A 115,343-nucleotide genomic window follows, 5' to 3' on the forward strand; every position below is an offset into this window, starting at 1 on the left:
CGTCATCAACATCATGGTCGACCAGCTCAACAGTTTCGCCGGCGAGGTGACGCGGGTGGCGCGCGAGGTCGGCACCGAGGGCAAGCTGGGCGGGCAGGCCCAAGTCAAGGGCGTGTCGGGCGTATGGAAGGACCTGACCGACAACGTTAATCTGATGGCGAGCAACCTCACCGGGCAGGTGCGCAACATCGCCGATGTCACCACGGCGGTCGCCAAGGGTGACCTGTCGCGCAAGATCACAGTCGACGTGCGCGGCGAAGTGCTGCAGCTCAAGGAAACCATCAACACCATGGTCGACCAGCTGAACGGCTTTGCCGGCGAGGTCACGCGGGTGGCGCGCGAAGTCGGTACCGAGGGCCGGCTCGGCGGGCAAGCCTACGTACCGGCCGTGGCCGGCGTATGGAAGGACTTGACCGACAACGTCAATCTGATGGCGGGCAACCTCACCGCCCAGGTGCGCAACATCGCCGCCGTGACCACGGCGGTGGCCAACGGCGACTTGTCGCGCAAGATCACGGTCGACGTGCGCGGCGAAATCCTGCAGCTGAAGGACACGATCAACATCATGGTCGACCAGTTGAACAGCTTCGCCGGCGAGGTGACGCGGGTGGCGCGCGAGGTCGGCACGGAGGGCAAGCTGGGCGGGCAGGCGCAGGTCAAGGGCGTGTCGGGCGTATGGAAGGACCTGACCGACAGCGTCAACCTGATGGCCGACAACCTGACCGACCAGGTGCGCGGCATCGCCAAAGTGGTGACAGCCGTCGCGCTCGGCAATCTCAAGCAAAAGATGATGGTGCCGGCCAAGGGCGAGGTGGCGTCGCTGGCCGAAACCATCAACGACATGGTCGACACGCTCGCTACCTTCAGCGCCCAGGTCACGCGGGTGGCGCGCGAAGTCGGCGCCGAAGGGCGCCTTGGCGGGCAGGCCGTGGTGCCGGGCGCAGCCGGCAGCTGGAAGGATCTGGTCGACAACGTCAACGAGCTGGCCGCCAATCTCACCACCCAGGTGCGCGCCATCGGCGAGGTGGCCACCGCCGTGACCAAGGGCGACCTGACGCGCTCCATCCAGGTGGCCGCGCGCGGCGAGGTGGCGGACCTCAAGGACAACATCAACCAGATGATCCGCAACCTGAAGGAGACCACCGAGCACAACACCGAACAGGACTGGCTGAAGACCAACCTGGCGCGCCTGACCCGTATGCTGCAGGGGCAGCGCGACCTGATCACGCTGTCGCGCATGCTGCTGTCGGAGCTGGCGCCGCTGGTGGCCGCGCCGCACGCGGTGCTGTACCTCATGCAAGGGCAGGGCGCAGCCATGCGTCTGCGGCTCATGGCAAGCTACGGCTACCAGCAGCGCAAGAATCTGTCGCAGAATTGGGCCGTGGGCGAAGGCGTGGTCGGCCAGGCAGCCTTCGAGAAGCAGCGCATCCTGATCACCAACCTGCCGGACGACTATGTGCAGGTCGTGTCGGGGCTGGGGCAGGCGGTCCCGCGCAACATCGTGGTGCTGCCCATCCTGTACGAAGGGCAGGTCAAGGCCGTCATCGAACTGGCCGCGTTCGAGCGCTTCCAGACAATCCACCTGACCTTCCTCGACCAGCTGGCCGAGGGCCTGGGCATCGTGTTCAATTCGATCGAGACTGCCAGCAGCACCGAAACGCTTTTGCAGCAGTCGCAGTCGCTGGCCAACGAACTGAAGGCACAGCAGGACGAATTGCAGAAGACCAATGCGGAGCTGGAACAGAAGGCGCGCCAGCTATCGGACCAGAACGCCGAAGTCGAACGCAAGAACCGCGAAATCGACGTCGCGCGCGGCAATCTGCAGGAAAAGGCGGAGCAGCTGGCGCTGACGTCGAAATACAAGTCCGAATTCCTCGCCAACATGTCGCACGAACTGCGCACGCCATTGAACAGCCTGTTGCTGCTGGCCGAACAGCTGCAGCAGAACCGCGACCGCAACCTGTCGGACAAGCAGCTGGAAATGATCCGGATCATCCACGGTTCCGGCAGCGACCTGCTGCACCTGATCAATGACATCCTGGACCTGTCGAAGATCGAGTCCGGCAGTGTCACGCTCGATATCGAGGATGTGCCGGCAGAAGAGCTGCGGGACCATGTGGACAAGACCTTCCGCCACCTGGCCGAGGCCAAGGGGCTGGGCTTCAGCGTCGAATTCTCGCCCGAGCTGCCGGCCTACGTCCGCACCGACGAGCAACGCCTCAAGCAGGTGCTCAAGAACCTGCTGTCCAATGCGATCAAGTTCACCGCCAAGGGCAGCGTGACGCTGTCGGCGCATGTCGCGCGCAGCGGCTGGAATCCGGCGCATCAAATCCTCAACCGCGCACCGCTGGTGATTGAGTTCTCCGTCACGGACACCGGCATCGGGATTGCGGAGTCGAAGCAGAAAATCATCTTCGAAGCGTTCCAGCAGGCCGATGCCGGCACGTCCCGGCGCTATGGCGGCACCGGGCTCGGGCTGGCGATCAGCCGCGAGATCGCCTATCTGCTGGGCGGCGAGTTGCGCGCCGAAAGCGAAGAGGGCGTGGGCAGCAAATTCACCTTCTATCTGCCGCAGCAGATGCCGGGCATGCCTGCCGAAAAAGGGGAGAGGGCCAAGCCAGTGCGCCTGCGCGGCGAAGCCCGGGCGCAGCAGCCGCCGTCCGTCTCGCACCGGCCCCAGGCAATGCGCGACGACCGCATGACGATCTCCGAGGGCGACCGGCTGGTACTGATCATCGAAGACGATCCGGTATTTGCCAGTTCATTGCAGGATATGGCGCACGACAACGGCTTCAAAACCTTGATGACGGCGAGCGGCGAGGAAGGCTTGATGCTGGCGCGTAAATACCAGCCCGACGCGGTCACGCTGGACCTGATCCTGCCCGACGCCGATGGCTGGGACGTGGCGGAACAGCTCAAGGCCCACCCCGCCACGCGCGATATCCCGATCCACGTCATTTCCATCCGCGACCGGCCGTCGGCCGCCATCGAGCACGACGTCACCAGCTATACCGCCAAGCCGGCCGACATCAGCGCGCTGGGGCAGATGTTCAACCGTATCACTCATCACCTGGGGCGGCCGATCCGTGCCTTGCTGGTAGTCGAAAACGACGCCGCCAAGCGCGACACCATGGTCGCTGCGCTCAAGGGTGAACGGCTGGAGCTGGACGCGGTATCAAGCGCGACCGAAGCGCTGGACGCGCTGCGCGACAGGCAGTACCAGGGCGTGGTGCTCGATCTCGACCTGCCCGACATGGATGGCGAGTCGCTGCTGCGGGAAATGCGCCTCAGGCGGGAGACGGCGGACATGCCGGTCGTGGTTTATACCGCGCACCCGATCGGGCGCGCGACGGAGGAAGAGATCGCGCGCCTGAATGCGACCGTGGTGACGGAAGGCGAGAGCGCGCTCGCACGCCTGAAGGTCGAAACCGGGCAATTCCTGCACCGGGTGAAAGACGACCTGCTCAGAAACCGGCACGCTGCGCCGCAGCCGCCTTCCGACGTTTCTCTCGAGGGGCGCAAGGTGCTGATCGTCGATGACGACGTGCGCAACCTGTTCGCGCTGACCGGGCTGCTGGAAAATAACGGGATGACGGCGCTGGCGGCCGAGAGCGGCGCCGAAGCCATCGCGCGCCTCAACGAGGTGCCGGATATCGACATCCTGCTGATGGATATCATGATGCCGGAAATGGACGGTTATCAGACTATACAAAAGATACGCAGCGATCCCCGCTTCAAGGATTTGCCGATCATTGCGTTGACCGCCAAGGCGATGAAGGGGGATCGTGAAAAATGCCTGGCCGCGGGCGCGACCGATTACGCCTCCAAGCCGGTGGATACCGAACAGCTGCTTGCGCAGCTGCGGGTATTGCTCAATCAATGAGGCTCGGCAGCCCGTCAGGAGAGCGTCGCGACCACCGGCGCATGGTCCGACGGCTGCTCCCACTTGCGCGGCGCCTTGTCGACCGCACAGGCGTTGCAGCGCGCGGCCAGCGTGTCCGACAGCAGGATATGGTCGATGCGCAGCCCCATGTTGCGCCGGAATGCCATCATGCGGTAATCCCACCAGCTGTAAATCTTCTCGGGCTGCTCGAACAGGCGGAACGCATCCTTGAAACCGAGGTCGAGCAGCCGCCTGAACTGCGCGCGCTCCGGCTCCGAGCACAGCACTTGCCCGGCCCAGGCGGCCGGATCGTGCACGTCGCGGTCCTCGGGGGCGATGTTGTAGTCGCCCAGCAGCGCCAGGTTTTCGTGCGACTTCAACTCGTCGGCCAGCCAGTCGTGCAGCGCATCGAGCCACCTCAGCTTGTACTGGTACTTGTCCGAATCGACCGCCTGGCCGTTCGGAATGTAGGCGCACACGACGCGCATGCCCTCGATCGTGGCGCTGATGATGCGCTGCTGCTCATCCTCGAAGCGCGGATTGTTCTTGACCACCTCGCTCATCGGGTGCTTCGAGATGATCGCCACGCCGTTGTAGGTCTTCTGGCCGGTGAAGACGACCTGGTAGCCGATCTTCTCGATCTCGCCGACCGGGAACTTATCGTCGGTCAGCTTGGTTTCCTGCAAACACAGCACGTCGACCGGACTGTCCGCCAGCCACTGCACGACCTGCGGCAGGCGGACCTTCAGCGAGTTGACGTTCCAAGTCGCGATCTTCATGCCGCTGACTTTCATCCCGATTTCTTGCCGTTGGCCTGATTGATCAGGAACGTGGTCAGCAAGGGCACCGGACGGCCGGTCGCTCCCTTGGCCGCGCCGCTCTTCCATGCGGTGCCGGCGATGTCCAGGTGCGCCCAGGTGTATTTGCGGGTGAAGCGCTCCAGGAAGCAGGCTGCCGTGATGCTGCCGCCGGGCGGCCCGCCGATATTGGCCATGTCGGCGAAATTCGACTTCAGCTGTTCCTGGTACGCATCTTCGATCGGCATGCGCCAGGCAGTGTCGCCGGCCGCCTTGCCGGCGGCCAGCAGTTCGTTGGCCAGCGCGTCATGCGCATCGTCGCTGCGGGTAAACAGGCCGGAGTTGTGATGGCCGAGCGCGGTCACGCAGGCGCCGGTAAGGGTGGCGACATCGACCACCGCCGCCGGCTTGAAGCGCTCGACATAGGTCAGCGCATCGCACAGGATCAGGCGGCCTTCGGCATCGGTGTTGAGGATTTCGATGGTCTGGCCCGACATCGAGACGACGATGTCGCCCGGCTTGGAGGCGCGGCCGGAAGGCATGTTTTCGCAGGTCGGGATCACGCCGATCACGTTGAGCTTCAGGCCCATCTCGCCGATTGCATGGAAGGTGCCCAGCACCGATGCGGCGCCGCACATGTCGTACTTCATCTCGTCCATGTTGGCGCCCGGCTTGATCGAAATGCCGCCGGTGTCGAAGGTGATGCCCTTGCCGACTAACACGATCGGTGCATCCTTGGCCTTGCCGCCCATGTGCTTGAGGATAATGAACTTGGGCGGCTCTTCGCTGCCCTTGGTCACCGACAGGAAGCTGCCCATCTTGAGCGCTTCAAGCTGCTTGCGGTCCAGCACTTCGACGCCGAACTTGAAATCCTTCGCCAGCTTTTTCGCGACGTTGGCGAGGTGGGTCGGCGTACAGATATTGCTGGGGAGATTGCCGAGATCCTTGGTGAGGGCCACGCCGTTGGCGATGGCGACTGCCTGCGCCACGGCTGCCTTGGCCGCGGCGGTGGCGGCGCTGGAAGCGGCAAGCGCCACTTTCTTCACGCCGACCGGCGCTTCATCCTTCTTGCTCTTGGTCGTGTCATAGCGGTAAGCGCCATCGCGCAAGGCGAGAATCGCGGCGCGTGCCGCCCAGGCGGCGTCGCGGTTCTTGACGGCTTCCAGCGGCAGTGCAAGCAGCGCCTCGTTGGTGCCGAGCGAAGAAAACACGCGCCCGGCGGCCTGTACCGCGGAGATGAAGGTCTTGTCGCTTACCGGATCGTCGGCACCGAGACCGACCAGCAGCACGCGTTCCGCGGCAACGCTGTCGAGACCGCGCAGCAGCAGCGTGGAGCCGGGCTTGCCAGTGATGTCGCCCGACCTGAGCGCGGCGCTGATGGCGCCTTTGCCATCCAGTTCGCGCGCGGCCTGCGAGAGTTTCTTGTTTTCAAATACGCCGACGACCAGACAGCCCGTTTTGATACTGGCGACGCCGGTTTTTGCGTCGTATGTTTTTATGCTAAAGTCCATGAGTCGCTCCTTATCCAGACGCAATTATAGTCTTCAATTCAATGATCTTTCAGCGCGCTCTCCGACGCGAATTGGTAAGTACCGCAGGCGCTGTCTTCACCACGCTTTTCACCATTACCATCACTGTGATGCTGATCAAAATCCTCGGCCAAGCCGCGGGAGGCAAGGTCGCGTCATCGGATGTGATCGCATTGATTGGCTTTGCCGCACTTAATTATCTGCCGGTGATTCTGATTCTTACAGGTTTTATTTCCGTCCTGGTGGTAGTGACGCGCAGTTATCAGGACTCTGAAATGGTTGTATGGTTCGCATCCGGCCTTTCCCTGACGCGCTGGATCGCGCCGGTGCTGTCGTTCGGCGTGCCCATCGTGGTGCTTACCGCATTGCTCTCCTTCATCCTGACGCCGTGGGCGTCGCGCCAAAGTGCCGAATTCCGGGAGCGTTTCGAGAAGCGGGAAGATATTGCGAAAGTATCTCCAGGAAAATTCCAGGAATCGGCATCGGCCGACCGTATCTTCTTCGTCGAAGGCGTGAGCGGCGATTCCACCAAGGTCAAGAACGTGTTCGTCAATACCGTGCAGAACGGACGCACCAGCGTCGTGGTCGCCAAAGAAGGCACGGTCGGGGTCGACGAGCATGGCGACAAATTCCTGATCATGAGCAAGGGCCGCCGTTATGACGGCATCACCAACCAGCCGGACTTCCGCGTCATGGAATTCGAGCGTTACGGTGTGCTGGTGGGGCGCCAGTCGCAGGCGGTGGTGGGGGACAAGTCGGCCCGGTCGCTGCCCACGCCGGCCTTGCTGTCCGATCCGAACAAGTTCAATCGCGGCGAATTGCTGTGGCGCGCTTCCTTGCCCCTGATGTGCCTGCTGCTGATGCTGCTCGCCATTCCGCTCGGTTTTGTCAATCCGCGCGGCGGGCGTTCCGGCAATTTGCTGATCGCGCTGCTGCTTTTTGTTGTTTACAGCAATATGGTCAGCGTGCTCCAGGCGGCCGTGGTGCAGGAGCGCCTGTCGCTCGGGTTTGCATGGTGGCCGACGCATCTGGCGGCCGTCCTGCTGATCGTGCTGCTGTTCGCATGGCGTCTGTTCATTAACAGCCCGCGTCATCCGGCTGCGTTGTGGGGCGCATTCAAGCGTGCCGTCATTTTCAGAAAGGCGGCGCGGGCATGAAGGTCTTGCAAAGGTATGTTGCGACTGAAATCGTCGGCGCGGTGTTCTTCGTGCTGGTGGCCTTCCTGGCGCTGTTCGCGTTCTTCGACCTGATCAGCGAGTTGCCGGAAGTCGGGCGCGGCGGCTACAAGCTGCAGCATGCGTTCATGTATGTCGCGCTGGGCTTGCCCGGGTACGTGTACGAGCTGATGCCGATAGCGGCATTGATCGGCACAATTTACGCGCTCGCCCAGCTCGGGGCCCGCTCCGAATTCACCATCATGCGTGCGTCCGGCCTGTCCACGCGCATGGCAGGCTTTATGCTCGCCAAGGTCGGTGTCGTGTTCGTGCTGCTGACCTTCCTCTTTGGTGAATTCATTGCGCCGGCTTCCAGCCAGTTTGCCGAAAAACTGAAGCTGCAGGTGCAGGGCTCGATGATTTCGCAGGAATTCCGTTCCGGCTACTGGACCAAGGATGTGATCCGCGAGAACGGATTGACGGGCGACGCCATCGGCTCGCGCTTTTTGAACGTGCACGAAGTGACCCCGGACGGTCAGCTGCGCGGCGTGACGCTGTACGATTTCGATCGCGATTTCCACCTGACCGGGGTGGTGACGGCGGTGCATGCGGATTATCAGGGCAGCAATACCTGGCGCCTGTCCGACGTGTCCGAGACCGCATTCTCGACCGGTTCTCCGGATATCACGTCCACCGTGAAAACGGCGCGCGAACCGTCAAGAAAGCTGATATCGGAAATTACGCCCGACATCCTGTCGGTGCTGTTTGCCGACCCGGACCGGATGTCGGCGCTCGATCTGTCGGCCTACATCAAGCACCTTGCTGAAAACAATCAGAGTACCGGGCGCTATGAAATCGCATTCTGGAAAAAGCTGGTCTACCCGTTCGCGGCACTGGTGATGATGGCGCTGGCCCTGCCGTTCGCCTACCTGCATTTCCGTGCCGGCGGCGTGAGCCTGAAGATTTTCATCGGCATCATGATCGGCGTGAGCTTCCAGTTGCTCAACAGCCTGTTCTCGCATCTGGGCTTGCTCAATACCTGGCCCGCACTCGCCACGGCGCTGCTGCCGAGCGCTTCATTCCTGCTACTGGCAATCGGCGCACTGCTTTGGGTGGAAAGACATTGATTATGACAAAACGCGCACTCATCCTGTTTGCACACGGTGCCCGCGACCCGCGCTGGGCCGAGCCGTTCCGGCGCTTGCAGCAACTCACCCAGGCCCAGGCACCGGACGTGACTGTGTCGCTCGCATTCCTGGAGCTGATGTCGCCGCGCTTGCCGGAACTGGTCGCCCAACTGGTGCAGGAGGGATGCGGCGAGCTGACCGTGGTGCCCGTGTTCTTCGGCCAAGGGGGGCATGTGCTGCGCGATCTGCCGCTGATGATCGAGCAGTTGCGCCAGGCATACCCAGGCTTGGTGCTGAAATCCGCCCAGGCAGTGGGAGAGGATGCCGAGGTGCTAGGCGCGATTGCGCGCTACTGCATATCGACGCTTTGACGGAGGCGCGGCGCTAGCCGCCCTTGTTGCGCGCGGCCATTGCCTCACCGATCATTACCAGCACCGGGCCGGAGCAATCGGCCAATCCTTTTTCCAGATCCGCCAGCCGCAGGCGCAGCACGCGTTCATTCTCGCGGCTGCAGTTTTCCACCACCACGATCGGCAGGTCTGGCGAACGGCCCTGCGCCAGCAGTTTTTGCGCAGTAACGATCGCTTCCTTGCCGCCCATGTACTGAATCAGTGTGTCGCAATCGGGCAGGGTGGTGTGTTCGGGGTGATTCGGAGCGGTGGCAGAAGTGAAAAACGCTACGCTGCGCGCCACGCCGCGTTTCGTGAGGGGCTGCTTGGTGGCGGCGGCTGCAGCCAGGGCAGCCGAAATGCCTGGAACGATTTCAACCTCGATGCCTTCGTCTTCCAGTGCGCGCAATTCCTCATCAGCGCGCCCAAACATCATCGGATCGCCGCCTTTCAAACGCACCACCAGCTTGTAGTTTTTCGCGCAATCGACCAGTTGCTGATTGATGAAGGTTTGCGCGGTCGAGCGTTGTCCCGAACGTTTGCCGACTAAAATTTTTACCGCTTGCGGGCATAGCGCCAGCATGTCATCGGTGACCAGGGCGTCGTACAGCACGACGTCGGCTTCAGAAAGAATACGGGCGCCGCGGACCGTGATGAGGTCGGCGGCGCCCGGTCCGGCGCCGAGCAGAATCACTTTGCCGAGTGTTTTCTGCACGGGCGGTTTCGACATGGACTGCGGCAATCAGGCGATGCGAATCATGCCGGCAGCGACGGTCTGGTGCGTCACTTCGTCGATCAGGATGAACGAACCGGTTGAACGGATCGCATCATACGCGTCGGCAGCCAGCGGCTGCTGCACGTTGATCGATACGGTCGCGATGTCGTTCAGCTTCAATGCATCGGCGGCGCGCCGCTCCTGAGTATTGATGTCGAGCAGCGTGTCGATCTTGGTCACGCGGGCCGCCACCTGCTTGGTGGTGTGCTTGAGCCAGTACTTGCGGCGCATGTCGAGCGGTTCTTCCGACAGCCAGCAGACGTCGGCGGTGACGGTCTTGAGCAATGTCGCCGGCTGCTCGGCCGAGGCCAGCATGTCGCCGCGCGAGATGTCGAGGTACTCTTCCAGCAGGATCGTGACCGACTGGCCGGCCACTGCCGATTGCAGCGAGCCTTCCAGCGTCAGAATGTCCTTGACGGTGGCGCTCTGGCCGTTCGGCTGCACCACCAGCTTGTCGCCCTTGTGCACCTTGCCGGCTTCGATGCGGCCCATGTAGCCGCGGAAGTCGTTCGCTTCATGGCCGTTGTGGCGCGCCACCAGCTGCACCGGGAAGCGCAGCGGCTGCTCATGCGCTTCGTCGTAGACGGACAGCGATTCGAGCAGGGTGATCAGGGTCGGACCTTTGTACCACGGCATCTTGTCGGTGGCTTCCACCACATTGTCACCGGCGAGTGCCGACAGCGGAATCGGATGCACATCGGTCAGGCCGAGCTGTTGCGCGAACTTCTTGTAGGCCGCAACAATGCGGTCGTACACAGTCTGGTCATAATCCACCAGGTCCATCTTGTTGACGGCGACGATCACGTGCTCGATGCGCAGCAGGTGGGCGATGGTCGAATGGCGCTTGGTTTGCGTCAGCAGCTCCACGCTGCCGTCGTCGCCCAGCTTCACTTTCGATACGTCGATCAGGATGATCACCGCGTCTGCTGTCGACGCGCCGGTTACCATGTTGCGGGTGTACTGCTCGTGCCCCGGCGTGTCGGCGATGATGAACTTGCGCTTCGGTGTTGCGAAATAACGGTACGCAACGTCGATCGTAATCCCTTGCTCGCGCTCGGCTTCCAGGCCGTCGGTGAGCAGGGAAAGATCGACCGTGTCGCCCACGGTGCGCTTGTGCTTGGCGCGCGAAATCGCGTCGAGCTGGTCGGCAAAAATTCCCTTGCTGTCGAACAGCAGGCGGCCGATCAGCGTGCTCTTGCCGTCGTCGACGGAACCTGCGGTAATGAAGCGCAGCAGGCCGCGCTCGGCTGTGGCGTTATTGGCAACCACGTGTTCTGCAACCACGGCGTTCATCAGAAATATCCCTCTTTTTTACGTTTTTCCATCGATGCTTCGGATGTCTGGTCATCCATGCGGGTAGCTCCCCGTTCTGTGATCTGCGTGACCGCGGTTTCGGCGATGATCGCATCCACGTCGGCGGCGTCTGACGCGACCGGGCAGGTGCAGGAGATGTCGCCGACGGTGCGGAAGCGTACCACGCGGGTTTCGACCGTCTCGCCTTCGCGTGCAGGGGTCAGGTCGGTCAGCGGCACCAGCAATCCGTTGCGCGGGATCACCTGGCGCTCATGCGCAAAATAAATCGACGGCAGCGCCAGCTTTTCGCGAGCGATGTACTGCCACACGTCGAGCTCGGTCCAGTTCGAGATCGGGAACACGCGCATGTTCTCGCCCGGATGCACGCGGGTGTTATACAGGTCCCACAGTTCGGGGCGCTGCGCCTTCGGATTCCATTGGCCGAATTCGTCGCGGAACGAGAAGATGCGTTCCTTGGCGCGGGCCTTCTCTTCGTCGCGGCGGGCGCCGCCGATGCAGGCGTCGAACTTGAATTCGTCAATGGTTTCCAGGAGCGTCACCGCTTGCGCGGCATTGCGCGAGTCGGTTTGCGGGTTGCGTAAGCGCACCGTGCCGCGCTTGATCGAATCCTCGACTGACCGCACGACGAGGCGTTCGCCCAGTTCCTTGGCGCGGCGATCGCGGAATTCGATCACTTCCGGGAAGTTGTGCCCAGTATCGATATGCACCAGCGGGAACGGGAATTTACCCGGGCGGAAGGCTTTTTCCGCGATACGCAACAGCACCACCGAGTCCTTGCCACCGCTGAACAAAAGCGCCGGGTTGGTGCACTCGGCCGCGACTTCGCGCATGATGTGAATCGCTTCCGATTCGAGCCAGTCCAGGTGCCGGTTGCTGGCTGCATCCAAAAAGAGTTTTTCGACTGCTGTATTCATAGTTATTGTGCGACTGATTTGATTCTGACGAGCTTGCCATCGACCACGTGCAAGCCGCATTCCTTCGATTCCGGATTCTCCCACCACCAGCGTCCGGCACGCACATCTTCACCGGGCTGGATGGCGCGGGTGCAGGGTTCGCAGCCGATCGACGGATAGCCACGGTCGTGCAGCGGATTGTACGGCACGTGGTTGGTGCGAATGTAATGCCATACGTCCTCTTCCGACCAGTCGGCCAGCGGGTTGAACTTGGTCATGCCGTGTGCTGCGTCATCTTCCTGCACCGCCAGTTCGGCGCGGGTGGTCGATTGTGCGCGGCGCTGTCCGGTGACCCATGCCTTGTTGCCGGCCAGAGCACGTTTCAGCGGCTCGACTTTGCGGATGCGGCAGCATTCCTTGCGCATGTCCACGCTGTCGTAGAATGCGTTCAAGCCGTTTTGCTGCACATAGGCGTCGACCGCGGACTGCTCAGGCTTGAACAGCTTCACTTCGTAGTCGTAGGTTTCCTTGATGCGATCGAGCATGCCCAGCGTTTCCTTGTGCAAGCGACCGGTCTCCAGCGAAAAGATGGTGATCGGCAGCTTCGCGCGCAGGATCATATCGGCCAGCACCATATCCTCGGTGGCGAGGCTCGATGCAAACACGGCCGGCGAAAAATCGCTGGCGATTCTCGTCAGCGTGGCTTGCGTTGCTGCTACCAGGGTGTTGAAATCGTTCGTCATCGCTTATTCCTGCGCAGCCTTCTGCCCGCGCTCGGCGCGACGGTACAACGGCAGTTTCCGGTCCCAGGCAGCCTGATAGGCTTCCGAAAAATCGGACAGGCTCTTCAGGGCATCGTGGATGTTGCGGTCTTCGCGAGTGGCGAATGCATTGAAGCCGACACGCTGCATGTAGAACATCTGGTCGCGCAGCACATCGCCGATCGCGCGCAACTCGCCGGCATAACCCAGGCGTACGCGCAGGTTGTAGGCGATCGAAAAGCCGCGGCCATCGGAAAACTTCGGGAAATCCACCGCGATTACCGGCAATTGCGCCACGTCGTCTTTCAGCACTTCCGGACGTTCATGGCTGGCGATCCACACGCCGATATCCGCGCGCTTCTTCAGCCCGGTGCGCTGTGCTTCCCATACCGCCAGAGGCACGATGAATTTACCGGCGGGGACGGCAACCGTCTCCGGCGTTTCGCCTTCGGCCAGGTGCAGGATCGTCCAGTCGTCGGTGACTACCGCTTTATCCTTGATGATTTCACGCATATTCGTCTTCCCCTACCAATGCGCCGCCTTCGATCGGCGTCGCATATACATGTTCCTTGAACGGCTCGACGCCGATGCGGCGCACCGTGTCGATGAAGCGCTCGCCCTGCAGGCGGTCTCTCACATAGACTTGCAGCAGGCGATCGACCACGCCCGGCACCTGCTGGGCCGAGAACGACGGGCCAATGATCTTGCCGATCGAGCTGTGGTTGCCCTGCGCGCCGCCGATCGAAATCTGGTACCACTCGGAGCCGTCCTTGTCGACGCCGAGGATGCCGATGTTGCCGATGTGGTGATGGCCGCAGGCGTTGATGCAGCCGGACATGTTCAGCTCGATCTCGCCGATGTCGTGCTGGAAGTCGATATCCTCGAAGCGCTCGGTGATGGCTGCCGCGATCGGGATCGACTTGGCGTTGGCCAGCGAGCAGAAATCGCCGCCGGGGCAGCAGATCACGTCGGTCAGCAAGCCAATGTTCGGCGTGGCGAGGTGATGCGCCTTGGCCTGTTGCCAGACTTCGAACAGTTCGGATTGCTTGACGTCGGCCAGCACCAGGTTCTGCTCGTGCGTCACGCGCAGTTCGCCGAAGCTGTAACGGTCGGCCATGTCGGCCACGAAATCCATTTGTTCCGCGGTCGCGTCACCGGGCGGCACACCGGGTTTTTTCAGCGACATGACGACGGCGGCATAGCCAGGCACCTTGTGCGGCTTGACGTTGCGCTTCATCCAGTTGTCGAACGCCTTGCTTTCCGCGCGCTGCTGCTTGAGCAATGCGTCTTCGTTGGCCAGCGTTTCATACGGAGGCGGCGTGAAGTAGGCGGAGATGCGGTTGAATTCCTCTTCAGTGAGGGTGCCGGGGCCATCCTTCAGGTCGGCCCATTCTTCCTCGACCATGCGCGCAAATTCCTCGACGCCGGTGGCCTTCAGCAGGATCTTGATACGTGCCTTGAACTTGTTGTCGCGGCGGCCGTACTGGTTATAGACGCGCAGGATCGCTTCGATGTAGGTCAGCAAGTGTTGCCACGGCAGGAATTCGCAGATGAAGCTGCCGAGGATCGGGGTACGGCCCAAGCCGCCGCCGACCAGTACGCGATAGCCGATTTCGCCTTGCTCGTTCTTGACGATCTCGATGCCGATGTCGTGCATCATGAGCGCGGCGCGGTCTTCCTTGGCGGCGTTGAACGCGATCTTGAACTTGCGCGGCAAATAGGCGAATTCCGGATGGAAGGTGCTCCACTGGCGCACCAGTTCGGCATACGGGCGCGGATCGACCAGCTCGTCGGCGGCGACACCCGCATACTCGTCGGCGGTGGTGTTGCGCACGTCGTTGCCGGAGGTCTGGATCGAGTGCATCTCGACCGAATTCAGGTGCTCCAGGATGTCCGGCACTTCTTCCAGGTTGATCCAGTTGAACTGGATGTTCTGGCGCGTCGTGAAGTGGCCGTAGCCGCGGTCGTACTTGCGCGCGATATACGCGAGCTTGCGCAGCTGCGTCGACGACAGCAGGCCGTACGGGATCGCGATGCGGTACATGTAGGCATGGCGCTGCATGTACAGGCCGTTTTGCAGGCGCAGCGGCAGGAACTCTTCTTCGGTCAGCTCGTTGGCGAGTCGGCGGCGGACCTGGTCGCGGAACTGCGCGAGGCGTTCCTTGACGATCTGATGATCATATTGGTCGTAACGATACATCTCTCTTCCAATCTCTTAAAAAACCATTTTCGCGGCGACGCCGGTGAGCGTCGTGGCCAGCAAGCCGCGCAGAAATTTTTCGGGCATCGCCTTGGCGGCGAGCGAGCCGATGGTAATGCCGGGCACCGAGCCCAGCAGCAGCGTCATCAGCAGTTCCCAGTCGATCGAGCCCAGCCACCAGTGGCCGAAGGCGGCAATGGCCGTCAGCGGCACGGCGTAGGCGATGTCGGTTCCGGCGATTTCCGCCGGGGACAGGCGAGGATACAGTAATACCAGTATCGTTGCACCCACGGCGCCCGCGCCAATGGATGAAATGGTCACGAGGGTGCCGAGCAGGGCGCCGACCAGGATGGTGGCAATGGCGAGCTTGGCACCTTGCAGCTGCTTTTCCGGATGGGCAATCACCCACGCCTGCATGCGGCCGCGGAACAACAGCGCAATCACGGTCAGCAGCACCGAGCCGGCGATCGAGTAACGGATGATATGGGCAATCTGCGAATCCAGCGCCCCGAAGTATTTCAATCCCAGCGTGGCCAGGACAGCCGCCGGCAGCGCGCCCATGCACAGGTGGCGCACCACTTCCCAGCGCACCGTGCCGCGCACGCGGTGGGCCAGCGTGCCGGCAGCCTTGGTGGTCGACGCGAAAGCGAGGTCGGTGCCGACCGCGACCGTGGGGGAAACCCCGAACAGCAGCGTCAGCAACGGCGTCATCAGCGACCCGCCGCCTACGCCGGTCAAGCCGACCAGGGCGCCAACCGCAAATCCGGAAATTACATAAGAAAGAGTCATGAAGCCTCGCACAAAGGAGTACGAATCGTAATAAACTAATTCCTTATTCCAAACTACTTAGTATTTATTTGCTTATATGCTTATTTGGCATAAACAAAAATGTGCAATAAGCCGGCAATAAATCAAGGGGAACGATGAACCTGCACCAACTTCGCTTCGTGCGCGAAGCCGTCCGGCAAAACTTCAACCTGACCGAGGCTGCCAAGGCGCTCTACACTTCGCAGCCGGGCGTGTCCAAGGCCATCATCGAGCTGGAAGAAGAGTTGGGCGTGGATATCTTTACCCGCCACGGCAAGCGCATCCGGGGGCTGACGGAGCCCGGCAGGGCAGTGCTGCGTTCAGTCGAGCTGATCATGCAGGAAATCGACGGCTTGAAGCGCATCGGCAAGGAATTCGCGGCGCAGGATACCGGCAGCTTTACCATTGCTACCACGCACACGCAGGCGCGCTATGCGCTGCCGCCGGTAGTGCAGGCATTCATGTACCGATTTCCCAAGGTGAGATTGTCTTTGTTGCAAGGAAATCCGAGGCAGATCGCCGAAATGGTGCTCAAGGATCAGGCGGACATGGCGATTGCGACAGAAGCGATTGCCAACGTGGACGGCTTGGTAACCTTGCCTTGCTATCAATGGGAACACGTGGTGGTGGTGCCGCCTGAGCATCCCTTGCTCAAATCCAAGACCATTACCCTGGAAGAAATCGCTACCTTTCCGCTGATTACCTACGACAGTGCGTTCACTGGACGCGCCAAGATCGATCATGCATTCGCGATCAGAAGTCTCAAGCCCGATGTATTGCTGGAAGCAATCGATGCCGACGTGATCAAAACCTATGTGGAATTGGGCATGGGGGTCGGCATTATTGCAGGAATGGCATTCAATGAAGAGCGCGACAAGGGCTTGCGGGCAATTTCTGCCGGCCACTTGTTCGGCACCAATGTGTCCCGCGTGGCATTGAAGCAAGGCTCCTATTTGCGCGGCTATGTATACAGCTTCATCGAATTGCTGACGCCGACCATGAATCGTAAGCTCATCGAGCAGGTGATGAGCGGCGAGAAAGACAACTACGAGTTATAGGCTGGCTCGACAGTGCCGGCACAATCGCTTAGAATCCCACCCGTCATTGGGGAGTAGCCGCCCTCCGAATTGCGAGAGGGGCTTGCGTCAACAGACTTGATCCATCCGCGATCATGGCGCAAGCGACTTCAGGTTTGGCGAGACCTTTGACCATGCCGCCTCTGCGTTGGGCCGGAGGGCGCGCATGGTCATCGGTTCATGTCCGGCCCTGGAGTGTTCATGGAAGCTTTCCTCGTCTCATCTGGCATCGTCGCCCTGGCCGAAATGGGCGACAAGACGCAATTACTGTCATTGCTGCTTGCCGCCAAGTTCCGCCGTCCGATTCCCATCATCCTCGGTATTTTTGTTGCAACCATCTTTAACCATGCGTTCGCCGGCGCTGTCGGCAACTGGATCACGGCCTATGTGGGCAGGGATGCAATGCGCTGGGTGCTCGGCCTATCCTTCCTCGCGATGGCTGCGTGGATGCTGGTGCCGGATGAGCTGGACGATGTGGAAGCGAAGCCGGCGCGCTTTGGCGTGTTCGGGGCGACCGTGATTGCGTTTTTCCTCGCTGAAATGGGCGACAAGACGCAGGTGGCAACTGTTGCGCTGGCCGCGAAATACGAGCAATTGTGGGCGGTCGTCGCCGGGACCACCTTCGGCATGATGCTTGCCAATGTGCCCGCAGTCCTGCTCGGCAGCAAAATCACGAAAGTGGTATCGATGAAGCTGGTGCATGCGATTGCGGCGGCAATTTTCGCGGTGCTGGGCGTGCTCACCCTGCTCAACGTCGGCAATCTGTTCTAGTCATTGCTGCTCCCGGTAGCCAAGGCGCTGCGACAACTGCTGTGCATGCGCCTGCGTTTGCAGCGCAACCGGGCTGTCCCACCCATGCTCGATCTGGGCAGCCGATCCGACCACCGTCAGTGCGAAGCGCATCCTGCCCATGTGGTCGAACACCGGCGCGGAGAAAGCATTAAAGCCGGCGACCAGGCGCTCCGCGGCGCGCGTCCTGCCGGGCGAGCGCACTCGCCCCGGATCGAGATGCCCGATCATGCGCGCCATGCCGTGCCGCCGCGTTTCCTGCAATAGCGGTGCGAATTCCTGTGGCGATTGCGGTGCATCCAGATGTTCGCGGCGATTCTGCGCCAGTTCGGCGCGCAACAGCTCCGCTGTTTCATCTTCTGGCAGGAATGCCGCAAAACACAGGCCGCTGGCGGTGTACGTCATCGGCATCACGCTGCCGATTTGCAGGTTGATCGTGACCGGCCGGCGCGACGGCAGCAGGCGGATATAGGTCGGGCCGAAATTGCCCCAGGCTGACAAGGCGACCGTCTCGTTGGTGGCATCGCGCAGCGCCGCCAGCGTCTGGTCCGCCAGCCGCACCGCATCCAGCCTTCCCAGTGACGCCAATCCCAGTTCAAGCGCTAGCGCGCCCAAGTCGTACAGCCCGGTTGCCGGGTTCTGTTCGACCAGGCCGATGCGGATCAGGCTCACCAGGTAGCGATGGGCCTTGGCAGCCGGCATGCCGGCACCTTTCGCCAGGGCGGACAGTGCAAGCGGGCCGGATGACTTGGCCAGCGCCAGGAGGAGCGGGCCGGCCACTTCCACCGACTGTATGCCTTGACGGACGTCAGCGGGAGTCGTTTCGGCTGGCATGGCCGGCGGGAGAGCGGTTGATTTCATGCTTGGGCGGGATTACGATATGTGAAATCGATTTAATAATAAGTAATTAAGGCAATGGTAAAGCAGATCGACAAGAGACGCTACCTTGCGCACCTTTCAAGGAGACTGGATGAAACTTGCCACACTTAAAGATGGCACCCGCGACGGCCAGCTTGCCGTCGTCTCGCGCGACCTCAGGACGGCGCATATCGCCGATGGTATCGCGCCGACGCTGCAACGCGCGCTCGATGACTGGGGCTTCATCGCGCCGCAACTGGAGCGAATCTACGAGCAGCTCAATGCCGGCAAGGCGCATCGCGCCTTCGATTTCGACCCGAAGCGCTGCATGGCGCCGTTGCCGCGCGCCTTCCAGTGGGCCGACGGTTCTGCCTATGTCAATCATGTCGAGCTGGTGCGCAAGGCGCGCAATGCCGAGATGCCGGAGTCGTTCTGGCACGATCCGTTGATATACCAGGGCGGTTCCGACGACTTCATCGGCCCGGCCGACGACATCGTACTGGCGTCGGAAGAGTGGGGCATCGACTTCGAGGGCGAGGTCGCGGTCGTGACCGATGACGTGCCGATGGGGACAAAACCGGAGCAGGCAGCATCGCATATCAGGCTGCTCATGCTGGTCAACGATGTCTCGCTGCGCAACCTGATCCCGGCGGAACTGGCAAAGGGCTTCGGCTTCTTCCAGTCCAAGCCGGCCTCGAGCTTTTCGCCGGTGGCTGTCACGCCCGACGAGCTCGGCGATGTATGGCGGGAGGGGAAGGTCCACCTGCCGCTGCGCGTCACCTGGAACGGCACGCTGGTGGGGCAGCCCAATGCCGGCGTCGACATGGTGTTCAATTTTCCGCAGCTGATCGCGCATCTGGCCAGGACGCGCAATGCGCGCGCAGGGACCATCATCGGGTCCGGCACGGTGTCGAACAAGGATACGAAGAAAGGCTACACCTGCATCGCTGAAAAGCGTTGTCTCGAAATGATCGCCGAGGGCGCGGCAAAGACGCCGTTCATGAAGTTCGGCGACCGGGTCCGGATCGAAATGCTGGATGTACACGGAAAATCGATTTTCGGCGCAATCGACCAGCAGGTTGCACCGGCTGAGCTAACTAGGAAGTAAGGAGGGATCATGGATTCGGTCACTACAACGCAGGTCGGATTGCCGGCCGCTTTGCCGGCAGCCGTGCCGATTCACGGGTTGCATCATTTCGCGTACCGCTGCCGCGATGCGGAAGAAACGCGGCATTTTTATGAAGACATCCTCGGCCTGCCGCTGTTTCACTACATCCGTTCCGACGTCGTGCCGTCCACCGGCGAATATTGTCCGTACGTGCATATCTTCTTCCGCATGACGGATGGCTCCTGCCTCGCGTTTTTCGATCTGGGCGACGACATGGCGCCTGCGCCGTCATCGAATACGCCGGCCTGGGTGAACCACATCGCGTTGCGCGTCGATACGGTCGAGCAGCTGGAAGCGATGAAGGCGCGGCTGGAAGCGCTCGGCATCGACGTGCTCGGCGTGACCGATCACCGCGTGTTCAAGTCGATCTATTTCTTCGATCCGAACGGTATCCGTCTCGAACTGTGCGCGCAGCTGGCGTCCAATTCACAGATGTTTGCCGAGCAGAAGGGCATTCGCGACAAGCTTGTCGCCTGGTCGAAGGAAAAGGCGGAGCGGCTCGCCAAGAAATAAGCGATCCTACGATGCCTCGCTTTGCCGCAAGAGCGTGGCGTGTAGTTCGGCTGTAACGCCGGATATGGAGCTAGGGTGCCGTCCTGCCGGCATCCGCGGCAGGACGTGCGCACAAAGATTTTATGCGGCCAGGCGGTTGGACAGGATCTTGCACCCGTCCAGCAGGAAGGCAAGGCTGATCACCAGCACCAGTTCACCCTCGGCGGAGCGCGCCGTGCCGTTGACGCCCGGGACCGCTATCGCGGTCAGCGGCTTGATCACCAGATCGGCCGTGCCATCCACGCCTTCGACGGCAAGAATGTACGGGTGCGGCGCGGCGATCACGATGCCGACCTTTTCCCGGCACGGCTCGTAGCCCAGGATTTCCGCCAGCGAGCGCACCGCCAGCGGCCGCCCCTGGTCGCGCAGCACCGGGGCGCCGCCGACTTCCGCGAATTCTTCCGGCAGCTCGACTACACGCTGCACCACCGCCATCGGCATCGCCAGCAGGGCGCCGGAGGTGCGCACCAGCATGGTCGGCACGATCGACAATTCGATCGGCAGGCGGATCGTGAAGCGTGTGCCTTCGCCCAGCTCGGAATCGATACGGATGGCGCCGCGATGCTTTTCCACCGCCGTCTTCACCACGTCCATGCCGACGCCGCGCCCCGACACGCTGGAAGCGACTTCCTTGGTCGAAAAGCCGGGCAGGAAAATCAGCTGCAGCGCCTCTTCCTTGGTCTGCGCGGCATTGTCGCCGATCAGGCCCTTGGAGAGCGCCTTCGTGCGCAGGCGGTCGGGATCCATGCCCTTGCCGTCATCGGATACTTCGATCATCACGCTGCTGCCTTCCTGCCAGGCTTTCAGGCGGATGGTGGCTTTCGCCGCCTTCGGGGTGGCGGCGCGCTCGTCGGCAGTTTCGATGCCGTGGTCGAGCGCGTTGCGCAGCATGTGCACCAGCGGATCGTACAGGCTGTCGACGACGACGCGGTCGACTTCCGTCTCCGCGCCTTCGATCACCAGATCCACGTCCTTGCCGAGGTCCCTCGCCAGTTCGCGCACCAGGCGCGGGAATTTCTGGAACAGGCGGCCGACCGGCTGCATGCGCGTGGACAGCGTCGCGCGCTGCAGTTCGGTCGAATAGCGCGAGGCCCGCGCCAGGGTTTCGGCCAGGGTCGACATGAGTGCGGCAGCCTGGCCTTCGAACTTGAACTGCGCCAGTTTTTCCAGCAGCACGGCGGCCTGGTTGGCGGCCTGCACCGATTCGCCGGCCACTTCCAGCAAGGCGTCGAGCTTGATCGCATCGATGCGGATGGTGTCTTCCTTGACTTGCGCGATGACCGGTTTGGCACCATCTTCGGCAGCCGCTTTGGCGATCGGCGTCACGGTTGCCGGCGCGGCGGGCGCAGCGGCAGCCGCTTGCGGGGCGGGCAGCGTGCCGGCGGGGACGACGGCGCGGTACAACGCTTCCCAATCCAGGTCGCCGCCGGGCAGGGTGGAGGCCGATGGCGTGGCTGCATCCGGGGCGGACTGCGCCGGCGCTGTGGCCGGTGCCGCTGCGGTGGGCGCAGTGGCCTTGCCTTCGATGGCCTGGGTCAGAATATCCTTGAGCGCTTCCGGCATTGCCGGCAGCGCTTCCGGCGCAGCGCCGTTGGCCAGCTGCTTGAGCTGGTCGCCGACAAAGCCGCTGGCTTGCAGGCCGGCTTCGATCGCCGTCGGCGTCACCGGCACTTTGCCGGTGCGCAGGCCGTCGAACAGGTTTTCAGTCAGGTGGCAGGCGGACACGATTGCCGGCAGGTTCATGAAACCGGCGCCGCCCTTGATGGTGTGGAAGGAGCGGAACAGCGCGTTCAGCGTATCGGTATCGTCCGGGTGCCGTTCGAGCGAGAGCAGGTGCTCTTCCACGTTCGTTGCGAGATCGAGCGCCTCGACAACGAAATCCTTGAGCATGTCATCCATTAGAACCCCAGATCGGCAAGCAAGCTGTCGACATCGTCTTGCGCCAGTGCTGTTTCCGGTGCCGACGGGCCTTGCATCAGATCGACGGGCTTCTGCTCCGCGATCGCCGCCTTGACTTCTGGCGGCGCATTATCGCGCAACAGCTGCGCCAGCTCGAGTTCGACCGTATTGGTGATGCCGATGATCTTCTTGATCAGCTGGCCGGTGATGTCCTGGAAATCCTGCGCCATCATGATGTCGAGCAGTCGCGCCTTCTCGGCCTCGCTCGCTGCCAGCACGGTGGCGGCGAACTGTTTCGAGTCGCCCGCCAGCACCTTGAATTCGTCGATGCTGAGCTTGCCTTCGAACAGCTGCGTCCAGCGGCCTTCCATGTCCGCGGCTTTCTTGCCCAGCGCTTCCTGTTCCGGCATGCAGGTGTCGACCGTGTTGAGCACCTTGTTGGCCGCCTGTTCGGTCAGCGCGGCGATATGGTCCAGACGGCCCTGCGCATCGCTGATCTGGTCGGCGACGTTCGACAGCGAGCGGTCATAGCCCAGCTGGCGCAGCGAGTCGTGCAGCATGCGCACGATGCCGCCCAGGCGCTCGTACATCGGCTTGCCCGACAAGTCCGTCGCTGCGCCTCCGGCATCACCCTCCAGCTGGCCTGCGCTGACTGTGCAGGCGACCTCAACGGCTTGGTCGGCAGCGAGTTCCTCGGGCTGTGCGGCTGGTGGGGGGGCTGGGTCGGCTACTGCCTGGGTGCGCTGTGCGGCCACCTGGTCAAATAGTGCTTCAAGATCATCTGCAGCGTCGGTCATGTCAGTGCTTTCCCAATATGGATGTCGGCGTTGTTCTTACAATTGACCTTGAGTGAGGTCTGTGTCCGGTATTCTGTAACGTTTTGTGACACGATTATCAGTCACGAGTTGACTATGCGCAACTCGGTATTTGCCACATCATAATACTGGCCGTCAAACCGGGCCAAGTATGTGCTTTAAATCTGTTGTGCCGGCGCTTCTTCGGGCGCCATACGGCTAACCCCGGCTTCGGAAATCAGCTTGATGCTGGCTTCATGCAAGGGATGTCCCGGTGTGGCGAACGCATCACAGATGGTGAGGTGGTTGGTGTCCGGCAGTGCGATATCCGCCCGATGATTCGCTTGCCAGGCAGCGGCGATAAGACCGTTCTGGCGCTTGAATTCGTCGGACTCAAGCCCGCCGACCGCAGTGATGAAGGGGGCTGCATGCGCCTGCGGCATGGCGGCAGGCGACAAAGGAGCAATATCGTTTTCCGTCAGCTTCAGGTCGACGTTGACGAAGCCGGCGTGCCGCACCGGTTCCAGGTCGTAAATGCCCGACATTAGCACCGCCGCCTTGACCAGATCCGCCGGCAATTCCGGGTCGAACGAGGGCCATAGCGCCGCGAGCATCATTGCAGCCAGATGCGCGCCGGCCGAGTGACCGGCGACCACGATGCGCTGCGCATCGAAATCGTAGGCGTCGGCATGCCGGTACAGCCACGCCATCGCGCGCAACTGCTGGCGCACGATCTCGGCAATCGAGACTTCCGGCGCCAGCGAATAATTGGTCAGCGCCACGTTGAACCCGGCACGAGTAAAGGCCGGGGCGACGAATGAAAAATCCGATTTGTCGAGCGAGCGCCACCAGCCGCCGTGGATGAAGACCAACAGTGGTGCGCCACTCTTGGGCGCAGGGAAGAAATCGAGGCGCTCGCCGCTCGCTTCGCCATAGGTCAGGTCGAACAATGCCGCATGGCTGCGGCGCACGGTTGCGGAATCCTTCACCCAGCGGGTAAAGATGCGGGGATGATCCGGAATGGCGGCGCGGGCGTTATATTGCTGGCTAAAGTATTCGGCTTGATTTGTAGACATGGACGAACGGCATCAATCGGGAAAATGAAGGCGCCCAGTTTACTGGTTTGTCATGAGGCAGACCATGTGTTTGTCGAACTCAGTGCAACACGCGGAGAAGAATTGTTCATTTGACTCGATGCCCCCCGGCACGTAAACTACGCGCGTTTTGGTGCCCGCCCGCATGCTCATGCGCGCAGTTAAACGGGAAACACGAGGCTTGTCAAACGGCTAACGTGTGCTGCCCCCGCAACGGTAAACAAGCGTCACCCGACGGTGACAGGCGATCTCTCGACACCACTGTGCAATTTGCATGGGAAGGTGGATTGCTCAAGCTTGTTAGCCCGGATACCGGCCAGGACAAGGAGGAAGTGCTGCGACGGGGGAGTTCGCGAACATGCACCGTTTTGTCAGCGACACAGCCGGCAAAGATTTTCGGTTCATCCGTTTTCGATCATCCCGTTAAGACTTCTATTGAATTCGGTGTGCGGGGACGCATGCCGGAGGTCTTTTATCGAAAACACATCATGACTTTTTTCACCTCACGCACCGGTGCCGCGGCATGGACGCCGCTCGCGCTTGCCTTATCGGCTGTACCAGCTTTTGCACAGACCAGCCCCGACAAGACGCTCTCCCCGGTGGTCGTGACCGCGTCACGTATCGAACAGCTTCAGACCGAAGCGCTGCCGCACACGACTGTCATAACAGCGGAAGACATCAGAAATAGCCAAGCGTCGGATTTGCCGTCGTTGTTACAACGTGAAGCCGGAATTCAGATTACGCAGAACGGTGGTCCGGGGCAAACAACATCGTTGTTCATGCGAGGTGCCCAACCTGCTCAAACGTTGATTATGATCGACGGCGTTCCGGTACATAGACAAGGCTTTGCTAATGCCCCAGCACTTGAACATATTCTCCCTGATCAGGTTGATCATATCGAAATCGTTCGAGGCAACGTTTCGGCAATTTACGGATCGGGTGCGATCGGTGGTGTGATCCAAATTTTTACTAAACACGGCTCCGGACATCCTGCCAGTAATGTGATAGCCGAAGTTGGCTCACGTGGAACTTTCAAGTTGACGGGGGCTGCTTCGGGGCAGATAAATGATACGCACTATGCATTGTCACTGACACGATTTAAAACGGACGGGTTTACGGCAAATAGTGGCGCTCAGTACCCTAACGAAAACCCCGACAGAGATGGTGACGCGAACAATAGCATTGCCGGATCGGTGGCGAATGAGTGGGCTAAAGGGCAGGAATTGGGTGTTCGTATTTATGCCAATGAAGGAAAATTCAGCTATGACGGTGCTGGTTATGGTGGTCCTGCTGATATCTATGAGGGCCAGTCCACGCAACGGACGCTAGCATTGTTTTCCAAAAATCGTGTATTGCAGCAATGGCAGTCGACGGTTACGTTGTCGCAGACAGAGACACGCAATAAAAATGCTTCGATAACTCCTTTAAGCAATTCTGTCAGTCGTGTCAATAGTGATACCAGTTTGTTAGAGTGGGCAAATGAAGTCAGCCTTTCATCGGTATGGGCACTAACAGCAGGATTGACTGCGGCAAGAGATAAGGTTGAAGACAGTTCCGGTAGCACTTGGGACGCGCATTCTCGATCTGCGTCGAGCGTTTATACTGGCCTGACCGGGGCAATCAACGCACACCAGTTGCAATTGAATGTCCGTCACGACCAAGTGGGGGGATCGGGGGGGGAAACAACGGGTTATTTCGGATATGGGTTTGAATTAACACCAGCAGTTAAATTGATTGCTAGCGCATCCACTGCATTCCACGCCCCAACGCTTGTACAACTTTATGACACAAATTACGGCAATCCGGGTTTGAAGGCAGAGCATTCACGTTCGTATGAAATTGGAAGCCAATATACGGTAGGCAGAACCTTGTTGAGAGCAACGTTGTTTGATACCCGTACGCGGGATCAGTTTGGATATGATGTTGCGTACAAAACTATTAATCTTGATAAGGTGCGTAATCAAGGTTTGGAATTGAGTGCCTCCACTCGCTTGGCTGATATCGATTTGCGTGCCAGCCTCACACTGCAGAACCCGAAGGACGAAACCACAGGGCAAAGGCCTCTTCGATTGGCGCAGACGCTGGCCTCAGTATCCTTGGCAAAGTCTTATGGTATGTGGAACTTCGGGGGCGATGTTCAATATGCAGGCAGTCGTCCGGATAAGGACTTTGCGCCGTATCCTCCAACAGACAAGGAGGATGATGCTTATTGGCTCGCCAACATCTATGTGCGTTACCAAGTTGCAAAGAGCATCTCGCTGTTTGGACGTGTTGAGAACGTATTCAATCGCAACTACCAAACCGCCTATGGCTACAACCAGCCACCGCGTGGTGTGTTTGTCGGCGTGAACTGGCGACCGTAACAAATATGACAATGCGACGGGCGAAATTAATCCTGGCCATGCTGGCTTTGTTCGCATGTGTCAGCATTCTTTTCGCCTGCATTGTCGGATCAGTTGCCACTTCCATCCCGGAATCGGTGGCGGCATTGGGCGAGATCCTGCGTGGCCAATCTTCATCGCTCGCCTCGACGCTCCTGGAACTGCGCCTGGGCCGCGCGCTCTCGGCATTCGTTACCGGCGCCACGCTGTCACTGGCCGGCGTCATGATGCAGGCGCTGCTGCGCAATCCGCTGGCAGATCCCTATGTGCTTGGCGTTTCCGGCGGTGCCGCCGTTGGCGCGTTAGGCGCCATGCTGATGTTTGGCGCCGTCTGGGCGGTCGATGCGGCCGCTTTTGCCGGAGCGATCGCGGTGGCGCTGCTGCTGTTCCTGCTTGCACGCCGCGACTTGCGCGGCGGCGGGGAGGGCAGCGCGCCGATGCTACTCCTGACCGGAGTCATCGTGTCGGCCGGCTGCGCCGCGCTGGTCACCCTGATGTTATCCATTGCCCCGGAAAACCGCCTGCGCGGCATGGTGTTCTGGCTGATCGGCGACTTGTCGGCAACCCAGCCGCGCCTTCTGCCGTGGCTGATCTGGCTGGTAGCGCTCGGATACGCGCTGCGCATGGCGCGCGCGATCAATGTCGTGGCACTGTACGCGGAAGCGGCCGCGACGCTTGGAATTCGCGTTGACCTGTTGAGGAAAGGGTTGTTCTTGTGCGCGGCGCTGCTGACCGCCAGCGCCGTCAGCAGCGCGGGCAGCATCGGCTTTGTCGGCCTGATCGTGCCGCATGCCTGCCGTTTCGCATGGGGATCCGATCATCGTCTCCTGCTGCCGGCTGCCACGCTGGCAGGCGGCAGTTTTCTCGTGCTAGCCGATACGCTGGCGCGTACGGTCGCGGCGCCGCAGCAACTGCCGGTCGGAGTGATCACCGCGCTGATCGGCGTGCCGGTATTCCTGTTGCAGCTGCATCATATCCAGAGGAGGGCATGATGCAGACCGCCAGTTTATCGCTGCGCATTCGCGGCCGCCTGCTGGTGGATGCGCTGGACTGGCAAGTCCGCCCCGGGGAATGCTGGTGCGTGATCGGCCGCAACGGCGCCGGAAAGAGCACCCTGCTGCGCACGCTGGCCGGCCTGCGTGAACCGGATAGCGGTTGCGTGCGCGTCGGCGGCCGCGAACTGGCCGCCTGGCCATTGCTGGAACTGGCGCGCCAGCGGGCTTATCTGCCGCAGGCCCGAAACGACGCCTTCGGCTATTGCGCCATCGAAACCGTGCTGGCGGCACGGCATCCTTACCAGGACATGCGCTACTGGGATGCGGAACAGGATCACCAGAGAGCATACGCGGCGCTGCGTGCGCTCGACGTCGAAGCGCTCGCGCAGCGCGACATTCGCACGCTGTCCGGCGGCGAGCGGCAGCGCGTCGCGATTGCGGCGGCGCTCGCCCAGGACACGCCGCTGCTGCTGCTGGACGAACCGGCCAACGCCCTCGATCTGGCGCACCAGGTGGGCGTGATGGAGTTGATGGCGAACCTGTGCCGCCGCGACAACAAGTCGATCGTCATTGTCAGTCACGACCTGAACCTTGCGCACCGGGCCTCCACCCACGCGCTCCTGCTGATGGGCGACGGGCGCTGGATCGCGGGCGAGGTCGCCGACGCGATGAAACCGCCGGTGCTGAGCGCGTGCCTCGGGTATCCGATCGAAACCGTCCAGCACGGCGGTAGGACCATTTTTATTCCGGCACAGCGCTCTCATCATGACTGAATACGCCACCGGGCAAGGCTGTTATCGCCGCATCGTCTGCCTGTGTACAGAGGCTGTCGAAACGCTGTACGCGCTCGGCGCGCAAGACGCGATCGCCGGCATTTCCGGATTCACGACGCGGCCGGCTCGCGCGCGGCGGGAAAAGCCCAAGGTCAGCGGCTTTTCGTCATCGCGCATCGAGCGCATCCTGGCGGTCGAGCCCGACCTGGTGATCGGCTTTTCCGACATGCAGGCGGAGATCTGCCGCGATCTGGCTGCGGCCGGCGTGGAAGTGCACTTGTTCAATCAGCGCGATATCGCCGGCATTTTCCATATGGTGCGCGTATTGGCCGTGCTGGTCGACCGGCAGGAGCAGGGGCGCGAACTGTGCGCCCGCCTGCAGGCGCAAATCGATGCGACGCGCCTGAAGGCGGGCAGTTGGACCGCTCGTCCCAGGGTCTATTTCGAGGAATGGAACGATCCGCTCATCAGCGGCATCGGATGGGTGTCCGAGCTGATTTCGATTGCCGGCGGCGACGACGCATTTGCCGATCTGGCGCGTCACGCAGGCGCAAAGGAGCGCATCATCGCCGACCCTTTCGAGGTCGTGCGGCGGGCGCCGGACATTATCATCGGTTCCTGGTGCGGCAAGAAGTTCCAGCCCGACAGCCTGTGCAATCGGCCCGGCTGGGACAGCATCCCGGCAGTCCGCAACGGCATGGTTGCTGAAATCAAGTCGGCCGACATCCTGTCGCCAGGGCCGTCCGCGATTGCCGAAGGGTTGCCCCAAATAGCAGCATTGATCGAACGCTGGCAGCACGCACAGAAATGACATTTCCGTTTTCCACCCTGATGGTGCAGGGCACGACATCGGATGCGGGAAAAAGCACCGTGGTCGCCGCACTGTGCCGGCTGCTGGCGCGCGAGGGCATCCGGGTTGTGCCATTCAAGCCGCAGAACATGGCGCTCAACAGCGCCGTCACGGTCGACGGCGGCGAGATCGGCCGCGCACAGGCGCTGCAGGCGCAGGCAGCGGGCCTGGCGCCGCACACCGACATGAATCCTGTGCTGCTCAAGCCGTCAAGCGATACCGGCGCCCAGGTCGTTATCCACGGCAAGGTGCGGGCAGACATGCAGGCGCGCGACTACCACCAATACAAGACGGTTGCGATGCAGGCGGTACTGCAATCCTATGCCAGGCTGAGTGCAAACCACGAAGCGGTGATCGTCGAAGGCGCGGGCAGTCCCGCCGAAATCAACCTGCGCGAGCGCGATATCGCGAACATGGGTTTTGCGGAAGCAGTCGATTGCCCTGTGATCCTGGTCGCCGACATCGACCGCGGCGGCGTATTCGCTCACATCGTCGGCACGCTGTCCTGCCTGTCCGAGAGCGAGCGCAGGCGGATCGTCGGCTTCGTGATCAACCGCTTCCGCGGCGATCTCGGCTTGCTGGAGCCGGGACTGGAATGGCTGGAGCGGCAGACGGGAAAACCGGTGCTTGCCGTGCTGCCTTACCTGCACGGATTACAGCTGGATGCGGAAGACGCGATCCAGCAGGCGCAGGGCGCGCAGGGAACATTCCGCGTGGTGGTTCCCGTGCCGCCGCGCATCAGCAACCATACCGACTTCGATGCACTGCGCGCGCAGCCGGAAGTCGATTTGCATTTCGTCGGTCCGGGGCAGCTAATCCCGCCGTCCGACCTGATCATCCTCCCCGGCAGCAAGAACACCCGTGCCGATCTGGCATGGCTGATCAAACAGGGCTGGGTCGACGCCTTACATAGGCATCTGCGCTACGGCGGCAAGGTGATCGGCATATGTGGCGGTTACCAGATGCTGGGTAAAACCATTACGGACTCGTTTGGCGTGGAAGGTGACCCTGGAGTGTCGCAGGGATTCGCTCTGCTCGACGTCGACACGCAACTGACGCCGGACAAGCGGCTCGCACAAGTGCAGGGCCGGTGCGCCTTCGCCGATGCACCGATGAACGGATATGAGATCCATGTGGGCACCACCAGCGGCAGCGCCACGGCGAATCCTGCTTTCTATATCGGCAATCGCCCGGAAGGCGCGCACTCGCAGGATGGGCAGATTCTGGGAACCTATCTGCACGGCCTGTTCGATGATCCGCAGGCATTGCGCGCGCTGTTGAACTGGGCCGGTTTGAAGGACGTCGCTCCGGTCGACGTCACGGCGTTGCGCGAGCAAAGCATCGACCGCATCGCCGACGCGGCCTTGCCATTGCTGCAGGCATTGACGAGGATGGGTGCTTGAGCGGCCCATCCCGCGTCTCTTAGAACATGCCGGAGACTTCCTAGGCCGCTTCCTGCGCGCGCCGCTGCAGCACGAAGATCGGCTGTGCCCAGTGCGTGTCCTTCTTCTTCTTGCTGGTGATGAGCGTCAGTTCCGACGGATCGTAGACGTCGGTGTTGTGCGTCAGCGGCGTCGTCATCAGGTATTGCGCATCGGTGTTCTTGAGGAACTCGCCGACCAGCTGGATGTTGCGGATGTCCAGGTGGGCGAACGGCTCATCGATGAACACGAAGCCGCCGGAGCCGTCATCCGACTTCAGCAGGCCGATCAGCAGAATCAGCGACTTCATCACCTGCTGGCCGCCGGACGCTTCGCCGTCGTTCAGCCCGATTGGACCCTTGCCGTCGAACTTGAAGCGCACATGCAGGCCGGCCTGCGCCAGTTGCACATCGTCGTTTTCCAGCCGCACCGGGTCGGTATGCACCTCGATGCCGGCCAGTTCGCCCAGCTCCTTGATGTTGCGGCTGTAGGTCTTGATGGTGTAGCGCAGCCGCTCGATATAGGCGCCGCGCGCGTTCTCGGTTGCTTCGCGCGCGCGGTTGTTCTGGTAGCGGCGCTCCTCGGTTTCCGTCTGCCGGCCCTGCAGCAACGCGGTCAGGCGCACATGCTGGTCCACCACGGTGGAATCGGTTTCCCAGTCGTCGCGTGCCAGGTCGGTGGCGAGATGCTTCAGGCGCAGTTCCACCTGGTGCGCATTCTGGTGTTCATCCACCAGTTCCAGTCGGCGCGCTGGCTTGCGCCATGCGTGCGGCAGGTGGCGCCAGGCCTTGCGGATTTCACCTAGCGCTCTTGCATGCGCTTCGCGCTCTTCACGCTGTCGCTTCTGCGACTGGCGCAGGTTCGCTTCACCGTCGGCCAGCGCGCGCTTGGCGTTTTGCCATGCGTTGTCGGCCAGCGTGCGGTCTTCCGTCGCTTTCTTCGTCAGAGGGAACAGTTCTCCCAGTCGGGTGCCGACTTCGGTGCGCGCAGCCTTCAGCGGCGCCGCACTGTGCGTGGCTTCGTCGAATTCCGCCTGGCGTGCCACCAGTTCCTTGGCTGCGTCGACGCCGGCGATGCGCGCCTTCAATGCGCTGACTTCGCCGGCGAGCTTGTTGATTTTCAGCGTGATCTGATCTTCCTGCGCTTCCAGCTTCGGCAGCGATTGCAGCAGTGCCGCCAGGCGCTGCGCGCGGCCGGCCTGGCCGAAACGGTAGCGCGCCGCTTCCACGAACAGTGAACGGCCGCCGCGGCGTTCATGGTGGTAGGCTTCCGGCGTAATCCATTCGTCGCCGGAGTGCTGCTTCATGCCGGCGTCGACTGAATCGACGCGGGTGATGCGCGCCAGCTGGTCGATCAGCCAGGACGGCGCCGGCGCGGTAAAGCGCACCACCGACAGCAGGCTCTGGTCCTTCACCTCCGGCGCTCTCACGCGGTCGGATACGATGAAGTGACCGTAGCGCTCCTTCTCGCCAATGCGGTAGGCCGCCGATGCATCGCGCGCGCTTTCCAGCAGTACGACCGAGGTATAGCCGCGCAACACGCCTTCGACCGCGCCTTGCCAGCGCGCATCGGTTACTTCGACGATATCGGGCAGCATCGCATGCTCGATCTTCGCGTCGGCCAATGCGCGGCGCATCGAACGCACATGTTCCGGATCGGGCAGGGCGGATTTGCCCTCCAGCGCGGCAATCGCGGCGCGTTCGCCGGCAATGCGTGCGGTGAGTTCGTCGCGCGCCTGGCGCAGACGTATATATTCGGCTTCCTTCTGTTCGAGCTGCGCTGCCACGTCCGCAATGTCGGCGCCTTCATCGGCGGCCAGCTTCTGCAGGCGCGCCTTCTGTTCGAGCAGGCTCTCCAGCGGCTTGAGTTTGCCGTTGAGTTCGCCCAGGCGCTTTTCCAGAATGGACTTTTCCTCTTCCAGCGCGGTTTCCTGCTGATGTGCGGCAGACAGTGCGTTGGCACGTTCGGCCAGCTCCGCGCGCTTGTCGGACAGCTGGACGTCCTGCTGCGCCAGCGAGGCTTTCGACTCGCGCAGCATGTGGCTGGTTGCGCCAGCCTTCTCGCGCACCTCGTGATACTGCAGCGTCGGCAGGATTTCTTCCTGCAGGTCGCGCTGTTCCTTGTTCAGTCCTTCCCACTGATGGAAGTTGGCCGCGCGCAGGCGCAGGCGCTCCAGGTTGGTCTGTGCCGCTTCCAGCTCGGTCTCGAAACGCTGCAACTCGATCTCGGTGTCGTGCTGATGGCGCTTGGCTTCGTCATAGGCATCGAGCACTTCCTTGTCGCCGAATACCTGGAATACCAGGTCCAGCAACTGGCGCGGCGCGTATTCGCACAGCTTGTCGGTTTCGCCCTGCTCGAGTGCCAGCACTTTCGCCATCGCGGGCGACAGGCCGGCGTTGGCCAGGCGCTTGCGGTAGGTTTCCAGGCCCAGCCAGTCGTTCGCATCCAGCACTTCCTCGATGGCCACCGCGCCGCCGCGCATCAGGTACTGGCGCTTCCAGTCGCCGCCGTTTTTCTGGATCTGGCAGAACAGCGTAACTTCGTCCTCGCTGAAAAAGCCGGACGAGCGGAACGGCCGGTTCGACAGCTGCCGTCCGACCGGACGGTTGTCGACCACCGCGCGCAGCCACGATGTCTGCTGCCCCGCATGGCGCGCATAGTGCTTGTACGAGCGGCCCATCGAGCAGTCGAGGCCGAACAGTGTGCGCAGCGCATCAAGCAGGGTAGTCTTGCCCGAGCCGTTCTGGCCGGCGATGGTGATGATCTTCGCATCCAGCGGGATATTCTTGACGCGTTGCCAGTAGTCCCAGTGGACCATCTCCAGCGATTTGATATGGAACATGCGAAGCCCTTATTGTTCTGCTTGCGGGAAAGAAAGGATGGCCGCTTCCTTCGGTGGCGGGCGATGGAAGATGTCGGCCAGCGCGCCGTTGATGATGCGGTCGCGTAGCGTGTCGGTATCCATCATCAGGTCCAGGAGCGGCCCTTCGACGATCATGTCGCCGCGGCGCTCAATGAAGCCGAGCTTGTTCAACTGGCCGAGGTTCATGTCCATGCGCGTCTTCTTGCCGAGCTTGTCGCCAAAGTCGGCAAGGAGAGCCTTATAGGAGATGCCCATCGACGCGTCTTCCGCGCGCGGCATCGGCTTTTCCTTTCCGAACATGTCTTCCTGATCTTCCAGTGCCGCCTGATGCGCTTCCTGGCGTTCGCGCTTGGGCAGGATGATCATCGCCCACAGCACCACCAGCAAGGCGACGCCATCGCGCGCCAGGCCCATGTTGTTGTTCTGCCAGACTTCGCGCGAGCCGAAAATCTTCGGCTCGATTTCGCGCGCCAGCGCTAGCGTGACGTTGTCCGCATAGACGTTGTCGACGAATTTCATGCCGCAGGCGGCGAGCCGCGCATCGAGGTCCTGGCGGAACAGCTCGTCGGTCAGCGCGCGTTTCACCAGCTTGTTTTCGCGCGCCAGTGTCTGGTGCGTGAGCAGCTGCGCGATCAGGAGTTGTGCATCATCGGTCATTCTGTGTTTCCGTGTCTGATTTCGGTGTCAGGGTGGCGATGGAGATCGCCGCTACGTGCGGGTCTTTGAGCTTCACCATGTCGTCCTGCGGCGCGAATTCGAGCGGCAGGCGGGCCATGGTCGCGGTGCCGCCCTGCAGCGCCGCCTCGCTTTCGTCGCCCAGCAAGGGCAGCAGCGATGCGCGGTAGGATGCAATCGCGAATGTGGCCGGCAGCAGCGTGTCGTGTACCGCCGAGGTGGCGTCGCTGGCGGAGGCAAAGGATGTCAGGCGCGTCAGCCAGGCATCGAGTTCCACCGGAATGGCCGCGGCTTCGCTGTGCGTGACGTGCGCATTTTCGCCAGTCGGCAGCACGTCGTCGGCGCGGTTGTTCTTGTCTGCAAATAGCTCGGCCTCGGCCACGTCGATCATCTCGGACGGCGTGATGAACATCGGTGTGACCGGCAGCGCAACCGTGCTGCTGGCGATGCCGGCCAGGTCTTCGTGCTGCATCAGCCAGGTCTTGATGTCGGTGGTCGACAGCCCCGACTGGCCGAGGTGCACGCGCTGGCGCTCGATCTGGTTGAGCGCGCGCGAAAACATGCCCTGCATGTTGAGCAAGGCACTCTGCGCGCGACCGATGGCTTGTGCGGCGCGGTGCGTGGCGGCGTCGGCGTCCGGATCGGTCGTGATCTGCTGGATGATCTGCGAGCCCTTATCCACCCAGTCGCAGGCGGTGTGCCATTTCTGCTGCGCCGTGCGCAGGCGGAATTCCGAGCCGGAGGCGATCGCATCGCGGAATTCCTCGGTCAGGTCGACCATGCGGCCCAGCAGATGCTGCAACTGTTCGACCGATACTCCTCCGACGGCCTGCGAACCGGCCACCTGCGACAGCAAAAAGCCCATCTCCGCATCGTCCTCTTCCTGGCCCAATGCCAGCAGCGCGTCGAGCGCCGCCAGGATATTGCGCGCCATCGGAGTGATGCGGTACACGCCCTGCGCGGCATCCCATGCCAGCAAATGGTGCGAGCGCAGCCGGGCCAGCACCGTTTCCAGGCTGTCCGGATCGAGATAGCCGAGCTTGGTATTGATGTCGGCGCGCGACAGAGAGGTCGCCTGCGTATCGGATGCGAGTTCCTGCAACACCAGCAAACGCACCAGCACGCCATCCGAGCCGCCATGAAACAGTGCGGTGAATGCCTGCAACAGCGGCTGTGCCTGCTTCAGGCGAAACACCTGTTCAATGTCGTCCGGGGAAATCTGGGGCTTGAAGTAGGCTTGTAGCGAGGTTGGTTGTTCGTCATCCGGCACGGTGCCGGAATTCATCGATAAATTTTGCATCCCGGTATTTTAAGGCAGCTGCCTATACGAAAGAACCTGAAATCGGCCTCCGACGCAGCGGGGGCCAAAATCAGCATGTTATGCTTGCAAGAATGCTTTTTCCAAATAGAAAATTGATGTTAAAACATTAATTTAGCGGAGGAAAACATGCCCGTCATCGTCATCGCCAATCCCAAGGGCGGCGTCGGCAAGAGCACGATCGCCACCAATCTCGCTGGGTATTTTGCCAAGCAGGGGCACAAGGTCATGCTGGGAGATGCGGATGTGCAGCAGTCGTCGCGCGCATGGCTGGCGCTGCGGCCGGGCAGCCTGCCGGCGATTGCAGCATGGGAGATTGAGAACGGCCATGTGGCCCGCCCGCCAAGGGGAACCACGCACATCGTGCTCGACACACCGGCCGGGCTGGGTGGTGCGCGTCTGGAAGAAGTGCTGCGCATTGCCGACAAGGTGATCGTGCCGCTGCAGGCTTCGATGTTCGATATTCTGGCGACCCAGGCCTTTCTGGAAGGCTTAAAGAGCAGGCACGGCAACCGTCACATCGGCGTACTCGGCATGCGGGTCAACGCCCGCACGCGTGCCGCCGACCAGCTGGCGCATTACGTCAGCAATCTCGGTTTGCCGGTTCTGGGATATCTGCGCGAGACGCAGAATTACGTGCAGCTTGCTGCACATGGGGCGACCTTGTGGGACGTGGCCCAATCGCGCGTGGAAAAGGATATCGAGCAGTGGGGGCCGCTGGTGAATTGGGCGCGGCAGTAATGCTTACTTGTCGCAGACCGGCTGCCTGCGCTCGTCCAGCACCGGGATGAGGGTCAGTTGCGCCGACAGGTACTGGAACATGTAGCTGCAACCGTAGGCATCCTTCACAAACATGCCATGCACTACGGTTTTTGCGCGCGACAGCTTTTGCGCTCTGGCCGCAGCCGGCGACACGAAATCCTCGCCTTCGGAAGCCGCCGCGCTGGAAATCGGCTGCGCGATCATGCGGCTGACTTGTTCAAACGCCGACGGGAAGAACGTCAGCGTAAAAATCGCACAAGCCGTGCCGGCGCCCAACAACATCAGGGCACGCTGCCATAGCGGTTTGCGGGGGATGTCGACGACGGGATTTTCGTTCAGATTGCTCATAAATTTTCACTGAATCTGCGATACGGTAAAAACCGGACTCTGGTGCCCGGCGTCGGACAAACTGGATGTTTCGGCAGGAAAGTGCGGCATGCCTGCGAAAGTCATCGATTATATGAACGCTAAGAATGCGGTCAATCCCATAAATAAGTATTGATGTTCGGCAATAAATTGGTGGGCGCCGGTGTCCTGCGGCCGCCTGCCGCGGTGCTCTTGCCAAAAAGGTAATGAACAGGTTCTTACCGCTTGTCGCGCACGGCGTCGAGTTGTCGGCACAGCGTTTCGGCGCCATCGAGAATGCGCGGACCGGAACGGTTTAGTAAGCCGCCGTCGACCAGCAGCAGGTTGCCATGCGCAACCGCTTTCAGTTTCGGGAAGCGGCGCCAGGCACCGAACACATCATCCTGTTCTCCGCTGCTTGCGATGATGGCATCGGGATTGGCCTGCAACACGGTTTCGATGTTCACGGTCGGTGCAAGCTGCGGCAATCCGCCGAAAATATTGGCCGCACCGCACAGTCGTAATACCGCAGACGGTGTCGTTTTATCGTTCAGGGTCATCAGTGGCGCGCGCCAGATCTGGTAAAACACCTTGAGCGTCGGGCGCCGGCTGTAGGTTGCTTCGAGCCGCTGCCATCGGGCCCGGAAGGAAGCGGCTGCCGCATGTCCTGCAGCGTCGGTGCCGGCCAGATGCGCCAACCGTTCGAGCGAACTGGCGATGTCGGCAAAACCATGCGGTTCGCTCTTGAAGACCGGGATGCCGAGTGTGTCGAGCTTTGCCAGCTGGGCTGCGGAATTGCCGTTGTTCCAGCCCACGATCAGATCAGGCTTGAGCTGGAGAATGCGTTCCAGGTCGAGCGAAATACCGCTGCCAACCGATGCGATGCGCTTTGCCTCGGGCGGATAGTCGCTGTACTCGGTCACGCCGACGACGTAAGCGCCGGCGCCGGCCGCAAACAGTATTTCGGTGGTGTGCGGCGCCAGGCTGACGATGCGCCGTGCCGGACTGCGCAAGGTGACGGTGCGTTGCGTGTCATCGGCAGCCGATACTGCGGCAAAGGCGGGCAGGGCCGCCGCGCAAAGCAGTGCCCATGCCGCGAGCGAGGGTATCAGCGACAAACGCATCGTCATGGCGTGCCTGGCGGCGGCAATCAGATTTCGAGATTGTCGATCAGGCGGGTGGTGCCGAGCTTGGCGGCTGCCAGCACGACCAGGGGGGCGCCTTGCGCCAAGTCGCCGGCGGACGGCGGCTGCAGGTCGGCGCGCTTGCGAATCGAGATATAGTCGGGCTTCCAGCCGCGCGCGGCCAGCTTTGCCACCGCGTGGCGCTCCAGCTCGAACATGTCGAGGTGGCCGGCGCGTACTTCTGCGGCGACTTCATTGAGCAGGCGGTACAGCTCCGGCGCCTCCGCGCGTTCCTGTTCCGACAGGTAGCCGTTACGCGACGACAGCGCCAGACCATCGTCGGCGCGGTAGGTTTCGGCCGCGATGATTTCGGTCGGCAGCGCAAATTGCCGTGCCATGTTCCGCACGATCATCAACTGCTGGTAATCCTTCTTGCCAAACACGGCCACGCGCGGCTGCACGCAGGAGAACAGCTTCAGCACGACCGTGGTGACGCCGGTGAAAAAGCCCGGGCGGAATTCGCCTTCCAGTATATTGCCCAGGTCGTCCGGCGGGCGCACGCGGTACTCCTGCGGCTCCGGGTACAAGTCTTTTTCAGTCGGTGCGAACAGGACGTACACGCCTTCCTTTTCCAGCTTTTCGACGTCGGCCTGGAAGGTGCGCGGATACTTGTCGAAATCCTCGTTGGGGCCGAACTGCAGCCGGTTGACGAAGATCGACGCAACCACCGGATCGCCGTGCTTGCGCGCCAGCCGCATCAGCGACAGGTGTCCTTCGTGCAGGTTGCCCATGGTGGGTACGAATGCGGTGCGCAGTTGTCCGCGCAACTGGTCGCGCAACTCGTCGATGGAGGAAATGATTTTCATGGCAGGCCTTGCTACATCAAAATGCCGGAATAGTGGAATATGCGGCGCGGGGTGAAGAAATCAGGTCGGAGAATAAGCCAGACGAACGTAGATCGGCGCAAAGGCTTCTGCCTGCGTGATCTCGATCAAGGTTTCCTTTGCCAGTTCAAGCAACGCGATGAAGTTGACCACCACCACCGGCACACCGCGCGACGGATCGAACAGGTCGGCGAATTCGACGAACCTGGTTGTCTGCAAGCGGCGCAGGATAGCGGTCATGTGCTCGCGCACGGAAAGCTCTTCGCGGGTGATGGTGTGGTGCGCGGTGAGTTTGGCACGTTTCAGGATATCGCCCCAGACTGCCTGCAACTCGCTGATGCTGACTTCCGGCCAACGGGTGACCATGCTCTGCTCGATATGGATCTGGGCGCGCACATAATCGCGCCCCAGTTGCGGCAGGGTGTCGAGCTGCTGCGCTGCGACCTTCATCTGCTCGTATTCCAGCAGGCGGCGCACCAGTTCGGCGCGCGGATCTTCGGCTTCCTCGCCGTTCTCGTTCTTCTTGACCGGCAGCAGCATGCGCGACTTGATCTCGATGAGCATGGCTGCCATCAGTAGATACTCCGCAGCCAGCTCCAGGTTATGAGAACGGATCTGTTCGACATATTCCAGATACTGCAGCGTGACCTGCGCCATCGGAATATCGAGGATGTTGAAGTTTTGCTTGCGGATCAGGTACAGCAGCAGGTCGAGCGGGCCCTGGAACGCTTCCAGGAAAACCTCCAGCGCGTCCGGCGGAATGTACAAGTCATTGGGCAGCTTGAACAGCGGCTCGCCGTACAGCTTGGCCCGCGCCACTCCGTCGACCGCGTCAGGCATGGAGTCGGGCAGGCTTGCGAGCGCTTGTTCAGGGGCGTCGGCAGGCAGGTGCATCAGCAGAGCGTCCTGCGGCGTGCTCACACTCAGTGCTTGGTCTGGTAGACGTAAGCTTGCTGCTTGATGCGCGATGCCTCGGCACGTTGGCGGGCGTCGAGGTCGAGCGGCGCCTTGTCCCACAGCAGGGCACGGCCTTCGCGCTGCTTTTGTTCCAGCGTCGGATCTTTCTGCTTGAGGTCCTTGAGGAACTTCGTGAATTCGGATTCGTAACGCGTATCTTGCTTGCTGAATTTCATGGTGTCTTCAATCGCAATGGAAAAGCAGGCGGTATTTTACATCGGGTTGACATGCTTTCCGCTAAACAAATGCTTTTATAAATACATGTTTATTTGGTAACTGTCGCTGCCAGTCTTGGCCCAATTATCTCTGAAGCGGGAGCGTGCCTGTTTCGGTATATCGAACTCAGGCGGCTGCTTTTGCCCCAGCGAGGAAATTGGCCCGGTCCAGTGCATGAGCAAGGTCGGCCACGCAATTTTCCGCTCCAAGCCGGTCGAGAAAGCCGGTACGCGTCATCAGGCTGAGCGGCTGGTGATTCGGTCCCACCAGGATCAGCTGACAGCCGCGTGCAAGTAGCGTCCTGTGCACCGTCTCCAGTGCATCGAGTCCCGTGGTGTCGAGATTGATCAGCTGCTGCATCTTGAGGATCATTGCGGCCCCGGGTGCGGCTTGCGGGTCGAGCAGAGCCTCCATCTTGCCGACCGCGCCGAAAAACAGTGAGCCGAAAATCGAATACACGGCAACGCCGGAAGCGGTTGGATGGGGCAGGGATTCCGGCGCCAGGCGCTCGATGCGCGTCAGGCTCGACACCCGGTAAATGAAGAATACGCATGCCAGCACCAGGCCGACCTCCACCGCCGCCGTCAGGTCGATGATTACCGTCAGAAGGAAAGTCGACAGCAGAAGGATGCGGTAGTTGAGCGAAAAATGAACGAGGCGGACGAATTCATGCCATTCGCCCATGTTGTAGGCGACGTGCAGCAGGATTGCCGCCAGCGCCGCCAGCGGAATATTCTTTGCGAGCGGCGCAGCGATCAGCACGATCGAAACCAGGGTAAGCGCATGCACCATGCCGGCAATCGGCGAGGTGGCGCCAGTGCGGATATTGGTGACGGTACGGGCTACCGTACCGGTCGCAGGCAGGCCGCCGAAGAATGGGGTGACGACATTGGCAATGCCTTGCGCCATCAATTCCTGGTTGGGATCGTGCCGGTCGCCGATCAGGTTGTCCGAGACACGGGCGCACAGGAGCGATTCGATCGCGCCCAGCAGGGCGATGGTGACGGTCGGCGCGATAAGCTGCTTGACCAGTACCCAGGAAAACTGGGGCAGCTGAAATTGCGGCAAGCCCTGCGGAATGCCGCCAAACTTCGTGCCGATGGTCGCAACCGGCAGATTGAGTAGCGTCACGGCCAATGTGCTCAATATCAGCACGATGATCGGGCTGGGCAGCGGCTTGAGCAATTGCATCAGGCGCGGGTGCCGGTAAAGCATGCTGCGGGTGCCATTTTCACGGACGCGGAACACGGCTGGCCAGCTGAACATGATCACGAGCGATGCGCCGGCCAGCGCGAGCGTCGTGACGTCCAGCGTGTGTACCTGCAGCGCCAGCACCTTGATCTGCGCAAAGAAGTCGCCGGGCATCTTGTCGATCTTCAGCCCGAGGAAGTCTTTCAGCTGCGACAACGCCACCAGCACAGCGATGCCATTGGTGAAACCGATCACGATCGGCACCGGAATATAGCGGATCAGCGATCCCAGCCGGAACACGCCCATCGCGAACAGCAGCATGCCGGCGAAAATGGTTGAAATCAGCAGGTTGGCCAGGCCGTATTTTTCGATGATGCCGTAAATGATGACGATAAAGGCCCCGGCAGGGCCGCCGATCTGCACACGCGAGCCACCCAGTGCGGAAATGAGGAAGCCGGCGATGATCGCGGTAAAGATGCCGGCTTCTGGCTTGGCGCCGGAAGCAATCGCGAATGCCATCGCCAGCGGCAGCGCGACGACGCCCACGGTTAGGCCGGCGTTGACGTCCGCCATCAGGCGCGTGCGGTCATAGTCTTTCAGGGAATCGAGCAGGCGGGGGCGAAAGCCGATGCTAGGCAGGTTCATGCAATCGTGCTCCTCAGGGCAGGCTGGCGCGACGGCAATGCAAGTCCGATGTCGGCCATAGGTGCAAGTATTTTGCACCCATGACAACAGGTACGCCAAGCATTTACATCAAACTGCCCGCCGGTGTGGCTATTCCGTCAGTAGCCAAGCAGCCGGCGCATGACGGTCGGCGCGGGCTCGGCCGGATTGGCATGTGTATATTCGAGTTCGGGCGCGAACTCGAAACCGAATGCCGCATACAGGTCCAGCAGGCGCGGCTGATCGGCACGCACCGCCAGTCGAAGCTCGCCAATGTCGGCCGTCTGTGCCCGATGGATGACCGCTTCCAGCAGGTGCTGGGACAGATGCTCGCCGCGATATGCCGGCAGCACGCCCATGCGCATGATTTCCCAGACACTTGCTTCGCCATCGAGCGGTATCCAGCGTACCGAGCCGACCGGCATGTCGTTCTTGAGCAGGATGAATCCGCCGCCTTGCTGCAGGTGCTGCACGACCCGCTCTGCCGTTTCATGATGTCCGCTCGAGGTGGCGGCGACCTTGCCAGACCAGGCTGCACGGGTCAGTTCGGCGATCAAGGGGGCGTCGTCGAGGACGGCTTCACGAACGAGGACGCTCATGCCCGCCCCCGGCGACTGCCGCTCATGCCAGTCCCAGGCACGGTCAGCGCACCCGCATGCCGGGCTCGGCGCCCGGCCATGGATTCAGCACATAAATGCCTGGATTGGATTTTTCATCGGCGGCGGATGCGGCCAGCACCATGCCTTCCGAAATGCCGAATTTCATCTTGCGCGGCGCCAGATTGGCGACCATCACGGTCAGCTTGCCGATCAGGTCTTCCGGCTTGTACGCCGATTTGATGCCGGAGAAAACGTTGCGCGTGCGGCCCTCGCCGACGTCGAGCGTCAGGCGCAGCAGCTTGTCGGACCCGTCGACGTGCTCGCAGTTGACGATCTTGGCAATGCGTAAATCGATTTTGGCGAAATCGTCGATCTTGATTTCCGGCGCGAGCGGCTCGATCGCGGTGCCCGCGCTTTGCGCTTCTTCGGCGGCAGCCTTCGCGGCGGCAGGCTGTTCCGGGGCTTCGAACAATGCATCCAGCATCTTCGGATCAACCCGCGTCATCAGGTGCTCGAAGGTGCTGATCGAATGCGGCATCGTCTGCAGATCCGCCCAAGTCAGGTCGTGGTCGATGCCGAACAGCTTGGAGACCTTGCCCGCCAGTGCGGGAAGAATCGGCGCGAGATAGATCGTCAGGCAGTAGAACGAGCGCAGCAGGTTGCTGCACACGTCCTGCAATTCCTGGTTGTTTGCCGGGTCCTTGGCCAGTTCCCACGGCTTCTTGGTGTCGACGTACTGGTTGACCTCGTCGGCCAGCGCCATGATCTGCCGGATCGCCTTGCCGTACTCGCGCGCCTCGAACGCATCCTTGATCGCGGCTTCGTTTTCGCCGAAGCGCAGCCGCCAGGTCATTGCCGCATCGCCGGTCACCTCGTCGGAGAGCTTGCCGCCGAAACGCTTGGTGATGAAGCCGGCCGCGCGGCTGGCGATGTTGACGTACTTGCCGATCAGGTCGGAATTCACGCGCGAGACGAAGTCGTCCGGGTTGAAGTCGACGTCTTCCACCTTCGCATTGAGTTTTGCGGCGATGTAGTAGCGCAGCCATTCCGGATTCATGCCGAGTTCCAGGTAGCGCAGCGGCGAAATGCCGGTGCCGCGCGACTTCGACATCTTTTCGCCGGACACCGTGATGAAGCCGTGCACGAACACATTGGTCGGTACCTTCAGGCCGGAGAACTTCAGCATCGCCGGCCAGAACAGCGTGTGGAAGTAGATGATGTCCTTGCCGATGAAGTGGTACTGCTCGGTCGAGGCATCATTCATGAAGGCGGTAAAGTCGCGCCCGGTCTTGTCGAAGTAGTTCTTGAGCGATGCGAGATAGCCGACCGGCGCATCCAGCCACACATAGAAATACTTGCCCGGCGCATCTGGAATCTCGATGCCGAAATAGGGCGCGTCGCGGCTGATATCCCAGTCGCCCAGACCTTCATCGCCTTCCAGCCATTCCTTGGCCTTGTTGACGACTTCCGGCTGCAGGCGGTTCGGCGTCTGCGTCCATTCGCGCAGGAATTCCACGCATTTTGGATCGGACAGCTGGAAGAAGTAGTGCTCGGACGATTTCAGCACCGGTGTCGCACCGGTCAGCGTCGAATAAGGATTCTTCAGGTCGGTCGGCGCGTATACTGCGCTGCATACCTCGCAGGAATCGCCGTACTGGTCCTTGGCGCCGCATTTCGGGCACTCGCCCTTGATGTAGCGGTCCGGCAGGAACATGTTCTTGACCGGGTCGAAGAACTGCTCGATGGTCTTGGTGGTAATTAATTCCGCATGGTCGCGCAGACGGCGGTAGATGTCCTGCGATAATTCATGGTTTTCCGGCGCGTCGGTCGAGTGCCAATTGTCGAAGCTGATATGGAAGCCGTCGAGGTACTGGGCGCGGCCGGCGGCGATTTTCGCGACGAATTCCTGCGGTGTCACGCCGGCTTTTTCCGCCGCGATCATGATCGGCGCGCCATGGGCATCGTCCGCGCCGACGAAATGCACCTCGTTGCCTTGCATTCGCTGGAAGCGTACCCAGATGTCAGCCTGGATATATTCCATGATATGGCCGATGTGGAACGCGCCGTTGGCGTAGGGCAGGGCGGTGGTGACAAACAGCTTGCGGTGCGGTGTGGTGCTCATTTGGCAATGCTTGTTGAAGGAAAAACTGCCATTTTAGCAGTGCAGCGGCGCCGAGGTGGCTCTAATGGCTGGATTTGGCGGTCAAACAATGCGCGTAATCGACTTGTCCAGGCCGGGAATTCGTTTAGACTTATTTGCAACAAATTTCAGGAGAAGTAATGAGCATTAACGCTGAAGCCGTGAAGGCCGCACTTTCGACGGTGGTCGATCCGAACACCGGCAAAGATTTGATCACCGGCAAATCCGCCAAAAACATCCAGGTAAGCGGTTCCGACGTCACACTCGACGTCGAGCTCGGCTATCCCGCCAAGAGCCAGATCGAACTTATCCGCCAAGCCGCCACTGACAGTATTCGCGCCCTACCGGGAGTGGGTAATGTCAATGTGATTGTGTCGTCGAAAATCGTCGCGCATTCGGTGCAACGCGGTGTCAAGCTGCTGTCGAACGTAAAGAACATCATCGCGGTTGCCTCCGGCAAGGGCGGCGTCGGCAAGTCGACCACGGCTGTCAATCTGGCGCTGGCGCTGGCTGCCGAGGGGGCGTCGGTCGGCATTCTCGATGCCGACATCTACGGTCCGTCGCAGCCGATGATGATGGGCATTTCGGGGCAGCCCGAGTCGCTCGACGGCAAAACGATGGAGCCGATGGAAAATTACGGGCTGCAGGTATCGTCCATCGGATTCATGATCGACCCGGACCAGCCGATGGTGTGGCGCGGGCCGATGGTCACGCAGGCGCTGCAGCAACTGCTGGAGCAAACCAACTGGCGCAGTCTCGATTATCTGATCGTTGACATGCCGCCGGGCACAGGCGATATCCAGCTCACGTTGTCGCAAAAGGTGCCGGTCACCGGCGCGGTGATCGTTACCACGCCGCAAGACATTGCACTGCTCGACGCGCGCAAGGGGCTGAAAATGTTTGAGAAAGTCGACATCCCGATTCTCGGCATCGTCGAGAACATGAGCGTTCATATCTGCTCGAACTGCGGCCATGCGGAACCGATTTTCGGGCAGGGCGGCGGACAGAAGATGTGCACGGACTACGGAGTCGATTTCCTCGGCGCATTGCCTCTGACGATGTCGATCCGAGAGCAGACCGACTCCGGCAAGCCGACTGTGGTAGCCGATCCGGACGGTCCGGTAGCGAAGATGTACAAGGAAATTGCACGCAAGGTGGCGGTGAAGGTCGCGGAAAAGGCGAAGGACATGACCAGCAAGTTCCCGAACATCGTCATCAAGAACGACTGATCGCGTTTCATCCTTGTTGCTGACAAGGTAAAATAGCGCATTCTTTATCTTTATCTAACACGGCTTTGGCATCCCAAGGCCGTTTTTATTTGCCATGACTGTCCGCACTCGTTTTGCTCCCAGCCCGACCGGCTATCTCCATCTCGGCGGCGCCCGCACGGCGCTGTTTTCGTGGGCTTATGTCCGCCATTTCGGCGGCACCTTCATCCTGCGCATCGAAGACACCGACCTGGAGCGCTCCACGCCGGAAGCGGTGCAGGCGATTTTGGATGGCATGAACTGGCTCGGTCTGCAGCATGACGAAGGCCCGTTCTACCAGATGAAGCGCATGGACCGCTATCGGGAAGTGATCGCGCAAATGCTGGAGGCCGGCACGGCCTACTATTGCTATTCGTCGCCGGAAGAGGTCGAGGCGATGCGCGAGCGCATGCGCGCCGCCGGCGAAAAGCCGCGTTACGACGGCACCTGGCGCCCGGAGCCGGGCAAGACCCTGCCTGCGATCCCCGAAGGCCGCAAGCCGGTGGTGCGCTTCAAGAATCCCCTTGATGGCGATGTGACCTGGGACGACATGGTGAAAGGCACGATCACGATCTCCAACCGCGAGCTCGATGATCTGGTGATCGCCCGCCCGGACGGCACGCCGACCTACAATTTCTGCGTTGCGGTTGATGACTGGGACATGGAGATGACCCACGTGATCCGCGGTGACGACCACGTGAACAACACGCCGCGCCAGATCAACATCCTGCGCGCGCTCGGTGCACCGCTGCCGCAATATGGGCACGTCCCGATGATCCTCGGCGCCGACGGCGAGAAGCTGTCGAAGCGCCACGGCGCGGTGAGCGTGATGGACTATCCGGCGCAAGGCTATCTGCCGGAGGCCATGTTGAACTATCTCGCGCGTCTGGGCTGGAGTCATGGCGACGACGAGATTTTCTCGATGGAGCAGTTTTGCCAGTGGTTCGATGTCGACCACCTGTCGAAGTCGCCGGCACAATTCAATCCGGAAAAGCTGGCATGGCTGAACAACCACTACATTAAGCAGTCCGACAATGCGCGCCTGGAAGCGCTGGTGCGCCCACTGATGGAGCAGGACGGCGCCCAGTTCGATGGTGCGCCGAACTTGCAGGCGGTGATCGCGCTCTTAAAGGAGCGCGCGAACACGATCAATGAACTGGCGGAGGCGGCGATGTTGTTCTACCGCCAGCCGGCGCCAGATCCGGCATTGATCGCGCAGCACATCACCGATGCGGTGAAGCCCGCGCTGGAACGCTTCTCTGTCGTGTGCGAAACGGTGGAGTGGAACAAAGCGGCATTGTCTGCCGCGATGAAGGAAGTGCTTGCCGCGCACAAGCTGAAGACACCACAGCTGGCCATGCCTTTGCGACTGCTGGTGAGCGGCCAATTGCAGACGCCGTCGATTGACGCGGTGCTGGAATTGTTTGGTCGCGAAACGGTGTTGGCGCGCTTGCAGAAATTTATCGGGTAATCGTCGAAAGAGGATTTACACGGGAGAAAAAACTTTGCTATACTCTCGTTTCTTCGCAAGGGGGTATAGCTCAGCTGGGAGAGCGCTTGCATGGCATGCAAGAGGTCAGCGGTTCGATCCCGCTTACCTCCACCACTTCAAGAGATCATTGAAGGTTACGAAGAACGGCTTCTGTCCCCATCGTCTAGAGGCCTAGGACACCGCCCTTTCACGGCGATAACCGGGGTTCGAATCCCCGTGGGGACGCCAGGACATACTGGCAAAAAAGACTTGGCAGAGTTCTGCCAAGTCTTTTTTCTTTTAGGGTGAGCGCTTCGTGTTGTTTGCATAGTGCTCCATGCATTTACGCTTTCGTTTTTCGGCAAGATCGAAAAACAAACTGGCAGCATGTGAGAGGTCGCTGTTTCGATCGAAAACATGCTGCAAAGAAATGTGCTATAATCGCAGGATTGATAGGCTGCAGTAACGACAGATTTCTGTCCCCATCGTCTAGAGGCCTAGGACACCGCCCTTTCACGGCGATAACCGGGGTTCGAATCCCCGTGGGGACGCCAGACAAAACGCCACGCAACTGCGTGGCGTTTTTCTTTTTCCGGCCGCTTCGGTAGCATTTCATGCATGAATATGTGCCGTGCAGGCGCCAAAGCCAATTTTAGGCCGCCGTGTGCTGTAACACTCTCGTCGAAAAATGTCATCCAATAAAATCCAAGCCACATCTCTTGCTCTGTTTTGCAAGGTCGTCGACAACTTTGGCGATATTGGCATTTGCTGGCGCTTAGCCAGGCAGTTGCAGCAGGAGCATGGTATCGCCGTCACTTTGTGGGTCGATGATTTGCGCAGCTTTCGCCGGATTTGCCCGGAGGTTCTGACCGACGTTGAAGTCCAGGAGATATTGAATGTGACAGTGCGGCACTGGCGCAATCAGGACGAAGTATTTTCTGTTGATGATATCGCCGATATCGTCATTGAATTTTTTGGTTGCGATATTCCTCCTGGTTATATTTCCGCGATGGCTGAATGTCAGCCGCGCCCGGTATGGCTTAACCTGGAAGGCTTGAGTGCTGAGGCGTGGGTTGAAGGTTGCCATACCTTGCCTTCGTCGCATCCTCGCCTGCCATTGACGAAACATTTTTTCTTCCCGGGGTTCACAAGTAAAACGGGCGGATTGCTTCATGAATCTGCGCTGGAAGAATTGCGCGGCCAGTTTCAGGCGGATCAGGATGCGGTGGCTGACTTTCTTGCGCGGTTCGGGGGCGCGTCGACGGAAATCGCTTCGCTGAACGTGTCATTGTTCTGTTATCCGCATGCGCCTGTTGCCGCGTTGTTTGAAGCTTGGCAGGGCGGCGACGCGCCGGTCACATGCCTCGTGCCCGAGGGCGTGGCGACGGAGGCGGTGGGGGCATTTCTTTCGGAGGAGGCGAAGCCGGGAGTCGCAAGAACCCGCGGTGCGCTGACGGTGCGGGTTCTGCCCTTTGTCGCGCAACCGGACTATGACAGGTTGTTGTGGGCATGTGACCTGAATTTCGTACGTGGCGAAGACTCCTTCGTGCGCGCGCATTGGGCGGGCAAGCCGTTTATCTGGCATATCTATCCGCAGGAAAAGAATCTGCATCATGTGAAGTTGCGCGCTTTCCTGCAGCGCTATTCAGCCGATTTTGAAAGCGTAAATGCGCTCTCCCTGCGGTGGAACGATGCAGATACGGAGAACGTGGAAGAGCGGGCCAGCTGGCCCGCATTATGGCGTCAATTTCAAGCGGATATGCCCAGCATTGCGCGCAGAACTGCGGAATGGCGTGGACAGTTACTTGCAAACGGTGATTTGGTCTCGAATTTACTCAGGTTTGTTGGATCGCTTCAGGCTGAAGTCGAGAAAACCGGGGTATAATGGGCGGTTAATCTATTTCGTTTGATTTCAGTCAAACGTAAGCTCGGCGCCGTTAGCCATGAAGCGGCAGATTTTTACGCAACTTATTATTTACGTACACTCACTATGAAACCTGCAAAAGAAGTTCGTGTTGGCAACATCATTATGGTTGACGGCAAGCCTTTTATCGTTCTGCGTTCCGACGTCAATGGTTCGAGCCGCACGGGCTTCACCTACAAATGGAAGATGAAAAATCTTCTGACGAATGCACCTCTGGAAAACGTGTTCCGTGGCGATGACAAGTTCGACGTCGTCGTTCTCGACAAGAAGCCGGTCACCTTCTCGTATTTCGCCGACCCGCTGTATGTGTTCATGGATGAGGAATACAACCAGTACGAAATCGAAGAAGAAAACCTGGGCGATGCATTGCATTACCTGAAAGACGGCATGGAGTGCGAAGCCGTTTTCTACGACGGCAAGGCAATCTCCGTTGAGCTGCCGATCACCATCGCTCGCAAGGTGATTTACTCCGAGCCTGCAGTCAAGGGCAATACTTCCGGCAACGTCCTGAAGGAAGCCAAGATCGAAAACGCGATCGAAGCGCATTGCCATACTGTTCAAGTGCCGCTGTTTGTCAGCACGGATGACGTGATTGAAATCGACACGCGTACCAACGAGTACAAGCGCGTCGTACGCAACTAAGTCGTCAGACTCAAGAAAACGCTGCCGATACAGGCAGCGTTTTTTTTTGCCATTCAATTCCGGCTTTCACAGTTATTCGCTTTGCGTATTTGATTCTGCGCAGTATAAACTTGCCGACTTTGAGGCGAGCCTGGATTGCAATGTAACGTTCGCCGACGAATGCGTGCGCCTCAGGCGTTGCGCGGGTACAAAGGAGCAAACAGTGATGACACGACAAATACATTTTCTTGCGCTGGCCGCTTCGGCATTGATTGCCGGTTGCTCACTGCTGCCCGCTGGCAGCGGGAATGCGGCGCGGACAGAGCAGGCCGTGGCCTCCGATACAGAGCAGGAAAGGCATGCCAATGCCGTGACTGCAGCCGCTTATCGCATGATCGTCGAAGACAATGCCGGACGAGTGGAAGTGGAGAAGGTCGAATTCCGTTCTGGCGTTTCATCAACCACTGTGGAGCGGCTCGCAAGGCAGCATGATTGTGCCGGCAGCGCTGGCGCCGGGCTACTTACCGTAAAGGGGCCGGTCGAGGTTTACCGCATGCAATGCGACAATGGGAAGGTATTCATGGCGCGATGCGAACTGCGCCAGTGCCGGCCCATGCATTGAGATGAAAAAAAGCCCCTTCCCGAACGGGCAAGGGGCAAACCATGAGACGATGATACTGATTTAATACAGGGTTTATTCGTCCTTTGCGACCTGCAGCACCAGCTTGCCGAAGTTCTTACCTTCAAACAGCATCAAGAGCGCTTCCGGGAAGTTTTCCAATCCTTCGACGATATCCTCGCGCGTCTTGAACGTACCTTCCTGCATCCACTTGGCCATTTCGGCAATGCCGAGGTGGTAGCGATCCGCATAGTCGAATACCACGATGCCTTCCATGCGCGCGCGATTCACCAGCAGCGACAGGTAATTGGCCGGGCCTTTTACGGGCGAGGTGTTGTTGTACTGCGAGATGGCGCCGCAGATCACGATGCGCGCCTTCATTGCAAGGCGTGCCAGCACATCGTCCAGGATGTCGCCGCCGACGTTGTCGAAATAGACATCGACGCCGTTGGGGCAGTGCTTCTTCAAGCCTTCACGCACCGATTCATTCTTGTAGTCGATGCAGGCATCGAAACCGAGTTCGTTGACCACGAAATCGCACTTGTCCTTGCCGCCGGCGATGCCGACCACGCGGCAGCCCTTGTGTTTGGCGACTTGGCCGACGGTCTGACCGACCGCGCCGGCCGCACCCGACACCACCACGGTCTCGCCCGCTTTCGGCTGGCCGACTTCGAGCAGGCCGAAGTAGGCGGTCATGCCGGGCATGCCGAGCGCATTCAGGTATTTCGGCAGCGGCGCGGCCTTTGGATCGATCTTGTAAAATGCTGCGCTCTTGTCGTCCGCCGGGCCGACCCAGTACTGCTGCACGCCAGTACTGCCGGACACATAGTCGCCAACCGCAAACCGGGGCGATTTCGATGCCACCACCTTGCCGATGCCTCCGGCGCGCATTACCTCATCGATCGCGACCGGGCGGATATACGACTTCCCTTCATTCATCCAGCCCCGCATCGCCGGGTCGAGCGACAGGTACAGTGTCCTGACGACGATCTCGCCGTCGGTAATGTCGCGCACCGGTTCGGACGTCAATTTCCAGTCGCTGCGCTTGGGCATGCCGACCGGGCGGGCGGCTAGGTGGATCTGTTGGTTGCTCAGGGTTGTTGTGGTCATCATGTCTCCAGTGAGGTGTAGGGGCGCGATAAATATACACGAAATGGAACGGTCGTGCTTTTCTGGTAAAAAATGTAACGCAGGAAAAAATTTCGGAACTTTCCCTGCGGCATAAGGACCAAGCAGGGAGCCGCGACGTTGCTGCGACTCAAGAGGTGGGGAGATAGCTTCCTGCAGCGCAAACGCAAGTTGAGCGTTGCCTCGTTTTCGACAGGGAATGCCGCATGCGTCGTTTCCATGTCATCGCAAAAGTCACGTTCTACTACGCAATTCATTTTCAGGAGATCACATGCTTCGTTCCGAAACGCTTTTTGGCAAACGCGAATCCAACACGCCAAATTCCCCTCTCAACACCGCCAGCGGCATTGTCCCCGCCGGAACCGGCATGAACAAGACCATGGCATCGGTCACCAGCCCGCTCGGTTCCTCTGGCAGCGAGTCGTCGTCGATCTCTTCCAGCACCGCCGAAGGCGGCAGCAAGCTGATCGTCGGCCCCAACATCAAGCTCAAGGGTGTCGAAATCACCGACTGCGACACGCTGGTCGTGGAAGGCCGCGTCGAAGCGACCATCGATTCGCGCGTGATCCAGATTTCCGAGCGCGGGGCATTCAAGGGCTCTGCCGAAATCGATATCGCTGAAATCCATGGCGATTTCGATGGCGACCTGACCGTGCGTCAGAAGCTGGTCATTTATTCGACCGGCAAGGTCTCCGGCAAGGTCCGTTACGGCAAGGTCGTGATCGAAGAGGGCGGCCAGCTGTCCGGCGACATCCAGGTCGGTACTGGTGCAGCTTCCAAAGGCTTGTCTGTTGCCAAGGTCGGCTAAGTGCTGACGTTGTTGAAGAAAATGCGCTGCCATGCTTGGCGGCGTGCATAACATCGCATTTCCGCCGCGGCCGGCTGTCGAGACCGCGCATTCAGAATGGCCCGGACGCGCATTGCGCGATCCGGGTTTTTTGTTTCCAGTGAAGCCATGCGACAATAGCTGTCTTTGACTTGCGCTATTTCAATCGGTCACCATGACGCACCCGGAATACATTCTCACCTTGTCCTGCCCTGATCATCGCGGCATTGTCCATCGCGTTTCGGGTTTTTTGGCGGAGCACGGCTGCAATATCATTGACTCTGCCCAGTTCGGCGATGCCCTGTCGCAGCTGTTTTTCATGCGCGTGCATTTTGCTGCAGAAGACCCGATGGTGAGCGATGCGACCTTGCGCGCCGATTTCGCGCAGGTGGCGGCCGAGCTGAAGATGGATGCGCAGTTGCATGATGCACACAAGAAGCCGCGCATGATGCTGATGGTATCGAAGATCGGCCACTGCCTGAATGACTTGCTGTTCCGCTACAAGAGCGGTTTGCTGCCGGTCGAAATTCCGGCGATTGTGTCGAATCACACTGACTTCTACCAGCTCTCCGCCAGTTACAACATCCCGTTCCATCATCTGCCGCTGGCTGCCGGCGCTTCGGCGGAAGCCAAGCGTGCGCAGGAAGAACGGGTGATGGAAATCGTGCGGATGAATAATATCGATCTGGTGGTGCTGGCGCGCTACATGCAAATCCTGTCCCCGGAAATGTGTACGACGCTGAAAGGGCGGGCCATCAATATCCACCACTCGTTCCTGCCTAGCTTCAAGGGCGCCAAGCCGTATTACCAGGCGCACGAGCGCGGCGTAAAGCTGATCGGCGCGACCGCGCATTTCGTCACCGGCGACCTCGACGAAGGTCCGATCATCGAACAGGACGTGGAACGTGTCGACCATGCGATGGGGCCGGACACGCTGACGGCAATCGGGCGCGACGTCGAATGCGTCGTGCTGGCGCGCGCCGTGAAATGGTTTGTCGAACACCGCATTCTGCTGAACGGCCACAAGACAGTCGTATTCAAGTAGTGCCTCCCGTTTCGCCCGGTCTGCCAGGTTCCTACCCGGCGACCGGGGAGCCGCTAGCCGTCAATCAGCTGGCATGCGCCAGACAGGCTGGTGCGCGCGCCCGCTGATTGGACGCGTAAATGCTGTCGCACCGGATCGCGCAGTTTGCCTGTACCGCCTCTATCCATTCAGCCGTCGTAGTCGCTGCCGCAAAGCGCGAATGGAATACCACGCTCATGACGCGATGGATTTCCTCGGCGCTGGCCTTGCCGGCCGCATTTTCATAAGGCACCGATCCGCTCGCATCGGTCAGAAATTCCACCTGCAACCCGGCATGTGCGGCGTGCATAATCGTCGAGGCATCGCAGTTGTGCGTCATGTAGCCGATCACGGTCAGGGTATTGATCTGGCGGTCATTCAGCCATTGCGCGAGGTTGGTGTTGGTGAAGGCGCTCGGCAGGGATTTGCTGATGTAGTGATCGTGCCCGCGCTCCGCAACGACGGGATGCAGTTTCCATCCTTCAGAGCCCGTCGCAAACAATGGCGACGTTTCCGGAGCCGTCTGCTGCACGATGATAACGGGCACGCCGTTATCGTGCGCAGCATCCATTGCACGGCCAATGTTGGCAAGCGAGCTCTGGACTGGTGGATATTCGATCGGCAGGTTGCCGGTGACGTATTCGTTTTGAACGTCGATGACGAGCAATGCGCGCCGTGGTGTCGTACTCATGTTGTTCTCCTTTCGTTGTTGCGGGCATCACACGCCCGGTGAACAGCATTGTCGGTTTTGCTCTGACGGGCAAAAAGTGGCCTGAAGGTCAACAGGCGATATAATCGGGCCATGATGAAGCCTCGTACCGCACATGCCCGCCGAACCGCGCGCCCGAATCCCCAGGGGCTGGAGATTGCTGTCGTGGCCTTCGACGGCATCAGCCCGTTTCACCTCTCGGTGCCGTGCCTGGTGTTCGGGGAAAACCGCCGTGATCTTGGTATCCCCGACTTCAAGGTATCGGTATGTGCGGCCGAGGACGGGCCGCTGCGCACTTCCGCCGGCTTCGAGATTTTCACATCAAACAGGCTGGAGGCGCTGCATGGCGCCGATATCGTGATCGTGCCTTCGTGGCATGGCGATGGCACGCCGGCGCCGCCGTCCTTGCTCGACGCATTGCGCAGTGCGCATCAGAGAGGGGCGCGTATCGTCGGTTTGTGTCTTGGCGCCTTTGTGCTCGCCGAAGCGGCACTGCTGGACGGGAAGGCGGCGACGACGCACTGGAACTGGGCACAGGCGCTGGCGGACCGCTTTCCGCAGGTACGTGTCGACCGGGACGTGCTTTATGTCGACGAGGGGGATGTATTGACCTCGGCCGGCGTGGCCGCCGGGCTGGATTGCTGTCTGCACCTGCTGCGGCAATTGTGCGGTGTGGAAGCCGCCAGCCGGGTGGCGCGCCGCCTGGTGATCGCACCGCACCGGCAGGGCGGGCAGGCGCAGTTCATCGAGCAGCCGCTGCCGGCATCGCATGCCGACGACCGCCTCGGCAAGGTGCTGTCCTGGGCGGCGCGTCATCTCGATCAGCCGCACAGTATCGATTCGCTGGCGCAGCGTGCCTCCATGAGCCGCCGCAGCTTCACGCGGCATTTTCGCCAGGCCACCGGGACGACGGTCTTGCAGTGGCTATTGAATCAGCGCCTGGCGCATGCGCAGCGCATGCTGGAAACGGGAAGCCGGCCGATCGAGTTCATTGCCCAGGAAGCCGGTTTTGGTTCGGCGCTGTCGCTGCGCCAGCACTTTCGGGCGGCATTCAATATCTCGCCGTCGCTGTACCGCAAGCAGTTTCGGTGCGAAACCGAGTGACTCTTTTTCAAGGATTTTGGAGGCGGGCTGTGCGGCTTGTCATGCCAGCACGCGCTTGAGCCACGCGCCGATGTCGTCGATCTCTTCCTCGCAGACCGAATGCGGCATCAGGTATTCATGCCATTCGACCTGGTGGCCGAGCGCCTTCAACATGTCGCGCGACTTCCTCGCCAGGTCGATCCGGACGATCGGGTCATCGATGCCATGCGCGAAGAAGATCGGCGTGTCGCGATTGGCGCTGTGGCGCTCGTCCGGGACGGTCGCATGTATCGGCAGGTAGCCCGACAGGCATAGCAGGCCAGCCAGTTTTTCCGGATGCCGCAGGCCGGTGTGCAGCGTCATTGCGCAGCCTTGGGAAAAGCCGGCGAGGATGATGCGGCTGGCGGGAATGCCGCGCGACTTTTCCTGCGCGATCAGCTGCTCGACCAGCGCCTGCGACTTGCGCAGGCCCGGTTCGTCCTCGCGCTGGCTGAGATCGACGCCGAGGATGTCATACCACGCGCGCATCATGTAACCGGCGTTGATGGTGACCGGCATTACCGGCGCATGCGGGAAGACGAAGCGGATCGGCGGGCAGCCGGACAGATCGAGTTCGCGCACGATCGGCACGAAATCGTTGCCATCGGCGCCCAGGCCGTGCAGCCAGATGACGGCGACGGTCGGGTTGGGGGCGGTTTCGATCTCGATGGCTTCGAGCGGCAGGCTATTCTTCGTCATGATGCGGATCGGGGCGGGGCGTTTGTTCGGTAATCAGGTTACTTTGGGCGCATTGCCGATTTCGGGCGGAAGGCCTTGCATACCGCGTCGTTGGTTTCGACATACGGCCCGCCGATCAGGTCGATGCAGTAGGGGACGGCCGCGAAGATGCCGGGAACGACTTGCTTGCCGTCGGCATCCTTCAATCCCTCCAGCGTCTCCCTGATCGATTTCGGCTGGCCGGGCAGATTCATGATCAGCGCGGCGTGACCGGCGGTTTCGCGGATCACCGCCACCTGGCGCGACAGGATCGCGGTTGGCACGAACTTCAGGCTGATCTGGCGCATCTGCTCGCCGAATCCCGGCATTTCCTTGGTGGCTATCGCCAGCGTCGCTTCCGGTGTGACGTCGCGCCGCGCCGGGCCGGTGCCGCCGGTAGTGAGAACGAGGTCGCAGCCGGCGTCGTCGACCAGCTCGATCAGCGTCCTTTCGATTTGCGCGCGTTCGTCCGGGATCAGGCGCGTTTCCATCTGCCAGGGGCTGGCCAATGCTGCGCCAAACCAGTCGCGCAGCGCTGGAATGCCCTGGTCTTCATACACGCCGGACGATGCTCGGTCCGAGATCGACACCAGGCCGATCAGCAACTCATCCGGATTATTCCTCTTCAGCTTCGTCATGATCATCCTGATCGGGGGAAGAAGACGGCGATTGCAAGGACTTCAGAATCTGGAAAATCTCGCGGTAGGCCTTGGGCGGCTTGTTCTCCGCCTGCTCCTTGCGGGCATTGCGGATCAGGGCGCGCAGCTGCTGGGCATCGGCTTCCGGGTGCTGCGCCAGCAGGGCGGTCAGCGCCTTGTCGTCGGCCAGCAGCTTTTCGCGCTGGCGTTCCAGCGCGTGCATGGCGGCGGTTTCCGACTTGGACGCGCCTTTCCAGCTATCGAGCACCTTCTGGATTGCGGCGACTTCGTCCTCTTCGAGGCTGCGCATCTTCTTGCCGACATACTGCATCTGGCGGCGCCGGCCTTCGTGGTCCTTGATCTTCTGGCATTCGAGGATGACCTCGCGCACGTCTTCCGGCATCGGCACGCGCATCACGCGGTCCTTCGGTTGCGACACCAGTTCTTCGCCGAGCTTTTGCAGGGCGGTCATTTCGCGCTTGAGCTGCGATTTGGAGGGGCGGTCGTATTGCTGTTCAAACTCGTCGGAACGAAAACCGACAGCACCGCGATTGGGATTCACCATGATTCTATTTGAGCAAGGAGCAAAGCCATTCTGTAAACGACTGCTATGATAACTGTTTTAATCGACTTCCTAGAAAAACAAGCTCATGAGCAATCCCGTATTTACCCATAGCCAAGCCCAGTTGCAGCAGCTCGCACAGGATGTGCTGCGTTTCGCCAAGGAAAAGGGAGCGTCTGATGCGTCGGTGGAGATCAGCGAAGGCAATGGCCTGTCGGTAACGGTGCGCAAGGGGCAGATCGAAACCATCGAGCAAAACAAGGACAAGGGCATCGGCGTGACCGTCTACTTGGGCGAAGGGCGCCACATCCGCCGCGGTAACGCCAGCACGTCCGATTTTTCCCAGCAGTCGCTGAAGGACACGGTCGAGGCGGCATATGACATTGCGCGCTTTACTGCGGAAGACGACTGCGCCGGCCTGCCGGATGCCGAGACGCTGGAAATGCATCCGCTCGACCTCAAGTTGTGCTACCCGTGGCTTATTTCTACAGAGGAAGCGGTCGAGATCGCCAAGCGTTGCGAAGCGGCAGCCTTCGCCGTGGACAAGCGCATCACCAACAGCGAAGGCGCAAGCGTCTACGCGCAGCAGTCGCACTTTGTGTCGGCCAATTCGCGCGGCTTCATGGGCGGCTATCCGTATTCGCGCCACACGATTTCGGTGGCGCCGATTGCAGGCAGGGGCAGCAACATGCAGCGCGACGACTGGTACTCGTCCACGCGCGATCCGGCCAAGCTGGCCAAGCCGGAAGACGTCGGCCGCTATGCCGCCGAGCGCGCGCTGGCGCGCCTGAATGCCCGCAAACTCGATACGCGCAAGTGCCCGGTGCTGTTCGAGGCGCCGCTGGCGGCCGGCCTGCTCGGCGCTTTCGTGCAGGCGGTGTCGGGTGGCGCGCTGTACCGCAAGTCGAGCTTCCTGCTCGACTCGATCGGCAAGCAAGTTTTCCCGTCTCATATCCAGGTGCTGGAAGATCCGCACGTCATCGGCGCAGTCGGTTCTTCGCCGTTCGACGAGGAAGGCGTGAAGACCCGCCGGCGCGATGTGGTGAAGGACGGCGTGGTGCAAGGATACTTCCTGTCCACCTATTCCGCGCGTAAGCTTGGCATGCAAACGACCGGCAACGCCGGCGGTTCGCACAACCTGGCGCTCACTTCGCTGTTGACCACGCCGGAAGATGACTTCGCCGCGATGCTGAAAAAGCTCGGCACGGGCCTGCTGGTGACAGAGTTGATGGGGCAGGGCGTGAACTACGTGACCGGTGACTATTCGCGCGGCGCGTCGGGTTACTGGGTGGAGAATGGCGTGATCCAGTATCCGGTAGAAGAAATTACAATTGCCGGCAACATGAAGGATATGTTCCAGCAGATCGTTGCCGTCGGCGCCGACACGCTGATTCGCGGCACTAAGGAAGTCGGTTCCATCCTTATCGAAAGCATGACAGTCGCCGGTAACTGATGCCGGCCCGGCAGGGTGCGCAATGCACCCTGCCGCTCCATGCGTATTTCCCATCATGCGGCCGATGGCGCCGGAAAATGAAACAGCCCGCAAACGTGCGGGCTGTAAGATCACGCAGTGAAGCAGCTATTGCCGTCACCGCGCAACGGCTGCTTTCGCCATCTGGCTTCAGGCGGCCTTCTTCACATTTGCCTGCGCATGCACGTCCACCGGCTTGAGCTTCGGCGCCACTTGGCCGGGCTCCCCATCCGCGCCATTGTTCAACTGCTGCTGCAATTTTGCAGCATCGAGGTCTCCGGTCCATTTGCCGACCACGATGGTTGCCACGCCGTTGCCGACCAGGTTGGTCAGCGCGCGCGCTTCCGACATGAAGCGGTCGATGCCAAGGATCAGTGCCAGGCCGGCGACCGGTACGCCACCCACGGCTGACAGGGTGGCTGCCAGCACGATGAAGCCGCTGCCGGTAATACCGGCTGCGCCCTTGGAAGTCAGCAATAGCACCGCGAGCAGGGTCAGTTGCTGCATCAGTGTCATCGGTGTGTCGGTAGCTTGCGCGATAAAGACTGCCGCCATCGTCAGGTAGATCGAAGTGCCGTCAAGGTTGAACGAGTAACCGGTCGGAATGACGAGGCCGACTACCGATTTCTTCACGCCGAGGTTTTCCAGCTTCGACATCATGCGTGGCAGCACCGACTCGGACGAGGACGTGCCCAGAACGATGAACAGTTCTTCCTTGATGTACTTGATGAACTTCCAGATGGAAAAGCCATGCAGCATCGAGATGGTGCCCAGCACGACAAAGATGAAGACCAGGCAGGTCAGGTAGAACGTGCCCATCAGCTTGCCGAGGGAGAGCAGGCTGCCGACACCGTATTTGCCGATGGTGAAGGCCATGGCGCCAAATGCGCCGATCGGAGCGGCCTTCATGATGATGCCGACGATGCCGAACAGGACATGCGATGTTTTCTCGACAAAGTCGAACACCAGCGTGCCGCGGCCGCCGAATTTGTGCAGCGCAAAACCAAACAGCACCGAGAACAGCAGCACTTGCAGGATGTCGCCCTTGGCGAACGCATCCACTACGCTGGTCGGGATGATATTCATCAGGAATTCGGTCGTGCTCTGCATCTTGCCAGGGCCGGTAAATGCAGCAATGGCCTTGGTGTCGAGCGAATGCGGATCGATATGCATGCCGGAGCCGGGCTGGATCACGTTGACGATGACCAGGCCGACGATCAGCGCGATCGTGCTGACGACTTCAAAATAGATCAGCGCCAGGCCGCCGGTCTTGCCGACCTTTTTCATGTCTTCCATGCCGGCGATGCCAATCACAACGGTGCAGAAGATGATCGGCGCGATGATCATCTTGATCAGCTTGATGAAACCGTCGCCCAGCGGCTTCATGTCGGCGCCGAGGCTGGGCTGGAAGTGCCCAAGCAGCACGCCGATGACAATGGCAGTTAGTACCTGGACATACAGCGACTTGTAGATTGGTTTGTTTCCCATGTAATTCTCCGTGATTGTAAGCATCCGTCGCGCCGCCGCTGCTCGTCAGTCCGTTGCAACGGGCTGCTAACAGGGGAGCCGGCTTATAGGATCGGCATTGTCCTTGCGGCCAGTAGGGGCAGCAATTGTGGACATCCACACGGAACTGCGGGAAATGGGCTGGGAATGATTGATTTGCCATATTGATTTTTCCATTTATTCCAGATAAATACTCGCATCAAGCCTCATCCATGATTTATATTGCAACCTGTCCTACGTGATACTACCTACGCAGTTTTACCGTGCCGCAGGTTTTGTATTGCCGTACTCGCAAGTGGACGCCTAGAATCGTTGGGTTGCTACATAGGCCAGTCATTCTTATGTGGTGGTCCCAGACAACTTTCATGCCGCACTAAAAAAGGAGACAAAATAATGGAGCGCCGTTCCTTTCTAAAAAAAGCCGCAGTTGGAGCATCCGTCGGTGCCGTCGCCGCACCCGCGCTGGCGCAATCCCATCCGACGTTCAACTGGCGTCTTGCCTCGAGCTTCCCCAAGTCGCTCGATACGCTCTACGGAACTGCCGAAGTATTCACCAAGCGTGTGTCGCAGCTGACCGGCGGTAAGCTGAACATCCGCGTGTTCGCCGGCGGTGAAATCGTCCCGCCGCTGCAGGTGGTCGACGCGGTTCAGAACGGCACCGTGGAAATGGGACATACCGCGCCTTACTACTACTTCGGCAAGGATGCGACCTTCGCATTCGATTGCGCGATCCCGTTCGGCATGACGTCGCGCCAGCAGACGGCCTGGTTCGAACAGGGCGGCGGCAAGGCATTGCTGCGCGAGTTCTACAAGGATTACGGCATCATCAATTTCCTCGGCGGGAATACCGGTACGCAGATGGGCGGCTGGTTCCGCAAGGAAATCAAGACGGTGAAGGACTTGCAGGGCTTGAAGATGCGCATTTCCGCGTTTGCAGGCAAGGTGCTGCAGCCGCTGGGACTGGTGCCGCAGCAGCTGGCCGGCGCCGACATCTATCCGGCCCTGGAAAAGGGCGCACTGGATGCGGTGGAATGGACCACGCCGTACGACGATGAAAAGCTCGGCTTCTACAAGGTCGCGCCGTACTACTATGCTCCGGGCTGGTGGGAAGCCGGCGCGCAGCTGTCGTTCTACGTCGGCATGAAAGAATGGGAAAAGCTGCCCAAGGAATACCAGGCCGCCATCGAGGCAGCGAGCTACGAGTCGCACGTCTACATGCAGGCCGAATACGACGCCAAGAACCCCCCAGCGCTGGCGCGCCTGATCAAGAACGGCGCCAAGCTGCGCTTCTTCTCCAAGGAGATCATGGAAGCCTGCTACAAGGCAGCGATGACGACCATGGACGAAGAGGCTGCCAAGAACGCCAAGTTCAAGAAGATCTACGACCATTACAAGCGCTTCCAGCGCGACGAGAACCAGTGGTTCTCGGTGGCTGAAGCGCCGATGCAAAATTTCATGACTACACACAGCAAGTAATGAAATAGATGCGCCGGCCGGGCGGCTGAATGATTTTCAGCAGCACCGGCCGGAAACGCACCTTTTCATCTAAGTATCCGGCCACGAGACCGAGATAATTCGCAGGTTGCAGGAGGCTCCATACAATCCATCGCAACACTTGACCGTGTTGCTATGTGCAAGTCCGGAATCGTATGGTTTTGATGTTCAATTCAAGGAGACAAAATGGAACGTCGTTCATTTCTAAAGAAGGCAGCAGCAGGTGCGTCGGCAGGCGCTTTGGCAGCTCCCGCATTGGCGCAGTCGCAGCCGACGCTCAACTGGCGTCTGGCATCGAGCTTTCCGAAGACGCTGGAAACCGTATTCGGCGCCGCCGAAGTATTCAGCAAGCGCGTGGCGCAGCTGACTGGCGGTAAGTTCAATATCCGCGTGTTTGCCGGCGGCGAAATCGTGCCGGCGCTGCAGGTGATGGATGCGGTTCAGGCCGGCACCATCGAGATGGGCCACACCGCGCCGTATTACTTTTTCGGCAAGGATCCGACTTTCGCATTCGACTGCGCGGTGCCGTTCGGCATGAATTCGCGCCAGCAGACGGCATGGTACGAGCAGGGCGGCGGCAAGCAGCTCATGCGCGAGTTTTACAAGGACTACGGCATCATCAACTTCATCGGCGGCAATAGCGGCGCACAGATGGGCGGCTGGTTCCGCAAAGAGATCCATAGCCTGAAAGATTTGCAGGGCCTGAAGATGCGTATCGGCGGCTACGGCGGCCGCGTGTTGCAGAAGCTCGGCCTGGTGCCGCAGCAGATTGCGGCCGGCGACATTTACCCGGCGCTGGAAAAGGGCACGATCGACGCGGCCGAATGGATCGCCCCGGTCGACGACGAGCGCCTTGGCCTGTTCAAGGTCGCGCCGCACTACTATGCTCCGGGCTGGTGGGAACCGAGCACGCAGTTCTCGTTCTATGTCGGCATCAAGGAATGGGAAAAGCTGCCCAAGGAATACCAGGCTGCCATCGAGGTGGCAAGCTATGAGGCGCACGTCTACATGCAAGCCGAATACGATGCGAAGAATCCGGCTGCGCTGGCCCGCTTGCTAAAGAATGGTGTGAAGCTGCACTCCTTCTCAAAGGAAATCATGGAAGCCTGCTACAAGGCGGCCAATGAAGTCAATGAAGAAGAAGCCAGCAAGAATGCGAAGTTCAAGAAGATCTACGAACCGTGGAAGCGTTTCCGTCATGATGCGAACCAGTGGTTCTCGGTGGCCGAAGCCCCGATGCAGAACTTCATGATTACGCATAAGTAATCGGTCACACGTTACTGCAACCCGCGTCGCTCAGGCGGCGCGGGTTTTTTTATTTCCCCCACCTCTTTCAAGTAGCGTTGTCACGTTCCACTTCGCCACAACGCGCCGCTTGTCCCATCTCCGCTTCCGCCCGTGGCAGCCGAACCCCGGCGACTTTTCATCGCTTCACAAGGCAATAAAAAACCCCGCGTGGCGAACCAGGCGGGGTTGATAGAGGCGGGAAGGCTTATTTCTTGTCTTCTTCGGTCGAGAAATTCAGCTGCGGAGCCTCGTCGCTCTGCTGGCTGCCCGGCGTCGAGAAGTCGAGCTGCGGCGCGCCTTCACCGTAACCCTGGCCGCTCGGGACGTCGATCTTCAGTTCGATCTTTTCCTTCATGTCGGTTTTCTTTTCGATCGACACGACGCTCGGGAAGGCGATGATCAGCACCACCATGATCACCTGGATCAGCACGAACGGTACGGCACCCCAGTAAATGTCGGATGTCTTGACTTCCTTCGGCGCCACCGAACGCAGGTAGAACAGTGCGAAGCCGAACGGCGGATGCATGAACGAGGTTTGCATATTCACGCCCAGCAACACACCGAACCAGATCAGGTCGATCCCCATCTTGTCTGCCACCGGGCCCACCAGCGGCACCAGGATGAAGGCCAACTCGAAGAAGTCCAGGAAGAACGCCAGGCCGAAGAACAGCAGGTTCACCACGATCAGGAAGCCGCCAGTTCCACCCGGCAGCGAGGTCAGCAAGTGTTCCACCCACAGGTCGCCGTTCACGCCGCGGAACACCAGCGAGAACACGGACGAGCCAATCAGGATGAACACCACGAAGCAGGACAGGCGCGTGGTCGAGTTCATCGCCTGCTTGAGCAGATCCATCGACAAGCGGCGATTCATCACCGCCAGGATCAGCGCGCCAAGCGCCCCCATGCCGCCGCCTTCGGTCGGGGTTGCGATACCGACGAAGATCGTGCCGAGCACCAGGAAGATCAGCGCCAGCGGCGGGATCAGCACGAACACCACTTTTTCCGCCATGCGCGACAGCAGGCCGATCTTCAGCTTGCGGTTGATCACGGCCAGCACGAACGCACCGACGATGCCGATTGCGGCAGAATAAATGCCGACTTCGTCCCCCGGTGCGTTAGGATGGGTCGATCCGTAGTACGAAGCGAATGCGAACGAAGCACCGACCGCCAGCACCAGCAACGCCAGCAGCGACACGACACCGCTCCTGCCGTTCGGCTCGCGCAGGTTGCGCGCTTCCGGCGGCAGGGCCGGCACGGTTGCCGGCTTGAAGATCGACAGCGCGAGCACATAGCCGGCATACAGCGCGGTCAGCAACAAACCGGGGACGAACGCCGCCTTGTACATGTCGCCGACGGAGCGGCCGAGCTGGTCGGCCATCACGATCAGCACCAGCGAGGGCGGGATGATCTGCGCCAGCGTGCCGGAAGCGGCAATCACGCCCGAGGCCAGTTTCTTGTCATAGCCGTAGCGCAGCATCACGGGCAGCGAAATCAGGCCCATCGAGATCACCGATGCGGCCACCACGCCGGTGGTTGCCGCCAGCAGGGCGCCGACGAAAATGACCGCGTAGGCAACGCCGCCGCGGATCGGGCCGAACAGCTGGCCGATGGTGTCGAGCAGGTCTTCCGCCATGCCCGAACGTTCCAGGATCAGGCCCATGAACGTGAAGAACGGGATCGCCAGCAGCGTGTCGTTCGCCATGATGCCGAACAGGCGGTTCGGCAGGGCTTGCAGCAGTTCGGGCTTCAGCAGTCCAAACTCGATGCCAAGGAAGCCGAAGAACAGGCCGTTGGCGGCGAGCGCGAATGCTACAGGGAAGCCCGATAGCAGGAAGACGACCAGGGCGCCGAACATTACCGGCGCCATGTTTGTGATCAGAAATTGCTCCATAGCTTAGTCTCCGGACGATCAGTTGAGTTTGTTTGCGGCTTTGATCGCCTCGATTTCTTCTTCGGGGGTGCTGGCATGCTTTTCGAACTCGCTCGCATCGACACGGCCCATCAGGAAACCGATGCGCTTGATCAGTTCGGAAATGCCCTGCAAGGTCAGCTGGAGGAATCCGATCGGGATCAGCGCCTTCGCCGGCCACACGATCAGGCCGCCGGCATTGCTCGACACTTCCTGGTTCTGGATCGACAGCAGCGCATACGGAACGGCGTAGTACAGGATGATCAGCGTCATCGGCAGCAGGAATACCAGGAAGCCGAACAGGTCGATCCAGACCTGGGTACGCTTGGACATGCGCCCGGCGATGACGTCGATGCGCACATGCTCGTTGCGGCGCAGGGTATAGGAACTCGCAAGCAGGAAGATCGCCGCGAACAGATACCACTGAATTTCAAGCCAGGCGTTCGAGCTGGTGTTCAGGGTATAGCGCACGAGTGCGTTGCCGGCGCAGATCAGTACCGCGAGTAGGAGAGCCCAGCTGACGCCGAGTCCGATTTTTTCATTGATTTTGTCAATGAGCCTCGATAGCGAGAGTAGAAAAGACATGGTTTGTCTCCATAAATAAAAATTCCTTGAACCAGGCTGCGTGATTTTTATATGCAGTCCTCGCCGCTTTGGGGGCAGCGAGTTTATGGTCCGGGGCAGTATATGTCATTTCATCTGTCAAGCGAACAGTTCAAATACATGTTCAATATTCTTTTCATGCTGCGGTGCGAAAGCGAATAGAAAAACGCGTATTTTGCGGTGCGAATTACGTAGAAGTACGCATTGCGCTGCGGTGGAAGATGAGAATTGGCGGCGGGTTTTGCGCGATGCGGCAGAGGCTCGGCGAATGATCGGGATGGGTGACGGTGATGCGTGGGGCGGATGGCGTTGCGCGCATCCGCCCTGCGGTTGAATCGAGGCTGGAAGTATCAGCCGAGCTGCGCGCGCACGTGCGCGATGGCTGCGCGCACCTGTTCCGGCGCGGTGCCGCCGATGTGATTGCGTGCCGCTACCGAGCCTTCCAGCGTGAGCACGTTGAAGACATCGGCTTCGATCAGTGTCGAGAATGCGCGCAATTCGTCCAGTGACAAGTCGGTGAGATCGCAGCCGCGACCTTCGCAGGCGCGCACTGCATGTGCCACCGCTTCGTGCGCGTCACGGAAGGGCAGGCCCTTCTTGACCAGGTAATCGGCCAGATCGGTGGCGGTCGCGTAGCCTTGCAGCGCCGCCGCACGCATGGCGTCCGGCTTGACGGTGATGCCGCGCGCCATGTCGGCAAAGATGCGCAGCGTGTCGACCACCGTGTCGACGGTGTCGAACAGCGGCTCCTTGTCTTCCTGGTTGTCCTTGTTGTATGCCAGCGGCTGTCCCTTCATCAGGGTCAGGAGGCCTATCAGGTGGCCGTTGACACGGCCCGTCTTGCCGCGCGCCAGTTCCGGCACGTCCGGATTTTTCTTTTGCGGCATGATCGACGAGCCGGTGCAGAAGCGGTCGGCAATATCGATGAAACCCACGCGCGGGCTCATCCAGATCACGAGCTCTTCCGACATGCGCGAGATATGCGTCATCACCAGGGCGGCGGCGGCGCAGAATTCGATGGCGAAGTCACGGTCGGATACCGCGTCCAGCGAGTTACGGCAAACGTCGTCGAATCCGAGTGTTTTGGCTACCCGCGCACGGTCGATCGGGAAGGTGGTGCCGGCCAGCGCGGCCGATCCGAGCGGCAGTCGGTTGACACGCTTGCGGCAGTCGGCCATACGCTCGGCGTCGCGTCCAAACATCTCGACATAGGCCAGCATGTGATGGCCGAAGGTGATCGGCTGCGCCACCTGCATGTGGGTGAAGCCCGGCAGGATGGTGGCGGCATGCTGTTCCGCTAGGTCGAGGAGGGCGACGCGCAGTTCGCGCAGCAGGCCGCCGATGTCGTCGATGGCGCCGCGCATGTACAGGCGGATATCGGTGGCAACCTGGTCGTTGCGCGAGCGACCGGTATGCAGGCGCTTGCCGGCATCGCCCACCAGTTCGGTCAGGCGTTTCTCGATGTTCAGGTGCACGTCTTCCAGGTCGAGCAGCCATTCGAACTTGCCGTCGGCGATTTCGGCCTTGATCTGTGCCATGCCGCGCTGAATGTCGGCGTGGTCCTGGGCGCTGATGATGCCCTGGTGCGCCAGCATTTCGGCATGTGCGAGCGATCCCTGGATGTCGGCCTCGGCCAGGCGCTTGTCAAAAAATACAGATGCGGTGTAACGCTTGACCAGATCGGAGACTGGTTCGGAAAAGCGGGCAGACCAAGCCTCGCTTTTTTTGGAAAGTTGTGCTGTCATAATTGTGCTCTCAGTGAATATATGATTATAAAACAAGCGTTACTGCCTATGCCGCTATCCACCACATCCGCCAGCACACCGACCGAGGTCGTCATGCCGGACTGTTGCAATATCGGCGTCGTGTATCGCTCGCTACTGGCGGTCAATGCCGTCGTCCTGGTCGGCATTCTGCTGCGGGCCGACGGCCTGATGCAGGGCCTGCAGGAATTCGTCGAAGCGTCGATGGTGGTGGAATTGTCGTGCCTGTGGTCGCTGTTTGCTTTGTGCGTGTTGCGGCGCGTGCTGATGCGCGTCGGCGGTATGGGGGCGGTGTCGACGACGGGGCAGCGCATCTTCTGCGCCCTGGTGCCGGCCGCGGCGACCGCAGTCGTGATTCGCTTCCTGGCTTCCTTCGTGTGGTTTTCGGGCTCCTTTTCCTACCTCACGCCGCAGAAGGGCGCTGTTGCGGCCGCCTTGCTCGGATTGTTGTTTCAGCACTATTTCGAGTTGCGCACGCGCGCCTATTCGCCGGCGCTGGTCGAGGCGCGCCTGCAAGCCTTGCAGGCGCGCATACGGCCGCACTTCCTGTTTAACAGCCTGAACGCAGTGTTGTCGCTGATCCGCAGCGAACCGCGGCGCGCCGAGACGGCACTGGAAGACCTGGCCGATCTGTTTCGCGTCCTGATGAGCGATCCACGCAGCATGACGACGCTGGAGGAAGAGATCAGGCTATGCAGGCAATATCTGTCGATCGAGCAGATCCGGTTGGGCGAGCGCCTGCAGGTGCAATGGGAGTTGGATAATGTCGGCGCCGACGTATTGCGGCGCGCGCAGGTGCCGGTATTGTTGCTGCAACCGCTGCTCGAAAACGCAGTGCATTACGGCGTCGAGCCGGCTGCAACGCCGGTACCCATCCAGGTCCAGGTGAGCCGCTCGATCGACCGTATCCAGATCGTCGTCCTCAATCCGTATCAGGAGGGCGCCTCGGCACCGGCGGGCAACCACATGGCATTGAGTAATATCCGAGAACGCCTTGAATTGTTGTACGACGTGGAGGCACAGTTGATCACGCATATGGCAAACGGTTTTTTTGAAGTGCGCCTGCGTTTCCCTTACACGACGGGCCCCGTATGACACCGCGCCTGTTCATCGTGGATGACGAAGCGCCGGCGCGCGCGCGGTTGAAGACCTTGTTGGCCGATATCGACCCGGAGTGTCCGCATGAACTGGTCGGCGAAGCCGGCGGCGCGCAACAGGCGCTCGACGCCATTGCGCAATGCAGGCCGGATATTGTCCTGTTGGACGTGCAAATGCCGGGCATGAACGGCATCGAGCTGGCGTCGCATCTGTCGCGATCCTGCGCACCGGCGCCGGCCATCATCTTCGTCACCGCATACGATGAATACGCGCTCAAGGCATTCGAGGTGCATGCACTCGACTACCTGCTTAAGCCGGTGCGAGCCGCGCGCCTGGCTGACGCGATCCGACGGGCTGCCGCGCTGCGTGGGCCGGCTGCCCAGCAGCGCGACGCCATCGATGCGGCTGCCTCGGCCATGCCATCAAAGCGCCAGCATTTCTCCGTGCAGGAGCGCGGCCGCGTGCTGCTGGTACCGGTGAACGACGTCATTTACCTCAAGGCCGAACTCAAGTACGTGACCGTGCGCACCAGGATGCAGGAATACCTGATCGAGGAGTCGCTGACCTCGATCGAGGATGAAATGGGCGCGACGTTCGTGCGCGTGCACCGAAATGCACTGGTCGCACGCCATGCCATCGTCGGCGTCGAGCGTGGCGCGCACCCGGTCGACGCCGAAGGCGATGCCGACAAGGCGTCGGAGCAGTGGCAGGTGATTCTGCGCGATGTCGACGAGCGCTTGCCGATCTCGCGCCGGCAGTGGCCGGTGGTAAAGGCGCTGGTGCGCTGAACTGCAGCGCGCTGTGCGCTGCGCGCCTTCTGCACCGGTGCCTTCTTATCCCGTATTGCGCAGCCCCGCCGCGATGCCGTTGATCGATAGGTGAATGCCGCGCCGTACCCGTTCGTCGAGCTTGCGGCCTTCCGCCGACGCCGCACGGTGCCGTTTGATCAGTTCGACCTGCAGGTGGTTCAACGGATCGAGATAGGCGAAACGGTTCTTGATCGAGCGCGCCAGCAACGGGTTGTTTGCCAGCCTTTCCTTCGCGCCGGTGATCAGCGCCAGGCACTCGGCGGTGCGATGGTGTTCCGCGAGAATGCGTTTGAATATGCTGTTGCGCAGCTTCCTGTCGGCGACCAGCTCCGCATAGCGCGATGCCACCGCCAGATCCGTCTTTGACAGCACCATGTCCATGTTCGACAGTAGCGTGGCGAAGAATGGCCATTCCTTGTACATCGCCCGCAGGAGCGCCAGCCGCTTTTTGTGTTCTGCCGCGTCTCCTTCCAGCAGCCAGGATGAAACCGCGCTGCCGAAGCCGTACCAGCCCGGTAGCAGCAGGCGGCATTGGCCCCAGGAGAAGCCCCACGGAATCGCGCGCAAATCTTCGATGCGGCGCGTCGATTTGCGCGACGCCGGGCGCGATCCGATATTGAGTTCGGCGATTTCGGCAATCGGCGTCGATGCAAAGAAGTAATCGGTGAAGCCCGGCGTCTCATACACCAGGTCGCGGTAGCCGCGATACGCGCGCTCCGACAATTCCTCCATGGCGCGCTCGAATCCAGCCAGTTTTTTGGCTTGCCTGCCTTCTTCCGCGTGCGGCATGAGGCTGGCTTCGAGCGTGGCGGCTACCAGCAACTCCAGGTTGCGGTGGCCGATTTCCGGGTTGGAGAATTTCGATGCGATGATTTCGCCCTGCTCGGTCAGGCGAATCTGGCCGTTCACGGTGCCGGCCGGTTGCGCCAGGATCGCATCGTAGCTCGGCCCGCCGCCGCGCCCGACCGTGCCGCCGCGTCCATGGAACAGGCGCAGCTTGACGCCGGCGCGGTCGAACAGTTCGACCAGGCGCGTCTCCGCCTTGTACAGTTCCCAATTGGAGGTGAGGAAGCCGCCATCCTTGTTGGAGTCCGAGTAGCCCAGCATGACTTCCTGCAGATCGCCTTGCTTGGCGATCAAGTGGCGCACCTGGGGCAGGGCCATGAACGCTTCCATGATTTCGGCCGCGCAGCGCAGGTCGGGAATGGTTTCGAACAGAGGGATCACCATCAGTTCCAGCTGCGCCTCCGTCACCTGGGCGGACGTGTCGTTCCATTCGATATGCAGCAAGCCGGTTTCTTTTTGCAGCAGCAGCACTTCCAGCAGGTCGGAGACGGTCTCGGTATGCGAAATGATGTAGTTGCGGATCGCGCGCTCGCCGTAACGGTGGCGGATGTCGCGCGCGGCGCGCAGGATCGCCAGCTCGGAATCGGTTTCGGACGAATAGGGCAGATAGGGCGAGTGCAGCAGGCGCGGCTTGTTTAATTCGTCCAGCAGCAGTTCGACCTTGCGCTCCTCCGGCAGCGCGGCATAGTCTTGTTCGACCTTGGCGCGCGCGAACAGTTCGGACAGCACCCGCTCATGCACGTCCGAACTCTGCCGCATGTCGAGCGTGGCAAGATGAAAGCCAAAGATTTCCGAGGCGCGCTTGAGCGTTCCCAGGCGCGGCCTGATCAGCGCCGCACCGTGGTGCGATTTGAGCGAATCGACCAGCACCTGCAAGTCGCGCGTGAAGTCGTCGGCACTCGCATAGGGCGCGGCCGGGCCGACTTCCTGACGCAGCACATGCGCAGCCCCCAAGGCGCGGGCCGTGGCGGCCAGCCGGGCGTACAGGCCGATCAGTGCGCGCCGGTAGGGTTCGTCCATGCGGTGCGCGGAATGGTCGGGCGACGCGTCGGCAAGGGCTTCCAGTTCCGGGCTGACTCCCACCAGCAATGTGGAAATCGACAGCTCGGCGCCGAGGGCATGCACTTCTTCCAGATAAAAATCGAAGATTGCCGTGGACTGCCGCACCAGCGCATGCTGCATCGTGCCGGCGTTGACGTTGGGGTTGCCGTCGCGGTCGCCGCCGATCCAGCTTCCCATCTGCACAAAGGGCGGAAGGTCGAGCTCGACGGATGCATGCCGTTGCGGGAAGTGCGCTGCGATCTCCTGCTCGATGTCCGCGTACAGGGTCGGCAGTTCGCGCAGGAAGGTAATGCGGTAGTACGACAGCGCGTTTTCGATTTCGTCAGCGACCGTGAGCTTGGTGTAGCGCAGCATGCGCGTTTGCCATAGTGTTGCCACGCAGGCATGCAGCAGCTGGGTGTTTTGCGCCATCTCCCTGGGTGTCAGCGGATGGTCTCGCTCAGCCAGCAGGCGCGCGATTTCGCGTTCCGCGTCGAGCGTACTCTTGCGCTGCACTTCGGTCGGATGCGCGGTCAGCACCGGGGAAATCAGCGCTTCCTTGAAGAAGTTGCGCACGGCGGAGCCGGGCACGCCGGCATCGTCCAGCTTGGACAGGGCGTAGGCAATGCTGCCCTGCTGCGGCGCCGAGCCGGCCAGCAGGTGCGCGCGGCGGCGACGGTTGTGATGCTGGTCTTCCGCGATGTTGGCCAGGTGCGAGAAATACGAGAATGCGCGCACGACCGAGATGGTCTGGTCGCGCGTCAGCTTCTTCAGCAACTTGTTCAACTCGGCGCCCGATTGGGCATCGGATTCGCGCCGAAAGCGCACCGCCGTCTGGCGTATTGTCTCGACCACCTGGAACACGGCGTCGCCTTCCTGCTCGCGCAGTACATTGCCGAGCAGGCGGCCCAGCAGGCGGATATCTTCTTTTAAGGGAGCGTCTTTATCGGCCGTCGCCTTGTTGGCGCCGGCCGGCGTGTTCGGTTGTTTTGCCATGTTAAATGATTGCAATCAGCTAGGGAGAGTGACTTTTGGCCACGGTTGCGCATGATAAAATCGGCGTTTCGATGCGATCGGCATCAATGATTCGAAAGAGCCCGCTGTGAAAGTATCTCCTCCATCCAGGTTAGTGATTGCATCGCGTGAAAGCCGTCTGGCGATGTGGCAAGCGGAGCACGTCCGCGCAAGACTGTCTGAATTATATCCGCAGTGCAGCATCGAGATTCTTGGCATGACCACGCAGGGCGACCAGATCCTCGACCGCGCCTTGTCCAAGGTCGGCGGCAAAGGGTTGTTTGTCAAGGAGCTTGAAGTCGCGATGTCCGAGCGCCGCGCCGACTTGGCCGTGCATTCGCTCAAGGATGTGCCGATGGTGCTGCCGGAGGGTTTTGCGCTGGCGGCCGTGCTGGAGCGCGCGGATCCGCGTGACGCCTTCGTATCGAACCAGTATGCCTCGCTCGATGAACTGCCCGACGGCGCCGTGGTTGGCACCAGCAGTCTGCGCCGCCAGGCGCTCATCGCAGCACGCTTCCCGAAACTGGTGATCAAGCCGCTGCGCGGCAACCTCGATACGCGGCTCGGTAAGCTCGACCGCGGCGAATATGCGGCGATCATCCTGGCAGCCGCCGGCCTGAAGCGGCTCGGCCTGTCGCAACGCATCCGCGGCCTGATCGAGCCTGAGCAAAGCCTGCCGGCACCGGGGCAGGGCGCGATGGCGATCGAAATCCTCGACGGCCGCGACGACCTGGTGCAGTTGCTCGCGCCGCTCAACCATGAGGCGACGGCGCAAGCCGTCAGCGCAGAGCGCACGGTGTCGCGCGTGTTCGGCGGCAGCTGCCAGATTCCGCTGGCGGCGTTTGCGACAGTCAACGGCGGTGCGATGCAACTGCGCGCGATGGTTGCCACGCCCGATGGCAAGCGCATTGCCGCGGCAGAGGCGTCCGGATCGGCCAACGCGCCAGAAGCCCTGGGCAATCAAATTGCGCAGGCGCTGCAGGCGCAGGGCGCCGACGACATTCTCGCGGCTTGCAAGGCAGTGGATGCCTGATGCGAAGACCGAATGGCGGCGCGTCTGCCGCCATTCGATTGCGCACACGCCCCTTTTCCACTTGGCGTGGCTGTTATTCCGGCGCGCCTGCCGCGCCATTGCATGGTTGCACGATGACAGATCAAACCGCTCATCCCGTTATCATCACGCGTCCGCTGGCACAGGCGACGCCCCTGGCACAACGCGTTCGGGACATGGGACGACATGCCGTCGTATTCCCGCTGCTCGATATCGAGCCCTTGCCTGACCAGGCGCAGCTGCGCGCGCAATTGCATGACTTGCGCCGCTATGCGATGGTCGCCTTCGTCAGCCCGAACGCGATCAACGCCGCCTTCGCCATCTTGCCGTCGTGGCCGCGCGAGGTCGCAATTGCCGTCGTCGGCGAGGGCAGCCGCCAGGCGCTTGCCGCCTATGGTGTGACCGATGGGAATGCGACCATCTTCAGCCCGAAGGACGTGGAGCGCACCGATTCGCAGACGCTGCTGGATGTGCTCGATATGGATGCGCTGCGCGGCAAGCGGGTATTGATCGTGCGCGGCGAAAGTGGACGAGAATTGCTTGCCGATGCCCTGCGTGCACAGGGCGTCGACGTCACGCCGCTGCCCGCCTACCGGCGCCGCGCACCTGTGCTCGACGTTGCTGGGCGCGCTCGACTGCTCACCCTGCTGGATGCGCAAGGCGACTGGGTCATTACCAGTTCCGAAGCGTTACGCATCCTCGTGGAGATGGTGCGGGAAGCCGCGGCCGCAACTGGCGTGGCTAAATTGCAACAGCAACATCTGATCATCCCCCACATGCGCATTGCGGAAACCGCGCGTTCCCTTGGTTTCACCCATATTACCCAGACAGCGTCAGGCGACGAACCGCTGCTTGCCGCGTTACAATTTCGAGCATGAACGAATTGCCATCCTCCAACAATCCCAATCCGGCCGGTGGCGCAAGCCCCGCGCCCCAGTTGCCTTCGCAAAATGAGGCTGGTTCCCGGCATCATCAGTTGAACCGGCCTGTCTATGCGGCGCTGGGCGTGCTTGGCTTCTTGCTCGTAGCGCAATGGTGGGCGTCGAACCACGAGATCAGCAGCTTGCGCGAGGAAATGGCGCAGCGCCTGAAAACCGGCGAGTCGATCAATGCCGAAACCAAGGTGCTGGTGAAGTCGATGCAGGACAGCATGCGAGACATGCAAGCCAAGGTCAATGTACTTGAAGGCAAGCAGGTCGAAGCGCAGGGGCAGCAACTGGCGCTGGAGCAGATGTACCAGGAGCTGTCGAAGAATCGCGACGACTGGGCGCTGGCGGAAATCGAACAGGTGCTGTCGACTGCCAGCCAGCAGTTGCAACTGGCTGGCAATGTGCAGGGCGCGTTGATCGCGCTGCAAAACGCCGATAACCGGCTGTCACGCTCGGACAAGCCGCAGTTCATCGTCATCCGCCGCGCCCTCGCCAGGGATATGGAGCGCCTCAAGTTGTTGCCGAACGTCGATCTTCCCGGCATTGCACTGCGGCTGGACAGCGTGATCGGGCAGATCGACAGCATGCCCTTGCTGTCCGATGAAAAGCCGGCATTGCCGGCCACGCAACCGAAGACCTCGCGCCGCGTGTCAAAGGGCGCCGCCGCCGCGAAGGCGCCGGTAGCCACGGGCAATTCCGCGGCCGACTGGTTCAGTGACCTGGAAGACAAGTGGAACAGCTGGACCAATGAAGTCTGGACGGAGATCAAGCAGATGGTCCGCGTGCGCAACGTAGAAACGCCCGATGCGCTGCTGCTGTCGCCGACCCAGGCCTATTACGCGCGCGAAAATGTGAAGCTGCGCTTGCTGAATGCACGCATGGCGCTGTTGACCCGCAATGAAGCCATGTTCCGCAGCGACCTCATCGCCGCGCAGGATGCCATTTCCAGGTACTTCGATACCCGCGCCAAGCAGACGCAGACTGCGCTGGCCCTGCTGCGCCAGGTCCAGTCGAGTAATCTGTCGATCGACATGCCGACGCTGGCCGACAGCCTGAATGCGGTACGCAATTACAAGGCGAAGCCATAATGCGTATCCTGTTATCGCTCGTGATCCTGTTTGCCGCCGCCATCGGCCTTGCGGTGGGAGCGCAATTCAATCCCGGTAACGTGGTGTTTTTCTACCCGCCGTACCGGATCGATCTGTCGCTCAATCTCTTCATCGCGCTGGCCGCGCTGCTGTTTGTCGTCGTGTACTCGGTCCTGAATGCCATTCGCAGCACGCAGCAGATGCCGCAGCGCGTGGCGGCCTACCGCCGCGACAAGCGCGAGCGCGAAGGCAACCGCGCCATGCGCGAGGCGCTCAAAGCCTTGTTCGAAGGCCGCTTCGGCCATGCGGAAAAGGCGGCGATCCGCGCTGCCGAGCATCCGGACAATGCTGGCCTGTCGGCCCTGATCGCGGCGCGCGCGGCGCACCGCATGGGCCAGCCGGAACGGCGCGACGTCTGGTTGTCCAAGGTGCAGGAGGACCCGGCGCTGAAAACCGCTCGCCTGATGACCACTATCGAACTGGCGGTCGATGGCCAGCAGCCCGAGAGTGCACTGGAAGCGATCGTGGAACTGAATGCCAGCGGCATGCGCCATATCCACGCGCTGCGTCTGGCGCTCAAAGCCAATCAGCGTTCCAAAAACTGGGTTGAGGTGCTGCGTCTGGTGCGTCTGCTCGACAAGCGCAAGGCCTTGCATCCCGCGTTGTCGCACCGTCTGCGCGAGCTGGCCTATGAGGCGCTGCTGTCGAGCGGCGTGCATGACACCGAAGCGATCCGCCGCGTATGGGCAGGTGTGCCTGCCGAAGACCGCGTGCGACCGTTTGTGGCAGTACGTGCCGCCGGGGCATTCAACGCCTGCGGGCTCCACGACGAGGCGCGCATCGTCGTGGAAAAGGCGCTGGAGGTCGAATGGGACGAGCGCCTGGTGCGCGCGTACGGCAATTCCGCTGCGGCCGAAGGATCGCCCGCCCTGCTGGCCCAGATCGAACGCTGCGAGCAATGGGCGCGTTCGCGTCCATCGGACCCCGAGCTGGCACTGACCCTCGGTGTGCTCTGCCTGCGTCAGAAGTTGTGGGGCAAGGCGCAGCGCCATCTTGAGCAGGCGCTGTCGGATGCATCCGACACGTCGACGGTGCGCGAAGCGCATCTGAAGCTGGCGCAACTGCACGAAGCGCTGAAGCAGCCAGACGAAGCGGCGGCACATTACCGCCAGTGCGCATTGGCCACCATCCTGTAGCTATCACTTGTCGCTGACGCGCGCCTGACAGTGTTGCGTGTCAGCCGGCAGTGCGCGTCGCGCGCTGTTGCGACGCACAAAGCCAGAATGAAAGCCGCTATAATCTGCGGGTTTCTAAATTTTCATCAGATGAGAGAGCAACATGAGCTTGAATAACGTTCCCGCCGGACGCGACTTGCCGAACGATTTCAATGTGATCATCGAAATCCCGATGAACGCCGACCCGATCAAGTATGAAGTGGACAAGGACACTGGCGCGATCTTCGTCGACCGTTTCATGGGCACCGCGATGCACTATCCGTGCAACTACGGCTACATTCCTCAGACCATTTCCGCCGACGGCGACCCGGTCGACGTGCTGGTCGTGACGCCGTTCCCGCTGATCCCGGGCGTTGTCGTGCGTTGCCGTCCGATCGGCGTGCTGAAGATGACCGACGAGGCTGGCGGCGATGCCAAAGTACTGGCGGTTCCGGTGGACAAGGTTCTGCCGATCTACACCCATTGGCAAAAGCCGCAAGACATGAACGATCTGCGCCTGCAGCAGATCCAGCACTTCTTCGAGCACTACAAGGACCTCGAAAAAGGTAAGTGGGTCAAGGTCGACGGCTGGGAAGGCCCGGACGAGGCGAAAGCCGAAATCATGGCTGGTGCAGAAGCCTACAACAAGGAACACAGCAAGTAATTGCCGAAGGTGGATATACGAAAGGCGCACCGGAAGGTGCGCTTTTTTTTCGTCCGGCCTTCTGTCAGGTAATGCATGCGCAATAGTGTTGCCATGAAGCGATAGTGCGTATTCCGAACGCGTGGTTTGCATCGACAATTCAACCCGGATGCGTCATCATTCATAAAAATTGCCGTACGGCAATAATGAGGTGCGCAGTGGAACTGAAAAAACTGAGGGCGGCGGAAGCCGAGGCGGGGACAGGGGGCGGCGGTGTCCAGAGTACAGCCAATGTGCGCGATCGCTTGCTGCAAAAAATTAACGCGGCGGCCGATTTGCCCGCGCTCGGCAGTTCCGTGGCCCGCGTGGTGCAAATGGCTTCATCGGACGACGAAGCGGTCAGCAATCTGGCGCATTTCATCTTGTCGGATGTCGCGCTGACGCAAAAAATCCTGCGCATTGCTAATACAGTCAGTTATCGCACCGCATCCGGCAGGCAGGTGACGACGGTTTCGAAGGCGATCTTCCTGCTTGGCCTCGAAACCGTTAAAACTGCCGCGCTGGCGATGCTGCTAGTGGACCGGCTGGCCAAAACGCATGCGCAAAGCGTGCGCAACGAACTGCTGCTTGCGCTTACCGCCAGTATGGTGGGCCGCGAGATGGCGCGCCGCAGCCAGCACAAGGATGCGGAGGAAGCAGCAATTGCCGCACTGTTCAAGAATATCGGCCGCCTGCTGGTGGCGGCGCATGACCATCAGCTGTATCAGAAAGTCGCCAGGCTGGTGGAAAGCGGCACGCATACGCCAGCCCAAGCCTCGAAGGAGGTATTGGGCTGCAGCTTCGATCTGCTGGCCGAATCCGTGCTGCGCAGCTGGAATATCCCCGAATCGATCGTGCATGCGCTGGCAGCGTTGCCGTCCGGGGTATTGAAACCCGCGAAAGGGCGCCTGGAATGGATGCAGCAGGTTGCGACTTTCAGCCTGAATGCCGCCAAGCTGATCCCGGGAATGAGCGACCCTGCCCAGGCGGACGCCCGCAATGCGTTGCTGATGCGCTTTGGGACGGCGCTAAATCTCGACCACGACAAGCTGGAGCGCATGTTCGCCAGCGTCTCGGAAGAGTCGTGCGTGCTGGCCAGGGATAGCGAGCTGGCCCAGTACTTTGATGCGGCTGGCGAAATGGCGGCGCCATGTGCCGAGCGCAGTGCGGCAGTGGCGCGCGAGAGCCCGGCTGCTGTGGCGAAAGCTCCGGAACAGGCCGGGTTGCTCAATGAGCTGCTGCTGGACTTGGTCGAGGACAGCGAACCGGCGCAGGTGGGCGCATGCCATCCAAGCGGAAAGCCGCTCAATGCGCGCGATTTGCTGCTGGATGGGGTGCTGGACGTCACTCAGATGATGGCGTCCGGCAACTGCAAGGTCAACGATTTGATGCTGCTGGTGCTGGAGACCTTATGTACCAGCATGGGATTCCGGTTTGCCACGGTATGCCTGATGGATAAGCCGGCGAACCGGTTCAGGGCGCGCATTACGGTTGGCGAAAATTATGCGGCGCGCGAGGCGGGTTTCGTCTTTCAATTTGCTAACGGTAACGATCTCTTCAAGCTGGCTATGGAAAATAACGCCGACCTGATGATTTCGGATGCAACCACTCCCAAGATACGCAGCCTGCTTCCAACTTGGCATCGTGAACTGTTGCCGGACGCACGCAGCTTTATCGTGCTGCCGTTGGTGGTCCAGAAAAAGCAGCTTGGCCTGTTCTATGCGGACCGCGCACAACCAGCGCCCGAAGGCGTGCCGGCCGATGAAACGGCATTAATCAAGACGTTGAAGGGGCAGGTGCTGACGGCGCTGAATTCACTTTAGGTCAAATTCAGCGCAATAACTTGACCGCCACTACTGCCGCTGCAGTCGTCAGCGACAGGCAGCCGGCCCAGAATAGCCGGCTGCCCACGAACGACAGCTTCCGGGGAGCGCGGCGCTCGAGTGTCACCATGTCGAGTTTCATGCGGCGCATGGCGCGCCTTTCACGCAGCAGGAAACGCTTCAAGTCGAGCGCCATCGCTTCCGCCGTCGGATAGCGCTTTTCGGGGCGCTTGCTCATGGCCTTCATCACGATGTGCGACAGCGCCATCGGTATGTTCGGATCAACCTCATGGGGCGCCGGCGGCGCGCGGAACGCGATCTCGCTCAAGAGTTTGTCGACACTGCTGGACTGGAATGGCTTCTGGCCGACCAGCATTTCATACATGACGGCGCCCAGGGAGTAGATATCGGTCATCGGGCCTGCCGGTTTGCCCGATGCCTGCTCGGGCGACATGTAGGCCGGCGTGCCGAACAGCTTGTTGTTCTGAAAGATGGTGTACGACCAGTTATCCGCGGCGATCGCTTCATTTCCCATGCTGCCCGCTCGCTTCGGCGCGCGCGCGATGCCGAAATCGACCAGTTTGGGCATTTCATCCTTCACCATGAAGATATTGGCCGGCTTGATGTCGCGGTGCACGACGTCATTGCGGTGCGCGTGGTCAAGCGCATCGGCGATCTTCCATCCGATCGATGCCGCCTCGTCCGGCCGGAAGCGGTGGCCGTTGTCGAGTAACTTGCTCAGCTCGCGTCCTTGCAGATACTCCATTGCGATGTAGGTCGCGCCGTTTTCGACCGAGGCGTCATAGATCGTGGCGATGTGCGGGTGCGACAGGCAGCCTGCGGCGCGCGCTTCATTGAGGAATTGCTGTTCGTACCGGGATTTTTCGGCAAGCGTGAGGCGTGGATTGAAGGTCTTGATCGCCAGATCGCGGCCGATGACCGGATCGTGGCCAAGATAAACGCACCCGACGGTGCCGCGCCCTAGTTCGCGCGTAATGTAGAAGCGCCCGATCCGGCTGAGCGCTGGGGCAATCGATGTCACGCTGGCAGTCGGCTGAAAAGTCATGAGGGAAAGGATGCCGGGAAGTTTTATTCTTGGCAAGAAAATAGCACCAACTCGCACCAGAAATTGTCTTCCCGGGCGCTATGGTTTACCTTCCGGTTTTTTGCCGGTTTCGACTGCAGGTTAAGAGAGCTTGAATGGGGTGTGTTCACCCAGCTCGTCAATGTAAGCGTCGATTCCGCCGGCTTCCTGTTGCAGGAAGCGCTCGATGGCATCGGCGAAGGCAGGATGGGCCAGCCAGTGGGCCGACCAGGTTTTTTCGGGAAGAAAACCGCGCGCCATCTTGTGTTCGCCTTGCGCGCCCCCCTCGAAGCGTTCGATGCCGCAGGCGATGCAGAATTCGAGCGGCTGATAGTACGCGGTCTCGAAATGCAGGCATGGCACTTCCGCAAGGGCTCCCCAGTAGCGGCCGTACAGCGCATCACGATCGTGGAAGACCAGCGAACTGGCGATCGGCTTGCCGTCGCGCTCGGCGACGATGAGCAGGATATGTTGCGGCATCGATTCGCCGATGCGCAGGAAGAAACCGAGATTCAGGTAAGGCGTGGAATAGTGGGCCGCATAAGTGTGGTCGTAGCAGCGCTTGAAAAAGCGCCAGTCGGCTTCGGTGGCGTCCTCCCCTGCGACATGGCGGAAGCGGATGCCCGCGTCATGCACCTTGCGGCGCTCGGCGCGGATGTTCTTGCGCTTCTTGCGGTCGAGCGCCGACAAAAAATCGTCGAAGCTCCCGTAGCCCTGATTGAGCCAGTGGAACTGGACGCCGCTGCGCAGCATGAAGCCGGCCGCTTGCAGTGCCTGCGCCTGCGCCGCCGGCGGAAACAGGATGTGCGTCGACGACAGGCCGCTGTTTTCCTGGAGTGCGCTCAGCGCTTCAATCAGCTTTTTTGCCGCCGCCGCATCGTGCGCCAGCAGCCGGCTTCCCGTCACCGGCGTGAAAGGAATTGCCGACAGCAGCTTCGGGTAATACTCCAAGCCGTTGCGGCGATAGGCGTCGGCCCATGCCCAGTCGAATACATATTCGCCGTAGGAGTGGGATTTGACGTACAGCGGCAGCGCCGCGCACAGCTCGTTGTCGCGCCATAGCGTCAGGTATTGTGGCTGCCAGCCGGTATCGGGCGTGGCGCAACCGGTCTCGTGCAGCGCTGCAAGAAATGCATAGGAAAGAAATGGATTGCGATCCGCCTGCACCGACACAAGCGCATCCCATTCGGCTTGACCGATTTCAGACAGAGCGGAAACGATTCGCGTGCGATAATTCACTATCAATAACTTGTTTCAGCAGAGTTAAGCCGTCTTTGCACCATCATGACAGTCAAAGTTGCAATCGCACAAATCAATAGCACCGTCGGAGACCTGGCGGGCAATCGGGCAAAAATCGTCGATTTCGCGCGCCGCGCCGCGGGACAGGGGGCGGATGTCGTATTGACTCCGGAAATGTCGCTGGTCGGTTATCCGCCGGAAGATTTGTTGTTGCGTCATTCATTCTACGCAAAAGCGGCCGAACAGTTCGAACTGCTGACGGCCGAGCTGGCGGACTTGAAGGATGTGCACGTCGTGGTCGGCCATCCAGTCTTGCAGGAAGGCGCACGCTTCAATGCCGCATCGGTCGTCGTCAATGGCAAGCTGCTGGCGTCCTATCGCAAGCATGACTTGCCGAACGATACTGTATTCGACGAAAAGCGTTATTTCGCATCCGCCGACGAGGCAGTCGTATTCGATGTGAAGGGCGTGCGCTTCGGGATCAATATTTGCGAAGACACATGGTTTGCGCATGCGCCGGCGCGGGCGCAGGCCGCTGGCGCCCAAGTCCTGCTGGTGCCGAACGGTTCGCCCTATCACATCAACAAGCAGCATCAGCGTTATGACGTGATGCGCGCCAACGTCACGGTGCGCGGCATGGCTATCGTGTATGCGAATTTGGTCGGTGGCCAGGATGAGCTGGTTTTCGACGGCAATTCCTTTGTGCTGGACGCGCAAGGGGAGCTTAGAGCCCGCATGAAGCACTGCGTGGAAGACCTGCAGATCGTGGAGTTCGATGGCGCCACCCCGACGCTGTCGGTCATCGAGCCCGATCTGCCGGTTGAGGAGCAGGCGTACAAGGTGCTGGTGCTGGGCGTGCACGATTACGTGACCAAGAACGGCTTCCCGAGCGTGATCATCGGCTTGTCGGGCGGCGTGGACTCGGCGCTGACGCTGGCGGTCGCGGTGGATGCCTTGGGCGCGGACAAGGTGCGCGCGGTGATGATGCCGTCGCCCTATACGGCCGAGATTTCATGGATCGATTCGCGCGACATGGTCAAGCGCATCGGCGTGCGCTATGACGAGATCCCGATCGTCGACTGCTTCGATGCATTCCGCAAGACGCTGGCGCAGGAATTCAGGGGGCTGCCGGAAGATACGACCGAGGAAAACATTCAGGCACGCATTCGCGGCACTATCCTCATGGCGCTGTCCAACAAGTACGGTTCGATCGTTCTGACCACCGGCAACAAGAGCGAGATGGCAGTCGGTTACTGCACGCTGTACGGCGATATGGCGGGCGGATTCGCAGTAATCAAGGATATCGCCAAGACGCTGGTGTATCGCCTGTGCGATTACCGCAATAAGATTTCCGATGTCATCCCGACACGCATCCTGACGCGCGCACCGTCAGCGGAATTGCGGCCCGACCAGACCGACCAGGATTCGCTGCCGCCGTACGAGGTGTTGGACGCAATCATGCAGATGTATATGGAAGAGAACCGCAGCATTGCCGAGATCCTTGCACACGGGTATCGTAAGGAAGATGTCGAGCGTGTAACGCGTTTGATTAAAATTAACGAATACAAGCGCCGCCAAGCCCCGATCGGCATTCGCGTCACGCATCGCGCATTCGGCCGCGACTGGCGTTATCCGATCACGTCCAAATTTCGTGAGTGATTACATTAAGGAGCTAATATGAAATTGATTACCGCAATTATCAAACCCTTCAAGCTGGACGAAGTGCGCGAAGCGCTGGGTGAGATCGGCGTCACCGGCCTGACCGTGACGGAAGTGAAGGGCTTCGGCCGCCAGAAGGGCCATACCGAGCTGTACCGCGGCGCCGAGTATGTAGTCGACTTCCTGCCGAAGGTGAAGATCGAGGCGGTGGTGGATGAAAAGGTGGTGGAGCAGGCGGTCGACGCTATCATCAAGGCGGCTCGCACCGGCAAGATTGGCGACGGCAAGATTTTCGTGCGCAACGTGGAGCAGGTGATTCGCATCCGCACCGGCGAAACGGGGGCGGACGCGGTCTAATCGCGTTTTCCCTGCGAACGGTGGAATCGTTCATGCTCAGCCGCATCCGATTCCGTCGTTCGCATTCATTCGAGGCGCACACCCTTGGCCCAGGTCACCAGGCGTAATCCGCAAATAGCCAGCGCGCTCGACCACAATGAAAAATCCGGCGGCACGCCGGATTTTTGCATCAGCAGGTACATCCAGCATCCCGCAAACGAGCAGATCGCGTAAGGCCTGCCGTCGCGCAGCACCATTGGGATTTCATTGCATACGATATCGCGCAGGATGCCGCCGAAAACGCCGGTAATGACGCCCATCATCGAGGCGATAAAGATCGGCATGCCGGCGGCCAGCGCCTCGGATACGCCGGCGATCGAGAACAGACCGAGCCCGAGCGCATCGGCAAATACGATCACTCTTTCCGATACGATTTTCCGCGCCATGCGGACCGCCGGCACGGCGATCAGCGACAGCACGAAGATCAGAATCGCATATTCCTGGTGCGTGACCCAGAACAGCGGCCGCTTGTCGAGCAAGATGTCGCGCAGCGTGCCGCCGCCGAAAGCGGTAATGAAAGCGACCGTGAATACGCCGACCACGTCCATCTTCTTGCTGCGCGCTTCGGCAAAGCCGGAGAACGCGCCAATCAGGATGGCGAGGACCTCGATGATCTTGATCAGGGACATACGTGATGCGGGTGAAAGGTAATCGCTGCATGATACCCGCAGACGCGGCGAATACAAGCCGCGCTGATCCACCCTAGGCGCGCAGCAGCACGACCAGGGCGCCTGAGCCGCCGTCGGCCGCGCGCGCCTGGCAGAAGGCAATCACTTCCTCCTTCTGCACCAGCCAGTTGCGCACCTTGTTCTTCAGGACCGGTTCCTTGTTGACCGAGCCCAGGCCCTTGCCGTGAATGATGCGCACGCAGCGCGTGCCGCGCTTGACCGCATTGCGCAGGAATTCGGCGAGCGCCTCGCGCGCTTCATCGCGCCGCATCCCGTGCAGGTCGAGCTGGCCCTGGATCACCCAATGGCCGCGCCGCAGCTTGCGCAGGATGTCCTGGCCGATGCCGGGCCGCGCATAACTCAAGGCTTCGTCGGTGTCGAGCAGCGTGTCGACGGTGAATTCGTCAGACAGCGATTCTTCCAGCGCCGCCTGCTCGTCGGCGATGCGCTGGCGTGGAATCGGCAATGGCTGCGGCGACGTTGAATGTGCCTTGCCAGAAGGCGGCAGCAGCGCGACATCGCCCACCGCGCGCCGGAACAGTTCGGCGTCACGCCTGCTTTCCTGCTCGCGGCGCAGCCGTTCCGCTTCGGCTGCCTTGCGCGCTTCTTCCTGGGCCTTTACTTGCGCGCGCAGGGATTTGAGCGCGGCGAAATCCTTGATGGATCCAGACATGATGAGTACTTCCTGACACCGTTCGCACCCGCTCGAAGCGCGCCATGCGAACGGTTTGTTTCCTGCGGCGACAGCCGGCGCTGCAACTGCTTTAGCCTTCCTGGCTTTCCAGATAACGCTGCGCGTCGAGTGCGGCCATGCAGCCGGTGCCGGCGCTGGTGATCGCCTGGCGATAGACATGGTCCTGCACGTCGCCGGCGGCGAACACACCCGGGATGTTGGTCGCGGTCGCCATGCCTTCCAGCCCGGTCTTGGTCTTGATGTAACCGTTGTGCATGTCGAGCTGGCCTTCGAAGATGCCGGTGTTGGGCTTGTGACCGATCGCGATGAACACGCCGTGCACCGCGACCTTGCTGACTTCGCCTGTGGTGGTCGACTTGATGTTGAGGCCGGTGACGCCACTGTCGTCGCCCGTCACTTCATCGAGCGTATGGTTGAGCTTGAGCTCGATCTTGCCTTCGGCGACCTTGGTCATCAAGCGGTCGATCAGGATGGGCTCGGCACGGAACTTGTCGCGGCGGTGCACCAGCGTCACCTTGCTGGCGATATTGGCCAGGTACAGCGCTTCTTCGACTGCGGTGTTGCCGCCGCCGATCACCGCGACCTGCTGGTTCTTGTAGAAGAAGCCGTCACAGGTAGCGCAGGCTGACACGCCGCGTCCCATGAACGCTTCTTCCGATGGCAGTCCCAGGTACTGGGCAGAAGCACCGGTGGCGATGATGAGCGCATCGCAGGTGTATTCGCCGGAGTCGCCAATCAGGCGGATCGGCTTTTCGGTCAGCTTCGCGGTATGGATATGGTCGAAGATGATTTCGGTGTTGAAACGCTCCGCATGCTGCAGCAGGCGCTGCATCAGCTCGGGGCCTTGTACGCCCATCGGGTCGCCGGGCCAGTTTTCAACGTCGGTGGTGGTCATCAGCTGGCCGCCTTGCTCCACGCCGGTGACCAGCACCGGTTTGAGGTTGGCGCGCGCGGCATAGACTGCTGCACTGTAGCCGGCGGGGCCGGAACCGATAATCAGGACGTGGGCGTGTTTGGTGGTAGCCATGGCAGTGTGTGGAAAGGGGATAGGGTTGGTCGGTGAGAGCGTGGAAAGCTGACAAAAACGGGTGCTGACCGTTCATAAGTGCGGTGAATATGTCGCCAAAAGGCGAAATTTCAACCGCGTTACTATTTATTAACGTATTGCACTCGAAAAACTGGTTAAGATTATAGACGAACATGCTTCGCGAGGATGCCCGTCGCTGCGATCAGCCGCGAGCCATATGCGGCCGGAACGCGAGTGCATCACCGATTTTGCAAGAGTTATGACCCGAACAGCCCAAGCCTACACCCGCAACACTGATCCGACTCCGGAAAACCCCTTGCCGAACCGCCTGGTGCGCTTGCTATCCGAGGCGCGCTGGTTCGCGCTGACGGCCGCGACGGTGTACCTGATCCTTATCTTTTTGACATATTCGAAGGCGGATCCGGGCTGGTCCCACGCGAATGTGGTCCCGCGCCTGCATAACTGGGGCGGGCATATCGGCGCCTGGCTGGCGGACCTGATGCTGTTCATTTTCGGATTTTCGGCATGGTGGTGCTGCGTCTACATGGTGCGCCTGGTCTGGGCCGGCTATCGGCGCCTGTCGCATCGTTTCCTGTTCCAGAAAGAGCTCGAGCCGGAGCATCATCACGAGGTCTGGATCCGTTCGATCGGCTTCGTGCTGATGTTGATCGGCAGCGTGGCGATCGAATACCTGCGCATGTACACGCTGAAAGTGCAGTTGCCGCGTGCGCCCGGCGGCGTGCTGGGCGAACTGGTCGGCGGCGCTGCGCAAAACGCGTTCGGATTCACCGGCGCGACGCTGTTTTTGCTGCTGCTGTTCGGCGTCGGCTTTTCGCTGTTCTTCCACGTTTCGTGGCTGGCGGTCGCGGAGCGCATCGGCGGCTGGATCGAGGATGGGGCGAACGCCGTACGCCATCGCTACACCGAGCGCGAAGACCGCAAGATCGGGCAAGTGGCCGCAGTCAAGCGTGAGGAAGTGGTGGTGCAGGAGCGCGCCAAGGTGGTCGAAGCGCCACCGATCCGCATCGAGCCGCAAGTGGTCGAGGTGCCGAAATCCGAGCGCGTCCAGAAGGAAAAGCAAGTGTCCCTGTTTGCCGATCTACCCGACACCAATCTGCCGCCGCTGTCGCTGCTGGACGAACCGCCGCCGGCGCAGGAGACAGTCAGCGTCGAGACGCTGGAATTCACCAGCCGGCTGATCGAGAAGAAACTGTCGGACTTCGGCGTCGAAGCCAAGGTGGTGGCCGCCTATCCGGGCCCGGTCATCACGCGCTATGAAATCGAGCCTGCCACCGGTGTCAAGGGCAGCCAGATCGTGAATCTGGCGCGCGACCTAGCACGCTCGCTGTCGCTGACCTCGATCCGCGTGGTCGAAACTATCCCTGGCAAGAATTACATGGGCCTGGAGTTGCCGAATCCGAAGCGCCAGATCGTGCGCCTGACCGAGATCCTCGGCTCCAAGGTGTACAACGACAGCGCATCGAGCCTGACGGTGGCGCTCGGCAAGGACATCGCCGGCAATCCGGTGGTGGCCGACCTGGCCAAGATGCCGCACCTGCTGGTGGCCGGCACCACCGGTTCCGGTAAATCGGTCGGCATCAATGCGACCATCCTGTCGCTGTTGTACAAGTCCGATCCGAACAATGTGCGCATGATCCTGATCGACCCGAAAATGCTGGAAATGTCGGTGTATGAAGGCATTCCGCATTTGCTGGCACCGGTCGTGACCGACATGCGCCAGGCAGGACACGCGCTGAACTGGGCGGTGGCTGAGATGGAGCGGCGCTACAAGCTGATGTCCAAGCTCGGCGTGCGCAACCTGGCTGGCTACAATCAGAAGATCGCCGAGGCGGAAAAGAAAGAGGAAAAGATCCCGAATCCGTTCAGCCTGACGCCGGACGCGCCGGAACCGCTGGACAAGCTGCCGACCATCGTGATCATTATCGACGAGCTGGCCGACCTGATGATGGTGGTCGGCAAGAAGGTGGAGGAACTGATCGCGCGTATCGCGCAAAAGGCGCGCGCCGCCGGCATCCACCTGATCCTTGCGACGCAGCGCCCATCAGTGGACGTGATCACCGGCCTGATCAAGGCGAATATCCCGACACGGATTGCATTCCAGGTCAGCAGCAAGATCGACTCGCGCACGATTCTCGATCAGATGGGCGCGGAGACGCTGCTCGGCATGGGCGACATGCTGTACATGCCGCCGGGGACCGGCTTGCCGGTCCGCGTGCACGGGGCGTTCGTGTCCGACGACGAGGTGCACCGCGTGGTGCAGCACCTGAAGGCGCAGGGGGAACCGAATTACGTTGAGGGAATCCTAGAAGGTGGCGTCGCTGAAGAGGGCGGCGATGCGGCGCTTGGCGGCGAAGGCGGCGGCAACGGCGAAGCCGACCCGATGTATGACCAGGCGGTGGCAGTGGTGCTGAAGAACCGCCGCGCATCGATTTCGCTGGTGCAGCGCCATCTGCGTATCGGCTACAATCGCGCAGCCCGCCTGCTGGAGCAAATGGAGCAGAGCGGGTTGGTTTCATCCATGCAATCCAACGGCAATCGAGAAATTCTCGTGCCGGCTGGTAATAATTCCGAATAGGGTAGACGTTGAAAAAAACAATATATTCCGGCGCCGCCGTGCGACTCGTAAAACTGCTGGCGGCAACCGCAATCGCAATTCCTGCCATTGCCAGCGCTTCGGCGCTGGATCAGTTCAAGACATTTGTCGGCAGTACCAAGTCGGCCAAGGGCGAGTTCACGCAGCGCCAGGTCAAGGTGGTCGACGGCGCGACCAAGGTGTCCGGCCAATCGGCTGGCAGCTTCGCCTTCGAGCGTCCCGGCAAATTTATCTGGACTTACCAGAAGCCGTATGAACAGCTGCTGCAGGCCGATGGCGACAATCTCTATATTTACGATAAGGATTTGAATCAGGTCACCATCAAGAAGCTGGGCAACGCGCTCGGTTCCTCGCCGGCCGCGATTCTGTTCGGCAGCAATGACCTGGAAAAGAATTTCACGCTGAAAGACGCCGGTACCAAGGACGGGCTGGAATGGCTGGAAGCCACGCCCAAGACCAAGGACACGACATTCGACAAGATCGGCATCGGACTGAAGGACGGCGTGCCGCGCGCGATGGAATTGCGCGATTCCTTCGGCCAGGTGTCGCTGCTGACGTTTAACCGGTTCGAGAAAAATCTGCCGATGGCATCCGGCCAGTTCCGGTTCGTGGTGCCGAAGGGCGCCGACGTGTTCCAGCAATAGCGGCCGGTTTTCGTGGCATCCATCCCCTTAGCCGAAAGGCTGCGTCCCCAGTCGCTCGATGAAGTGATCGGCCAGCAGCATCTGCTCGGGCCGGGCAAGCCCTTGCGGGTGGCCTTCGAATCGGGCGAGCCGCACTCGATGATCCTGTGGGGGCCGCCGGGCGTGGGCAAGACCACGCTGGCGCGCCTGATGGCCGACAGCTTCAATGCCGAATTCATTGCGCTGTCGGCGGTGCTGTCGGGCGTGAAGGAAATCCGCGAAGCGGTCGAACGCGCCCAGGTGGTACGTGCCAACTCGGGGCGCCGCACCATCCTGTTCGTCGATGAGGTACACCGCTTCAACAAGAGCCAGCAGGATGCGTTCCTGCCGCACGTGGAGAGCGGGCTGTTTACCTTCATCGGGGCGACCACCGAAAATCCGTCGTTCGAGGTAAACAGCGCATTGCTGTCGCGCGCGGCCGTGTACGTGCTGAAGTCGCTGTCGGACGAGGAGCTCGATGAACTGGTTGACCGCGCCTGCATCCAGGAACTCGACGGCCTCGATTTCACGCCGGACGCGAAAGCGACCCTGGTCGCCAGCGCCGACGGCGACGGACGCAAGCTGCTTAACAACCTCGAAATCGTGGCGCGTGCGGCGGCTGCAAACGACCAGCAGGAAGTGGACGAAGCGCTTCTTGCCACCGCGCTGGCGGAAAACCTGCGCCGTTTCGACAAGGGCGGCGACGCGTTCTACGACCAGATCTCGGCGCTGCACAAGTCGGTGCGCGGCTCCAATCCCGATGCGTCGCTGTACTGGTTCGTGCGCATGCTCGACGGCGGCGCCGACCCGCGCTACCTGGCGCGCCGCATCATCCGCATGGCGGCCGAAGATATCGGACTGGCCGACCCGCGCGCCCTGCGCCTGGCACTGGACGCGACAGAAACTTACGAACGGCTCGGTTCGCCTGAAGGCGAGCTGGCGCTGGCCGAGGCAGTGGTTTTCCTGGCGTGCGCGGCCAAGTCGAATGCGGTTTATAACGCCTACAATGCGGCCCGGGCATTCGTCGCGAAGGACAAGTCGCGGCCGGTGCCGGAGCATTTGCGCAATGCGCCGACCAAGCTGATGAAGGAGCTTGGATACGGGAAGCTGTACCGGTATGCGCATGACGAACCGGACGCCTATGCGGCCGGAGAGACTTATCTGCCGGACGGGATGGCGGAGCCGGGGTGGTACCAGCCGGTGCCGCGCGGGATGGAGATCAGGATCGGGGAAAAGCTGGCGCATTTGCGGGGGCTGGATCGGGATGCAAGGAAGAACGCGAAGAAGTAGATGCCGTTCCCCGGTCCGGGAGCTGGCCGGCACGCGCTCACGTTCTTCGTCACGGCCAAAAAAAGTGATCCAAAAAAGTCCGCTGCTTTAAGCCGCTCGTTTTCCCGGCAGCGTGAAGCGGGAACGTCGACAGTATTAGGCGCCAAAGTATTTGCCAAGAATCAAGCAGGAAAGCCTTCGGGCGTCGCTGGAAAACCCATCCCGCTTGGTACAATGTCGGTTTTCGCATTCAAACCCTCGCAACTCCCATGATCGACATTCAACTTCTCCGCAAGGACATCGATAGCGTCGCGGCCCGACTGGCTGCGCGCAAGTTCCAGCTCGACGTCGCCGCTTTCAATGCGCTGGAAGCCGAGCGCAAGCAGATCCAGACCCGTACCGAAGAGCTGCAGAGCAAGCGTAATACGCTGTCCAAGCAGATTGGCATGCTCAAGGGGAAGGGCGAGGATACGTCCGCGGTCATGGCCGAAGTGGCAGGCATCGGCGACGAGCTGAAGGCTTCTGCCGAGCGGCTCGATGCGGTGCAGGAAAAGATGAGCGCGTTCATGCTCACCATCCCGAACCTGCCGCACGAATCGGTGCCGGTCGGGCAGGATGAAGCTGCCAATGTCGAAGTACGCAAGGTCGGCACGCCGCGCGCATTCGATTTCGAGGTGAAGGATCACGTTGACGTCGGCGCCGCACTGGGGCTGGATTTCGACGTCGCGGCCAAGCTGACCGGCTCGCGCTTTGCAGTCATGAAAGGCGGCATCGCGCGCCTGCATCGCGCATTGGCGCAGTTCATGCTCGACACCCAAACTGGCGAACACGGTTACACCGAGTGCTATACGCCTTACATCGTCAATGCCGATTCACTGCGCGGCACCGGCCAGCTGCCGAAGTTCGAGGCCGATCTGTTCGCGGCGAAGAAGGGCGGGCAGGAAGGCGAGGGCGAGGCGCTGTATCTGATCCCAACTTCGGAGGTGCCGCTGACGAACATGGTGCGCGACGAGATTGTCGCGGCCGACCAGCTTCCGATCAAGCTGACCGCGCATACGCCGTGCTTCCGCTCGGAGGCGGGCAGCTACGGGCGCGACACGCGCGGCATGATTCGCCAGCACCAGTTCGACAAAGTCGAGATGGTGCAGATCGTGCACCCGGAAAAATCGTACGAAGCGCTGGAAGAGATGGTCGGCCATGCCGAGGCCATTCTCAAGAAGCTCGGCCTGCCGTACCGTGTGATCACGCTGTGCACCGGCGACATGGGCTTCGGTGCGGCCAAGACTTATGACCTCGAAGTGTGGCTGCCGGCGCAGAACACGTATCGAGAAATCTCATCGGTGTCGAACTGCGAAGCGTTCCAGGCCCGCCGCATGCAGGCCCGTTTCCGCAATGCGCAGGGCAAGCCGGAGCTGGTGCATACCCTGAACGGTTCCGGCCTGGCAGTGGGGCGCACGTTGGTCGCGATTCTGGAAAACTACCAGCAGGCCGACGGCAGCGTCGACATTCCCGAAGCGCTGCAGCCCTACATGGGCGGGCTGAAGCGGCTGGCGCGCACGGCGTAAGGTGCCGGCATAGACCCGGTAATTACCCCGGGTACGGCCACTGCGACGACGACACTCCCTGGCGACGTTCGATGAACAAGCTGTTGCCGGGGATTTTTTTCGCCTGTCTCTTGGCATCCGATGCGGCTGTCGCAATCTGGTGGTGCGACAGGTATTGTCCCGGATCGACCCGCACCACCCCCAGCGCCAGGCTGGTCAGCGGATGGAACACCTTGCGGCCGCGCCGGTCTTCGCTGATATAGCCGCCGCGCTCGCGGTCCATGCTGCAGTAGTGTTCCGGCACGGCTGCGGCAAACGACTCCAGGATCGCCTCGCAGCGCTGCTCCCAATCCTCGCTCTGGAACAGCACGATGAAGTCGTCGCCGCCGATATGGCCGATGAAGTCGCGGTTCGGATCGCAATGCGCTCCAAGTATCATTCCCGTCATCTGGATCACATCGTCGCCCTTGCGATAGCCGTACACGTCGTTGAACGGCTTGAAGTGATTGAGATCGGCATAGCACGCTGCAAAGCGCGCGCCGCTTTGCAGCAGGCGGTCGATATGTTCGTTGATCGGCACGTTGCCGGGCAAGAGTGTGAGCGGATTGGCGTAGCGTGCCGCATTGATCTGCATCTGCGTGAGCTCGCGCATCAGGTCCTGGCCGGTACCCATGCCGAGATAGCGTCCGCCGTCGGTGATGATGAAGCCGTTCGACAGATGGTGGCGGTCGGCCTCGACGATGATCTGGCTGAGCTCCTGCAGGCTGGTGTTCTTGTCTGTGATCAGCGGCTTGGCATCCATGAAGGTGGTGCAGGGCTTTTTGCCGTACAGTTCGCGCAGATAGGGGCGGGCAAAGCGGTCGATCAGGTCTGGCCGGGTGATCAGGCCGAGCGGTACGTCGTTGTCGACCACCGGCACGATCTGCAAGTCGGGAGCGGCACGGAAAATTTCATAAACCTGGTTGTTGGTCATGCCGGGCGCCACCGCAGGCACGGCGCGCAACAGCTTCATGGCGGTTACGATGTTGTGCTCGAATGCGCTCTTTTGCGGATACACGGCCACTCCATTGCGATTGAGGCTTTTCGCCACGTCCATCGGCAGGTCGGTGCCGGGCGTCTGCTGCGGTCGTGCGATGTGGTAGCCCTGGCCATGTGCGATCCTGAGGTCGCGGATCAGCAGCAGCTCGGCCTGCGTCTCGATGCCTTCGGCAATCACCACCGTGCCGGACTCTTCCGCGATTTCCTGGATCGAGCGCACGAACTGCAGCTTGACCGGGTCATGGTTGATGCCCTGCACAAAATGCATGTCGATTTTGACGTATTCCGGTCGCAGCTCAGACCACAGGCGCAGGCTGGAAAAGCCCTCGCCAAGGTCGTCGATCGCGATCTGAAAGCCCATGCCGCGATAGTGCATCACCGCCTCGCGCAGCAAGTCGTAGTCGTAAGTGGGTTGGTTTTCAGTAAGCTCGATGATTACGCGCTCCGGATTGATGCCGACTTCGTCGATGTAGCCGAGCGTTTCGCCGCGCCGGGCGTGCGGCTGTAGCAGCATTTCCGGGCTCACGTTGAGGAACAGCTTGCCCGGCAGGTTCAGTTCCGCGAAGCGTTCCAGCACCACGCGCCGGCACATATGCTCGACGGCCACGCCCAGGTTATTGGCGCGCGCGACCTTGAACAGGTTCAGCGGCGAATGCAAGGGACTGTCGGACGGCCCGCGGATCAAGCCCTCGTAGCCTACGATTTCCCCTTTTTGCATATGGATGATGGGCTGAAACAGCGCCGTCAGCTGGCGCTGGCTCAGGATTTCATTCAACCGCGATAACAGCATGGCATCCCTGCTTTCCGGCAGCCTCGGCTTGTTCCTGTCATTGGCGGTCATTCCCGGGATGCGCCTAGTGGCAGTGCCTTGGGAAAGATCTGCGTTGATGAAGTCCGCAGTGCTGGAGGTCATCATGTTGTACTCCTGCGCCAAATCGCTGACAGGCTGATTGAAAAATTGAAGCGAGCTCAAGGCGGCCTTTCGTGTTGTTCTATTTTCGATACTGCGCCGCCATGCTAAATGTCATTTATGACAGGATGATGATTCGTGAAAATTTTATGAACATAAGGAGCATGAAAGGGAAAACGGATAGGGCGTGTATGTCCGGCTGCCAATTATTGGAATGGCTATTCCTTCCCTGTGACTTGTCTGTTATAATCTCTCGCTTTGCGGCGTTTCAAAGCCGCAAAACGACCGAAGACGGAAAGGTGGCAGAGTGGTCGAATGCGCTGGACTCGAAATCCAGTGTACGGTTATACCGTACCGTCGGTTCGAATCCGACCCTTTCCGCCAAAACATGATCTAAAGAAGTTCCAAAAGATCCGAAAACCCGCGATAACTCAATGAGTTACGCGGGTTTTTTGTTTCATACGCAGTTTTAACGTTCGTTGACATCCAGACATTTTGGGGGCACGCTTTGGGGCATATTCCGATGTCCCAAAAAGGAATGCCCCCAAAATGCCAAAACTTGTCGTTCCGTTAACGGATGCCCAGATTAAAAATGCCAAGCCGAAAGACAGAACTTATAAGCTGTTTGACGGCGGTGGTTTGTATCTGGAAGTCATGCCGACGGGTTCCAAACTCTGGCGCATGAAATTCAAACAGGCCAACGGCAAGGAAGGGCGATTGTCGTTCGGCAGCTATCCCGAAGTTTCTCTCACGGCAGCTCGTGCCAAACGTGTCGAGGCGCGCGAACTGAAAGCCAAAGATATCGATCCGGGGGAAGTGCGGCGTTTAGAAAAACTACAACGCGCCGCAGCCGCTTCAAATACCTTCGAGGCCGTCGCACGGCAATGGCACGCCAATAAGCGGGAAGTATGGAAGGAAAACACTGCAAAGGACGCGATGAACCGGCTGGAAAAAGATGTTTTTCCGCTGATTGGTAAGCGGCCTATAGCCGAAATCGACGCGCCGGTAATGCTGGACGTATTGCGTCGTGTTGAGCAACGCGGGGCGAAAGAAATTGCGGCGAGACTGGGACAGTTGTGTAGTCAGATATTCCGTTATGCCATTGCCTCTGGACTGGCTAAATACAATCCTGTCCCCGATTTACGCGGCGCATTGAAACCGCGTGTCAAAGGGCACCACGCAGCCATCTCCACGGATGAGCTGCCGGAATTTCTCAGGGTCTTGGAAAAAAATGAGGCCCGCATGTACACGCCCACTCGAATTTTGATGCGCCTGATGATGCTGGTTTTCGTACGTACCAGCGAATTGATCGAAACACCGTGGTCTGAAATCGATCTTGAAGACGAACAGTGGGTCATTCCGTGGCAGCGCATGAAAATGGGGAAGCGGAAGGTGAACCCGCGTAAGGTGAACCATCACGTAAATATGCCTCGTCAGGGCTGGGAGATGCTTCGTGAGCTGCATGCCATTACAGGCCGTGGTAAGTATCTTTTCCCGAACCAGCGCGACCACGAAAAGCCAGTTTCCAACGGCGCTATTTTGGCGGCGTTAAAGCGCATGGGATATGGCGGAAAGCACACAGGGCACGGTTTCCGGGCACTTGCTATGGGCGTCATCAAGGAGTGTTTGGGCTATCGGCATGACGTGGTGAATCGGCAATTGGCTCATATGTCTGGCGACGCGTACGGCGAAGCATACGACCGGGCCGAGTTTCTCGAAGAGCGGCGCGCGATGATGCAGCAATATGCGGATTACTTAGCCAGTATCGCAAGCGGAAACATCGCAATAGGTTGGCCCGCGAAAGCTGCGTAGGTTCAAGTTATGAATATCTGTCACTATGACAGGAAAAGATCATAGCCCATGCATTAATTGGCGTGAGTCATGTTTGCGGGCGGAGGGACATTTAATGGTGATGCCGCAAAAGGACTATTTTACCTTTACTGATCTTGAAAACAGGTGGGGTTTAAATCGGGATGCGCTACATTTGTTGGTTATAAATGAAGAGCTTGTTCCTTCATATTTTTTAAGGCTATATCAAGCTAGGAGCGTTTGTTTTGAAAAAGACGAAAGCGGCGCATGGTGCGAGTCGCTTTTTGGCTCGGATGATTGCGTAGAGCGTCGGTTCGTTTTTCTCCGTGCCCCGGTCAGAGCGGCGGCGAATAGCTGTGTTTTTAAATATGGATGCGATAGCCAGAACGCTGAGCTGGGCGAGAACAATGTCGGTCAATGGGTGCGATTTATGCGAGAAATCACACTTGATGACCCGGAAGTTGTTTTTCAAAGATTAGAAATCGAAAAATTCGAGGGTAAGAATGCCCACTTAATCAAGCCAGACGATGCTTTGGGTGGGGAAAAACAGATTTCCGGAAAATCTGAAACAGCTTACTTGCACATTATCGGTGCGCTGTGCGATCTCTATTGGAGAGAAAAACATTCCGGAAGCGCGAGGATAAACCAGTCTGAAATTATCGCTGACCTGGAAAAATATATTGGCTTTAGCGGACTCAGCGAACGCAATTTAAAAGATAAGCTGTCAAGGGCAATTAAAGCAATATGTAATGAATAGTGCAAATGCACGGACATGGTGCATTTGCATTTTTTCACTTGATAGTCATTCCTAGAATTAAAGCATCCAATCCCGGATGCTTTTGAAAGGCTTAGGAATGACTACACCGACTATTATCCGACTGCCGCAGGTTAAGTTGCGCACCGGCCTGTCACGCAGCACAATTTACGCACTCATTAAGGCAGGCCAATTCAGAGCCCCCATTTCTCTTGGTGCGCGCGCCGTGGGTTGGCTGGAAAGTGATATCGCGGAGTTCATCGAATCCCGCGTTAAGGCTTCACGCAAAGCTGGTTAAGGAGGGGCTATGGACGAAAAAAAAGCCCCCGGCTTTCGTGCGGAGACCATCGAAAAGAACAATCATAAGCCTAGAGGCAACGACGCCGAAACACAAGTAAATCGCTCGCTAGAAGCGTTACAAGTGTTTTTAAGCATGACTACGCAAGATATGCGGCTTCATCTCGACGTCATACACTCGGCAGGCCGCATTAAGGAATTGCGCGGTCGTGGTTTCGAAATTCGAGTGCATTGGGAAAACTTCCCGACGGCATCGGGTAGGATGCATCGAATGGCGCGCTACGTCTACGCCGGGAAGAAAGGCGGTGAATATGAATAGCGCGCCATGGATGGACGAGTTAAACGGCCTGCTGATGCGTTTTTCTGGCATGGGTATAGAGGCAGATGTAGGCGCGTTGAATTTATGCGAACTATGGGGGCTCTATTGCTTTCTGCGGCGCATGGCGGAGGAATAGCATGGAGCCGCTCATGCGAAAAAATAAGGCGAAAAAGCAGGAGAGTTCCGGTCGTTTCCTGATGCTGCCCGCCGAAGTGTTTAATAGCCCCAAGTACCGGAAAATCTCGGCGCGAGCGGTAAAGCTATTGATCGACATTGGATGCCAATATAACGGCAAGAACAATGGTGATTTATGCTGTGCATGGAAAGTGATGAAAGCGAAAGGCTGGCGATCGGAACAGACCTTGAACAACGCCAAAAAGGAATTGCTCGGAGCTGGATTTATTGCGGAGACTAGGAAAGGGCGTCGTCCAAATTTATGCAGCCTGTATGGCATAACATGGAAGCACCTGAATCCAAACTCAAAGCTTGACATCCAGCCTTATGCATTTCCTTTCGGTGCTTGGAAAGTGGACGAAAAACCGTAGCGCGAAACATATCCCTTACTACGATTTCTGTGGGAAATCACCACCGCATAGCTGCGATTTTTGAAGTCATTGATTTGCTATAGCTACTGGTTTTGTAGCTATGCGGTGAAATTCCGGTGTTCCACTACTACGGTTCTTGTAGTGCTATATAGAAGTTACCATATGCAGGACGGCAGCCCAGCAATACATGAAAACTCCGCGAAGCAAAGATGATTTTATGCAAGAACGTGATGCACTCATTATTCGCAGATTAATCGTCAAATTGGGCGATTAATAAGGCGTAGCTTGCATATTTAGAAGGAGTACCTGTTTGTGCGTATCAGTGATCACAGTGCAATATGAAAGCGAGCTCTGAATTGTAATTTGGATCTGCGCCAAGCAGAAAACGTTGGAGCGCTTATTTAAGCTGGGTCAATATTTAACGTTGCGCGACGTTGCATCAATGCAAGGCGTACTAATGAAGTGTAACGTTGCCACATTGGGGCTTTCGCAGCGAGTTTCACCAATTTAGCCAATGCAACCGTGCGTGTCTCGCCCGTTAAGTCGATAATTCCAGTTACGAAACCGTGCCGTTCTGGAACGTTGTTAACCCCATGAGCAATGTTTAAGAGATCTTGATCCTCTTGATCAAACCCATGCGGCTGCAATGTATGGAGCATTCGATGTAATGTCTGTTCCGGAGACATGACACCACGGGGCTTAAACGGGCGTATTGCAGCTAATAGTTCTTTTCGCTGCGGAATGCGCGCAGGCTCTGTGCCGGTCAACTCACTGGCAACTTTGTTGCGCCTTTCCTTCTTAGTCGCTTGATCATCTCCATCCATAATAATCAAAACGTGTTGTAGCGATCGGTTGGCTAACACAATCCCTGCGCCGACCTTGAATGCATTCGATGCCGCTCCGAAATGTTCGATTTGTACAAATGGGCGGAGCCGCAGTTCAAGTGCGATTTGGCTCACAATTGCTTCGGCTACATCGTCTTCAACGAAAATGGAAAGCGGTTTTTCTTGAATGCCCGTTATATAGCGAAGTGCTGCCGATGAATAGCCATTCCAGAAAACGGTACGACTTTGAGTTCGATGGAGAGTGGTGATTGCGACATTTGCATACATTTTTGCCACGGGCGGAAAATGAGTCGTCATGACAAGCTGCTTGTGCTTCTGCCTGCAATGTTCATCAAGTATCCCGAGTAGCCGTTGTAAGGCGTCCTGGTGAAGAAAGAGGTCGATCTCATCAATCAAGATCAACGCGTAGTTGGGGGCAGAAAAAACTGCCTCCAAAATGCGAAAAACTCGTTGCTCACCAGCGCTCATAGAAAGCGCAGCATACGTTAGCCCATTGGTGGTGACGCCCATAGAACGCCTGCCTGCCCGCTGGTATTCAACATTATGAAAGGCCGTATAGTCGCGGTTCATCACTTCGCCAGCCTTCACTCGAATTAGGTCGTCGGCCTGCGTATTTCGCACTGCACGGCGATAATGAACCATTGTGTTGATGTTGACTGACTCAACTTCTGGCACCGATTCGCGAATGGATAAAAGTCGAGTGAATCGCAATGGACGACGCTCATATTTTGGTGTCCAACGATCGGCTGCCTTTGCATACTCTTGGCTCAGGTCGAAATGCGGGACAGCACCGACTCTTTCTGAATAGTTGACCTCAAACTTGCTTCCGCTCCATATTGAATCCGATGTTGGCTTGAAAAACATCGGAAATTTGTAGTTAGGTGATCGATCGTCAAGTGGCCCGTATGCGCATGCTAATGCATGCAGAACAGTGGTTTTTCCACATCCGTTTGTTCCCATCAATGCCGTAAGTGCCGCATCCGAAAATTTCAGCTCAACGTCTTTGAGGTTTTTTAACAATGACACTTTGAGCGCATCAAGCTTTTGCTGCGTAGGGAGAACTGGATTGACCATTATGTGGTTAATTCAAAAGCGACCGGAAACAGTAATCTGTGTTGATGTAATGCAATGAAAGTGCATTGTACTTGACCCGGAAAGCGGTAACCTAGTGTGACTTGCTAACATCGCGGGGGAGGGCGAGTAGAAAGTCTACATAGTCGTATATGGAAACCGGCTGCATATATTCACCTTTTCAATACCGCAAATTCAGGAGTGGGGGGTAAACAAGGCGTCCATTTGACTGCTGGAAGTGCCGGGGTTTGGGGGCATTGTTAGGGGCACTTAATCAGTGATAAATGTCTAATGATAGGAATGGCGCGGTTTTCCGGAGATGATTCGAGTCCGACCCTTGATCTGAAAAGATCCAAAAACCCGCGTTAATTCATTGAATTACGCGGGTTTTTTGTTTTCCGGCATACCTCTTTTTAACGAAAAAGATGTTGTCGATGTTGCCATATCGATGGCGCCACACTCCCGACCAATTAAGAAAAAACCTACAAAGTTAAGGTAAATACCTGATAGGAAAAGGACTTTTCCAGAAGTCCACATTTCCTGTGGATAAGTTTGTGGACAAGGCGCTATTGACAATCCTTAAAGCAAGGAAACATGCGGGTTCCACTAGCTTGCCCACAAAATGGGCAATACAGGCGCCCCTTAAAAATCAATGACTTAGCGCCGCACTTTGCATAGGGATCAAAAAGGTACGAAGCCGTACCAAAAATATTTCGGCATATTGCGCTTGTGCACAAACTGTACTAGGCGCACTTCGCTTGACACTTTCTGACATGTGTCCAAAGCATGCGGGCCCAATTCTTTTCGCTTGCCTTGCCTCTAATAGTGATTTTCGCGTGTCGGAGAACTCCTACGAGGCAGAGCAAATTGCTGTATGCATATAGGCAACAGTAAAGCGCTGACTCCAATGAGGCAGCACCTGCTTTTCTGGGATGTCCATATCGGCAATGAATGGCCTTGGCTTCCACTTTCCTACTTGCATCTATTGTTGAAGTGCACAGGAAATTTCTTAGTCGAAATCAATGTAGGCCTTTCATACCAATTCAGAAATGCTGCTATTTTCAAACGGAAACATTAATTAGCACTTCAAACATACCGATCCTGCTGACGATGCGGCAACACGCATCGTCCAGTCCACCGGTTGTAATCAGGGCATAATCTGCTGCGCAATCAGGAGATCGCGGCCACCTGCAGCATCGGCATCAGCGCCTTTCCGCATGATGCGGACGACCCGCACGCATTGCTGAAAATTGCCGATACAGCATGTACCACGCCAAGGAAAGAGGGCGCAACACCTTCGAACGCTATACCCCCGAAATGCACAGCCGCGCCAACGAGCAGCTGCTGATCGAGTCGAACCTGCGGCGTGCGCTGGAGCGCAATGAATTCCTGCTGCATTACCAACCGCTGCTGGACCTGCGTAGCGGCCGTGTCGTGGGCGCCGAAGCGCTGGTGCGGTGGGGCGCCATCCGGAGCTGGGTTTGGTCGCGCCTGCGTGCTTCATCCCGCTGGCCGAAGAAACCGGCCTGATCGCGGGTATCGGCGACTGGGTGATACGCACCGCCTGCCGGCAAGCCAAGGCATGGCATGACGCGGGTTTCAAGGATTTGCAGGTGGCGGTGAATCTGTCGGTGCATCAGCTCACTCGTGTCAATTTCGACGCCGAAGTGGCTGCCGTGCTGGCCGACGCCGGCCTGCCGCCGCAATACCTGGAGCTGGAAATCACCGAAAGCACGTCGATGAAGCATCCCGAGCGCACGGTCGTCTTGCTGGCGCGCCTGAAGCAGATGGGCATGTCGATTGCGATCGACGATTTCGGCACCGGCTACTCCAACCTGTCCTATCTGAAGCGATTCCCGGTCGACCGCCTCAAGCTGGACCGTGCGTTCGTCTCCGATATCACCAGCAAGCCGGAAGACTCCGAGCTGGCCCGGGCCATCATCGCCATGGCTCGCAGCCTGCACCTGACCGTGGTGGTCGAAGGCGTCGATGAGGAAGTGTATACGCTCGCCGATGCGCAGCACTATTACTTTGCACTGAACAAGAATACCGACGACAGGCTGGTAGCCAAGCTGCAAGCCGTGCTCGACGAACTCAGGGCGAAAGGCCGGGTGGAGGCGATTGCTGCACGCTATCGTTAGAGCTTGCGCAGTCGCTTCGCATTGCCGGTGGCGGCGGCATGGATCGGACGAAGCGCGTGCTGAGCCACTTGGGCGGCCGAATTGCCGAGCTTCGATGCAAGTGTGCCGGAGTTCAGCATGGCCGTGCGCAGCAGCGCCGCCTGCCGTTGGCCGGACAATGCGAGTGCCGGCTGCATTGCCAGCGCGAACGCGCTGCCCGCGCCGCTGATCAATTGCTTGAGCACCATGGTCCCGATCTGCTGGTTGATCGCCATCAGCCGCATTCCGGCGGCGAATGCCGAAGCGGCTGCCGCGTCAATCTTTTCCTGCCCCATCAGGTTGAATTCGCGCCGGTCGCGCACGTTGGGCAGGGGGCCGGCGGCGGCGAGACGGGCGCTGCGGTGACGGATGACCTCTGCCGAAGCAACCAGCATTTCGCCGGTTTTCAGCGCCAGCGCGCTCCAGGCCTGGAATGGATTGAAAAGGGGAATTCGTTGCACGGCGCGTCCTTAGCATGGATGAAAAGGATTGGAGCGCGCGCCGGCCGCGTAAGTTCGACGGTATTGTTATTAATTTGTCAGAACACCAGGCCGCTGCCTTTGCGGAACAGTGCGATATCGACATAGCCCGACAGGCGGTTGCCGCGACTCGATGCCGCGACGGACAACCCGCCCAAGTCGATATTGCTGCCCTGTACGAGGATGTCCTGCAGCGCGTGCCCGCCGTGCCGCGCTTGCCGGATCGAGGCCGCCAATGCCTTGGCCGCCGCAAATCCCTCCAGCGTCAGCGACGACACCGCCTCGTCGCGGTACTTCTTCATCATGGTCAGATGCTCGATCTGGAGCGGCGAAGCACCGGCGCCCGGGTTCGGCACCACCTGCGAAAACACGGTCCATTCCACCGCATGCGCGCCGGCCACTTCGCGCAGCGTGGACAGGTTGATCAGCGAAGTGCCGGCGACGAAGGTCTGGCCGTCGTGCTTGCGGTATTCCTTCAGGAAGAGCGCGGTGCCGATGGTGTCGGCGATCACCAGCACGAAGCCCGGCTTGGTCCCGGCAAGGCGGCGCGCTTCCTGCGCAATGCGGACGAGGTCGGTGCCGTCGGGGCCCTGGGAACCGATATGCACGCTGCCGGACAGCTTCACGTGCCTTTCCTGCATTTCCGCCACCAGGCTGCGGTAGGCTTCCTGGTTCGATGGCGAGTCCTGCAGCACAATGCCGGCATCGGTGATGCCGAGCTTGCTGAAATGGTCCAGGATGTGGCGGATTTCCTGCTTGTAGCTCGGGCGCCAGAACAGCACGCGCTCGTCGGCGCGGTAGTCGGCCGCCGCCAGCGGCGCAAACAGGATTTGCCCGCTGCGCTTGAAGGCCGGCGCGTCCAGCACAGCCTGGGTAGCCCGGTCGCCGATGCCGCCCATCAGGTAGTCGACATGATCGCGTTCGATCAGCTCGGATGCGGCCTTGGCCGACAGTTCCGGCTGGCCGCGGTCGTCGCGCGCGATGAAGGTGATGCGCCGGCCGTTGATGCCGCCGCCGGCATTGATCATGTCGAAACAGGTCTTGATACCGGCGACATAATCGCGTCCCAGGCTGCCGTCCGGCCCGGACAGGTCGACCGCCTGTCCGATCACGATGGCGTTGTTGCCGGCGTCGGCAGCCAGCGGCAGGAATGGCAGCGCGGCGAAGCATGCGGTGGCGAGAAGGCGGGCGAATCGGTTCAGCATTGCGTGTGTCGGTGTCAGAATGAACAAGCCGCGATTCTGGCGGGCGTTTGTGACGGGATGATGAAACGGCATCTTCCGTCCTCAGGCCCGCTTGCGCGGCGCGCCGGCATCGCCGCCGTACGCTGCATCGGACTCGAATGCGATTCGTTGCGGCCTTTTGCGCGGCAGCCGGGCGACGGTGGCGCGCACTGGCTGATGCGCTTCGGCGGCCTGATCCGGCTGCGCATCGAGCTTGAATACGGCCACCGCCTGCGACAGCCGGAGCGCCTGCTGCCGCAGCGATTCGGCCGCGCCGGCGGCGTGTTCCACCAGTTGCGCATTGCGCTGCGTGACTTCGTCCATCTCGCCGATGGCGCGGTTGACCTGCTCGATGCCGCCCGCCTGTTCCTGCCCGGCGCATGCAATGTCGTTCATGAGGCCGGTCAAGTCGCGCACCGCGCCGAGGATGTCGCCCATGGTGTCGCCGGCGGCGTTGACCAGTTCGTTGCCGTGGTCGATTTGCGCGACCGAATGTTCGATCAGGTTCTTGATTTCCCTGGCGGCGCTGCCGGAACGCTGGGCCAGCGCGCGCACTTCGGCGGCCACCACGGCGAAGCCGCGGCCCTGTTCGCCGGCGCGCGCCGCTTCCACCGCCGCGTTCAACGCGAGGAGATTGGTCTGGAACGCGATGCCGTCGATCACGCCGATGATGTCGATGATCCGGCAGGAGCTGGTCTTGATGGCGCCCATGGTGGCGATCACCTGTTCCACGGCGTCGCCGCCGCGGGCGGCAACGTCATGGGCATCCGCTGCCAGTCGATTCGCTTCGCCCGCGTTGCGGCTGTTCTGCCTGACGGTAGCGGTCAGCTCTTCCATCGTACTTGCGGTCTGTTCCAGCGCGCTGGCCTGGGACTCGGTGCGTGCCGACAGGTCGGCGTTGTCGGCGGAGATTTCATGCGCGGCCTGTTCGATGGTCCCGCTCGCAGTCCGCACCTGGGCGACCAGCGTCGCCAGGCGGGCGTTCATGTCGCCGAAGGCGTTGACCAGCAGGCCGATTTCATCGGTCGCATCGGACGAGACGCGATGCGCCAAGTCGCCGCCGGCGGCGCGCTCGACCGCCGCTTCCAGGGTCGCGACACCGCGCGAGAACGATGCATAGAAGCCCGCCAGCAGGTAGAGGGCGATGGCCAGCGTGGCGGCGACCGCCAGCACGATCATGTTGCGGCGCGCAGTGTACAGTTCGATGCGCTGCTCCAGCAGCGTGTCGAGCGCGTCCGCGGAAGCGCCGGCGGCGGCATACAGGCCGTCGATGCATGCGCTGCCGGCGTCGAAGAACTGGCTGCCGGAGGTCTGGTTGTAGGTGTTGAGCACCTCGCCGCGCGCCCGTTCGAGAAAGGCGAGCGAGGCGGGAACGACGGCCAGCTGGCGCTCCAGCGTCCGGCGCAGCTCCGGGTTTTCCCGGAATATCGCATCGAATTGCTGCGGGATGCGCGCCAGGTCGCGGCCGGCGAGCATGACGTTCGAGCTGAGCAGCAAATCCTCGTTCGGCTCGAGCAGGCCGGTATCGATGTAGGCTGCGCCGCGCCCGGCGATCTGCGACAGGCTCTCGGTGATAGCCGGGAATTCGTGCACCAGTGCCGCGATTAAATAATAACTGTCGATCTGCGGGTCGAGCGTCAGCCCGGACTTGTCGGCCGCCATCGCATTGAGCTTGCTCATCCGTTCCAGCAGGCGGGTGTGGCCGGCGTAGCTTTCCTTGGCGGTGGCGGTGCGCAGCTTGCCTTGCAGCGCGCTCCACTCCTGGCTGACTTCACGCCATGCGGCTTCGACGCTGAGCGTCGCCGCATCGGCCTGCAGGGCGTCCAGCGCGGCCACCTGGCGAGTCAGGTCGGCTTGCGCTGCCGCAGCCTGTCCTGCGGCGGCAGCGTTGCCGGACAGCTGCATGTGGCGTAATGCGCGGTGGCGTTGCGCGAGGCGCATCGCATTTTCCAGCTGCCGCACATAGTGGGCGCCGAGCCGCTCCTGGCGCGCGGTGTCGATGGACTTGTTCAGCTCGGCAAACAGCAGCGATGCCAGCAGGGCCAGCGGCACGGCGAACACGGCCGTGATCAGGGTGAATTTGGGCAGCAGGCGCAGGCGCTGCATCAGGAAGACGACGGGGGCAAGCAGGATCTTCATGGTCATCCTTGTTGTTCGATGAAGTTGATTTTTGGCAATTCTGCTGGGCGATTGTTACGGCTTGATGAATCGGGGAGGAATGCTTGCCGATGTGCCGTGAGTGGGATCGTCGGCCTGACATTGAACGGTCATTGGCGCGAAGTGCAGCGCCGGCGCTACAAGATCTTCATCGAGACGAGGGGACTGTCGGCGCTGGCCTACAAAGACGGGATCGACGCCGAGGCGTTCGATGCGTGATGCGAATGCATGGTGTAATTACCCGATCGTGCGCGACGCGCACACGCTGAAGGTGGTCCACCGAGAACCGGGCTAGTTGTCAGGAATGAACTATTTGGTGCGGCCCATGCTCGAATCAGGCATTGACCACCTGCGCGTAAAGCCCATCGATGCGGCCATCAGACCGGGAAGCGGAACAACTCGTCCAATTGACCAAGACCAGGCGTCTGGCAACCGGCCTGCTGGTGCTGATGGCTGTGCTATTCGTCGTGGCAAGATTACTGCAGCCAGCCCATCCGTCTCTATCCTTTGTCGCGGCGTTTGCCGAGGCGGCGATGGTTGGCGCGCTGGCCGACTGGTTTGCGGTGACTGCGCTGTTCCGGGCGCCGCTGGGTTTGCCCATTCCGCATACCGCGATCATTCCCAAGAACAAGGAGCGCATCGGCGAAAGCCTTGCGTACTTCCTGAAGCATAATTTCATTACGCAGGAAGTGATCCGCGAAGAACTGCGGCCGATCGATTTTTCCGGCACGGCGGCCAACTGGCTGGCGCGGCCGGAGAACAGCCGCTTCGTGGCGAAGCAGATCATCGGCAGCATCCCCGCGATCCTGCGCATGATCGAGGACGAGGATGTCGCGCAATTCATGCAGCGCCGCATGCGCGCCGCCATGGGCAGCGTGCAGTTCGCGCCGCTGGCGGCGGAAATCCTGGCCGTGCTGGTGGCCGGCCAGCATCACCAGGTCGTGTTCGACCATTTGGTGGATCTGATGGCGCAGCTGGTCGACAACAACAGTTCCTATATCCGCTGGAAGATCAACGAGAACAGTCCGCGCTGGCTGCCCAAGGCAGTCGACGACCGGTTTTTCGTGCGCCTGCTCGACGCCATGCAGAGCACCTTGGGCGAGATGCGCGAAGACGACAGCGAGTGGCGCAACCGCTTCCAGATCGCGATCGAGGAACTGATCGAAAAGCTGCGCACCTCGCCCGAGTACGAAGAAAAGATCGAAGCCGTGATCATGAACGTGCTCGAACATCCAGTGTTTCGCAACTACATCAACCACATCTGGCACGAGATCAAGCTGCGCCTCTTGACCGAAGTTGAGTCGGACGATTCCGTCATCATGGCCAAGCTGACCCAGGGATTGCATACGTTCAGCGTTGCACTGCTGAATGACAAGACGGTGCAAAAGAAGCTGAATCAATGGATACGCATCGTCGCCACCGACACGTTGGTCGAGCGGCGCGAAGTGATCGCCGACCTCGTTACCCGCGTGATCCGCAAGTGGGATGCGGAAACGGTATCGCGCAAGTTTGAGCTGCATGTGGGCAAGGATCTGCAATACATCCGCATCAACGGCACCCTGGTAGGCGGCCTGGTCGGCCTCGTTCTGCATACCGTATCGCTGGTGCTGTGAGCATTGCCCCGCTGCGCTTTGGGTCAACAAGGTCAATGCTCCGTTCGGCAATCATCAATGAGTTTAGAATCCGTCATTCACACCAAACTGATCGGGTGGCCGGCATGACAATCGAACTCAGTAAAGAAGCGCGCGCGGATGCGATTGCTTCTATTCAAAAATATTTTCAAAAAAACATGGAGGGACCTATCGGTAACATTGCAGCCGGCGGACTCCTCGGCTTCTTTCTTGAGGAAATCGGTCCCACCATCTACAACCAGGGCGTGGCTGACGCCCAGGAGCGGCTCCAGACGCGCGTTTCCGAACTCGATATTGAAGTGCACGAAGAAGAGTTCCAATACTGGCGAAAGCATGAGCGGCAGGCTAAGCCGCGCAAGTAGATTCCGTGCCCGGATTGCGGAACCGGTCACAATCCCGCAGCATAGATAATGGCAAGCATAGGCGCCAAGCCCGTGGAAGCGGATAGTCATCGATACGAATGGAGGTCATCATGGAGATGAAAAAGATCAATGCCGGGAAGCTGCGTGCTATTGGCTATGACCCGCGAGAACGCCTCCTGCGGGTCGAATTCGACGATGGGAGTGCGATCGATTATTCAGGTGTCGGGGCTGAGGTGTGGCGCAGACTGTCGACCTCCGGTTCGGCCTGGAGCTACTACCGCGACAACATAGAGGAAGAATTTACAGGTCGTCGCGGTTCCGTCCGGCCTCAGGGAAAATCCCAGACCTCCCAGGCGCTGCATGACCTTTTCAAAGCCGATGATGATGCGGGTGCTTAGGCGGTGTGTACCGGCATTGACCCGGCACCAGAGTTAGTTCATGACATCCTAGGCAATCCGCGCTTCGAAGCGGTCAAGCTCCTATGAATGGTCGTGCCTTCTTCCAGCAGCGAACTTGATTACGCCGGGGCGAGTTCGCCATACCAGTAGGCGGCCGTGACGCCGCCATCCATCAGAAAGTCGCTTCCGGTGATAAACGCGCCATCCGGGCCCATCAGCAGGGCGGCAACGTTTGCAACCTCGTCGGGCGTCCCGGCGCGCCCGGCGGCGCACTTCTCGATCATGCGCCGGTATCCCGCACCGCGCGGACCAGCCAGTTCGTCCTTGGCGAGAGGAGTAATAATGATGCCGGGGCTGATCGTGTTGATCCGGGCACCTCTCTTGCCCCAGCGGACTGCCTCGGCCATGACGCGCAACGCGTTTCCGCGTTTGGACATCTGGTAGGCATGCAGCGGGTCGCTGACCTGATCCGGTTGCAGCATCGGCAGTGCGAGCAGCTCGTCGGCCGGCGTCAGCGTCAGGGCCTTGTTCTGCTCCGGGGACAGCGCGGGAAGGCGATGTCCGGACTGCGATGCGATCACAAGGCCGGCGCCGCCGCGCGCAATGACGTTGCCGAATTCCTCGAGCACGAGCGCCGTGCCATACAGGTCGACCTGCAGGACGGTGGCGGGCGACGCCTGCGTCGGGGAGACGCCCGCCGCGTGGATCACGCCAGTGACGGGGCCAAGGGCGGTGGCCGTGTCGACCAGCGCATGGACCGATGCGCGCGAGGCGACGTCAACCTTCGCCGTGCTCGCCTCGAACCCGGCTTCCCCGAGGGTCTTCGCGGCGGCATTCGCATTTTCCTCGCGCAGGTCGGCCAGCACAACATGCTTGCCGGCGCTCACCCGGCGCGCGATGGCCTGGCCGATCGATCCGGCCCCGATCACGACGATAACGTCCTTCATTGCGGTTTCCTTTCATCGGCCTGCAGCCCTGCCAGATATTGTTCGTCGCTGACCTTTTCCATCCAGTCGACAGCCTTGCCGTCGAGTTGCTCCACGATGGCGATATGCGTCATGGCCGTATCCTTCGTGGCGCCGTGCCAATGCTTGTGCCCCGGCGGGCACCAGATCACGTCGCCCGGCCGGATCACTTCGACCGGCCCGCCCCAGCACTGAGTCCAGCCGCAGCCGGCGGTGACGATCAGGACTTGGCCCAGCGGATGCGTATGCCACGCGGTCCTGGCGCCCGGCTCGAAGGTGACGCTGACGCCAAGCGCGCGCGCCGGTTCGGGCGGATTGAAGAGTGGGGCGATGCGCACGTCGCCGGTGAAATAGTCGGCAGAGCCCTTGCTCGACGGCTGGGTGCCGCTGCGTTTGATTTCCATCTCGAATTCCTTTCTAGTACGCCTGCAAGGTCGGCCGGAACAGGATCTCGTTGATATCCACGTCGTCAGGCTGGCTGACTGCAAATGCGACGGCGCGAGCGAATGAATCGGCCGGAATCGCGATTTCGGTATAAAGCTTGTTGATCCGCTCGGCGACAGCCGATCGGTCACCGTATTGGGCAGCTCGGTGGCGACCGCGCCGGGCGAGATGACGGTCGTACGAATGTTGTAGGGCTTTACCTCCTGGCGCAGCCCCTCCGAAAGAGCAAGCACGGCGTGCTTGGTCGCCGAGTAGACTGCAGCGCCCGGGCCAACCTTGTGGCCCGCCACGGACGAGACATTGATGATATGCCCCGCCTGTTGCTGCTTCATGTATGGCAGCGCCGCGGCGATACCGTACAGTACGCCCTTGATGTTTACGTCGATCATCCGATCCCACTCGTCGATCTTGAGATTCTCCAGCAGCGACTGCGGCATCAGACCGGCATTGTTGATCATGACGTCGATGCGCCCGTAGGTCTGCACGGCGGTATCGACCAGGCGCTTGACCTGATCGCGTTGCGCGACATCGGTCTCGACGGCGATCGCCTTGCCGCCTGCCGTGCCGAGTTTGTCGGCCAGAGCATCGATGCGCTCCTTGCGCCGTGCGCCGAGCACGACGATTGCGCCTTGGGCGGACAGGTGCTGCGCAGTCGCCGCGCCCAGTCCGCTGCTGGCGCCGGTAATGACGACGACTTTGCCTTCAATATTGTTCTTCATGGATAGATTCCTTCCAATGTGGTTAACGATTGGCGAGCTTTTGCCACTCCGCCGAATACCGGTCGCCGTGTATCGTGATGCGCGCAAGCGCCTCGCCGATGTCGCGCAGGTCGTCGGCTGTCAGTTCGACAGCAGCCGCGCCGATGTTTTCTTCGAGGCGATGCAACTTGGTGGTGCCGGGAATCGGTACGATCCACGGCTTTTGCGCCAGCAGCCAGGCAAGCGCGATCTGTGCCGGCGTGGCTTGCTTGCGGGACGCAGTGCTGGCAAGCACTTCGACCAGCGCATGGTTGGCCTTGCGCGCTTCCGGCGAAAAGCGCGGCACCGTGTTGCGGAAATCGGTGCTGTCGAAGGTCGTGTTTTCGTCGATCGCGCCGGGCAGGAAGCCCTTGCCGAGCGGACTGAACGGCACGAAGCCGATGCCGAGTTCGTCGAGCGTGGGCAGGAGCTCCTTCTCGGGCTCGCGCCACCACAACGAGTACTCGCTCTGCAGCGCCGTGAGCGGCTGCACCGAGTGGGCACGGCGGATCGTCTGCACGCCGGCTTCCGACAAGCCAAAGTGCTTGACCTTGCCCTCCTTGATCAATTCCTTGACGGTGGCGGCAACGTCCTCGATCGGCACATCGGGATCGACGCGATGCTGGTAGAACAGGTCGATGCGATCGGTTTTCAAGCGCTTGAGTGCGGCATTCGCGACATCCCGGATGCGTTGCGGACGGCTGTCCAGCCCGGCGGCGACGTCGCCGTTTCGAAAGCCGAACTTGGTGGCGATGACGACCTGGTTGCGGAACGGCGCGAGGGCTTCGCCGACGATTTCCTCATTGAGGAACGAGCCGTAGGCTTCGGCGGTGTCGAAAAAGGTCACGCCGCGCTCGAAAGCCATCTGGATCAGCCTGATCGCCTCCTGCCTGTCGGTGGCCGGGCCGTAGCCGTAGCTCAGTCCCATGCAGCCGAGCCCGATGGCTGACACCTCGGGCCCGCTGCTTCCGAGCTTGCGCTTTTGCATGATCGATCTCCTGGCGATGAAAGGAAAAATTTTGACGGCTGCCTGGCTCGGGCAGTTCGGCACTTGCTCAAAAGGTACTGTACGCGCCGCCGGCTATATTGATTAGGCGGTACAATCCGCAAACGCTTATAAGGTGAACTTATCAATGGCGCGGGAGAACTTCAACGACTTGCAAGCCTTCATGGTCGTGGCGCGCGAAGGCAGCTTTACGCGGGCGGCAGCCCGGCTCGGCGTGTCGCAGTCGGCGCTGAGCCAGACGATCCGCGCGCTGGAGATGCGGTTCGGCATTCGGCTCCTGACGCGGACTACACGCAGCGTGTCGCCCACGGAAGCGGGGGAGCGGCTGTTGATGACGGTTGGACCGCGCTTCGACGAGATCGAAGCCGAACTGGCGGCGCTGACGGAATTGCGCGACAAGCCGGCCGGCAGCATCCGCATCACGGCGGCCGAACATGCGGCCACTACGGTACTGTGGCCCCGGCTCGAGAAGTTCTTGCCGGATTATCCCGACATCAAAGTCGAGATCGCGATCAATTACTCGCTGATCGATATTGTCGCGGAACGCTTCGATGCCGGCGTGCGCCTTGGCGACCAGGTGGCGAAGGACATGATCGCGGTGCGCATCGCGCCCGACTTGCGCATGGCTATCGTTGCGTCGCCGACGTATTTCGCGAAGCGACCGCCGCCAAAGATGCCGCACGAACTGGCTGCGCATAACTGCATCAATCTGCGCTTGCCGACTCATGGCGGCCTCTATGCGTGGGAGTTCGCCAAGGGGCGTCAGGAATTAAATGTGCGTGTCGAGGGACAGCTGACCTTCAACAGCAGTCCGCCGATACTCCGTGCGGCGCTCGGCGGTTTTGGTATTGCATGCGTGCCGGAAGACATGGCGCAGGAGCATGTTGCCGCCGGACGGCTGATGCAGGTATTGAAGGAATGGTGCCCGGCTTTTCCCGGGTACCATCTGTATTATCCGAGCCGACGCCAGGCATCGCCGGCATTTGCGCTGCTCGTCGATGCATTGAAATACCGGGCATGACGCTGTAGAACGACAGTCCACTCCTTCTTTGAACCCATTCCAGGCATTGAAAGCTCCCCTGCGGCTTATTGTTGGGTATCCCTGCGTGGATTGTGGTTATAAAGCCACGATGCCTTGCCATCCTGCCCGCCAAAAGCTGGCGTTCATGACATCGTCCATGCCAATGCTGTTATTGGCCGGTTAAAATTGATCCAAAGCAAGTTTTCCGTAAGGCAACAAGCGTAAGCTGTTACAAGTCCACATGATGGGCCGGTTGCAGCCTTCGTTCCTGTTGCGGCGGGATTGATTTCCATTTGAACTATCGGTCATTTTCCAGAAGATTGAGATATGAAGCTGTCTTTTCGCACCAAGCTTTTTGCCCCCCTTGTTGTTTGCTGGATTGCCCTGTGGGCAATCACGGGAGCGGATATCTATCACAACAAGGTGCGCCGCCTGGAAGAGCGGCAGTTGTCGTTGAAGTACGCGACCGAAATCGGCTTGTCGATCGCCAAGGATTATGAGGCGCTGGCGACTGCCGGCACGTTGACGGTGGAGGAGGCGAAAAAGCAGGCGCTGGCACGGATCAAAGCGGTGCGTTTCGGCAAGGACGGCTACCTGACCATCGTCTCTTCCGAACCCAAGATGATCATGCATCCGATGAAGCCGGAAATGGATGGTTCGAATCTGGCGGAATACAAGGACCCGCAAGGGAATTACTTGTTCAGGGACATGGCCGCCATCGCCAAGAGCACGGGAGAAGGGTGGGTCGAGTATGTCTGGGCGAAACCGGGGTATCCCGATCAAACCAAGGTATTTCCCAAAGGCTCCTACGTCTTGACTTTCAAGCCCTGGGATTGGTCGTTCGTGACCGGCGTCTACCTCGACGATTTGGCCGACGCCACGATCCGGGACTTCTGGCAAGCGTTTATTGCGCTGACCGTAGTCGGCATTTTCTTGAACGGCGCAGTCCTGCTCGTGATCCGAAGCCTCAACAAGGCGGTTGGCGGCGACCCGCAGGATGCCGCCGAGGTGGCGAGCAGGATTGCCGCCGGCGACCTGTCGGAGCCGGTCAAGGTCAAGGCGGGGGACCGGACCAGCCTGATGTTTGCCATGAAGACTATGCAGGAAAGCCTGCTGGGCATCGTGAGCAAGGTGCGCATGGGAACCGATTCCATTACCTCCGCCACCAACGAAATGGCTGCCGGCAATCTTGACCTGTCTTCCCGCACCGAGCAGCAAGCGGCTTCGCTCGAAGAAACCGCCTCTTCCATGGACGAGCTGACCTCGACCGTGAAGCAAAACGCGGACAATGCGCGCCAGGCCAACCAGATGGCCGTGGTGGCGTCGGAAGTCGCCGGCAAGGGCGGCGCCGTGGTGGCGGAAGTGGTCAATACCATGGCCGCCATCAACGAATCGTCGCGCAAGATCGTCGACATCATCGGCGTGATCGACGGCATCGCCTTCCAGACCAACATCCTCGCACTCAACGCCGCAGTGGAAGCGGCGCGCGCCGGCGAACAGGGCCGCGGCTTCGCGGTCGTGGCTGCCGAAGTGCGTACGCTGGCGCAGCGCTCAGCGTCAGCTGCCAAGGAAATCAAGGCACTGATCGGCGACTCCGTGGACAAGGTGCACGCCGGCACCGGCCTGGTTGATCAGGCCGGCGCGACGATGCAGGAAGTCGTCACCAGTGTCACGCGGGTAGCCGACCTGATCGGCGAGATCGCCGCAGCCAGCCATGAGCAGAATAACGGTATCGAACACGTCAACCAGGCGATCGCCCAGATGGATCAGGTGACGCAGCAGAACGCCGCCCTGGTGGAAGAGGCGGCCGCCGCAGCGGATGCCATGCACAAGCAGGCCGAGGAACTGGCCCAGGCGGTGCAGGTGTTCAAGCTGACGGCCCATGATGCCGCATCCGTGGCGTCGACTGCCGTACAGTCTGCAATGCCGGCACGTGCCGAGCCGGCATTGAAGGCGCTCGCCCCGAAGCGCCCCGCAAAGAGCGCCGCGCCGGTTCGCCAGACTCGCGCGCTGCCGCCGGCAGCGGCGGCGGACGATTGGGAAGAGTTCTGATTCAGCACCGGGCGCGATGGACTGCCATCGCGCCCGGGACCTCGTTCCTTGCTCTGAGCGCGCCTACTGCGTCTGGAATGTCGAAGACGCATCCTGCCCCGTGCGCGCCTTCCATTGCGTGGTGTTGAGCAGCTCGCCATTGAAGTTGGCGAAGGTCTGAGACGTGCTGGTATAGGCGTTGTCGGCATAGGTGGCGAACTGCGCTACCGAATCAACACCCAGCGTACTGCTGATGCGATAAGTCTCTTCACCGTTCTTTGACGTGAATGCATTGTTTTTCACGACATTGTTGCGCACGCTGGGCGCGCTCCCATCCTCGTCCATCTGGATGTGGGCTTGGTGGCTGGCCGAGAACCGGTTGCCGCTGATCGTGTTACCATTGCCGTTATGGAGCTGCATGCCGTTGGCGCTGGCAGTGATCGTGTTGTTGGACACGGTGACGCCGCTGGCGGCATCCAGATCGATCGCCCATGCCAGTTTCTGGCTGCCGCCGACATGGGCAATCGTATTGCCGTCGACCACGGTATTGAGCGCCTGGCCGTCGTCCGAGTAAAAGTACATGCCGCCGCAGTCGGTCAGGACCAGGCAGGCGCCGTCCACCGTGTTCTGCGTAACGCTGGCGTTACGGAACGCCCGGATGCCGATATAGCCGGAGTTGGTGACCGTGTTGTTGCTGACCGTCGAGCCGACGCCCACGGTGAGGTTGACGGCTGCATGGGCGTTGGTCGGCATGCCGGTCACGCCGGACGCATCGATCGTCGAATTGCGCACCGTCTCTCCGCCGCCGCCCCACTTGACGGCAATCGCGTCATGCCGCGAGTTTCTGATGCTGGCGCCGTCGACATACAGCCCCGAGCCGCCGGAATTGAGAATGCCGTTTTCGGAGGAGTTGGCGATATCGGTGGCCGTCACGCGCAGGTTCTTGGCGTCGAGCGCATTGATGCCGTTGGCGGCGGCATAAATGCGCACGCCGTCGACCGTGATGCCCTGCGCGTTGCGTGCGTCGATGCCATCCCGGTCGGGCGACGCCACGACCCGTCCTTCCGGAGACTTGCCATCCGCCGTCCAGACGTACAGCCGGCCGCCGGACACGGCCCACTCGCCGGGCTCGTCGAGCATCCACAGCTTGCCTTCCACATAAAAGTCCGGCTGTCCGGACAGGTCGTAGCCGTCAAACGAGACCTTGCCCGTAGCGGCCAGGCTCATCGTACCTCCCGAATAGCCGGTGATGGTGCGCGCCTCGACCGCCCAGTCGTTGGGACGGAACAGCAGGGTCGCGCCGGCCAGGTCGCCGTTCGGCATCGGATAGGTGAGCGCGCTGCTGCTGGTGCTGCTGGCCCTGGCCCAGGTTTGCGCACGCGACGGCCAGTGCGCCCGCGCCAGCGGCTGCCCATCGACCAGCACCTGTGCGGCGTCGAAGGCGATGGGCGCCGAATAGATGTTGCCCTGGTACTGGCTCCATCCGCTGACAGCTTGTCCAGGCATGATGGCGGCCTTGCCGCAGCTGCCTTCAGTCTTGACGGTCACGTTCGACTTGCCGGCCAGATCCAGCGTACCGGAATAGGTCCGGCCGCACTGCAGTTGCACCACGCTGCCATTGGCGATATTGGCGGGCAGCGGCAGCGCCGGCTGCGTCAGGTCAGGCGCCGCGATGGCCGCGGTCGATGCTTGCACTGCGGCGGGGGCCGTGCTGTCGGCCGCCACCGACGCGCTCGTCGCTGAGGCGGAGGATGCCGCAGGGGAGCCGGAAGATCCGCCGCAGCCTGCCATGCCGATGACAAACGACGTGCACAAGACGAGGGGAACGGCCGGGCGGAGGAAAGGGGAAGAGCTGATCATGAGTCTGGAGGCTGCTTCCCGAAACACGGAAGCAGTCAGGCAATTGAAGAAGGCTCCATTTCACCATCGTCACTTGACATGCGGCAATGCCGAGTTGGCAAGCCCCGGCGTTAAAGGGCTTGCCTTGGCGTAACA

Annotated in this window: 100 protein-coding genes, 4 tRNA genes, 2 pseudogenes and 2 riboswitches; of the genes and pseudogenes, 57 read left to right on the forward strand and 49 right to left on the reverse strand. The window is 60.3% G+C overall.

Features of this window, described 5'->3' with window-relative positions:
* Positions 1-3,883 (forward strand): response regulator (locus TSA66_RS18415; protein WP_157691794.1); only part of this gene is annotated, 3,883 nt, incomplete at its 5' end.
* A 14-nt stretch (positions 3,884-3,897) separates the two neighbouring features.
* Here TSA66_RS18415 and xth read toward each other — a convergent pair.
* Together xth and TSA66_RS18425 are read right to left on the reverse strand one after the other, a co-directional pair.
* Positions 3,898-4,662, reverse strand: a complete 765-nt coding sequence (gene xth, locus TSA66_RS18420; RefSeq protein ID WP_040042748.1) for an exodeoxyribonuclease III — start codon at positions 4,660-4,662, stop codon at positions 3,898-3,900.
* A gap of 11 nt (positions 4,663-4,673) precedes the next feature.
* A complete protein-coding gene (locus tag TSA66_RS18425; RefSeq protein WP_040041019.1) occupies positions 4,674-6,191 on the reverse strand; it encodes a leucyl aminopeptidase in 1,518 nt (505 codons plus the stop codon).
* Between the two features lie 41 nt (positions 6,192-6,232).
* Here TSA66_RS18425 and lptF point away from each other — a divergent pair, with 41 nt between their 5' ends.
* Genes lptF through TSA66_RS18440 form a run of 3 tightly spaced genes read left to right on the forward strand, consistent with a single transcriptional unit; the run spans position 6,233 to position 8,861 of the window.
* Positions 6,233-7,366 carry an LPS export ABC transporter permease LptF gene (gene lptF, locus TSA66_RS18430; RefSeq protein ID WP_040041020.1) on the forward strand — a complete coding sequence of 378 codons (1,134 nt, stop codon included), beginning with the start codon at positions 6,233-6,235 and terminating at the stop codon, positions 7,364-7,366.
* Positions 7,363-8,490, forward strand: coding sequence for an LPS export ABC transporter permease LptG (lptG, locus tag TSA66_RS18435; protein WP_040041021.1), 1,128 nt, complete (start codon positions 7,363-7,365; stop codon positions 8,488-8,490). Before lptF ends, lptG begins: the two co-directional genes overlap by 4 nt.
* A 2-nt stretch (positions 8,491-8,492) precedes the next feature.
* Positions 8,493-8,861, forward strand: coding sequence for a sirohydrochlorin chelatase (locus tag TSA66_RS18440; protein ID WP_040041022.1), 369 nt, complete (start codon positions 8,493-8,495; stop codon positions 8,859-8,861).
* 13 nt (positions 8,862-8,874) lie between these two features.
* On the opposite strand, the gene cobA is transcribed toward TSA66_RS18440, so the two are convergent.
* Genes cobA through TSA66_RS18475 form a run of 7 tightly spaced genes read right to left on the reverse strand, consistent with a single transcriptional unit; the run spans position 8,875 to position 15,611 of the window.
* Entirely contained in the window at positions 8,875-9,609 is a 735-nt protein-coding gene (gene cobA / locus TSA66_RS18445; RefSeq protein WP_040041023.1) for a uroporphyrinogen-III C-methyltransferase, read from the reverse strand.
* 12 nt (positions 9,610-9,621) lie between these two features.
* On the reverse strand, positions 9,622-10,947 hold the full coding sequence (locus tag TSA66_RS18450) for a sulfate adenylyltransferase subunit 1 (protein WP_040041024.1): 1,326 nt from the start codon (positions 10,945-10,947) through the stop codon (positions 9,622-9,624).
* On the reverse strand, positions 10,947-11,882 hold the full coding sequence (gene cysD / locus TSA66_RS18455) for a sulfate adenylyltransferase subunit CysD (protein WP_040041025.1): 936 nt from the start codon (positions 11,880-11,882) through the stop codon (positions 10,947-10,949). Before cysD ends, TSA66_RS18450 begins: the two co-directional genes overlap by 1 nt.
* Before the next feature lie 2 nt (positions 11,883-11,884).
* Positions 11,885-12,604: a phosphoadenylyl-sulfate reductase gene (locus TSA66_RS18460; RefSeq protein WP_040041026.1), complete on the reverse strand. Its 720-nt coding sequence runs from the start codon at positions 12,602-12,604 to the stop codon at positions 11,885-11,887.
* 3 nt (positions 12,605-12,607) lie between these two features.
* On the reverse strand, positions 12,608-13,135 hold the full coding sequence (locus TSA66_RS18465; protein WP_040041027.1) for a DUF934 domain-containing protein: 528 nt from the start codon (positions 13,133-13,135) through the stop codon (positions 12,608-12,610).
* Positions 13,128-14,822: a nitrite/sulfite reductase gene (locus TSA66_RS18470; protein ID WP_040041028.1), complete on the reverse strand. Its 1,695-nt coding sequence runs from the start codon at positions 14,820-14,822 to the stop codon at positions 13,128-13,130. The genes TSA66_RS18465 and TSA66_RS18470 overlap by 8 nt, the downstream gene beginning before the upstream one ends.
* A 15-nt stretch (positions 14,823-14,837) precedes the next feature.
* A complete protein-coding gene (locus tag TSA66_RS18475; protein WP_040041029.1) occupies positions 14,838-15,611 on the reverse strand; it encodes a sulfite exporter TauE/SafE family protein in 774 nt (257 codons plus the stop codon).
* A 134-nt stretch (positions 15,612-15,745) separates the two neighbouring features.
* Between TSA66_RS18475 and TSA66_RS18480 the strand changes: the two genes are divergently transcribed.
* Together TSA66_RS18480 and TSA66_RS18485 are read left to right on the forward strand one after the other, a co-directional pair.
* Entirely contained in the window at positions 15,746-16,687 is a 942-nt protein-coding gene (locus TSA66_RS18480) for a CysB family HTH-type transcriptional regulator (RefSeq protein WP_040041030.1), read from the forward strand.
* Positions 16,688-16,723: 36 nt separating this feature from the next.
* Positions 16,724-16,906: riboswitch (yybP-ykoY riboswitch) on the forward strand.
* Positions 16,907-17,476: a TMEM165/GDT1 family protein gene (locus tag TSA66_RS18485; RefSeq protein WP_040041031.1), complete on the forward strand. Its 570-nt coding sequence runs from the start codon at positions 16,907-16,909 to the stop codon at positions 17,474-17,476.
* On the opposite strand, the gene TSA66_RS18490 is transcribed toward TSA66_RS18485, so the two are convergent.
* A complete protein-coding gene (locus TSA66_RS18490; RefSeq protein WP_084199723.1) occupies positions 17,477-18,355 on the reverse strand; it encodes an IclR family transcriptional regulator in 879 nt (292 codons plus the stop codon).
* Between the two features lie 109 nt (positions 18,356-18,464).
* Here TSA66_RS18490 and TSA66_RS18495 point away from each other — a divergent pair, with 109 nt between their 5' ends.
* Positions 18,465-19,460 carry a fumarylacetoacetate hydrolase family protein gene (locus TSA66_RS18495; protein ID WP_040041033.1) on the forward strand — a complete coding sequence of 332 codons (996 nt, stop codon included), beginning with the start codon at positions 18,465-18,467 and terminating at the stop codon, positions 19,458-19,460.
* A gap of 9 nt (positions 19,461-19,469) precedes the next feature.
* Entirely contained in the window at positions 19,470-20,033 is a 564-nt protein-coding gene (locus tag TSA66_RS18500) for a VOC family protein (protein ID WP_052452428.1), read from the forward strand.
* 120 nt (positions 20,034-20,153) lie between these two features.
* On the opposite strand, the gene TSA66_RS18505 is transcribed toward TSA66_RS18500, so the two are convergent.
* From TSA66_RS18505 to TSA66_RS18515, 3 genes are all read right to left on the reverse strand, one after another.
* On the reverse strand, positions 20,154-21,971 hold the full coding sequence (locus TSA66_RS18505) for a chemotaxis protein CheA (protein ID WP_040041034.1): 1,818 nt from the start codon (positions 21,969-21,971) through the stop codon (positions 20,154-20,156).
* On the reverse strand, positions 21,971-22,768 hold the full coding sequence (locus TSA66_RS18510) for a protein phosphatase CheZ (RefSeq protein ID WP_040041035.1): 798 nt from the start codon (positions 22,766-22,768) through the stop codon (positions 21,971-21,973). The genes TSA66_RS18505 and TSA66_RS18510 overlap by 1 nt, the downstream gene beginning before the upstream one ends.
* 176 nt (positions 22,769-22,944) lie before the next feature.
* Positions 22,945-23,841 carry an alpha/beta hydrolase gene (locus TSA66_RS18515; RefSeq protein WP_052452429.1) on the reverse strand — a complete coding sequence of 299 codons (897 nt, stop codon included), beginning with the start codon at positions 23,839-23,841 and terminating at the stop codon, positions 22,945-22,947.
* 132 nt (positions 23,842-23,973) lie between these two features.
* A riboswitch (cobalamin riboswitch) is annotated at positions 23,974-24,194 on the forward strand.
* A 33-nt stretch (positions 24,195-24,227) separates the two neighbouring features.
* Here TSA66_RS18515 and TSA66_RS18520 point away from each other — a divergent pair.
* The 5 genes and pseudogenes from TSA66_RS18520 (at position 24,228) to TSA66_RS18540 (ending at position 30,261) form a co-directional block, all read left to right on the forward strand.
* Positions 24,228-26,222 carry a TonB-dependent receptor plug domain-containing protein gene (locus tag TSA66_RS18520; RefSeq protein ID WP_232429491.1) on the forward strand — a complete coding sequence of 665 codons (1,995 nt, stop codon included), beginning with the start codon at positions 24,228-24,230 and terminating at the stop codon, positions 26,220-26,222.
* Positions 26,223-26,227: 5 nt separating this feature from the next.
* Positions 26,228-27,232 carry a FecCD family ABC transporter permease gene (locus TSA66_RS18525; protein WP_040041036.1) on the forward strand — a complete coding sequence of 335 codons (1,005 nt, stop codon included), beginning with the start codon at positions 26,228-26,230 and terminating at the stop codon, positions 27,230-27,232.
* A 20-nt stretch (positions 27,233-27,252) separates the two neighbouring features.
* A pseudogene (locus TSA66_RS18530) lies at positions 27,253-28,008 on the forward strand (ABC transporter ATP-binding protein); the annotation flags it as partial.
* A complete protein-coding gene (locus tag TSA66_RS18535) occupies positions 28,001-28,819 on the forward strand; it encodes a cobalamin-binding protein (protein WP_040041038.1) in 819 nt (272 codons plus the stop codon). The pseudogene TSA66_RS18530 and the gene TSA66_RS18535, both read left to right, overlap by 8 nt.
* A complete protein-coding gene (locus tag TSA66_RS18540) occupies positions 28,816-30,261 on the forward strand; it encodes a cobyric acid synthase (RefSeq protein WP_040041039.1) in 1,446 nt (481 codons plus the stop codon). The genes TSA66_RS18535 and TSA66_RS18540 overlap by 4 nt, the downstream gene beginning before the upstream one ends.
* A 40-nt stretch (positions 30,262-30,301) precedes the next feature.
* Here TSA66_RS18540 and TSA66_RS18545 read toward each other — a convergent pair whose 3' ends face one another.
* The 3 genes from TSA66_RS18545 to TSA66_RS18555 are packed head-to-tail and all read right to left on the reverse strand — an operon-like array spanning position 30,302 to position 35,102.
* Positions 30,302-33,121: an AAA family ATPase gene (locus TSA66_RS18545; protein WP_040041040.1), complete on the reverse strand. Its 2,820-nt coding sequence runs from the start codon at positions 33,119-33,121 to the stop codon at positions 30,302-30,304.
* A 9-nt stretch (positions 33,122-33,130) separates the two neighbouring features.
* The gene (locus TSA66_RS18550) at positions 33,131-33,799 is read right to left on the reverse strand and encodes a hypothetical protein (RefSeq protein WP_052452430.1); all 669 of its coding nucleotides are present in this window, start codon (positions 33,797-33,799) and stop codon (positions 33,131-33,133) included.
* Entirely contained in the window at positions 33,789-35,102 is a 1,314-nt protein-coding gene (locus TSA66_RS18555; RefSeq protein ID WP_040041041.1) for a hypothetical protein, read from the reverse strand. Before TSA66_RS18555 ends, TSA66_RS18550 begins: the two co-directional genes overlap by 11 nt.
* A gap of 162 nt (positions 35,103-35,264) precedes the next feature.
* Between TSA66_RS18555 and TSA66_RS18560 the strand changes: the two genes are divergently transcribed.
* Positions 35,265-35,876: a ParA family protein gene (locus TSA66_RS18560; protein WP_040041042.1), complete on the forward strand. Its 612-nt coding sequence runs from the start codon at positions 35,265-35,267 to the stop codon at positions 35,874-35,876.
* A gap of 3 nt (positions 35,877-35,879) precedes the next feature.
* On the opposite strand, the gene TSA66_RS18565 is transcribed toward TSA66_RS18560, so the two are convergent.
* From TSA66_RS18565 to metG, 8 genes are all read right to left on the reverse strand, one after another.
* On the reverse strand, positions 35,880-36,245 hold the full coding sequence (locus TSA66_RS18565; RefSeq protein ID WP_040041043.1) for a hypothetical protein: 366 nt from the start codon (positions 36,243-36,245) through the stop codon (positions 35,880-35,882).
* 236 nt (positions 36,246-36,481) lie between these two features.
* Positions 36,482-37,372 (reverse strand): cobalamin-binding protein, encoded by an 891-nt coding sequence (locus TSA66_RS18570; protein ID WP_332309946.1) that lies wholly within the window; start codon positions 37,370-37,372, stop codon positions 36,482-36,484.
* Between the two features lie 20 nt (positions 37,373-37,392).
* The gene (gene panC / locus TSA66_RS18575) at positions 37,393-38,232 is read right to left on the reverse strand and encodes a pantoate--beta-alanine ligase (RefSeq protein WP_040041044.1); all 840 of its coding nucleotides are present in this window, start codon (positions 38,230-38,232) and stop codon (positions 37,393-37,395) included.
* A gap of 60 nt (positions 38,233-38,292) precedes the next feature.
* Entirely contained in the window at positions 38,293-39,144 is an 852-nt protein-coding gene (locus TSA66_RS18580; protein WP_040042754.1) for a segregation and condensation protein A, read from the reverse strand.
* Between the two features lie 29 nt (positions 39,145-39,173).
* A complete protein-coding gene (locus TSA66_RS18585; RefSeq protein ID WP_040041045.1) occupies positions 39,174-39,383 on the reverse strand; it encodes a DUF3460 family protein in 210 nt (69 codons plus the stop codon).
* Positions 39,384-39,549: 166 nt separating this feature from the next.
* Positions 39,550-41,259, reverse strand: coding sequence for a SulP family inorganic anion transporter (locus TSA66_RS18590; RefSeq protein ID WP_040041046.1), 1,710 nt, complete (start codon positions 41,257-41,259; stop codon positions 39,550-39,552).
* Positions 41,260-41,396: 137 nt separating this feature from the next.
* Positions 41,397-41,876 carry a GNAT family N-acetyltransferase gene (locus tag TSA66_RS18595; protein ID WP_040041047.1) on the reverse strand — a complete coding sequence of 160 codons (480 nt, stop codon included), beginning with the start codon at positions 41,874-41,876 and terminating at the stop codon, positions 41,397-41,399.
* Between the two features lie 43 nt (positions 41,877-41,919).
* Positions 41,920-43,998, reverse strand: coding sequence for a methionine--tRNA ligase (metG, locus tag TSA66_RS18600; RefSeq protein WP_040041048.1), 2,079 nt, complete (start codon positions 43,996-43,998; stop codon positions 41,920-41,922).
* A gap of 158 nt (positions 43,999-44,156) precedes the next feature.
* On the opposite strand from metG, the gene apbC reads away from it, so the two are divergent.
* The 8 genes from apbC to TSA66_RS26350 all read left to right on the forward strand — a co-directional run bounded on the left by apbC (position 44,157) and on the right by TSA66_RS26350 (position 49,901).
* Entirely contained in the window at positions 44,157-45,245 is a 1,089-nt protein-coding gene (apbC, locus tag TSA66_RS18605; RefSeq protein ID WP_040041049.1) for an iron-sulfur cluster carrier protein ApbC, read from the forward strand.
* A 94-nt stretch (positions 45,246-45,339) separates the two neighbouring features.
* Positions 45,340-46,734 carry a glutamate--tRNA ligase gene (gene gltX, locus TSA66_RS18610; RefSeq protein WP_040041050.1) on the forward strand — a complete coding sequence of 465 codons (1,395 nt, stop codon included), beginning with the start codon at positions 45,340-45,342 and terminating at the stop codon, positions 46,732-46,734.
* Between the two features lie 59 nt (positions 46,735-46,793).
* Positions 46,794-46,869 (forward strand) — tRNA-Ala (locus TSA66_RS18615).
* Between the two features lie 38 nt (positions 46,870-46,907).
* A tRNA-Glu gene (locus TSA66_RS18620) sits at positions 46,908-46,983 on the forward strand.
* A 229-nt stretch (positions 46,984-47,212) separates the two neighbouring features.
* Positions 47,213-47,288: transfer RNA gene (locus TSA66_RS18625), tRNA-Glu, on the forward strand.
* 134 nt (positions 47,289-47,422) lie between these two features.
* The gene (gene earP / locus TSA66_RS18630; protein ID WP_040041051.1) at positions 47,423-48,619 is read left to right on the forward strand and encodes an elongation factor P maturation arginine rhamnosyltransferase EarP; all 1,197 of its coding nucleotides are present in this window, start codon (positions 47,423-47,425) and stop codon (positions 48,617-48,619) included.
* 105 nt (positions 48,620-48,724) lie between these two features.
* The gene (locus tag TSA66_RS18635; protein ID WP_040041052.1) at positions 48,725-49,300 is read left to right on the forward strand and encodes an elongation factor P; all 576 of its coding nucleotides are present in this window, start codon (positions 48,725-48,727) and stop codon (positions 49,298-49,300) included.
* Between the two features lie 46 nt (positions 49,301-49,346).
* A complete protein-coding gene (locus TSA66_RS26350; RefSeq protein ID WP_232429492.1) occupies positions 49,347-49,901 on the forward strand; it encodes a hypothetical protein in 555 nt (184 codons plus the stop codon).
* A 72-nt stretch (positions 49,902-49,973) separates the two neighbouring features.
* On the opposite strand, the gene TSA66_RS18645 is transcribed toward TSA66_RS26350, so the two are convergent.
* Positions 49,974-51,008, reverse strand: coding sequence for an NADP-dependent oxidoreductase (locus tag TSA66_RS18645; protein WP_040041054.1), 1,035 nt, complete (start codon positions 51,006-51,008; stop codon positions 49,974-49,976).
* 289 nt (positions 51,009-51,297) lie between these two features.
* Between TSA66_RS18645 and TSA66_RS18650 the strand changes: the two genes are divergently transcribed.
* Together TSA66_RS18650 and purU are read left to right on the forward strand one after the other, a co-directional pair.
* Positions 51,298-51,834, forward strand: coding sequence for a bactofilin family protein (locus TSA66_RS18650; protein ID WP_040041055.1), 537 nt, complete (start codon positions 51,298-51,300; stop codon positions 51,832-51,834).
* A 193-nt stretch (positions 51,835-52,027) separates the two neighbouring features.
* Positions 52,028-52,897: a formyltetrahydrofolate deformylase gene (gene purU / locus TSA66_RS18655; protein ID WP_040041056.1), complete on the forward strand. Its 870-nt coding sequence runs from the start codon at positions 52,028-52,030 to the stop codon at positions 52,895-52,897.
* Positions 52,898-52,961: 64 nt separating this feature from the next.
* On the opposite strand, the gene TSA66_RS18660 is transcribed toward purU, so the two are convergent.
* The gene (locus tag TSA66_RS18660) at positions 52,962-53,606 is read right to left on the reverse strand and encodes a cysteine hydrolase family protein (protein WP_040041057.1); all 645 of its coding nucleotides are present in this window, start codon (positions 53,604-53,606) and stop codon (positions 52,962-52,964) included.
* A 114-nt stretch (positions 53,607-53,720) separates the two neighbouring features.
* Here TSA66_RS18660 and TSA66_RS18665 point away from each other — a divergent pair, with 114 nt between their 5' ends.
* Entirely contained in the window at positions 53,721-54,728 is a 1,008-nt protein-coding gene (locus TSA66_RS18665) for a GlxA family transcriptional regulator (RefSeq protein ID WP_052452675.1), read from the forward strand.
* Positions 54,729-54,767: 39 nt separating this feature from the next.
* On the opposite strand, the gene TSA66_RS18670 is transcribed toward TSA66_RS18665, so the two are convergent.
* Genes TSA66_RS18670 through yjgA form a run of 3 tightly spaced genes read right to left on the reverse strand, consistent with a single transcriptional unit; the run spans position 54,768 to position 56,666 of the window.
* Positions 54,768-55,445, reverse strand: a complete 678-nt coding sequence (locus TSA66_RS18670) for an alpha/beta hydrolase (RefSeq protein ID WP_040041058.1) — start codon at positions 55,443-55,445, stop codon at positions 54,768-54,770.
* Between the two features lie 38 nt (positions 55,446-55,483).
* Positions 55,484-56,101 carry a molybdopterin adenylyltransferase gene (gene mog / locus TSA66_RS18675; RefSeq protein ID WP_040042756.1) on the reverse strand — a complete coding sequence of 206 codons (618 nt, stop codon included), beginning with the start codon at positions 56,099-56,101 and terminating at the stop codon, positions 55,484-55,486.
* The gene (gene yjgA, locus TSA66_RS18680) at positions 56,079-56,666 is read right to left on the reverse strand and encodes a ribosome biogenesis factor YjgA (protein WP_040041059.1); all 588 of its coding nucleotides are present in this window, start codon (positions 56,664-56,666) and stop codon (positions 56,079-56,081) included. Before yjgA ends, mog begins: the two co-directional genes overlap by 23 nt.
* Before the next feature lie 85 nt (positions 56,667-56,751).
* Here yjgA and pmbA point away from each other — a divergent pair, with 85 nt between their 5' ends.
* Positions 56,752-58,116 (forward strand): metalloprotease PmbA, encoded by a 1,365-nt coding sequence (gene pmbA / locus TSA66_RS18685; RefSeq protein WP_040041060.1) that lies wholly within the window; start codon positions 56,752-56,754, stop codon positions 58,114-58,116.
* 168 nt (positions 58,117-58,284) lie between these two features.
* Here the strand turns inward: pmbA and TSA66_RS18690 are convergent, their stop codons facing one another.
* Positions 58,285-59,622: a dicarboxylate/amino acid:cation symporter gene (locus tag TSA66_RS18690; protein WP_040041061.1), complete on the reverse strand. Its 1,338-nt coding sequence runs from the start codon at positions 59,620-59,622 to the stop codon at positions 58,285-58,287.
* Between the two features lie 411 nt (positions 59,623-60,033).
* Between TSA66_RS18690 and TSA66_RS18695 the strand changes: the two genes are divergently transcribed.
* Together TSA66_RS18695 and TSA66_RS18700 are read left to right on the forward strand one after the other, a co-directional pair.
* Entirely contained in the window at positions 60,034-61,116 is a 1,083-nt protein-coding gene (locus TSA66_RS18695; protein ID WP_040041062.1) for a TRAP transporter substrate-binding protein, read from the forward strand.
* Between the two features lie 204 nt (positions 61,117-61,320).
* Positions 61,321-62,400 carry a TRAP transporter substrate-binding protein gene (locus TSA66_RS18700; protein ID WP_040041063.1) on the forward strand — a complete coding sequence of 360 codons (1,080 nt, stop codon included), beginning with the start codon at positions 61,321-61,323 and terminating at the stop codon, positions 62,398-62,400.
* A 226-nt stretch (positions 62,401-62,626) separates the two neighbouring features.
* Here the strand turns inward: TSA66_RS18700 and TSA66_RS18705 are convergent, their stop codons facing one another.
* The 3 genes from TSA66_RS18705 to argH form a co-directional block, all read right to left on the reverse strand.
* Positions 62,627-64,312 carry a TRAP transporter large permease gene (locus TSA66_RS18705; protein WP_040041064.1) on the reverse strand — a complete coding sequence of 562 codons (1,686 nt, stop codon included), beginning with the start codon at positions 64,310-64,312 and terminating at the stop codon, positions 62,627-62,629.
* A gap of 18 nt (positions 64,313-64,330) precedes the next feature.
* The gene (locus tag TSA66_RS18710; RefSeq protein ID WP_040041065.1) at positions 64,331-64,915 is read right to left on the reverse strand and encodes a TRAP transporter small permease subunit; all 585 of its coding nucleotides are present in this window, start codon (positions 64,913-64,915) and stop codon (positions 64,331-64,333) included.
* Between the two features lie 368 nt (positions 64,916-65,283).
* Positions 65,284-66,678, reverse strand: a complete 1,395-nt coding sequence (argH, locus tag TSA66_RS18715) for an argininosuccinate lyase (RefSeq protein WP_040041066.1) — start codon at positions 66,676-66,678, stop codon at positions 65,284-65,286.
* A 48-nt stretch (positions 66,679-66,726) separates the two neighbouring features.
* Here argH and TSA66_RS18720 point away from each other — a divergent pair, with 48 nt between their 5' ends.
* Entirely contained in the window at positions 66,727-67,791 is a 1,065-nt protein-coding gene (locus tag TSA66_RS18720; protein WP_084199725.1) for a sensor histidine kinase, read from the forward strand.
* Positions 67,788-68,582, forward strand: coding sequence for a LytR/AlgR family response regulator transcription factor (locus TSA66_RS18725; protein WP_040041067.1), 795 nt, complete (start codon positions 67,788-67,790; stop codon positions 68,580-68,582). The genes TSA66_RS18720 and TSA66_RS18725 overlap by 4 nt, the downstream gene beginning before the upstream one ends.
* Before the next feature lie 45 nt (positions 68,583-68,627).
* Here the strand turns inward: TSA66_RS18725 and ppc are convergent, their stop codons facing one another.
* Positions 68,628-71,486, reverse strand: coding sequence for a phosphoenolpyruvate carboxylase (gene ppc / locus TSA66_RS18730; RefSeq protein ID WP_040041068.1), 2,859 nt, complete (start codon positions 71,484-71,486; stop codon positions 68,628-68,630).
* A gap of 106 nt (positions 71,487-71,592) precedes the next feature.
* On the opposite strand from ppc, the gene hemC reads away from it, so the two are divergent.
* The 6 genes from hemC (at position 71,593) to TSA66_RS18760 (ending at position 78,291) form a co-directional block, all read left to right on the forward strand.
* Complete coding sequence (hemC, locus tag TSA66_RS18735; RefSeq protein ID WP_040041069.1) at positions 71,593-72,537, forward strand: hydroxymethylbilane synthase; 945 nt, start codon at positions 71,593-71,595, stop codon at positions 72,535-72,537.
* Between the two features lie 113 nt (positions 72,538-72,650).
* Entirely contained in the window at positions 72,651-73,433 is a 783-nt protein-coding gene (locus TSA66_RS18740) for a uroporphyrinogen-III synthase (protein ID WP_040041070.1), read from the forward strand.
* Positions 73,430-74,572: a uroporphyrinogen-III C-methyltransferase gene (locus TSA66_RS18745; RefSeq protein WP_040041071.1), complete on the forward strand. Its 1,143-nt coding sequence runs from the start codon at positions 73,430-73,432 to the stop codon at positions 74,570-74,572. The genes TSA66_RS18740 and TSA66_RS18745 overlap by 4 nt, the downstream gene beginning before the upstream one ends.
* Positions 74,572-75,768: a heme biosynthesis protein HemY gene (locus TSA66_RS18750; RefSeq protein ID WP_040041072.1), complete on the forward strand. Its 1,197-nt coding sequence runs from the start codon at positions 74,572-74,574 to the stop codon at positions 75,766-75,768. Before TSA66_RS18745 ends, TSA66_RS18750 begins: the two co-directional genes overlap by 1 nt.
* A gap of 142 nt (positions 75,769-75,910) precedes the next feature.
* Positions 75,911-76,450: an inorganic diphosphatase gene (gene ppa / locus TSA66_RS18755; protein WP_040041073.1), complete on the forward strand. Its 540-nt coding sequence runs from the start codon at positions 75,911-75,913 to the stop codon at positions 76,448-76,450.
* Between the two features lie 197 nt (positions 76,451-76,647).
* Positions 76,648-78,291 (forward strand): HDOD domain-containing protein, encoded by a 1,644-nt coding sequence (locus TSA66_RS18760; RefSeq protein ID WP_232429493.1) that lies wholly within the window; start codon positions 76,648-76,650, stop codon positions 78,289-78,291.
* Between the two features lie 7 nt (positions 78,292-78,298).
* Here TSA66_RS18760 and TSA66_RS18765 read toward each other — a convergent pair whose 3' ends face one another.
* Positions 78,299-79,357, reverse strand: a complete 1,059-nt coding sequence (locus tag TSA66_RS18765) for a serine/threonine-protein kinase (RefSeq protein ID WP_052452432.1) — start codon at positions 79,355-79,357, stop codon at positions 78,299-78,301.
* Between the two features lie 120 nt (positions 79,358-79,477).
* Complete coding sequence (locus tag TSA66_RS18770) at positions 79,478-80,614, reverse strand: GNAT family N-acetyltransferase (protein WP_040041074.1); 1,137 nt, start codon at positions 80,612-80,614, stop codon at positions 79,478-79,480.
* 45 nt (positions 80,615-80,659) lie between these two features.
* On the opposite strand from TSA66_RS18770, the gene TSA66_RS18775 reads away from it, so the two are divergent.
* Both TSA66_RS18775 and TSA66_RS18780 read left to right on the forward strand, forming a co-directional pair.
* Positions 80,660-82,273, forward strand: coding sequence for an NAD+ synthase (locus tag TSA66_RS18775; protein WP_040041075.1), 1,614 nt, complete (start codon positions 80,660-80,662; stop codon positions 82,271-82,273).
* An 18-nt stretch (positions 82,274-82,291) separates the two neighbouring features.
* On the forward strand, positions 82,292-82,630 hold the full coding sequence (locus tag TSA66_RS18780) for a P-II family nitrogen regulator (RefSeq protein WP_040041076.1): 339 nt from the start codon (positions 82,292-82,294) through the stop codon (positions 82,628-82,630).
* 65 nt (positions 82,631-82,695) lie between these two features.
* Here the strand turns inward: TSA66_RS18780 and TSA66_RS18785 are convergent, their stop codons facing one another.
* The 3 genes from TSA66_RS18785 to trxB form a co-directional block, all read right to left on the reverse strand.
* A complete protein-coding gene (locus TSA66_RS18785; protein WP_040041077.1) occupies positions 82,696-83,298 on the reverse strand; it encodes a trimeric intracellular cation channel family protein in 603 nt (200 codons plus the stop codon).
* 73 nt (positions 83,299-83,371) lie between these two features.
* Positions 83,372-84,010, reverse strand: a complete 639-nt coding sequence (locus TSA66_RS18790; protein WP_040041078.1) for a Smr/MutS family protein — start codon at positions 84,008-84,010, stop codon at positions 83,372-83,374.
* A 91-nt stretch (positions 84,011-84,101) separates the two neighbouring features.
* A complete protein-coding gene (trxB, locus tag TSA66_RS18795; RefSeq protein WP_040041079.1) occupies positions 84,102-85,058 on the reverse strand; it encodes a thioredoxin-disulfide reductase in 957 nt (318 codons plus the stop codon).
* Positions 85,059-85,317: 259 nt separating this feature from the next.
* Between trxB and TSA66_RS18800 the strand changes: the two genes are divergently transcribed.
* The 4 genes from TSA66_RS18800 (at position 85,318) to serS (ending at position 91,168) form a co-directional block, all read left to right on the forward strand.
* On the forward strand, positions 85,318-87,654 hold the full coding sequence (locus tag TSA66_RS18800) for a DNA translocase FtsK (protein WP_040041080.1): 2,337 nt from the start codon (positions 85,318-85,320) through the stop codon (positions 87,652-87,654).
* Between the two features lie 38 nt (positions 87,655-87,692).
* Complete coding sequence (gene lolA, locus TSA66_RS18805; protein ID WP_232429494.1) at positions 87,693-88,316, forward strand: outer membrane lipoprotein chaperone LolA; 624 nt, start codon at positions 87,693-87,695, stop codon at positions 88,314-88,316.
* 12 nt (positions 88,317-88,328) lie between these two features.
* Positions 88,329-89,624 (forward strand): replication-associated recombination protein A, encoded by a 1,296-nt coding sequence (locus TSA66_RS18810; protein WP_040041082.1) that lies wholly within the window; start codon positions 88,329-88,331, stop codon positions 89,622-89,624.
* A 248-nt stretch (positions 89,625-89,872) separates the two neighbouring features.
* Entirely contained in the window at positions 89,873-91,168 is a 1,296-nt protein-coding gene (serS, locus tag TSA66_RS18815; RefSeq protein WP_040041083.1) for a serine--tRNA ligase, read from the forward strand.
* A gap of 22 nt (positions 91,169-91,190) precedes the next feature.
* On the opposite strand, the gene TSA66_RS18820 is transcribed toward serS, so the two are convergent.
* Complete coding sequence (locus TSA66_RS18820; protein WP_040042760.1) at positions 91,191-92,975, reverse strand: GGDEF domain-containing protein; 1,785 nt, start codon at positions 92,973-92,975, stop codon at positions 91,191-91,193.
* A 413-nt stretch (positions 92,976-93,388) separates the two neighbouring features.
* Here TSA66_RS18820 and TSA66_RS18825 point away from each other — a divergent pair.
* From TSA66_RS18825 to TSA66_RS18845, 6 genes are all read left to right on the forward strand, one after another.
* A tRNA-Ser gene (locus tag TSA66_RS18825) sits at positions 93,389-93,479 on the forward strand.
* A 165-nt stretch (positions 93,480-93,644) separates the two neighbouring features.
* Positions 93,645-94,907 carry a tyrosine-type recombinase/integrase gene (locus TSA66_RS18830; protein WP_040041084.1) on the forward strand — a complete coding sequence of 421 codons (1,263 nt, stop codon included), beginning with the start codon at positions 93,645-93,647 and terminating at the stop codon, positions 94,905-94,907.
* A gap of 94 nt (positions 94,908-95,001) precedes the next feature.
* Entirely contained in the window at positions 95,002-95,661 is a 660-nt protein-coding gene (locus TSA66_RS18835; RefSeq protein ID WP_040041085.1) for a hypothetical protein, read from the forward strand.
* 97 nt (positions 95,662-95,758) lie between these two features.
* Positions 95,759-95,956: a helix-turn-helix transcriptional regulator gene (locus TSA66_RS26355; protein ID WP_084200037.1), complete on the forward strand. Its 198-nt coding sequence runs from the start codon at positions 95,759-95,761 to the stop codon at positions 95,954-95,956.
* A 9-nt stretch (positions 95,957-95,965) separates the two neighbouring features.
* Positions 95,966-96,274, forward strand: a complete 309-nt coding sequence (locus TSA66_RS18840; RefSeq protein WP_040041086.1) for a helix-turn-helix domain-containing protein — start codon at positions 95,966-95,968, stop codon at positions 96,272-96,274.
* A gap of 137 nt (positions 96,275-96,411) precedes the next feature.
* Positions 96,412-96,819, forward strand: a complete 408-nt coding sequence (locus TSA66_RS18845) for a hypothetical protein (protein WP_040041087.1) — start codon at positions 96,412-96,414, stop codon at positions 96,817-96,819.
* Between the two features lie 401 nt (positions 96,820-97,220).
* Here the strand turns inward: TSA66_RS18845 and TSA66_RS18850 are convergent, their stop codons facing one another.
* Positions 97,221-98,738 carry an AAA family ATPase gene (locus TSA66_RS18850; protein WP_084199729.1) on the reverse strand — a complete coding sequence of 506 codons (1,518 nt, stop codon included), beginning with the start codon at positions 98,736-98,738 and terminating at the stop codon, positions 97,221-97,223.
* Between the two features lie 1,260 nt (positions 98,739-99,998).
* Here TSA66_RS18850 and TSA66_RS28050 point away from each other — a divergent pair.
* Both TSA66_RS28050 and TSA66_RS18855 read left to right on the forward strand, forming a co-directional pair.
* Positions 99,999-100,265 carry an EAL domain-containing protein gene (locus TSA66_RS28050; protein ID WP_052452433.1) on the forward strand — a complete coding sequence of 89 codons (267 nt, stop codon included), beginning with the start codon at positions 99,999-100,001 and terminating at the stop codon, positions 100,263-100,265.
* Positions 100,217-100,876 (forward strand): EAL domain-containing protein, encoded by a 660-nt coding sequence (locus tag TSA66_RS18855; RefSeq protein WP_052452434.1) that lies wholly within the window; start codon positions 100,217-100,219, stop codon positions 100,874-100,876. The genes TSA66_RS28050 and TSA66_RS18855 overlap by 49 nt, the downstream gene beginning before the upstream one ends.
* Here TSA66_RS18855 and TSA66_RS18860 read toward each other — a convergent pair.
* From TSA66_RS18860 to TSA66_RS28055, 3 genes are all read right to left on the reverse strand, one after another.
* Positions 100,873-101,355: a polyhydroxyalkanoate granule-associated phasin gene (locus tag TSA66_RS18860; protein WP_040041089.1), complete on the reverse strand. Its 483-nt coding sequence runs from the start codon at positions 101,353-101,355 to the stop codon at positions 100,873-100,875. The genes TSA66_RS18855 and TSA66_RS18860 overlap by 4 nt on opposite strands.
* Positions 101,356-101,432: 77 nt before the next feature.
* Entirely contained in the window at positions 101,433-102,578 is a 1,146-nt protein-coding gene (locus tag TSA66_RS18865) for an ABC transporter substrate-binding protein (protein ID WP_040042761.1), read from the reverse strand.
* Positions 102,579-102,659: 81 nt separating this feature from the next.
* Entirely contained in the window at positions 102,660-104,735 is a 2,076-nt protein-coding gene (locus tag TSA66_RS28055) for a methyl-accepting chemotaxis protein (protein ID WP_269748395.1), read from the reverse strand.
* Positions 104,736-104,831: 96 nt separating this feature from the next.
* Here TSA66_RS28055 and TSA66_RS27100 point away from each other — a divergent pair, with 96 nt between their 5' ends.
* The 4 genes from TSA66_RS27100 (at position 104,832) to TSA66_RS18885 (ending at position 107,144) form a co-directional block, all read left to right on the forward strand.
* On the forward strand, positions 104,832-104,972 hold the full coding sequence (locus tag TSA66_RS27100; RefSeq protein ID WP_157691727.1) for a hypothetical protein: 141 nt from the start codon (positions 104,832-104,834) through the stop codon (positions 104,970-104,972).
* Between the two features lie 149 nt (positions 104,973-105,121).
* Positions 105,122-106,366 (forward strand): DUF445 domain-containing protein, encoded by a 1,245-nt coding sequence (locus tag TSA66_RS18875; RefSeq protein WP_040041090.1) that lies wholly within the window; start codon positions 105,122-105,124, stop codon positions 106,364-106,366.
* 104 nt (positions 106,367-106,470) lie between these two features.
* Complete coding sequence (locus tag TSA66_RS18880; RefSeq protein ID WP_040042763.1) at positions 106,471-106,746, forward strand: DUF2164 domain-containing protein; 276 nt, start codon at positions 106,471-106,473, stop codon at positions 106,744-106,746.
* Between the two features lie 110 nt (positions 106,747-106,856).
* Positions 106,857-107,144, forward strand: coding sequence for a KTSC domain-containing protein (locus TSA66_RS18885; RefSeq protein ID WP_040042764.1), 288 nt, complete (start codon positions 106,857-106,859; stop codon positions 107,142-107,144).
* 119 nt (positions 107,145-107,263) lie between these two features.
* Here TSA66_RS18885 and TSA66_RS18890 read toward each other — a convergent pair whose 3' ends face one another.
* From TSA66_RS18890 to TSA66_RS18905, 4 genes and pseudogenes are all read right to left on the reverse strand, one after another.
* Entirely contained in the window at positions 107,264-108,091 is an 828-nt protein-coding gene (locus TSA66_RS18890) for an SDR family oxidoreductase (protein WP_040041091.1), read from the reverse strand.
* The gene (locus tag TSA66_RS18895; RefSeq protein ID WP_040041092.1) at positions 108,088-108,513 is read right to left on the reverse strand and encodes a (R)-mandelonitrile lyase; all 426 of its coding nucleotides are present in this window, start codon (positions 108,511-108,513) and stop codon (positions 108,088-108,090) included. Before TSA66_RS18895 ends, TSA66_RS18890 begins: the two co-directional genes overlap by 4 nt.
* Before the next feature lie 13 nt (positions 108,514-108,526).
* Positions 108,527-109,272 (reverse strand): annotated as a pseudogene (locus tag TSA66_RS18900) (SDR family oxidoreductase).
* 22 nt (positions 109,273-109,294) lie between these two features.
* A complete protein-coding gene (locus tag TSA66_RS18905) occupies positions 109,295-110,278 on the reverse strand; it encodes an aldo/keto reductase (RefSeq protein WP_040041093.1) in 984 nt (327 codons plus the stop codon).
* A 145-nt stretch (positions 110,279-110,423) separates the two neighbouring features.
* Between TSA66_RS18905 and TSA66_RS18910 the strand changes: the two genes are divergently transcribed.
* Positions 110,424-111,317, forward strand: a complete 894-nt coding sequence (locus tag TSA66_RS18910) for a LysR family transcriptional regulator (RefSeq protein ID WP_040041094.1) — start codon at positions 110,424-110,426, stop codon at positions 111,315-111,317.
* A 327-nt stretch (positions 111,318-111,644) separates the two neighbouring features.
* A complete protein-coding gene (locus tag TSA66_RS18915) occupies positions 111,645-113,369 on the forward strand; it encodes a methyl-accepting chemotaxis protein (protein WP_084199733.1) in 1,725 nt (574 codons plus the stop codon).
* Between the two features lie 63 nt (positions 113,370-113,432).
* On the opposite strand, the gene TSA66_RS18920 is transcribed toward TSA66_RS18915, so the two are convergent.
* Positions 113,433-115,043, reverse strand: a complete 1,611-nt coding sequence (locus TSA66_RS18920; protein WP_040041095.1) for a right-handed parallel beta-helix repeat-containing protein — start codon at positions 115,041-115,043, stop codon at positions 113,433-113,435.
* On the opposite strand from TSA66_RS18920, the gene TSA66_RS27105 reads away from it, so the two are divergent.
* On the forward strand, positions 115,021-115,341 hold the full coding sequence (locus TSA66_RS27105) for a hypothetical protein (RefSeq protein WP_157691728.1): 321 nt from the start codon (positions 115,021-115,023) through the stop codon (positions 115,339-115,341). The two genes, TSA66_RS18920 and TSA66_RS27105, sit on opposite strands and share 23 nt — an antisense overlap.
* Positions 115,342-115,343 lie beyond the last annotated feature (2 nt).

The organism is Noviherbaspirillum autotrophicum (assembly GCF_000818395.1).
In the GTDB taxonomy this organism is placed as follows: domain Bacteria; phylum Pseudomonadota; class Gammaproteobacteria; order Burkholderiales; family Burkholderiaceae_D; genus Noviherbaspirillum; species Noviherbaspirillum autotrophicum.

Coding starts and splice junctions, on each gene's coding strand:
- TSA66_RS18550 (WP_052452430.1), bottom strand. CDS start 33,799: ATGACCGATGATGCACAACTCCTGATCGCGCAGCTGCTCACGCACCAG.
- TSA66_RS18440 (WP_040041022.1), top strand. CDS start 8,493: ATGACAAAACGCGCACTCATCCTGTTTGCACACGGTGCCCGCGACCCG.
- purU (WP_040041056.1), top strand. CDS start 52,028: ATGACGCACCCGGAATACATTCTCACCTTGTCCTGCCCTGATCATCGC.
- TSA66_RS18535 (WP_040041038.1), top strand. CDS start 28,001: ATGACTGAATACGCCACCGGGCAAGGCTGTTATCGCCGCATCGTCTGC.
- TSA66_RS18775 (WP_040041075.1), top strand. CDS start 80,660: ATGACAGTCAAAGTTGCAATCGCACAAATCAATAGCACCGTCGGAGAC.
- TSA66_RS18835 (WP_040041085.1), top strand. CDS start 95,002: ATGGTGATGCCGCAAAAGGACTATTTTACCTTTACTGATCTTGAAAAC.
- TSA66_RS18485 (WP_040041031.1), top strand. CDS start 16,907: ATGGAAGCTTTCCTCGTCTCATCTGGCATCGTCGCCCTGGCCGAAATG.
- TSA66_RS18785 (WP_040041077.1), bottom strand. CDS start 83,298: ATGTCCCTGATCAAGATCATCGAGGTCCTCGCCATCCTGATTGGCGCG.
- TSA66_RS18690 (WP_040041061.1), bottom strand. CDS start 59,622: ATGGGAAACAAACCAATCTACAAGTCGCTGTATGTCCAGGTACTAACT.
- TSA66_RS18905 (WP_040041093.1), bottom strand. CDS start 110,278: ATGCAAAAGCGCAAGCTCGGAAGCAGCGGGCCCGAGGTGTCAGCCATC.
- yjgA (WP_040041059.1), bottom strand. CDS start 56,666: ATGGTGAATCCCAATCGCGGTGCTGTCGGTTTTCGTTCCGACGAGTTT.
- TSA66_RS18475 (WP_040041029.1), bottom strand. CDS start 15,611: ATGACTCTTTCTTATGTAATTTCCGGATTTGCGGTTGGCGCCCTGGTC.
- TSA66_RS18700 (WP_040041063.1), top strand. CDS start 61,321: ATGGAACGTCGTTCATTTCTAAAGAAGGCAGCAGCAGGTGCGTCGGCA.
- lptF (WP_040041020.1), top strand. CDS start 6,233: ATGATCTTTCAGCGCGCTCTCCGACGCGAATTGGTAAGTACCGCAGGC.
- TSA66_RS18720 (WP_084199725.1), top strand. CDS start 66,727: ATGCCGCTATCCACCACATCCGCCAGCACACCGACCGAGGTCGTCATG.
- TSA66_RS18540 (WP_040041039.1), top strand. CDS start 28,816: ATGACATTTCCGTTTTCCACCCTGATGGTGCAGGGCACGACATCGGAT.
- TSA66_RS18820 (WP_040042760.1), bottom strand. CDS start 92,975: ATGCTGTTATCGCGGTTGAATGAAATCCTGAGCCAGCGCCAGCTGACG.
- TSA66_RS18425 (WP_040041019.1), bottom strand. CDS start 6,191: ATGGACTTTAGCATAAAAACATACGACGCAAAAACCGGCGTCGCCAGT.
- TSA66_RS18505 (WP_040041034.1), bottom strand. CDS start 21,971: ATGGATGACATGCTCAAGGATTTCGTTGTCGAGGCGCTCGATCTCGCA.
- TSA66_RS18780 (WP_040041076.1), top strand. CDS start 82,292: ATGAAATTGATTACCGCAATTATCAAACCCTTCAAGCTGGACGAAGTG.
- TSA66_RS18660 (WP_040041057.1), bottom strand. CDS start 53,606: ATGAGTACGACACCACGGCGCGCATTGCTCGTCATCGACGTTCAAAAC.
- TSA66_RS27105 (WP_157691728.1), top strand. CDS start 115,021: ATGGCCGCGGTCGATGCTTGCACTGCGGCGGGGGCCGTGCTGTCGGCC.
- TSA66_RS18840 (WP_040041086.1), top strand. CDS start 95,966: ATGGACGAAAAAAAAGCCCCCGGCTTTCGTGCGGAGACCATCGAAAAG.
- TSA66_RS26355 (WP_084200037.1), top strand. CDS start 95,759: ATGACTACACCGACTATTATCCGACTGCCGCAGGTTAAGTTGCGCACC.
- TSA66_RS18590 (WP_040041046.1), bottom strand. CDS start 41,259: ATGAACCTGCCTAGCATCGGCTTTCGCCCCCGCCTGCTCGATTCCCTG.
- cysD (WP_040041025.1), bottom strand. CDS start 11,882: ATGAATACAGCAGTCGAAAAACTCTTTTTGGATGCAGCCAGCAACCGG.
- TSA66_RS18845 (WP_040041087.1), top strand. CDS start 96,412: ATGGAGCCGCTCATGCGAAAAAATAAGGCGAAAAAGCAGGAGAGTTCC.
- TSA66_RS18490 (WP_084199723.1), bottom strand. CDS start 18,355: ATGAAATCAACCGCTCTCCCGCCGGCCATGCCAGCCGAAACGACTCCC.
- panC (WP_040041044.1), bottom strand. CDS start 38,232: ATGAAAATCATTTCCTCCATCGACGAGTTGCGCGACCAGTTGCGCGGA.
- TSA66_RS18830 (WP_040041084.1), top strand. CDS start 93,645: ATGCCAAAACTTGTCGTTCCGTTAACGGATGCCCAGATTAAAAATGCC.
- xth (WP_040042748.1), bottom strand. CDS start 4,662: ATGAAGATCGCGACTTGGAACGTCAACTCGCTGAAGGTCCGCCTGCCG.
- gltX (WP_040041050.1), top strand. CDS start 45,340: ATGACTGTCCGCACTCGTTTTGCTCCCAGCCCGACCGGCTATCTCCAT.
- TSA66_RS18750 (WP_040041072.1), top strand. CDS start 74,572: ATGCGTATCCTGTTATCGCTCGTGATCCTGTTTGCCGCCGCCATCGGC.
- TSA66_RS18545 (WP_040041040.1), bottom strand. CDS start 33,121: ATGTTCCATATCAAATCGCTGGAGATGGTCCACTGGGACTACTGGCAA.
- TSA66_RS18470 (WP_040041028.1), bottom strand. CDS start 14,822: ATGTATCGTTACGACCAATATGATCATCAGATCGTCAAGGAACGCCTC.
- TSA66_RS18580 (WP_040042754.1), bottom strand. CDS start 39,144: ATGCACCTGCCTGCCGACGCCCCTGAACAAGCGCTCGCAAGCCTGCCC.
- TSA66_RS18650 (WP_040041055.1), top strand. CDS start 51,298: ATGCTTCGTTCCGAAACGCTTTTTGGCAAACGCGAATCCAACACGCCA.
- TSA66_RS18790 (WP_040041078.1), bottom strand. CDS start 84,010: ATGTCTGGATCCATCAAGGATTTCGCCGCGCTCAAATCCCTGCGCGCG.
- TSA66_RS18865 (WP_040042761.1), bottom strand. CDS start 102,578: ATGCTGAACCGATTCGCCCGCCTTCTCGCCACCGCATGCTTCGCCGCG.
- ppc (WP_040041068.1), bottom strand. CDS start 71,486: ATGGCAAAACAACCGAACACGCCGGCCGGCGCCAACAAGGCGACGGCC.
- TSA66_RS18875 (WP_040041090.1), top strand. CDS start 105,122: ATGCGGCCATCAGACCGGGAAGCGGAACAACTCGTCCAATTGACCAAG.
- TSA66_RS18555 (WP_040041041.1), bottom strand. CDS start 35,102: ATGAATTCCGGCACCGTGCCGGATGACGAACAACCAACCTCGCTACAA.
- lptG (WP_040041021.1), top strand. CDS start 7,363: ATGAAGGTCTTGCAAAGGTATGTTGCGACTGAAATCGTCGGCGCGGTG.
- TSA66_RS18525 (WP_040041036.1), top strand. CDS start 26,228: ATGACAATGCGACGGGCGAAATTAATCCTGGCCATGCTGGCTTTGTTC.
- TSA66_RS18560 (WP_040041042.1), top strand. CDS start 35,265: ATGCCCGTCATCGTCATCGCCAATCCCAAGGGCGGCGTCGGCAAGAGC.
- mog (WP_040042756.1), bottom strand. CDS start 56,101: ATGACGAAGCTGAAGAGGAATAATCCGGATGAGTTGCTGATCGGCCTG.
- TSA66_RS18495 (WP_040041033.1), top strand. CDS start 18,465: ATGAAACTTGCCACACTTAAAGATGGCACCCGCGACGGCCAGCTTGCC.
- TSA66_RS18665 (WP_052452675.1), top strand. CDS start 53,721: ATGAAGCCTCGTACCGCACATGCCCGCCGAACCGCGCGCCCGAATCCC.
- TSA66_RS18915 (WP_084199733.1), top strand. CDS start 111,645: ATGAAGCTGTCTTTTCGCACCAAGCTTTTTGCCCCCCTTGTTGTTTGC.
- TSA66_RS18725 (WP_040041067.1), top strand. CDS start 67,788: ATGACACCGCGCCTGTTCATCGTGGATGACGAAGCGCCGGCGCGCGCG.
- TSA66_RS18570 (WP_332309946.1), bottom strand. CDS start 37,372: ATGACGATGCGTTTGTCGCTGATACCCTCGCTCGCGGCATGGGCACTG.
- TSA66_RS18670 (WP_040041058.1), bottom strand. CDS start 55,445: ATGACGAAGAATAGCCTGCCGCTCGAAGCCATCGAGATCGAAACCGCC.
- TSA66_RS18450 (WP_040041024.1), bottom strand. CDS start 10,947: ATGAACGCCGTGGTTGCAGAACACGTGGTTGCCAATAACGCCACAGCC.
- TSA66_RS18800 (WP_040041080.1), top strand. CDS start 85,318: ATGACCCGAACAGCCCAAGCCTACACCCGCAACACTGATCCGACTCCG.
- TSA66_RS18695 (WP_040041062.1), top strand. CDS start 60,034: ATGGAGCGCCGTTCCTTTCTAAAAAAAGCCGCAGTTGGAGCATCCGTC.
- TSA66_RS18885 (WP_040042764.1), top strand. CDS start 106,857: ATGGAGATGAAAAAGATCAATGCCGGGAAGCTGCGTGCTATTGGCTAT.
- TSA66_RS18745 (WP_040041071.1), top strand. CDS start 73,430: ATGAACGAATTGCCATCCTCCAACAATCCCAATCCGGCCGGTGGCGCA.
- TSA66_RS18465 (WP_040041027.1), bottom strand. CDS start 13,135: ATGCGTGAAATCATCAAGGATAAAGCGGTAGTCACCGACGACTGGACG.
- serS (WP_040041083.1), top strand. CDS start 89,873: ATGATCGACATTCAACTTCTCCGCAAGGACATCGATAGCGTCGCGGCC.
- earP (WP_040041051.1), top strand. CDS start 47,423: ATGTCATCCAATAAAATCCAAGCCACATCTCTTGCTCTGTTTTGCAAG.
- TSA66_RS18515 (WP_052452429.1), bottom strand. CDS start 23,841: ATGTCTACAAATCAAGCCGAATACTTTAGCCAGCAATATAACGCCCGC.
- TSA66_RS18895 (WP_040041092.1), bottom strand. CDS start 108,513: ATGGAAATCAAACGCAGCGGCACCCAGCCGTCGAGCAAGGGCTCTGCC.
- argH (WP_040041066.1), bottom strand. CDS start 66,678: ATGACAGCACAACTTTCCAAAAAAAGCGAGGCTTGGTCTGCCCGCTTT.
- TSA66_RS18710 (WP_040041065.1), bottom strand. CDS start 64,915: ATGTCTTTTCTACTCTCGCTATCGAGGCTCATTGACAAAATCAATGAA.
- cobA (WP_040041023.1), bottom strand. CDS start 9,609: ATGTCGAAACCGCCCGTGCAGAAAACACTCGGCAAAGTGATTCTGCTC.
- TSA66_RS18500 (WP_052452428.1), top strand. CDS start 19,470: ATGGATTCGGTCACTACAACGCAGGTCGGATTGCCGGCCGCTTTGCCG.
- pmbA (WP_040041060.1), top strand. CDS start 56,752: ATGAGCAATCCCGTATTTACCCATAGCCAAGCCCAGTTGCAGCAGCTC.
- TSA66_RS18585 (WP_040041045.1), bottom strand. CDS start 39,383: ATGAAATTCAGCAAGCAAGATACGCGTTACGAATCCGAATTCACGAAG.
- TSA66_RS18740 (WP_040041070.1), top strand. CDS start 72,651: ATGACAGATCAAACCGCTCATCCCGTTATCATCACGCGTCCGCTGGCA.
- TSA66_RS18635 (WP_040041052.1), top strand. CDS start 48,725: ATGAAACCTGCAAAAGAAGTTCGTGTTGGCAACATCATTATGGTTGAC.
- TSA66_RS18880 (WP_040042763.1), top strand. CDS start 106,471: ATGACAATCGAACTCAGTAAAGAAGCGCGCGCGGATGCGATTGCTTCT.
- TSA66_RS18565 (WP_040041043.1), bottom strand. CDS start 36,245: ATGAGCAATCTGAACGAAAATCCCGTCGTCGACATCCCCCGCAAACCG.
- TSA66_RS18850 (WP_084199729.1), bottom strand. CDS start 98,738: ATGGTCAATCCAGTTCTCCCTACGCAGCAAAAGCTTGATGCGCTCAAA.
- TSA66_RS18480 (WP_040041030.1), top strand. CDS start 15,746: ATGAACCTGCACCAACTTCGCTTCGTGCGCGAAGCCGTCCGGCAAAAC.
- TSA66_RS28055 (WP_269748395.1), bottom strand. CDS start 104,735: ATGAAGATCCTGCTTGCCCCCGTCGTCTTCCTGATGCAGCGCCTGCGC.
- TSA66_RS18460 (WP_040041026.1), bottom strand. CDS start 12,604: ATGACGAACGATTTCAACACCCTGGTAGCAGCAACGCAAGCCACGCTG.
- TSA66_RS18595 (WP_040041047.1), bottom strand. CDS start 41,876: ATGAGCGTCCTCGTTCGTGAAGCCGTCCTCGACGACGCCCCCTTGATC.
- TSA66_RS18705 (WP_040041064.1), bottom strand. CDS start 64,312: ATGGAGCAATTTCTGATCACAAACATGGCGCCGGTAATGTTCGGCGCC.
- trxB (WP_040041079.1), bottom strand. CDS start 85,058: ATGGCTACCACCAAACACGCCCACGTCCTGATTATCGGTTCCGGCCCC.
- TSA66_RS18510 (WP_040041035.1), bottom strand. CDS start 22,768: ATGACCGACGCTGCAGATGATCTTGAAGCACTATTTGACCAGGTGGCC.
- TSA66_RS18910 (WP_040041094.1), top strand. CDS start 110,424: ATGGCGCGGGAGAACTTCAACGACTTGCAAGCCTTCATGGTCGTGGCG.
- TSA66_RS18890 (WP_040041091.1), bottom strand. CDS start 108,091: ATGAAGGACGTTATCGTCGTGATCGGGGCCGGATCGATCGGCCAGGCC.
- apbC (WP_040041049.1), top strand. CDS start 44,157: ATGAGCATTAACGCTGAAGCCGTGAAGGCCGCACTTTCGACGGTGGTC.
- TSA66_RS28050 (WP_052452433.1), top strand. CDS start 99,999: ATGTACCACGCCAAGGAAAGAGGGCGCAACACCTTCGAACGCTATACC.
- ppa (WP_040041073.1), top strand. CDS start 75,911: ATGAGCTTGAATAACGTTCCCGCCGGACGCGACTTGCCGAACGATTTC.
- TSA66_RS18765 (WP_052452432.1), bottom strand. CDS start 79,357: ATGACTTTTCAGCCGACTGCCAGCGTGACATCGATTGCCCCAGCGCTC.
- metG (WP_040041048.1), bottom strand. CDS start 43,998: ATGAGCACCACACCGCACCGCAAGCTGTTTGTCACCACCGCCCTGCCC.
- TSA66_RS18645 (WP_040041054.1), bottom strand. CDS start 51,008: ATGACCACAACAACCCTGAGCAACCAACAGATCCACCTAGCCGCCCGC.